This is a genomic window from Streptomyces sp. NPDC052910, from assembly GCF_055585605.1.
Map to the genome: position 1 here is coordinate 55,728 of NZ_JBVJJR010000011.1, position 115,343 is coordinate 171,070.

Annotated in this window: 89 protein-coding genes and 3 pseudogenes (1 of these 92 only partly in view); 41 read left to right on the plus strand and 51 right to left on the minus strand. The window is 74.8% G+C overall.

The features are described from left to right. Positions 1-318: 318 nt before the first annotated feature. From ACZ6X9_RS29560 to ACZ6X9_RS29570, 3 genes are all read right to left on the minus strand, one after another. The gene (locus ACZ6X9_RS29560; protein WP_469781076.1) at positions 319-921 is read right to left on the minus strand and encodes an isochorismatase family protein; all 603 of its coding nucleotides are present in this window, start codon (positions 919-921) and stop codon (positions 319-321) included. A gap of 90 nt (positions 922-1,011) precedes the next feature. After that, positions 1,012-2,001, minus strand: a complete 990-nt coding sequence (locus ACZ6X9_RS29565) for a GlxA family transcriptional regulator (protein WP_469781077.1) — start codon at positions 1,999-2,001, stop codon at positions 1,012-1,014. Positions 2,002-2,271: 270 nt separating this feature from the next. Continuing rightward, entirely contained in the window at positions 2,272-3,129 is an 858-nt protein-coding gene (locus ACZ6X9_RS29570; RefSeq protein ID WP_469781078.1) for a poly-gamma-glutamate hydrolase family protein, read from the minus strand. A gap of 481 nt (positions 3,130-3,610) precedes the next feature. Between ACZ6X9_RS29570 and ACZ6X9_RS29575 the strand changes: the two genes are divergently transcribed. Next, on the plus strand, positions 3,611-4,207 hold the full coding sequence (locus ACZ6X9_RS29575) for a DinB family protein (protein WP_469781079.1): 597 nt from the start codon (positions 3,611-3,613) through the stop codon (positions 4,205-4,207). Positions 4,208-4,378: 171 nt separating this feature from the next. Here the strand turns inward: ACZ6X9_RS29575 and ACZ6X9_RS29580 are convergent, their stop codons facing one another. Further along, positions 4,379-4,939, minus strand: coding sequence for a hypothetical protein (locus tag ACZ6X9_RS29580; RefSeq protein WP_469781080.1), 561 nt, complete (start codon positions 4,937-4,939; stop codon positions 4,379-4,381). Positions 4,940-5,223: 284 nt separating this feature from the next. Here ACZ6X9_RS29580 and ACZ6X9_RS29585 point away from each other — a divergent pair, with 284 nt between their 5' ends. The 7 genes from ACZ6X9_RS29585 to ACZ6X9_RS29615 all read left to right on the plus strand — a co-directional run bounded on the left by ACZ6X9_RS29585 (position 5,224) and on the right by ACZ6X9_RS29615 (position 12,215). After that, complete coding sequence (locus ACZ6X9_RS29585; RefSeq protein ID WP_469781081.1) at positions 5,224-6,093, plus strand: rhomboid family intramembrane serine protease; 870 nt, start codon at positions 5,224-5,226, stop codon at positions 6,091-6,093. Beyond that, positions 6,093-7,085, plus strand: coding sequence for a LysR family transcriptional regulator (locus ACZ6X9_RS29590; protein WP_469781082.1), 993 nt, complete (start codon positions 6,093-6,095; stop codon positions 7,083-7,085). Before ACZ6X9_RS29585 ends, ACZ6X9_RS29590 begins: the two co-directional genes overlap by 1 nt. A 196-nt stretch (positions 7,086-7,281) precedes the next feature. After that, positions 7,282-8,472, plus strand: a complete 1,191-nt coding sequence (locus ACZ6X9_RS29595) for a CaiB/BaiF CoA transferase family protein (RefSeq protein ID WP_469781083.1) — start codon at positions 7,282-7,284, stop codon at positions 8,470-8,472. Beyond that, entirely contained in the window at positions 8,469-9,257 is a 789-nt protein-coding gene (locus ACZ6X9_RS29600; RefSeq protein WP_469781084.1) for a crotonase/enoyl-CoA hydratase family protein, read from the plus strand. The genes ACZ6X9_RS29595 and ACZ6X9_RS29600 overlap by 4 nt, the downstream gene beginning before the upstream one ends. Continuing rightward, complete coding sequence (locus tag ACZ6X9_RS29605; protein ID WP_469781085.1) at positions 9,254-10,009, plus strand: acetoacetate decarboxylase; 756 nt, start codon at positions 9,254-9,256, stop codon at positions 10,007-10,009. Before ACZ6X9_RS29600 ends, ACZ6X9_RS29605 begins: the two co-directional genes overlap by 4 nt. Next, positions 10,006-10,956 (plus strand): 3-hydroxyacyl-CoA dehydrogenase NAD-binding domain-containing protein, encoded by a 951-nt coding sequence (locus tag ACZ6X9_RS29610; protein WP_469781086.1) that lies wholly within the window; start codon positions 10,006-10,008, stop codon positions 10,954-10,956. The genes ACZ6X9_RS29605 and ACZ6X9_RS29610 overlap by 4 nt, the downstream gene beginning before the upstream one ends. Positions 10,957-11,030: 74 nt before the next feature. Next, positions 11,031-12,215: an acyl-CoA dehydrogenase family protein gene (locus ACZ6X9_RS29615; protein WP_469781087.1), complete on the plus strand. Its 1,185-nt coding sequence runs from the start codon at positions 11,031-11,033 to the stop codon at positions 12,213-12,215. 122 nt (positions 12,216-12,337) lie between these two features. On the opposite strand, the gene ACZ6X9_RS29620 is transcribed toward ACZ6X9_RS29615, so the two are convergent. Both ACZ6X9_RS29620 and ACZ6X9_RS29625 read right to left on the minus strand, forming a co-directional pair. Continuing rightward, positions 12,338-13,471: a tryptophan dimethylallyltransferase family protein gene (locus tag ACZ6X9_RS29620; RefSeq protein ID WP_469781088.1), complete on the minus strand. Its 1,134-nt coding sequence runs from the start codon at positions 13,469-13,471 to the stop codon at positions 12,338-12,340. 263 nt (positions 13,472-13,734) lie between these two features. Beyond that, positions 13,735-15,174, minus strand: coding sequence for a pyridoxal phosphate-dependent decarboxylase family protein (locus ACZ6X9_RS29625; RefSeq protein ID WP_469781089.1), 1,440 nt, complete (start codon positions 15,172-15,174; stop codon positions 13,735-13,737). 323 nt (positions 15,175-15,497) lie between these two features. On the opposite strand from ACZ6X9_RS29625, the gene ACZ6X9_RS29630 reads away from it, so the two are divergent. From ACZ6X9_RS29630 to ACZ6X9_RS29640, 3 genes are all read left to right on the plus strand, one after another. Further along, entirely contained in the window at positions 15,498-16,196 is a 699-nt protein-coding gene (locus tag ACZ6X9_RS29630) for a hypothetical protein (RefSeq protein ID WP_469781090.1), read from the plus strand. 160 nt (positions 16,197-16,356) lie between these two features. Beyond that, positions 16,357-17,397 (plus strand): vWA domain-containing protein, encoded by a 1,041-nt coding sequence (locus tag ACZ6X9_RS29635; protein WP_469781091.1) that lies wholly within the window; start codon positions 16,357-16,359, stop codon positions 17,395-17,397. A gap of 92 nt (positions 17,398-17,489) precedes the next feature. Continuing rightward, entirely contained in the window at positions 17,490-17,864 is a 375-nt protein-coding gene (locus ACZ6X9_RS29640; protein WP_469781092.1) for a hypothetical protein, read from the plus strand. A 128-nt stretch (positions 17,865-17,992) separates the two neighbouring features. Here the strand turns inward: ACZ6X9_RS29640 and ACZ6X9_RS29645 are convergent, their stop codons facing one another. Together ACZ6X9_RS29645 and ACZ6X9_RS29650 are read right to left on the minus strand one after the other, a co-directional pair. Beyond that, the gene (locus ACZ6X9_RS29645; protein WP_469781093.1) at positions 17,993-18,592 is read right to left on the minus strand and encodes a hypothetical protein; all 600 of its coding nucleotides are present in this window, start codon (positions 18,590-18,592) and stop codon (positions 17,993-17,995) included. A 126-nt stretch (positions 18,593-18,718) separates the two neighbouring features. Then, positions 18,719-19,186 carry a hypothetical protein gene (locus tag ACZ6X9_RS29650; protein ID WP_469781094.1) on the minus strand — a complete coding sequence of 156 codons (468 nt, stop codon included), beginning with the start codon at positions 19,184-19,186 and terminating at the stop codon, positions 18,719-18,721. 261 nt (positions 19,187-19,447) lie between these two features. Between ACZ6X9_RS29650 and ACZ6X9_RS29655 the strand changes: the two genes are divergently transcribed. The 4 genes from ACZ6X9_RS29655 (at position 19,448) to ACZ6X9_RS29670 (ending at position 32,283) form a co-directional block, all read left to right on the plus strand. Further along, positions 19,448-19,921, plus strand: a complete 474-nt coding sequence (locus ACZ6X9_RS29655; protein ID WP_469781095.1) for a MarR family winged helix-turn-helix transcriptional regulator — start codon at positions 19,448-19,450, stop codon at positions 19,919-19,921. A gap of 348 nt (positions 19,922-20,269) precedes the next feature. Continuing rightward, complete coding sequence (locus ACZ6X9_RS29660) at positions 20,270-21,877, plus strand: MFS transporter (protein WP_469781096.1); 1,608 nt, start codon at positions 20,270-20,272, stop codon at positions 21,875-21,877. Positions 21,878-22,218: 341 nt separating this feature from the next. Beyond that, the gene (locus ACZ6X9_RS29665; RefSeq protein ID WP_469781097.1) at positions 22,219-30,372 is read left to right on the plus strand and encodes an SDR family NAD(P)-dependent oxidoreductase; all 8,154 of its coding nucleotides are present in this window, start codon (positions 22,219-22,221) and stop codon (positions 30,370-30,372) included. A gap of 126 nt (positions 30,373-30,498) precedes the next feature. Continuing rightward, positions 30,499-32,283 (plus strand): hydroxysqualene dehydroxylase, encoded by a 1,785-nt coding sequence (locus ACZ6X9_RS29670; RefSeq protein ID WP_469781098.1) that lies wholly within the window; start codon positions 30,499-30,501, stop codon positions 32,281-32,283. A gap of 52 nt (positions 32,284-32,335) precedes the next feature. On the opposite strand, the gene ACZ6X9_RS29675 is transcribed toward ACZ6X9_RS29670, so the two are convergent. From ACZ6X9_RS29675 to ACZ6X9_RS29700, 6 genes and pseudogenes are all read right to left on the minus strand, one after another. Continuing rightward, positions 32,336-33,562: a cytochrome P450 gene (locus tag ACZ6X9_RS29675; protein ID WP_469781099.1), complete on the minus strand. Its 1,227-nt coding sequence runs from the start codon at positions 33,560-33,562 to the stop codon at positions 32,336-32,338. Between the two features lie 50 nt (positions 33,563-33,612). Further along, positions 33,613-34,863, minus strand: coding sequence for a cytochrome P450 family protein (locus ACZ6X9_RS29680; RefSeq protein ID WP_469781100.1), 1,251 nt, complete (start codon positions 34,861-34,863; stop codon positions 33,613-33,615). Continuing rightward, entirely contained in the window at positions 34,860-36,320 is a 1,461-nt protein-coding gene (locus tag ACZ6X9_RS29685) for a thioester reductase domain-containing protein (protein WP_469781101.1), read from the minus strand. Before ACZ6X9_RS29685 ends, ACZ6X9_RS29680 begins: the two co-directional genes overlap by 4 nt. 323 nt (positions 36,321-36,643) lie before the next feature. After that, positions 36,644-37,957, minus strand: a pseudogene (locus ACZ6X9_RS29690) (amino acid adenylation domain-containing protein); the annotation flags it as partial. Between the two features lie 175 nt (positions 37,958-38,132). Continuing rightward, positions 38,133-38,618, minus strand: coding sequence for a pyridoxamine 5'-phosphate oxidase family protein (locus ACZ6X9_RS29695; protein ID WP_469781102.1), 486 nt, complete (start codon positions 38,616-38,618; stop codon positions 38,133-38,135). Between the two features lie 382 nt (positions 38,619-39,000). After that, positions 39,001-40,326, minus strand: a complete 1,326-nt coding sequence (locus ACZ6X9_RS29700; protein WP_469781103.1) for a DUF2252 domain-containing protein — start codon at positions 40,324-40,326, stop codon at positions 39,001-39,003. A gap of 404 nt (positions 40,327-40,730) precedes the next feature. Between ACZ6X9_RS29700 and ACZ6X9_RS29705 the strand changes: the two genes are divergently transcribed. Continuing rightward, entirely contained in the window at positions 40,731-41,498 is a 768-nt protein-coding gene (locus tag ACZ6X9_RS29705) for a Clp protease N-terminal domain-containing protein (protein ID WP_469781104.1), read from the plus strand. Positions 41,499-41,621: 123 nt separating this feature from the next. Further along, the gene (locus tag ACZ6X9_RS29710) at positions 41,622-42,938 is read left to right on the plus strand and encodes a serine hydrolase domain-containing protein (RefSeq protein ID WP_469781105.1); all 1,317 of its coding nucleotides are present in this window, start codon (positions 41,622-41,624) and stop codon (positions 42,936-42,938) included. Positions 42,939-43,166: 228 nt separating this feature from the next. On the opposite strand, the gene ACZ6X9_RS29715 is transcribed toward ACZ6X9_RS29710, so the two are convergent. The 10 genes and pseudogenes from ACZ6X9_RS29715 to ACZ6X9_RS29760 form a co-directional block, all read right to left on the minus strand. After that, on the minus strand, positions 43,167-44,063 hold the full coding sequence (locus ACZ6X9_RS29715; protein ID WP_469781106.1) for a TIGR03621 family F420-dependent LLM class oxidoreductase: 897 nt from the start codon (positions 44,061-44,063) through the stop codon (positions 43,167-43,169). A gap of 199 nt (positions 44,064-44,262) precedes the next feature. Continuing rightward, positions 44,263-44,937, minus strand: a pseudogene (locus ACZ6X9_RS29720) (dioxygenase family protein); the annotation flags it as partial. Positions 44,938-45,053: 116 nt separating this feature from the next. After that, positions 45,054-46,058, minus strand: coding sequence for a helix-turn-helix domain-containing protein (locus ACZ6X9_RS29725; RefSeq protein ID WP_469781107.1), 1,005 nt, complete (start codon positions 46,056-46,058; stop codon positions 45,054-45,056). Positions 46,059-46,219: 161 nt separating this feature from the next. Then, positions 46,220-47,032, minus strand: coding sequence for an alpha/beta fold hydrolase (locus ACZ6X9_RS29730; RefSeq protein ID WP_469781108.1), 813 nt, complete (start codon positions 47,030-47,032; stop codon positions 46,220-46,222). 95 nt (positions 47,033-47,127) lie between these two features. Further along, a complete protein-coding gene (locus ACZ6X9_RS29735) occupies positions 47,128-48,696 on the minus strand; it encodes an alpha/beta hydrolase (protein ID WP_469781109.1) in 1,569 nt (522 codons plus the stop codon). 520 nt (positions 48,697-49,216) lie between these two features. After that, positions 49,217-50,023, minus strand: a complete 807-nt coding sequence (locus tag ACZ6X9_RS29740; RefSeq protein WP_469781110.1) for a M15 family metallopeptidase — start codon at positions 50,021-50,023, stop codon at positions 49,217-49,219. 216 nt (positions 50,024-50,239) lie between these two features. Further along, positions 50,240-51,079 (minus strand): SAM-dependent methyltransferase, encoded by an 840-nt coding sequence (locus ACZ6X9_RS29745; protein WP_469781111.1) that lies wholly within the window; start codon positions 51,077-51,079, stop codon positions 50,240-50,242. A 154-nt stretch (positions 51,080-51,233) separates the two neighbouring features. Further along, entirely contained in the window at positions 51,234-51,785 is a 552-nt protein-coding gene (locus tag ACZ6X9_RS29750; RefSeq protein ID WP_469781112.1) for a hypothetical protein, read from the minus strand. 141 nt (positions 51,786-51,926) lie between these two features. After that, on the minus strand, positions 51,927-52,661 hold the full coding sequence (locus ACZ6X9_RS29755) for a transglycosylase SLT domain-containing protein (protein WP_469781113.1): 735 nt from the start codon (positions 52,659-52,661) through the stop codon (positions 51,927-51,929). Between the two features lie 543 nt (positions 52,662-53,204). After that, positions 53,205-54,230: a LysR family transcriptional regulator gene (locus tag ACZ6X9_RS29760; RefSeq protein WP_469781114.1), complete on the minus strand. Its 1,026-nt coding sequence runs from the start codon at positions 54,228-54,230 to the stop codon at positions 53,205-53,207. Between the two features lie 212 nt (positions 54,231-54,442). Between ACZ6X9_RS29760 and ACZ6X9_RS29765 the strand changes: the two genes are divergently transcribed. The 3 genes and pseudogenes from ACZ6X9_RS29765 (at position 54,443) to ACZ6X9_RS29775 (ending at position 55,852) form a co-directional block, all read left to right on the plus strand. Beyond that, on the plus strand, positions 54,443-55,342 hold the full coding sequence (locus ACZ6X9_RS29765) for an SDR family oxidoreductase (RefSeq protein WP_469781115.1): 900 nt from the start codon (positions 54,443-54,445) through the stop codon (positions 55,340-55,342). Between the two features lie 39 nt (positions 55,343-55,381). After that, positions 55,382-55,565: pseudogene (locus ACZ6X9_RS29770) on the plus strand (hypothetical protein); the annotation flags it as partial. 8 nt (positions 55,566-55,573) lie between these two features. Next, positions 55,574-55,852 (plus strand): respiratory nitrate reductase subunit gamma, encoded by a 279-nt coding sequence (locus ACZ6X9_RS29775; protein ID WP_469781116.1) that lies wholly within the window; start codon positions 55,574-55,576, stop codon positions 55,850-55,852. On the opposite strand, the gene ACZ6X9_RS29780 is transcribed toward ACZ6X9_RS29775, so the two are convergent. The 3 genes from ACZ6X9_RS29780 to ACZ6X9_RS29790 form a co-directional block, all read right to left on the minus strand. Further along, entirely contained in the window at positions 55,849-57,447 is a 1,599-nt protein-coding gene (locus tag ACZ6X9_RS29780) for an APC family permease (RefSeq protein ID WP_469781117.1), read from the minus strand. The genes ACZ6X9_RS29775 and ACZ6X9_RS29780 overlap by 4 nt on opposite strands. A 128-nt stretch (positions 57,448-57,575) precedes the next feature. Next, positions 57,576-58,223 carry a LuxR C-terminal-related transcriptional regulator gene (locus tag ACZ6X9_RS29785; protein ID WP_469781118.1) on the minus strand — a complete coding sequence of 216 codons (648 nt, stop codon included), beginning with the start codon at positions 58,221-58,223 and terminating at the stop codon, positions 57,576-57,578. Further along, positions 58,211-59,608 (minus strand): sensor histidine kinase, encoded by a 1,398-nt coding sequence (locus tag ACZ6X9_RS29790; RefSeq protein ID WP_469781119.1) that lies wholly within the window; start codon positions 59,606-59,608, stop codon positions 58,211-58,213. The genes ACZ6X9_RS29785 and ACZ6X9_RS29790 overlap by 13 nt, the downstream gene beginning before the upstream one ends. Before the next feature lie 270 nt (positions 59,609-59,878). Here ACZ6X9_RS29790 and ACZ6X9_RS29795 point away from each other — a divergent pair, with 270 nt between their 5' ends. Together ACZ6X9_RS29795 and ACZ6X9_RS29800 are read left to right on the plus strand one after the other, a co-directional pair. Beyond that, a complete protein-coding gene (locus ACZ6X9_RS29795; protein ID WP_469781120.1) occupies positions 59,879-60,679 on the plus strand; it encodes an ABC transporter ATP-binding protein in 801 nt (266 codons plus the stop codon). Continuing rightward, the gene (locus ACZ6X9_RS29800) at positions 60,679-63,228 is read left to right on the plus strand and encodes an FtsX-like permease family protein (protein WP_469781121.1); all 2,550 of its coding nucleotides are present in this window, start codon (positions 60,679-60,681) and stop codon (positions 63,226-63,228) included. Before ACZ6X9_RS29795 ends, ACZ6X9_RS29800 begins: the two co-directional genes overlap by 1 nt. A gap of 160 nt (positions 63,229-63,388) precedes the next feature. Here the strand turns inward: ACZ6X9_RS29800 and ACZ6X9_RS29805 are convergent, their stop codons facing one another. The 4 genes from ACZ6X9_RS29805 to ACZ6X9_RS29820 form a co-directional block, all read right to left on the minus strand. Further along, positions 63,389-64,927, minus strand: a complete 1,539-nt coding sequence (locus ACZ6X9_RS29805; protein WP_469781122.1) for an AMP-binding protein — start codon at positions 64,925-64,927, stop codon at positions 63,389-63,391. 100 nt (positions 64,928-65,027) lie between these two features. Continuing rightward, positions 65,028-66,041: an NAD(P)/FAD-dependent oxidoreductase gene (locus ACZ6X9_RS29810; protein WP_469781123.1), complete on the minus strand. Its 1,014-nt coding sequence runs from the start codon at positions 66,039-66,041 to the stop codon at positions 65,028-65,030. Beyond that, positions 66,038-66,562, minus strand: a complete 525-nt coding sequence (locus ACZ6X9_RS29815; protein ID WP_469781208.1) for an isoprenylcysteine carboxyl methyltransferase family protein — start codon at positions 66,560-66,562, stop codon at positions 66,038-66,040. Before ACZ6X9_RS29815 ends, ACZ6X9_RS29810 begins: the two co-directional genes overlap by 4 nt. Before the next feature lie 6 nt (positions 66,563-66,568). Further along, positions 66,569-67,630, minus strand: coding sequence for a type III polyketide synthase (locus ACZ6X9_RS29820; protein WP_469781124.1), 1,062 nt, complete (start codon positions 67,628-67,630; stop codon positions 66,569-66,571). 221 nt (positions 67,631-67,851) lie between these two features. On the opposite strand from ACZ6X9_RS29820, the gene ACZ6X9_RS29825 reads away from it, so the two are divergent. Then, positions 67,852-68,736, plus strand: a complete 885-nt coding sequence (locus ACZ6X9_RS29825) for a UbiA family prenyltransferase (RefSeq protein WP_469781125.1) — start codon at positions 67,852-67,854, stop codon at positions 68,734-68,736. Positions 68,737-68,776: 40 nt separating this feature from the next. On the opposite strand, the gene ACZ6X9_RS29830 is transcribed toward ACZ6X9_RS29825, so the two are convergent. The 6 genes from ACZ6X9_RS29830 to ACZ6X9_RS29855 all read right to left on the minus strand — a co-directional run bounded on the left by ACZ6X9_RS29830 (position 68,777) and on the right by ACZ6X9_RS29855 (position 75,612). Beyond that, positions 68,777-70,000: an acyl-CoA dehydrogenase family protein gene (locus ACZ6X9_RS29830; protein ID WP_469781126.1), complete on the minus strand. Its 1,224-nt coding sequence runs from the start codon at positions 69,998-70,000 to the stop codon at positions 68,777-68,779. A 668-nt stretch (positions 70,001-70,668) separates the two neighbouring features. Next, positions 70,669-71,862: a 3-hydroxybenzoate 6-monooxygenase gene (locus ACZ6X9_RS29835; RefSeq protein WP_469781127.1), complete on the minus strand. Its 1,194-nt coding sequence runs from the start codon at positions 71,860-71,862 to the stop codon at positions 70,669-70,671. A gap of 57 nt (positions 71,863-71,919) precedes the next feature. Beyond that, a complete protein-coding gene (locus tag ACZ6X9_RS29840; RefSeq protein WP_469781128.1) occupies positions 71,920-72,366 on the minus strand; it encodes a DUF2834 domain-containing protein in 447 nt (148 codons plus the stop codon). A gap of 50 nt (positions 72,367-72,416) precedes the next feature. Continuing rightward, positions 72,417-73,976 (minus strand): flavin-containing monooxygenase, encoded by a 1,560-nt coding sequence (locus ACZ6X9_RS29845; protein ID WP_469781129.1) that lies wholly within the window; start codon positions 73,974-73,976, stop codon positions 72,417-72,419. 17 nt (positions 73,977-73,993) lie between these two features. Beyond that, the gene (locus tag ACZ6X9_RS29850; RefSeq protein ID WP_469781130.1) at positions 73,994-74,884 is read right to left on the minus strand and encodes a 1,4-dihydroxy-2-naphthoate polyprenyltransferase; all 891 of its coding nucleotides are present in this window, start codon (positions 74,882-74,884) and stop codon (positions 73,994-73,996) included. Continuing rightward, a complete protein-coding gene (locus ACZ6X9_RS29855; RefSeq protein ID WP_469781131.1) occupies positions 74,881-75,612 on the minus strand; it encodes a methyltransferase domain-containing protein in 732 nt (243 codons plus the stop codon). Before ACZ6X9_RS29855 ends, ACZ6X9_RS29850 begins: the two co-directional genes overlap by 4 nt. Positions 75,613-76,376: 764 nt before the next feature. Here ACZ6X9_RS29855 and ACZ6X9_RS29860 point away from each other — a divergent pair. Together ACZ6X9_RS29860 and ACZ6X9_RS29865 are read left to right on the plus strand one after the other, a co-directional pair. After that, positions 76,377-77,627: an FAD-binding oxidoreductase gene (locus ACZ6X9_RS29860; protein ID WP_469781132.1), complete on the plus strand. Its 1,251-nt coding sequence runs from the start codon at positions 76,377-76,379 to the stop codon at positions 77,625-77,627. A gap of 164 nt (positions 77,628-77,791) precedes the next feature. Next, positions 77,792-78,151, plus strand: a complete 360-nt coding sequence (locus ACZ6X9_RS29865; RefSeq protein ID WP_469781133.1) for an SH3 domain-containing protein — start codon at positions 77,792-77,794, stop codon at positions 78,149-78,151. 80 nt (positions 78,152-78,231) lie between these two features. Here the strand turns inward: ACZ6X9_RS29865 and ACZ6X9_RS29870 are convergent, their stop codons facing one another. Next, on the minus strand, positions 78,232-78,498 hold the full coding sequence (locus ACZ6X9_RS29870; RefSeq protein WP_469781134.1) for a YciI family protein: 267 nt from the start codon (positions 78,496-78,498) through the stop codon (positions 78,232-78,234). Positions 78,499-78,600: 102 nt separating this feature from the next. Between ACZ6X9_RS29870 and ACZ6X9_RS29875 the strand changes: the two genes are divergently transcribed. Then, positions 78,601-79,500 (plus strand): LysR family transcriptional regulator, encoded by a 900-nt coding sequence (locus ACZ6X9_RS29875; protein WP_469781135.1) that lies wholly within the window; start codon positions 78,601-78,603, stop codon positions 79,498-79,500. Between the two features lie 230 nt (positions 79,501-79,730). Then, a complete protein-coding gene (locus tag ACZ6X9_RS29880; protein ID WP_469781136.1) occupies positions 79,731-80,093 on the plus strand; it encodes a hypothetical protein in 363 nt (120 codons plus the stop codon). 123 nt (positions 80,094-80,216) lie between these two features. On the opposite strand, the gene ACZ6X9_RS29885 is transcribed toward ACZ6X9_RS29880, so the two are convergent. Then, positions 80,217-81,080 carry a chitosanase gene (locus tag ACZ6X9_RS29885; RefSeq protein WP_469781137.1) on the minus strand — a complete coding sequence of 288 codons (864 nt, stop codon included), beginning with the start codon at positions 81,078-81,080 and terminating at the stop codon, positions 80,217-80,219. 565 nt (positions 81,081-81,645) lie between these two features. Here ACZ6X9_RS29885 and ACZ6X9_RS29890 point away from each other — a divergent pair. Further along, on the plus strand, positions 81,646-82,557 hold the full coding sequence (locus ACZ6X9_RS29890) for a glycoside hydrolase family 19 protein (RefSeq protein WP_469781138.1): 912 nt from the start codon (positions 81,646-81,648) through the stop codon (positions 82,555-82,557). On the opposite strand, the gene ACZ6X9_RS29895 is transcribed toward ACZ6X9_RS29890, so the two are convergent. After that, positions 82,439-83,065, minus strand: coding sequence for a DUF6332 family protein (locus tag ACZ6X9_RS29895; RefSeq protein WP_469781139.1), 627 nt, complete (start codon positions 83,063-83,065; stop codon positions 82,439-82,441). The two genes, ACZ6X9_RS29890 and ACZ6X9_RS29895, sit on opposite strands and share 119 nt — an antisense overlap. 118 nt (positions 83,066-83,183) lie before the next feature. On the opposite strand from ACZ6X9_RS29895, the gene ACZ6X9_RS29900 reads away from it, so the two are divergent. After that, on the plus strand, positions 83,184-83,696 hold the full coding sequence (locus ACZ6X9_RS29900) for a metallophosphoesterase family protein (protein WP_469781140.1): 513 nt from the start codon (positions 83,184-83,186) through the stop codon (positions 83,694-83,696). Between the two features lie 54 nt (positions 83,697-83,750). Here the strand turns inward: ACZ6X9_RS29900 and ACZ6X9_RS29905 are convergent, their stop codons facing one another. From ACZ6X9_RS29905 to ACZ6X9_RS29920, 4 genes are all read right to left on the minus strand, one after another. After that, positions 83,751-84,101: a hypothetical protein gene (locus ACZ6X9_RS29905; protein ID WP_469781141.1), complete on the minus strand. Its 351-nt coding sequence runs from the start codon at positions 84,099-84,101 to the stop codon at positions 83,751-83,753. Positions 84,102-84,232: 131 nt separating this feature from the next. After that, on the minus strand, positions 84,233-85,093 hold the full coding sequence (locus ACZ6X9_RS29910) for an endo alpha-1,4 polygalactosaminidase (protein ID WP_469781142.1): 861 nt from the start codon (positions 85,091-85,093) through the stop codon (positions 84,233-84,235). A 237-nt stretch (positions 85,094-85,330) separates the two neighbouring features. Continuing rightward, entirely contained in the window at positions 85,331-85,939 is a 609-nt protein-coding gene (locus tag ACZ6X9_RS29915) for a hypothetical protein (protein WP_469781143.1), read from the minus strand. Between the two features lie 193 nt (positions 85,940-86,132). Next, positions 86,133-86,282 (minus strand): hypothetical protein, encoded by a 150-nt coding sequence (locus ACZ6X9_RS29920; RefSeq protein WP_469781144.1) that lies wholly within the window; start codon positions 86,280-86,282, stop codon positions 86,133-86,135. Positions 86,283-86,638: 356 nt separating this feature from the next. Here ACZ6X9_RS29920 and ACZ6X9_RS29925 point away from each other — a divergent pair, with 356 nt between their 5' ends. Continuing rightward, complete coding sequence (locus ACZ6X9_RS29925; protein ID WP_469781145.1) at positions 86,639-87,955, plus strand: serine hydrolase domain-containing protein; 1,317 nt, start codon at positions 86,639-86,641, stop codon at positions 87,953-87,955. 166 nt (positions 87,956-88,121) lie between these two features. On the opposite strand, the gene ACZ6X9_RS29930 is transcribed toward ACZ6X9_RS29925, so the two are convergent. Continuing rightward, positions 88,122-89,564: an MFS transporter gene (locus tag ACZ6X9_RS29930; RefSeq protein WP_469781146.1), complete on the minus strand. Its 1,443-nt coding sequence runs from the start codon at positions 89,562-89,564 to the stop codon at positions 88,122-88,124. 176 nt (positions 89,565-89,740) lie between these two features. Here ACZ6X9_RS29930 and ACZ6X9_RS29935 point away from each other — a divergent pair, with 176 nt between their 5' ends. Continuing rightward, on the plus strand, positions 89,741-90,151 hold the full coding sequence (locus ACZ6X9_RS29935; protein ID WP_469781147.1) for an ArsR/SmtB family transcription factor: 411 nt from the start codon (positions 89,741-89,743) through the stop codon (positions 90,149-90,151). Between the two features lie 99 nt (positions 90,152-90,250). On the opposite strand, the gene ACZ6X9_RS29940 is transcribed toward ACZ6X9_RS29935, so the two are convergent. Both ACZ6X9_RS29940 and ACZ6X9_RS29945 read right to left on the minus strand, forming a co-directional pair. Next, positions 90,251-91,210, minus strand: coding sequence for a DNA-binding protein (locus ACZ6X9_RS29940; protein WP_469781148.1), 960 nt, complete (start codon positions 91,208-91,210; stop codon positions 90,251-90,253). A gap of 50 nt (positions 91,211-91,260) precedes the next feature. Next, positions 91,261-92,895, minus strand: coding sequence for an amidase family protein (locus tag ACZ6X9_RS29945; protein ID WP_469781149.1), 1,635 nt, complete (start codon positions 92,893-92,895; stop codon positions 91,261-91,263). A 256-nt stretch (positions 92,896-93,151) separates the two neighbouring features. Here ACZ6X9_RS29945 and ACZ6X9_RS29950 point away from each other — a divergent pair, with 256 nt between their 5' ends. Then, on the plus strand, positions 93,152-95,188 hold the full coding sequence (locus ACZ6X9_RS29950; protein WP_469781150.1) for a CASTOR/POLLUX-related putative ion channel: 2,037 nt from the start codon (positions 93,152-93,154) through the stop codon (positions 95,186-95,188). Positions 95,189-95,314: 126 nt separating this feature from the next. On the opposite strand, the gene ACZ6X9_RS29955 is transcribed toward ACZ6X9_RS29950, so the two are convergent. Together ACZ6X9_RS29955 and ACZ6X9_RS29960 are read right to left on the minus strand one after the other, a co-directional pair. Further along, positions 95,315-96,478 carry a PP2C family protein-serine/threonine phosphatase gene (locus ACZ6X9_RS29955; protein WP_469781151.1) on the minus strand — a complete coding sequence of 388 codons (1,164 nt, stop codon included), beginning with the start codon at positions 96,476-96,478 and terminating at the stop codon, positions 95,315-95,317. A gap of 303 nt (positions 96,479-96,781) precedes the next feature. Continuing rightward, positions 96,782-97,072, minus strand: a complete 291-nt coding sequence (locus tag ACZ6X9_RS29960) for a GlsB/YeaQ/YmgE family stress response membrane protein (protein ID WP_469781152.1) — start codon at positions 97,070-97,072, stop codon at positions 96,782-96,784. A gap of 342 nt (positions 97,073-97,414) precedes the next feature. Between ACZ6X9_RS29960 and ACZ6X9_RS29965 the strand changes: the two genes are divergently transcribed. The 9 genes from ACZ6X9_RS29965 to ACZ6X9_RS30005 all read left to right on the plus strand — a co-directional run bounded on the left by ACZ6X9_RS29965 (position 97,415) and on the right by ACZ6X9_RS30005 (position 112,355). Next, positions 97,415-99,814, plus strand: a complete 2,400-nt coding sequence (locus tag ACZ6X9_RS29965; RefSeq protein WP_469781209.1) for a chitinase C-terminal domain-containing protein — start codon at positions 97,415-97,417, stop codon at positions 99,812-99,814. A gap of 179 nt (positions 99,815-99,993) precedes the next feature. Then, on the plus strand, positions 99,994-101,901 hold the full coding sequence (locus tag ACZ6X9_RS29970; protein ID WP_469781153.1) for a hypothetical protein: 1,908 nt from the start codon (positions 99,994-99,996) through the stop codon (positions 101,899-101,901). 256 nt (positions 101,902-102,157) lie between these two features. Beyond that, a complete protein-coding gene (locus ACZ6X9_RS29975; RefSeq protein ID WP_469781154.1) occupies positions 102,158-104,203 on the plus strand; it encodes a nitroreductase family protein in 2,046 nt (681 codons plus the stop codon). Positions 104,204-104,358: 155 nt separating this feature from the next. After that, positions 104,359-104,541: a hypothetical protein gene (locus ACZ6X9_RS29980; protein ID WP_004943468.1), complete on the plus strand. Its 183-nt coding sequence runs from the start codon at positions 104,359-104,361 to the stop codon at positions 104,539-104,541. An 80-nt stretch (positions 104,542-104,621) separates the two neighbouring features. After that, entirely contained in the window at positions 104,622-106,595 is a 1,974-nt protein-coding gene (locus tag ACZ6X9_RS29985; protein WP_469781155.1) for a TOMM precursor leader peptide-binding protein, read from the plus strand. 15 nt (positions 106,596-106,610) lie between these two features. Next, positions 106,611-109,223 (plus strand): lantibiotic dehydratase, encoded by a 2,613-nt coding sequence (locus ACZ6X9_RS29990; RefSeq protein WP_469781156.1) that lies wholly within the window; start codon positions 106,611-106,613, stop codon positions 109,221-109,223. Beyond that, a complete protein-coding gene (locus tag ACZ6X9_RS29995; protein WP_469781157.1) occupies positions 109,210-110,229 on the plus strand; it encodes a lantibiotic dehydratase C-terminal domain-containing protein in 1,020 nt (339 codons plus the stop codon). The genes ACZ6X9_RS29990 and ACZ6X9_RS29995 overlap by 14 nt, the downstream gene beginning before the upstream one ends. Then, positions 110,226-111,416 carry a thiopeptide maturation pyridine synthase gene (locus ACZ6X9_RS30000; protein WP_469781158.1) on the plus strand — a complete coding sequence of 397 codons (1,191 nt, stop codon included), beginning with the start codon at positions 110,226-110,228 and terminating at the stop codon, positions 111,414-111,416. Before ACZ6X9_RS29995 ends, ACZ6X9_RS30000 begins: the two co-directional genes overlap by 4 nt. 150 nt (positions 111,417-111,566) lie before the next feature. Next, positions 111,567-112,355 (plus strand): hypothetical protein, encoded by a 789-nt coding sequence (locus ACZ6X9_RS30005; RefSeq protein WP_469781159.1) that lies wholly within the window; start codon positions 111,567-111,569, stop codon positions 112,353-112,355. Positions 112,356-112,375: 20 nt separating this feature from the next. Here ACZ6X9_RS30005 and ACZ6X9_RS30010 read toward each other — a convergent pair whose 3' ends face one another. Together ACZ6X9_RS30010 and ACZ6X9_RS30015 are read right to left on the minus strand one after the other, a co-directional pair. After that, positions 112,376-112,924, minus strand: a complete 549-nt coding sequence (locus ACZ6X9_RS30010) for a hypothetical protein (protein WP_469781160.1) — start codon at positions 112,922-112,924, stop codon at positions 112,376-112,378. 385 nt (positions 112,925-113,309) lie between these two features. Beyond that, positions 113,310-115,343, minus strand: partial view of a helix-turn-helix transcriptional regulator gene (locus ACZ6X9_RS30015; RefSeq protein WP_469781161.1) — the 3' portion only. Its footprint extends 834 nt past the window's final position; the window shows 2,034 of its 2,868 coding nt (coding positions 835-2,868); its start codon lies off the right edge, out of view — the gene reads right to left on this strand; the stop codon is at positions 113,310-113,312.

Sequence of the window (115,343 nt, forward strand, 5' to 3'; positions counted from 1 at the left end):
GGCGAGAAGGCGGCGCCGGCGGGCGCGGCGTTCGGAGTGAGCGGAGTGTTCAGGGTGATCAGGGCGGTCAGGCTGTTCCGGCATGGGCACGACTCTGCTGGGCTGGGCGCGGCGGTGCGTCATGCCACGGGGCCGGGGCCCTCCGCCGGGCGGCGGAGGGCCGCCTCGTCCGGCCGGCTCATGGCCGTGGCCCTGTCATGGCTCCCGGGCCACCCGCCTCGCGGGGCGGTGAGGCGGGCGGCCCAAGGGCGGCGGCTCCTCTGTCAGGTCGTCAGGACGTCAGGTCGTAGGACGTTGAGTCGTCAGGACGTTGAGTCGTCAGGACGTCAGGTCCTCCACCCGGAGGGCGACGAGGCCGAACAGGTCCTTCACGGTGGTGAGCGCCGCGCTCTGGAGCGTGGCGGCGGGGACGGTGGGGCCGTTCGGAGCCGCAAGGGGCCGGGTGGCGGTGGCCTCGGCGACGACGGTGGGGCGGTAGCCCCGGTTGAAGGCGCCCTGGGCGGTGAACGCGACGCACAGGTGGGTCATGAAGCCGGCCAGCACGAGGTCGGGTCCGGCGTCCAGCGCGCGCAGCGTGGCCTCGAGGTCGGTGGCGTGGAAGGCGTCCGGGAACCGCTTGGCCACCACCGGCTCTCCCTCCAGGGGAGCGACCTCGTCGCTGATCGCGCCGATGTCGGCCCGGATGTCGTACGGGGTGCCGGGGCCGCCGTCGTTGACCACGTGCACCACCGGGGCGCCCAGGGCACGGGCGGCGCCCAGCAGCCGGGCGCCGGCGGCCAGGGTGTCGTCGGCGCCGTCGAGGGACATGACGCCGGTGCGGTAGGTGTTCTGGAAATCGATCATCAACAGGGTGGTGTCCTTCAGGTGCGGCAGCCGGCCGTCGAGGCCGAAGACGTCGCGCAGGGTGGTCGAAGCGGGCATGGGAACGCGTCCTTCCAACAAGGAGTAAAAGGGAGTTATCGGGCACGCCGGAACGTGCGGAGGGTTGGTGGGAGGGAAGAGGTGCTGTGGTCAGGTGGTGCGGAAGCGGCGGCGGTATGCCGCCGGACTGGTGCTGATCCGCCGGCGGAACGCCCGGTGCAGGGTCTCCACCGAGCGCAGGCCGCAGGCGCGGGCGAGCTGCTCGAGAGGCTGGTCGGTGGTCTCCAGCAGGCGGCGGGCCGCCTCCACGCGAGCCGCTTCCACGTACGCGGCGGGGGTGGTGCCCGTCTCCTGGGTGAAGACGCGGGAGAAGTGCCGTTCGCTCAGGCACATCCGCGCCGCCAGGGCGGCCGCCGACAAGTCCTCGTCCAGGTGCTCGCCGATGTACCGGCGCAGCTCGTCGATGTCCCTGCGGGACGACGCCGGGCGGCTGATCGGCACGCTGAACTGGCTCTGGCCGCCCGGCCTCTTGAGGTAGACGACCAACTGCCGGGCCACGGCCAGCGCCAGCTCCTCGCCGTGGTCCTCGGCGACCAGGGCGAGCGCCAGGTCGAGGCAGGCGCTGATGCCCGCTCCGGTCCACACCCGGCCCGAGCGGATGAAGATCGGGTCCGCGTCGACGTCCACCCGCGGATGGTCCGCGGCTAGCTGCGCGGCGGTGGACCAGTGCGTCGTCGCCTTCCTGCCGTCCAGCAGGCCGGCCGCCGCCAGGAGGTGGGCGCCCACGCACACCGAGGCGACGCGGCGCGCGTGCGGGGCCGTCGCCTTGATCCATTCCACGAGGCCCTCGTCGAGCCGGACCCGCGGGCCCTCGGGTGCCGGGTCGACCGCTCCGGGGACGAGGAGCGTGTCCACCGCCGTCCCGACGTCGTCCATGCTCAGATCGGTCACCAGGCGTACGCCCGCCGATGTCGCCACGGCCTCCCCGGCCGGACCGGGACCGGCGAGCCGGACCCGGTAGGCGGCGCGGCCGTGGCTCTCCCGCTCGGCCAGCGCGAACACCTCGGCCGGGCCGGTGACATCGAGGAGGTCGACGTCGGGGAAGACCGCGATCACGACACGGTGGTGCGTTGGGGGCATGGGTCCATCGTCCGGGGAGCACCACCGCGGCCGCAATGACGTGCTTCTGTCACATTCGGACGCCGGGGCCGGAGGCCGGGCCGGGTGCGGCCCGTCGGCGGTCCCACCGGGGCCGTGGCGCTTCCGGACGGACGGTGGGCCGCCGGTGTGGTCCCGGGGAGCTGCCGTTTCCGGCGGAGCTGCCGTTTCCGGCGGAGCTGTCGTTCCAAGCGGCGGGGCCGGAGAGGCGGGGTGGTGCCGCACCGGTCCCGGGCCCGGCTCCGGTCGCGGTCAGAGGATGGGCTGGGTCGCCTCAAGGCGGGATATGGCTTTGCGGCACGCGGCGGTGAAGTCCCAGAAGGCGGTCCTGGTGCCGGCCGGGCGGCCGGCGCGGGTGAAATCGTCGAACATGCTCTTCCGGAGCTCGGTGGTCAGCTCCAGTTGGCCGCCCATGCCGAGCATCGTGCGGTTGCACGGGTTCTTCTCGTGGTCGCCGTTGAGGTCGGGGAAGTCCGCTCCGTCGACGGTCCGGAAGCCCGCGCGCCGCAGTTCCTCGGTGAGGTGGCGGCGGAACGCGGGGTTGCGTCCGCCGATGACGACGCCTTCGGGCCGTGACGACGGCAGGCCGGCCTGTCCGTACTGACAGCCGTGCAGGCTGAGGACGTTGAGGCTGGAGGCGGCCATGGCGAGCGCCACGTGGTCGTCGCAGTTCTTGGCGGTGACGTGGAGTTCGCGGTTGGAGGCGTTCGTCCCGTCGCGGAGGCCCTCGAACATCCAGTAGTCGTGGACCGGGCCGCCGTCCGGCGTGGTCTTGAGGGAGGCCGGGTGGTATCCGGCGATGCCCAGGCACAGTTCCGAGGTGCCGGCTTCGATGCCGCCACCGTGCAGGGCCATGATGGCCGTGCGCGGGAAAGGGGTGTTCTCGCCGGCGCCGGCGTCCAGGACTTCGTGCCGTCTGTAGCGGCGGGCGTAATCGACGCCTTCTTTGCCGGCCAGTTTGGTGTACAGCTCCGAGTTGGAACCGTAGAGGTCCCCGTCACCGGTCGCGTGGGCGGGGGCGGCGCTCAGCGCGGAGAGGAGCGAGGATCCGGCCACGGTGGCGGCGGCTGCTGCGAGTACGGTCCTGCGGCCGGGGTGGGACTGGGGCATGGGGGTCTCCTGGTCGGGACACGGGAACGGAGGGCGGTGACCGCCCGGAAGCCTGGCGGCTCGGCGACGGGCGTCGCCGGCCCACGGGACGGTGTGGAGTGCTCCGGAGGTGCCGGTCGCGTCGTCGCCGCGAGCCCGAGCCGGGTTGACCGGCCGGGCCGGAGCGGGCGCGGACCACGTCGAGCGCGGAGAGATGCCGCGATGAGACGCGGAGAGGGCGGGACGAGTCCGGATGCCGCGCCGACCACGTTTCCCCCCGGAGCGTGGATACTTGATCGCCGCCTTGCGGCAAGGCAGTCAGATTAATCGATCGTCGATCGAATGTGATCGGTTTTTGGGCCGCGACGGTGGAGGAACGTCGCCGACACTGGCCGGCCGTGTCGCTTTCGCGGGGAGTCGTCGTGTGGCGTCAGCCGGGGGGCGTCGCCAGTGACCCGCGGGCCGCCCTCGGCTGTCAGTGCCGGGTGGGAGACTGCCCGGCATGATCGCACCGAATCCGAAAGCGGACCTTCTCCGGTACTTGCGAGAGGCGCGGGAAGCCCTGGTGTGGAAGCTCGACGGGCTCTCGGAGTATGACGTCCGCCGTCCGCTGACCCCCACGGGAACGAACCTGCTGGGACTGGTCAAGCATGTCGCCGGCGTGGAACTGGGCTACTTCGGCGACACGTTCGGGCGGCCCTTTTTCCATGAGGAGCCGCCGTCCTGGTGGTACACCGAAGACCCGGAACCCGACGCGGACATGTGGGCCACCGCGGACGAGTCACGGGAACAGGTCGTCGGCCTGTACCGACAGGCCTGGGAGCACTCCGACAGCACGATCGCGGCGCTGACGCTCGACGCGGTCGGTCATGTCCCCTGGTGGCCGGAGGAACGCCGGGAGGTGACGCTGCATCACGTCCTGGTGCGCGTCATCTCCGACACCCAGCGGCATGCCGGGCACGCGGACATCGTGCGGGAACTCGTCGACGGATCCGCCGGATACCTGCCGGGTACGGACAGCATGCCGTCGGTCGACCAGGCGTGGCGGGAAGGCCGTCGGCGGCGGCTGGAGCGGGTGGCCCGGGAGGCGGCCGGCTGAGCCCACGCGGGCGTCGGCGCCGCCGGTTCGGGGGCGGTCACCAGGCATGCGGCCCGTCGAACGCGCGCCGTCCCTCCCCCGCGTCGACCGCCGTGAGCGGGACCGCCGGTGCGGTGGGCCCCGCCCACGTCTCGTCGCCGTCTCCGCCTCTTCCGCTCGGCGAACGACGGGTCAGGACGACGAGCCGTCCGCCGGCCCGCCCGTGTCCCGCAGCACCGTTCCCCGCAATTCGCGGGAGAGATCGATGAGTTCACCGGCGAAGAGGGTGACGGTGCGGTCCCGGAACTCCTCGGGTGTCAGCCGCACGGTGACGTCCTCGCCGGTCTGCCCCACGATGACGCCTCCGGGCGACTCGGCCTTGGCCTCGTCCTGCTCGTCGGTGCTGTCCAGGGACAGCGCGACCGCTCCCGCGACCGCCGAGCGGGCCGACTTGGCCACGCTCAGGTCGTCCAGGGCGAACCCGATGTAGGCCGCGATCAGCCTGCCGGCCTCGTCGGCCACCCGGATCGCCTTCGGTATCCCGTTGCCCCCGCGCGCGGTGAGCGTGACGATGCCGGAGTCGGCGTCGGTCAGCGACAGTTCCGCCCGTTTCGTTCCGTCACCGCCGATGATGCGTGTCTTCGTTTCCTCCCGCTGCTTCCCGGCGAGGCGTTCCGCCTCCAAGTGCCCCGCGGCGGCCCCTTCCGCCCTCTTCAGGTCGTCCTCCGCGCCGCCGTGCTCGCCGAGAGCCATGACGCCCCTCCCCCACTCGCTTGCCGGCTCACCCTCCCTTTCGTCTACCCGGGTGGCGGGCGGCGAAGCCGGCGCCGGCCGTCGGGCGTCCGCCGTCAGGCCGCGGTCCGCCCGGGGAGCCGTCCCGCGCCCGGTGGCCGCCAGGGCGGGAGGCGGCTCCGGCGGTGTCGCGAGCGGGACGGCCTCTGTCGTCCCCTCGCCGTCCGCGGGCGGGGTGGACCGCCCTGGCCCTCCGAACAGGGTGGGGTCTGATTCGGCGGGCGGCGACCGGGAAGTGATGTGCTGTGGTCATCCCTGTGCACGATGTGAATCCGGTGCGGCGGACGCCGTGGGTGACGTACGCGCTCGTCATCGTCAATGTCGTGGTCTTCCTGCGCACGCCGGGCGTCGCCGGCTCGGTGACCGGGGACAGCGGACTGGCGGACCTCTGCCGGCTGCACGCCTTCCTGGACCGGTGGGCGGCCGTGCCGCGGGAGCTGGTGCACGCCCGGCTGCCGGAGTCGGTGCCCACCGGGCAGGTCGGTGTGGGGCCGGCCGGTGCGGGGTGCCTGGTGAGGCCGCCCGGTTACGACAAGTCGCCGCCGCTGTCCGTGCTGACCGCGATGTTCCTGCACGGTAGCTGGTTGCACCTGCTCGGCAACATGCTCTTCCTGTGGATCTTCGGGGACAACGTCGAGGACCGGCTCGGCCATGTGCGCTACCTGCTGTTCTACGGCGTCTGCGGTTACGCCGCCGCCTACGGGTTCGCGCTGGCCGACGCCGACTCCGGCACCCCGCTCATCGGCGCCTCGGGGGCCATCGCCGGGGTGCTGGGCGCCTACCTCGTCCTCTTCCCCCGGGCCAGGGTCTGGGTGCTGGTGCCGTTCCTGCTCTTCCTGCCCCTGCGCCTGCCGTCCTGGGTGGTCCTCGGACTGTGGTTCGCCCTTCAGGCGGCGTACTCCTATGGCGCGGGCGTCTCGGACGCCGCGACCGTGGCGTACCTGGCGCACGTGGTCGGCTTCGTCACCGGGATGCTGATCGCCTGGCCGCTACGGCGGGGAGCTCCCCCTCCGCCCGAGCCGCCCGAGCCGCGGTGGGGCCCGGGAGTGCGGCCCGGCGCCCCGTGGCGGGTCTGGCGCCGGAAGGGTCGCGCGGGCGCCGATAGGGTCCTGTAGTGGAGATCTTTCACCTGCGCTATTTCGTGGCGGTCGCCGAGAACCTCAGTTTCTCCCGTGCCGCGCGGCAACTGCACATGGCCACCTCGCCGTTGAGTCAGCGAATACGGGACCTGGAACGGGAGCTCGGCCGGCGGCTCTTCGACCGGGACTCCCACCACGTGGCACTCACCCCCGCCGGCGCGGCGCTGCTGCCGGCGGCGAAGGACGTCCTGGGCCGGTTCGACGACCTTCCCTGGCGGTTGCGCCAGGCCCTGGGGACGGAGCGGCGGGCGGCGTACGTGGGGGTGGTGCCGGCCCTGCACCCGGTGCTGCGGGAGCGTCTGACGCGGCTCGAGGGGCGCTGCGCCGACGAGTACGACGTCAAGCGCTGGCCCGGCAACAGCGGGAACCTCGTGGCCGCCGTGCAGCGTGGCGACCTGGCGATGGCGCTGGTGCACCTGCCCGTGCACGCCGACGGCATCGAGGTGCTGGAACTGCTGCACGAGCCGCTGGGGGCGCTGCTGCCGGGCGCCGAGTTCGGCGGACGGAGTTCGGTGTCGTTGAGCGAGCTCACCGACCACACGTATGTGACGTCCGCGCCCGGCACACTCCCGACCTATTTCGACCAGATCAAAGTGCGCCTGAAAGCCGCGGGAATCCACCGGGAGATCAATCTCGATATCGGGGATTACGCGAGCGTGCGTGAAATCGTGGCGAACGGTTCGGTCTTCGGCATCACGCTGCTCAGTGCGGGCAGCCGCGGGGAGGGAAAGGACGCGAGCGTCGTCCTGCCGTTCCGGGATTTCTCGCCCGCCCTGGCGACCGGTCTGGTCTGGCGGCGCGACCGCGCCCGGCCGGACGGCGATCTGCATGCCCTGATCAGCGCGGCGGGAGCGGTGTTCGCCGCGCCCCTCGACACGCGGGCGGACACTCTCGCCGGTTCCCCCGAGGACGCTCCCGGCGCCTCTTCCCCGGTCCCCGCCGCTCACCCTCCCTGCGATCCTCGCTGACCGGTCCGGCCCGCCCGGCTCTCCGCTCCCTTCCCGACAACGGCGTGACCACCCCGGTCACGCCGTTTTTCGCGCATCGGTGTCACTGATCGCTTGGGTTGTCCCGACCGCCGGTACTAGCGTTTTCCACGGCACCGGGAAAACCCGGGATGCTTTCGAATTCTTTTCCTGTCCCGTCTTCCGTGCTGGAGTGGTGATGGAATCCGCTGGAAAAACCGACGCGCCGGGCGGCCCGCTCGCCGGGGTGCGCGTCGTCGACCTGTCCACGGTGGTGATGGGCCCGTACGCGGCCCAGATCCTCGGCGACCTCGGCGCCGACGTCGTCAAGATCGAGTCGCCGCACGACACCGTGCGGGTCGGCACCCTGCACCGCACGCCCGGCATGACCCCACTGAACCTCAACGTGAACCGCAACAAGCGCAGCGTGCGGCTCGATCTCAAGGACGGGGCCGAACGCGCCAGGGCGCTGGAGCTGATCGGCAGGGCCGACATCCTGATCACCAACATGCGCGTCGACGCCCTGCGCCGCCTGGGCATGGACTACGACAGCCTCGCCGCGGCCAACCCCCGCCTGGTCCACGTCCACGCGCAGGGGTTCCGTTCCGACTCCGGGCGGGCCCGGCTGGCCGCCTACGACGAGACGGTGCAGGCCGCCTCCGGGCTCGTCGACCTCGCGGAGCGCGCGGGGGACGTGGGGGCGCCGGTCGTGCTGCCGAGCATCTTCGGTGACAAGGTCGCGGCGCTGACGATCGTCTACGCGGCGCTCGCCGCCCTCGTGCACCAGCGCGCGACCGGCCGCGGTCAGCACGTCGAAGTGCCCATGGTGGACACGCTGCTGGCGTTCAACCTGGTCGAGCATCTGCAGGGCCGGACCTTCGAGCCGCCGGCGGGGCCGACCGGTTTCCCGCTGTCCATGAACAAGGGGCACCGGGCGCGCCCGACCAAGGACGGCCTGGCGATGGTCATGCCGTACAGCCCGGAGAACTTCCGTGACCTGTTCGTCGCCGCGGGCCGCCCCGACCTCGCCGAGGACCCGCGCGTCAACGGGGAGTTCATCGACTCCACGCGGGACGGCGAGGACCTGGTCGAGCTGCTGGAGTCGGTGACGCCCCGGCTGACCACCGCCGAGTGGGCGGAGGTCTGCGCCCGGCACAGCGTCCCCTTCGGTCCCGTGCTGCGCCTCGACGAGGCCGCCGACGACCCGTACGTACGGGAGGGTCATCTGCTGGACGTCGCCGAGCACCCCACCGAGGGCGCCTACCGGGTGATCGGCATACCGTTGGTGTTCTCGGCCACTCCGGCCTCGGTGCGCCGGCACGCCCCGCTGCCCGGCCAGCACACCGACGAGGTGCTCGACGAGCTCGCCCGCGGGGAGGCGGGACGGTGAGCGACAGCACGCGTACCGGAGCCCCGGAGCCCGTCCGGACCCACACCGTCGGCGGTGCCCTCGTCGTCACCATCGACCGTCCGCGGGCCCGCAACGCCGTGGACGCCGCGGTCGCCCGGGGCATCGCCGCCGCCGTGGACCGCCTGGAGGCCGAACCCGGGCTGCGGGTGGGTGTGCTCACCGGCGCGGGCGGCACCTTCTGCGCGGGCATGGACCTCAAGGCCGCCGCCCGCGGGGAGGCGGTGACCGTGCCCGGCAAGGGGTTCGCCGGACTCGTCGAGGCGGCCACGTCCAAGCCGCTGATCGCGGCCGTCGAGGGCCACGCGCTGGGCGGCGGCTTCGAACTCGCCCTCGCCTGCGACCTGGTGGTCGCCGCCGAGGGGGCCTCCTTCGCGCTCCCCGAGGTCAGGCGGGGGCTGATCCCCGGTGGCGGCGGAGCCGTCCGGCTCCCCAAGCGCGTCCCCCACCACCTGGCCATGGAGCTCCTCCTGACCGGCCGTACGGTGACCGCCGTACGCGCCCGCGAGCTCGGCGTGGTCAACCGCGTCACCCCCGACGGCCGGGCGCTGTCCGTCGCCCTGGAGCTCGCCGAGGAGATCGCCGCCAACGCGCCGCTGGCCCTGGCCGCGGTGAAGCGGACCGTCCGGCGAGCGGACGGGGTCCCGGAGCCGGAGGCGTTCGCCGCGCAGGCCGCCGAGATCGGCGCGCTGCTGCGCTCGGCCGACTTCGCCGAGGGGGTGCGCGCCTTCACCGAACGGCGCGCGCCGGAGTGGAGCGGACGGTGAACCGCGCACAGGTCCTGCGGACCCTGGACACGCCCGTCACGGCGCCCGCGTACGCCCCGGCCGCCGTCCGCTTCACCGACCGCGAGTACCTGAGCATCGTCTACCGCACCGACCCCGAGGCGCTGCGGGCGGTGGTGCCCGAGCCGCTGAGCATCGACGCCGACGAGCCGCTGGTGCGGTTCGAGGTGATGAAGATGGGCGACGTCACGTCCTACGGCCCGTACGTCGAGGCGGGGCAGGCGATCGCGGTACGTTTCGGAGCCGAGCGGGGCGAGTACCTGCACGCCATGTACCTGGACAGTTTCGCGGCCACGGCCGCGGGCCGCGAAGTGGGCGCCTATCCCAAGGCGATGGGCGGACCCGCCCTGTACGCCGAGCAGGGCGCGCTGGTGGGGACGCTGGACTACGGCAGCGTCCGGGTGGCCACCGCCACGATGGGCTACAAGCACCACCCGCTCGACCCGGAGACCGCCCGCGAGCGGATCGCCGTGCCCACGTACATGCTCAAAACCGTCCCGGGCTACGACGGGACCCCGCGCGTCTGCGAGCTCGTCCGCACCCGGATCACCGACCTGGCGGTCAAGGAGGCCTACACCGGGCCCGCCCGGCTCCAGTTGTTCGCGCACGTCCTGGCGCCGCTGGCGGACCTTCCCGTACTCGGGATCGTCTCCGCGAGCCACGTCGTCACGGATCTCACCCTGGCCCCGGCCGTCCCGGTCCACGACTACCTCGCCGAGGAGGCCTCCTCATGACCGCCACTCGCCCGCCGGGCACCGCCGCCGTCGTCGGTGCCGGCACCATCGGCCTCGCCTGGGCGGCGCTGTTCGCCGCGTACGGCTGGGAGGTGGCCGTCACCGATCCGCGCGAGGACCTGGACCCGGCCGTGGACGAGGCGCTGCCGATGCTCGCCGCCGGGCTCCCCGGCAGTGACGCGGCCGGTCTGCGCGGCCGCATCCGCACCACGCACGACCCGGCGGAGGCCGTGGCCGGCGCGCGGGTGGTGCAGGAGAACGGGCCGGAGGACGTGGAGTTCAAGCGGCGGCTGTTCGCCGACGTCGCCCGCCACGCCCCCGCCGACGCGCTGCTGGCCACCTCCAGCTCCGGCATCGTCGCCACCGATATCGCCGAGGGGCTGCCGGACGCCGTCGCGGCGCGGCTGCTCGTCGCCCATCCCTTCAACCCGCCGCACGTCGTTCCGCTCGTGGAGATCGTGCCGGGCGAGCGCACCGCGGAGGCGACCGTGGCGGAGGCCCTCGCCCTCTACCGGTCGCTGGGCAGGACGCCGGTGCGGCTGCGCAAGGAGCTTCCCGGGTTCGCGGCCAACCGGCTGCAGAGCGCCGTGCTCCAGGAGGCGATCCACCTCGTCCTGAGCGGTGTACTCGACGCCGCGGAGCTCGACACCGTGATGAAGACCTCGCTGGGCGGCCGGTACGCCGCCGTCGGTCCGTTCGAGAGCTTCCATCTCGGGGGCGGCCCCGGCGGCATCCGGCACATGATGCGGCACCTGGGCCCGGGCCTGGCCGAGGGCTGGCGGCGGCTCGGCCACCCGGAGCTGGACGCCGACGCCGTCGCCACGCTCGTCGGCCAGACGGAGGCCGCGTACGGAAGCGGCCCCGAGGCGTACCGGCGGCGCGCCGCGCTGCGCGACCGCAAGCAGCTCGCGCTCGACGAGGCGTTGCGCCGGGCCGAGCAGGGGTGAAGGACCGCCCGATACCCACGGGGGCCGGCGGGGCCGCATCCCGCCGCCCCCTCCTTGAGAAGAAGGAGTCATCCATGTCCAAGCCCGCCGATCCCACCCCGGACTTCTTCGGGTTCGCCGATCTGCTCGACCCCGCCGACCGGGAGGAACTGGCCGCCATCCGCGACCACCTGGAGCGGGAGATCAAGCCACTGGCCGATGCCGCCTGGGCGCGGGCCGAGTTCCCCTTCGAGGCGGTCGAGAAGATCGCCCGGATCAACCCGGCCGGATACACCTATCCGGAGTTCGGCGACGGCCGCGACCGCGGAGCGCTGTTCTCCGGCTTCCTCACCCTGGAGCTCAACCGTGTCGACCCGTCGCTCGGGGTGTTCTGCGGTGTCCACACCGGGCTGGCGATGGGCAGCATCCACGGCGGCGGCAGCGACGAACAGCGTGAGCGCTGGCTGCCGGACATGGCCGCGATGAGGACGATCGGCGCCTTCGCCCTGACCGAGCCCGAGGGCGGCTCGGACGTCGCGGGCGGCATGCGCACCACGGCCCGGCGCGAGGGCGACACCTGGATACTCGACGGTGCCAAGCGGTGGATCGGCAACGGCACGTTCGCGGACCTCGTGGTGGTCTGGGCGCGCGACACGGCCGACGGCAACGTGAAGGGGTTCGTGGTGCCGAAGGACACCCCCGGCTTCACCGCCACCAAGATCGAGGGCAAGATCGCGCTGCGCACCGTGCAGAACGCCGACATCACCCTGGACGGGGTGCGGGTCCCGGAGGCCGACCGCCTCCAGCGGGTCGACGGCTTCCGCGACACCGCCGCCATCCTGGCCCGCACCCGGGGCGGGGTGGCCTGGCAGGCGCTGGCGGTCGCGGTGCGCGCCTACGAACTCGCCCGCGCCTACGCCGTGGACCGCACGCAGTTCGGCCGGCCCATCGGCGCCTTCCAACTGGTCCAGGACCTGCTGGTGAAGATGCTCGGCAACGTGACCGCCATGTTCGGCATGACCGTCCGCCTCGCCCAGTTGACCGAGGCCGGCCGGGACACCGCCGAACAGGCCGCCCTCGCCAAGGCGTTCACCACCGCCCGGATGCGCGAGTGCGTCGCCTGGGCCCGTGAGCTCTTCGGGGGCAACGGCATCGTCCTCGAGTACGAGATCGCGAAGTTCTTCGCCGACGCCGAGGCCCTGTACTCGTTCGAGGGGACCCGGGAGATGAACACGCTCATCGTCGGCAAGGCCGTCACCGGGCACAGCGCCTTCGTGTGACGCGCGGCGGCGGAAGCGGCTGACGACTCGCGCGGGGCCGGTGGTTTTTCCGCCGGCCCCGTCCCGGGTCCGGCCCTCCGGTGGAGGCCGCCACCGCACGTCCGCCGTGCCGCGGGGACGGGTCACCGGTGGGGCGGGGCCGCCGCCGCGCCGCTGCTCGGGAGCGCGTGGCCGGCGCGGCAGGGGCCCGGGTACACGGAGAAGCGCAGGTAGGTGGTGACGTCACCGGGGCGGCGGCCCGTCCGGTGGCTGACGAGTTCCTGGAGTCCGGTGAACGATTCCAGTGGGCCGGGGGCCAGCGCGTCGACGAAAGCCCGGTAGGGGCCGGTGGGCACGCCCTCGTCGCGCAGGACCGCCTCCACCCGGCGGGCCGCCTCCCGTTCGTCCGCGCAGAGGCCCGGCATGCGGAGGTAGGTGGTCGCCTCGGCCGCCCGGTCCTCGCCGCTCCGGAACGCCAGACACGTCAACGCGGCCTCGCCCGCGTCCTTCCGGTCCGGACCGGCGAGCCGTCGGTACGCCTTCGCCGCGTGGAGCGGATCGTGGGCCCGTGCCGTCGAGGCGAAGGCGTTCACCGTGTCCAGGTCGGCGGCGTGGTGCCGGTAGTAGACCTTGGCTCGTGCCATGGGTGTCCGGGAGAGGTCGAGGGCGAAGAACTCGAGTTCCCTGTCGCCGGGGGCGGAGTCGTGCGTCCGTTCCGTGTTCCGCCACGCGGACCCCATGCCCAGCCGTTCCATGACCCGTCCGGTCACGGCCGCGCGCCTGCGGTGTTCCCACCGGTAGAGCCCGAAGTACGCCTTGAAGACCGGCTCCTCGCCCGGGCGCCAGGCCATCGCGTGCCAGAGCGGCGCGGGTTCGTGGTCCGCGTCGTCGAGGAAGTCGTCCTCGACGCTCAGGTACCGGTCGAGGCTGACGCCCGGCAGTCCCGCGAACGTCCGCGTCACCGCCCTGGCCGACTCCCCGGGGCGCGGCGAGCAGAAGCCGGCGTCGAAGAGGACGCGCAGCTCCGGGCGGTCTCCCGACCAGTTGACGGAGATCTCGGCGGGGAAACCGTCCGCCGCGACGTACGAGGGTATGCGGCACTCCCGTCCGACGGGCGTGGCGAACCAGTCGGCCAGGGCCGCGCGCAGAATCGTTTCCGTCCGTCTCAGGCCGTCGGCGGGGAGGCGGAGCGCGGTCGCCGCGCCCGCCCACTGACGGCAGACGAACGCGCCGAAGGACTGGTCGGCCGCGTCGAACAGCGCATATCGGGTTGGCATGGGTGAGTCGGCCTTTCCGTGTGTCGACACCGTTCTGGGTCTGGATGACGTGCGGGGTGACGACCGCTCCTGTCCAGCGGCTCGTGCGGGCTCGCGACCCGCTTCCGTTCCACGGCTCGTCCGGCTTGGCGGTCCGCTCCCGTTCCACGGCTCGTCCGAGCTTGGTATCGCACCGGTTCCGCCGCTCGTCCGGGCTGGGGAACGCTCCGGATCCACCACTCCCCCGGACTCGGGAACACTTCGGCTCCACCGCTCCCCCGGGCTCACAGCGCGGCGGTTCCGGCGGTGATCGCGTCGAGCACCTCGTCCACGTGCTCCCCGTGCGTCCGGTGCGCGAGCACGCAGACGCGGATCAGCCTCCGGCCCGCGACGGTGGTGCCGTGCACCATCGTCCTGCCGCCGGCGTTGATGCTTTCGAGGAGCCGGTGGGTCGCGGCCTCGGCGTCGTGCCGTGCCGTCTCCCCGGCGTTCCTCGGCCGGACGGCGAAGGCGACGGTGGTCAGTTCGGGCCGCCAGGGCACGTCGAGCCGCTGATCGGTGCTCAGCCGACCGTGGAGGCGGGCCGTGAGGTCGAGTTTCTCGTCGAGTGCGGCGCGGAAGGCGGAGAGTCCGTGGAGGTGCAGCGGCAGCCACACTCGTATCCCCCGGTTCTCCCTGCTCAGTTCGATCCCCCGTTGCGCGTAGTCCGGGAGGGAGTCGGAGGCGCCGACGTCCTCCAGGGCGGGGGCGGATCCCTCGTGCGCGGCGTGCAGCAGGGCGGGGTCGCGGACGACGAGGGCGCCGGTGCCGAACGGCAGGAACAGGGCCTTGTGCGGGTCCAGGGTGACGGAGTCCGCCCGTTCGAGGCCCGCCGTGCGCTCGCGGCCGCGTGCGGTGAGCCGGAAGAAGCCCCCGTAGGCCGCGTCCACGTGGAACCAGAGGTCTTCGCGGGCGGCCAGGTCGGCGGCGTCCGCCAGCGGGTCGACGGCTCCGGTGTCCGTCGTCCCCGCCGTCGTGACCAGGAGGAACGGCCGCAGTCCGGCGGCTCGGTCGGCGCGTATCAGCTCCGCGGCGGCGTCGAGGTCCATCCGCAGGTCGCCGTCGGCGGGCACCACGCGGACGTTCCGCCGCGGGATGCCGGCGATGCGGGCGGCCTTCACGACGGAGTAATGCGCCTGCTCGCCGACGTAGACCGTGCCCCGCCCGATGTCCTCCCCGAGCCGGTCGTGACGGGCCGTCACCAGGGCGGAGAGGTTGGCCACCGACCCGCCGGTGGTGAGGATGCCCGAACCGCCGGGCGGAAGCCCGCACACATCGCGCGCCATCCAGCGCAGGACGCCTTCCTCCAGGGCGGTCAGGGCGGGGGCCGCGGCGGCGAGGGTGCCGTAGCGGTTCAGGGCCCTGGTGAAGAACTCGGCGAGTGCGGACGAGTAGAGCCCGCCGCCGGGCGAGGCCGCCAGCAACCGCGGCCCGGCGGACTCGATGGCGTTCTCGGCGGCCGCCCCGAGCCGGTCCATCAGGGACTCCAGGGGAGCGCCGTCCTCCGGGGGCCCGGCCAGGAAGGACTCCGTCAGCTTCTCCTCGGCCTCAGGGGCGGTTCCGACGTGCGTCGGCCGGACGTCGAGTGTCGCGAGGAAGCCGGCGATCCGCCGGGTCACCAGGTCCGCCATGTCGACCATCGTGCTCGGGTCGGGTTCCAACGGCGAGGCGCGATGGATGCTCATGGCGACCAGGATGGCCCACGGGCCGCGCTTCGCGGTCGTGACTCCGATCACCTTGGCGGCCGGTCGCCTGACGGCCGGTCGCCTGACGGCCGGTGCCCTTACGGCGGGCCCTCCGCCGGCTCGTCGTCGTACGGCCGCGGGCGGGCCTGACGGGCGGGGTCCGTCTCCGGCCGCCGTACGCCGACGGCGTCCCGGGTCGCGGAGCACGCGCCGGCGTGTCCGTGGGAAGGCGCGAAGCGTGCCCGTCTCCCATCGGGCCCCGCCTAAACTGCCTGCACACACCAGCGGACTTGGGCCGAGGGCCAGAACGAGAGGAGCGCCGGATGAACCTTCCTCTTCCGGTTCCGTCCGGGGACCGGTACGAGGCCGCGTGGTCCCCGCTCGACGATTACCTCTGGCACACCTGTGACATCCTCGCGGACCTCGCCGAGGGCCGGCTGCACGAGCGGCCGCTCCTCGCCACCACCGCCAGGGTCGACCACGGCGACCGCGTCCTGGCCTTCGGCCCGGGACTGCGGGCCACCTGGCGGGCGCTGGGGGACGGCAGTTACGTCCACCACAACACCTTCGCGTTCGGCAGCCCCGGCTTCGTCCTGGGCAGCCTGGCGGCGACGGCGATCGCCAACTCCGCCCGCCAGGGCAGGGCGCAGCGCGACGCCGTGCCGAGGTGGGTCCAGGACGGTCACGGCGACGTGACGATCTCCCTGCGCAAGGTGCACTTCGCCCACCAGATCGCCTGGCTCGATGTGGCCTACTCCGCGCTGAACGCCATCGACCTCGTCGCGCCCGACGTCTTCCAGGGCACGTTCCTCAACGACCGGGACGGCCAGTACCTGACCTTCCACCTGCGGACCCCGTGGGCGTCCCTTCTCTTCGCCCTGGCCGCCCTCACCGCGTTCCCCGCCCACCCCCGCCTGCTCGGCCGGGGCTGGCTCCCGCCGGACTTCGAGCAGCGCTGCGCGGCCCTGGGCCGCCCCTGCCGCCCGGCGGCCCGTCTCATACTCGACACCCCCACGACCTGACACGCGCCTGGAGCGCCCTCTCGGTGGCGCCCTCTCCCCCCTCTGTCCCCTCTCCTCCCCCTCTTCCCTCTCCTCTCTCCCCCCGTCCGGCGGCCGAGGCCGATTGTCAGTGGTGGGTGAGAAGGTGGGAGCACCGAGTCGGAAAGAGGGGGGAACGGCCGTGTCCGGAAACCAGAATTACATCAACCACGTCGCTCTTGTGCTGGACGCCAGCTCGTCCATGTCGCACCTGAGCCGGAAGGTCGTCGAGGTCGCGGACCAGCAGATCGCCTATCTGGCGCGGCGGTCCCGGGAATTGGACCAGGAGACCCGCGTGACGGTCTACGTCTTCGCGGACCGGGTCGAATGCGTCATCTACGACAAGGACGTGCTGCGCATGCCGTCGCTGGAGCGGCTTTACCAAGTCGGCGGAATGACGGCCCTGCTGGCGGCGACGCTGAAGTCGCAGCGGGAACTGGCGCGGACGGCGCAGTTGTACGGCGACCACAGTTTCCTGACGTTCGTGCTGACCGACGGACAGGAGAACGCGAGCCACCACTGTCCGGACTCGCCGGCGCGGGACCCGCGTGAGCTGGGACGGGCCGTGGCCGAGCTGATCGAGACGCAGGAGGACAACTGGACGCTGGCCGTGCTGGTGCCCGACCAGATGGGCAAGCGCGAGGCGATGCGGTGCGGCTTCCCCAAGGACAACATCGCCGTCTGGGACGCGACGAGCACCCGGGGCCTGGAGGAGGCCGGTCAGGTCATCCGGGAGGCCACGGAGAAATTCATGGTGGGCCGTTCCCAGGGGATCCGGGGTTCGCGGGCGGTGTTCTCCACGGGCGCGGAGACGGTGAACAAGGACACCGTCGAGGCGGCGGGTCTCACGCCGCTGGATCCGTCGGAGTTCCGGTTGATTCCGGTGACCCGCGAGGTGGGGATAAGGGAATGGGTCACGGAATGCGGGCACGCCTTCCGCACCGGTTGCGCGTATTACCAACTGAGCAAGTCGGAAAAGGTGCAGGCACAAAAGCGGATCGCGGTGCTGGAGAAGAAGACGGACCGGGTGTACTCGGGTCCCGAGGCGCGTGCTCTGCTCGGGCTGCCGGATGTGGAGGTCCGCGTCCGGCCGGACCACAACGACGAGTTCACGATCTTCGTACAGAGCACCAGCGTGAACCGGAAGCTGGTGCCCAACACGCGTGTCCTCGTGATGACCTGACGGGCGCGTGGAGGCCGGGCCGCCGGCATGGCGGACCCGCACCCTCCGGAAATCGGTTGAGCACACCGAGGCGGATCGGCATACTCCGGCTGATGCACGGCACAGACGAAGAAATCATCGAACAGGGGTGGGACAGCCCCTGGTACCGCGTCCGCACCGATCGGTTCGAGGCCTCGTTCCTGCCCGGCGCGGGCGAGGACCTCGACTCGGTCTGCAACATCGACGTGGAGGTGCGGCTGACGGCGGACGGTTCGCGGTGGAGCGCTTCCCTGTTCACGCTCGCCGAGGCCGGCCGCCTGATGGAGTGGTGGGCCCGGACGGGCGAGGCAGGAGGCGGGAGCTACTTCTGGTGCTCCGATGGCCTGATCGTCCGGGACCCGGGGATCACCTCCATGACCCGGGTGCTCGCCGATCTGCTCGACACCGACGACTTCCGGAGCGTTCTCCAACGGCTCGACGACGAGTGACCGTCCTCCTGGCTCCGCCACCCCGCCGCTGCGCACCGGGGCTTCCGCGCCCGGCGTCGAGCGGCACGGCCGGGTCGGTGCCGTGACGAGCAGCGGACGGGCGCGGGGCGGCGCTCCTTACGGGGGGCTCAGCCGAGGGCCGCTTCCACCGCCAGGCCCGCGATCAGCAGCACCACCGTGAGGGCCAGGAGCCCGCCGCAGCCGCGGAGGAGGACGGTACGCGCCAGGGAGCCGGGGGCCCTGCCCCGTTCCGTGCGGCGCCGGTCCAGGCGGACCAGGTGGGCCGCCGGCAGGACGAGGGCCGAGAGGACCGGCCAGCAGGCGACGTACACCCAGGGGACGGCGACCCCGCCGCCCGACAGGAACACCGTGGTACCGGCCACCGCCACCGTGACGGCCGTCGTGGCGGCCGCCGTCGCCGGCAGGAGCCACCAGGCGTCCGGGCGGTGGCAGCGCTCCCCCGCCCGGGAGGCCAGCGCGACCGTGGGCAGGACGAGGACGAGCGTGAGGACCACGGCGAAGGCGGCGGCGACGGCGCCGAACAGGGGCAGCCCGAAAAGGACGAAGAACGCGCCGCTGTCCTCCGCGGGCCGGGGCCGGGTCATGCCCCACAGCCACAGCAGCGTCCCGCCCAGTAGTTGCTCGACCAGCAGTGCCGCGGCGGAGACGGCCAGTGCGGACAGGGCGGGCCACGGCGGACCCTGGTGGCGGGCGATGGGTACGTTCACCCACCGATTGTCGGATGGCCGGTGGAACCGCGGGACACCGGGTCGGCCGCTCCCCTCCCGGGCGGCCGACTGCCCGACGGCGGGCCCCGACGTCGTCGCGCGGCGGCGGGCCGCCGCGCGGCCGGGCTACGCGCGGGCCTCCGCCGCGGGCCCCACCGGCGCCCGGACGCCCGTGACCCGGCGTGCCACCGCCCGCTGCCCCTCGGCGAGCCACCGCACGGGCCAGTGCAGCAGCAGGGCCAGGCACAACAGCCATCCGCCCGCGTGCACGGCCCAGACGCCCGCCATGGTCGGGCCGCCCCACGCGTGATGGTAGTCGGTGTCCAGATACCAGACGGGGTAGGCGAAGTTCCGGACGGAGTTGAACAGGGCGAAACCGATCAGCCCGAACGCCGCCAGGTCCAGTGGCAGGCCGAGCACGGCCCGCCCGAGCACCCGCCCGCCGGACCACCGCTCCCCGCCCGCGATCCGGCCCTGCCACCGGACGGCCCGGCCGGAGCGGCCGGCCAGCGTCAGCGCCACCGCCGCCCACCCCACCGGCAGGGCCAGAAACGCACGGACGGCGGTGCGGACGGTTCGGTGGATCGCGGACATGGACGGGCTCCTCACCCTCGTGCGGTTGATGCCCCCACTGTCCCGCCCGGCACGACCCGCCGTCGTCGGACCAGGGCGCCAGATGCGATGTCATACCCAGGTCCTATGGGGCGCACGTCGTCGGGTGGCCGCGGCAGCGGGCGCCTCTCCACCTCCGGCGGGCGTCTCTCGCTTCCGGCGGGCGCCACCCTGCCGCGAAGGCCCGCGGCGGGATCGTTAGGTATCTTGACATAGGTATCTCGACATACTTATATTGGCCGTATGCCCGAGAACAGCGCGTCCGTCCAGGACACCCGCCACGTGGCCGCCGGCCTCGTGGCGTGCCTGCCCGCGCTGTCCCGGGCTCTGGAGCGGCACGTCGGCCTGCATTACGCGCACCCCAAGCCGCCCGAGGCGCAGCTCGCGTTGTTGCGGCAGGTCGAGGCGCGTGACGGTGTCACCGTGCGCGAGGCCGCCGACGCGTTGCTGATGAAGCCCAACAACGTCAGCGCGCTGGTGAGGCAACTGACCGAGCAGGGGCTGCTGGAACGCCGGCAGGATCCCTCCGACAAGCGGGTGGCGCACCTGCATCTCACCCCGACGGCCCGGCGGCGTCTCGCCGAGGTCGGGCGCCTCATGGGTGCCCATGTGACGCAGGCGCTGGGCGCCCTGACCGATGGCGAGCTGGACGCCCTCGGCTCCGCGCTGGGCGCGCTCCGCGCACTCACCGACCACCTTCACCGCTCCGCTCGCTGACCCGCGCGCGTCGCGCCTCCGGCCCTGCCGCAGGTTCGGCGTCCCGCGGGCCGGGGCCTGCCGGGAGCCGCATCGGCCGGGCATCGGCCGGCCGGGGAACCGCGGTCGCGCAGACACGCGCCGCGGCCGGTCTTCCCCGGCGCTCCACGCCGGTCGGCACGCCGACGGCTTCCCCCGCCGATGACACCCGTCCGTCACGCACGTGGACCGTGTGTGCCGGTCGCGTACGCCGGTCCCGTATGCCGGCCGTCGGCTCCCGTCGACACGCCCCCGGGTCCGGGACGGAGCGGCCACGCCGGCGTTTCCCCATGCCCGCATCCCCCTCCCTCACGAAGGACAGGCATCGCCATGCCCTCTGGTACCACCCCTGCCCCCACTCCTCCCCTCTCCGTCTCCGCCGCTGCCGCTTCACCACCGGGTGGCGGGCGCGGACGGCGCGGCAATCCCTGGCTCACCCTGATCGCCGTCGCTTTCGGTCTGTTCATGGTCGGCCTCGACGGCTCGGTCGTCTCGATAGCCAACCCCGAGATCGGCCGGGACCTGGGCGCCTCCACGGCCGACCTGCAGTGGGTCACCAACGCTTACCTGCTGGCCCTCGCGGCGGCGCTGATCCTCGGCGGGAAGCTCGGCGACCGTTTCGGGCGGCGGACCTTCTACCTCGTCGGCGTGGCCGGGTTCACCGCCGCCTCGGTCGCCATCGGTCTGGCCGGCTCCATCACCGGCGTCATCGCCTTCCGGGCCGTACAGGGCTTCTTCGGCGCCCTGTTGATGCCCAACACCCTCGCCCTGCTGCGTGCCGTCTTCCCGCCGCGGAAGTTCGGCATGGCGGTCGGCATCTGGGCCATGGTCTCCTCGGTGTCGACCGCTCTGGGCCCGATCGTCGGCGGCCTGCTGGTCGAACACGTCGACTGGGAGTCCGTCTTCTACGTCAACGCGCCCGTCGGTGTCCTCGCGCTCGTCTTCGGCTGCCTCGTCCTCCCGCGCAGCCGGAACGCGGCGGCCGCCCGGGAGAAGTTCGACCTGGCTGGCGTCGTGCTGCTGGCGCTGGGGCTGCTCGCCGTGGTGTTCGCCGTGGTCAAGGGCGAGACGTGGGGCGGGACTTCGGGCGGGACCCTCGGTGTCGGCGCGGCGGGGCTGCTGCTCCTGCTCCTCTTCGGCCTGCACGAGACCCGTACCGCTTCCCCGTTGCTGCCGATGCGGCTGTTCCGCAACCCCGCGCTCACCATCGGTACCGTCATCACCGCGCTCAACTTCTTCGTCCTGCTCGGGGTGATCTTCTTCACCATGATCTACCTGCAGAACGTCCGCGGTTTCACCCCCGTCGAGGCCGGTGTGCGCACGCTGCCGCTGAGCCTGGCCTCCGTCGTGGCCTCGCCGCTGGGCGCCGCGCTCACGGGACGTTTCGGGCCGCGTCTCACCATGCCGCTGGGCATGGTGCTGCAAGGGGGCGGCTGCTTCGCGATGCTGAGCTGGAGCGCGGGGTCCGCCTACTCCGCGCTGTGGCCTCCCTTCGTCGCGCTCGGTCTCGGCGTGGGCATGGTGATGGCGTCCTCCTCCGAGGCCGTCGTCGGCAACGCGCCCGTCCAGGACGGCGGTGTGGCCGGTGGTCTCCAGGCGACCGCCCTGCAGATCGGCGGTGCCCTCGGTACGTCCGTGCTCGTCTCGCTCATCGGCGGGCGGGTCGGTTCCACCCTCACCGGTGAGCTGACGTCCGCGGGGGTCCCCGCTCCGGCGGCCGAGGGTCTGAGCGCGGCGAAGGACGCCGTGGCCATGGGCGTCGCCCCCGCTCCGGCGGAGTGGCCCGCCGGTCTCAGGGCCGCCGTCGTCGAGGGCAGTCACCGGGCGTTCATGAACGGTGTGCACACCGCCGTGGCGGTGGCCGGTGGGCTCTGCGCCGTCGGCGCCGTGCTGGCGGCGGTCGGCGTGCGCCGCGCTTCCGGGGCGTCGCGTCCCTGAGAACGACGGGCCCACGGTCCCCGGGCGGGCCGGGCGGTTTCCCCTCCAAGCTGACGTGCCGTCAGTCGGCCCGGGAGCGGCGGTCTTTTCAGCCGGTGCTGCGGGGCCCGTGCGCCGCCTCGTGTGACGTCGGGCGCCGGCCGCGTTCCGGGGCGGCGGGCGGGCCCGGGCGGGCCCGTGACCGCCGTGCGCGGTCGCCCTCCCCTTGCCGCCGCCCTCCCCGGGGGCCGTCTGTAGCCTGTAGGCGCGCTCCCGGTGCCGGGACGCCGTGTTGTCGACGCCCCGCGCCCGACGAGGAGTTCGCCGAGCTGTCTCGTCCGACCGGGGCGGAAGGGCTGGGGATGACGGAGATCCGCCACGACATGATCCGTGCGCTGCCGGACGTGCTCCGGACACAGGCGGCCCGCGTGGGCGGCAAGACCGCTTTCCGGGACGCCCGACGGGGTGTCACCTACCGGGAGCTGGAGGTCCGGACGCGCCGGCTGGCGGGGCACCTCGTCGCGTCGGGGGTGCGGCGGGGCGACCGGGTGGCGCTCGTGTCGGGCAACCGCGTCGAGACGGCCGAGGCGTTCTTCGCCGTCCTGCGGGCCGGGGCGGTCGGCGTGCCGCTCGACATCGGGGCGGCGGACGCCGAGCTCGCGCACGTCCTCGACGACAGCGAGGCCGTGGCGGTGGTCACGGAGGTGCCGCTGCTGCCGCGGATCGCACGACTGGCGGCCACGCGGCCCCGGCTGCGCTCCCGGATCCTCGCCGTGGGCCCGGATGCCGGGGGCGGCGAGGACGGCCGGCGGGAGGGGCCGGAGGGCATCACGGCACTCGCCTTCGACGAGCTCGCCGGTACGGAGCCCGCGTGTCCGCCGCGGGACGACCTCGGCCTGGACGAGGCCGCCTGGATCCTCCACACCTCGGGGACCACGGGCCCGGGCAAGGGTGTGGTCTCCTGTCAGCGCGCCGCGTTGTGGACCGTGGCGGCGGCCTACGTCCCGTGGTGGGGGCTGGAGGAGCGGGACCGGCTGCTGTGGCCGTTGCCCCTGTCCCACGCCTACGCCCACTCGCTGTGCCTGCTGGGCGTGGTGTCCGTGGGCGCCACGGCGTACCTCCTGGACCGAGGCGCGAGCGTCTCGCGGGCCCTCGCCGAGCGGGAGTTCACCGTCCTGGCCGGCGTGCCCGCCACCTACCGCCTGCTGACGAGCGCGCTCCGCGCGGCGCCCCGGCGCCCGGCCGGACTGCGTCTCTGCGTCACCGCGGGCGCGCCATGCCCGCCGGAACTGCGCTCTGAAGTACGGGAGTTGCTGGGCGTTCCCCTGCTCGATGGGTACGGCAGCACCGAGACCTGCGGGAAGATCGCCGTCGACCGGCTCGACGCCTCCGGGGGGCCGGGTCCGCTCGGTGTACCGGTGCCCGGTGTCGAGGTGCGGCTGACCGACCCGGTCACCGGTGCGGACGCCGCCGACGAGGCCGAGGGCGAGATCCTGGTCCGCGGCCCGAACCTGATGCTGCGTTACCACCGCCGCCCGGCCGACACCGCGCGTGCGTTGGAAGGTGGCTGGTACCGCACGGGGGACCTCGGCCGCCGCACCGAGAACGGCGGTCTGCGCGTCACCGGCCGCGTCAAGGAGCTGATCGTCCGGGGCGGTGAGAACGTCAACCCGGTCGAGGTGGAGCACGCGCTGCTCGCCTGCCCGGGGGTCGTGGACGCGGCCGTGGTCGGCAGGCCGCACGACGTGCTGGGCGAAGTGCCGGTGGCGTTCGTGGTCACCGACCCGCCGGGCGGTGTCGACGCCGACCGGATACGAGCCCTGTGCCGGGAGCGGCTGTCGGGCTTCAAGGTGCCCGACGAGGTGTACGAGACCGACGAGGTGCCCCGCACCCGCTCCGGCAAGACCGACCGCGCCGCGCTGGCCCGGCGATTGCCGGGGCGGGGGCCGGACCGCGGGACCACGGCGTCCGCCCTGCGCCGGCGTCTGGCGGCGCTGCCCCCGTCCGGGCGGTACGACGCGGTGCTGGACCTGGTCCGCTCCGCGACGGCGCACGCGAGCGGTGTGCCGGAGGGGGACGTGGAACCCGGCCTGCCGTTCACCGCGTTCGGCGTCACGTCGCTCGGCGGGGTGCTGCTGCGGGACCGGCTCGGGGCGGCCACCGGGCTCGAGCTGCCCGCCACGCTGGTGTACGACCATCCGACGCCCGCCGCCGTCGCGGAGTTCCTGCGGACGGCCCTGTCCGGCACCGATCCCCGGAGCGCCCGGCCGGGCGGCGGCCCGGCGGGGACGCCCTCGGCGGAACCGGTGGCGGTGGTCGCGATGGCCTGCCGGTATCCGGGCGGCGTGACCTCGCCCGAGGAACTGTGGGAGCTGGTGGCGAACGGGGTCGACGCCACCTCGGACGTCCCGGACGACCGCGGCTGGGACCTGGCCGGCGTCTTCGGAACCGGCCCCGACACCGGCCACCGCACCGGGCCCGGCAACGACCCCCATCGTCACACCGGCCCCGGTTCCGCCCCCGACCCCGACCGGCTCGGCACCTCCGTCACCCGCCGCGGCGGCTTCCTGCGCGACGCTGCCGACTTCGACGCGGCCTTCTTCGGCATGTCGCCGCGCGAGGCCCTCGCCACCGACCCGCAGCAACGGATCCTGCTGGAGATCACGTGGGAGGCCCTGGAGCGGGCCGGCCTGGATCCGGCGAGTCTGCGCGGCAGCGACACCGGTGTCTTCGTCGGCGTGATGCACGGCGACTACGCCGCGCGCTTCCTGCACCACGGTCCGCACGAGCTGGAGGCGCACCTCGCGCTGGGCTCGGCGGGCAGCGTGGCCTCGGGCCGCGTCGCCTACGCCCTCGACCTGCGCGGGCCCGCCGTGACCGTGGACACCGCCTGTTCGTCGTCGCTGGTGGCGATGGACGCGGCGGTCCGGGCGCTGCGGTCGGGTACGTGTGCGCTGGCCGTGGCCGGAGGGGTGACGGTGATGGCCAGTCCGGCGCCGTTCGTCGCGTTCAGCAGGCTGCGCGGCCTGGCGCCGGACGGCCGGTGCAAACCGTTCTCGGCCGCGGCGGACGGCACGGGCTGGGGCGAGGGCGCGGGTGTGGTCCTGCTGGAGCGGCTGTCCGACGCCCGGCGGAACGGCCATCCGGTGCTGGCCGTGCTCCGGGGGTCGGCCGTCGGTTCCGACGGCGCGTCCAACGGCCTGACCGCGCCGAGCGGTCCGGCCCAGCGGGAGGTGATCCGGCGGGCCCTGGCCGACGCCGGGCTGTCCCCCGCCGACATCGACATGGTGGAGACGCACGGCACCGGCACCGCACTCGGCGACCCGGTGGAGGCCGGGGCGCTCGTCGCCGCCTACGAGCGGGGCGGGGACACCGGCGGGGAGCGGCGCGGCGGCCGGCCGCTGTGGCTCGGGGCCCTCAAGTCCAACATCGGGCACACCCAGGCGGCGGCCGGTGTCGCCGGTGTCATCAAGACGGTCCTCGCCATGCGCCACGGGTGGCTGCCGCGCGTGCTGCACTGTGCGGAGCCGTCACCGCACGTGGACTGGGCGGCGGGCAACGTACGCGTGCTGACGGAGCCCCGGGAGTGGCGTCCCGCCCGGCCCGGCGTCCCGCGGCGGGCCGGGGTGTCCGCGTTCGGCATCGGCGGCACCAACGCGCACGTCGTCCTGGAGGAGGCCGTCGACGACGCGCGCGAAGCGGCCCGTGACGAAGGCGCCGGCCCCGCCCCGGAGCCGGGGGACAGGACCGGCACGGAAGCCGTCCCTTGGACGGCGGCACCACCACTGCTGCTGTCGGGCGCCGATCCGCGAGCCCTGCGGGCCCAGGCCGGCCGGGTGGCGTCGCTGCTGCGGGAGCACCCCGGGCTCACCCCGCTGGACGTCGCGTTCTCCCTGGCCACGACCCGGGCGGCGCTCCCCCACCGGGCGGCGGTGGCCGCCGGGGACCGTGCGGCGCTGCCGGAAGCCCTGGACGCGTTGGCGGCGGACCGCCGCCACCCCGGCGTCATCGGACCGGTGACGGGCGCGCCGGCCGGGCGGGCGGCGGTGCTGTTCTCCGGGCAGGGGGCCCAACGTCCCGGCACGGGCCGCGAGTTGCACGCCACCTTCCCGCGCTTCGCGGCCGTCTTCGACGCCCTGTGCACGCGTTTCGACGCCACGGGTGCTCTGGAGCGGCCCCTGCGGACCGTGCTGTGGGCGGACGCGTCCTCCGACGACGCCGCCCTGCTGGACCGGACGGATTACGCGCAGGCGGGGCTGTTCGTCCACGGGGTGGCGCTGTTCCGGCTGCTGGAGTCCTGGGGGCTGCGCCCGGACGCCGTGGCCGGGCATTCCGTGGGCGAGTTGGCGGCGGCGCACGTGGCGGGCGTCCTGTCGGAGCCGGAGGCGGTGGAGCTGGTCGCGGCGCGTGGGCGGCTGATGCGGCGGCTGCCCGGCCGGGGTGCCATGGTGGCCCTGGAGGCCACGGAGGAGGAGGCCGGGGAGGAGCTGGCACGACTGCCGGACGCGGCGCGGCGGGTGGCGGTCGGGGCGGTGAACGGTCCGCGGTCGGTCGTCGTCTCCGGCGAGGAGGACGCCGTACGCGCCGTCGCCGCCCGGTTCGCCGCCCGGGGCCGCCGCGCCACCCGGCTGCGGGCCGGGCACGCCTTCCACTCGCCGCTGGTGGAACCGGTGCTCGCCGAGTTCGGGCGCGTCGCGGCGGGCCTGTCCTACGGCCGGCCGCGGATCCCGGTGGTGTCGACGGTGACGGGCCGCCGGGCGGCCGGCGGCGAGCTGTGCTCGGCGGCGTACTGGGTGCGGCACGCCCGCGACACCGTGCGGTTCGGGGACGCCGTTCTGTCCCTGGTGCGCGACGAGCGGGTGACCGCCTGCGTGGAGGCCGGTCCGGACGCGCAGCTCACGTCCGCCGCCCTGGCCGGCGCCGCCGGGGAGGGCGGGGGGCCGGTGTGCGTGGCCACCGCGCGGGCCGGCGCGCCGGAGGCGGAAACGCTCCTGGCCGCGCTCGGCCGCCTGCACACGCACGGCGTGCGGGTGGACTGGCACCGGGTGTTCGCGGGCAGCGGCGCCCGCCGGACCGACCTGCCGACCTACCCCTTCCAGCGGCGGCGCTACTGGCTGGCGGACGCCGGCCCGGCCGCCCCGGCCGGCGCCGGGCACCCCCTGCTGACCACGGCGACGACCGTGCCCGGCACGGACCGCCTGCTGTGCACCGGGGACCTCTCGGCCGCGGCCCTGCCGTGGCTGCGCGACCACGTCGTCGCCGGGCGTGTCCTCGTGCCCGCCGCCGCGTTCGCCGAGATGCTGGTGCACGCGGGCGACGCCTGCGGGCTGGGCGTGGTCGAGGAGTTCACGCTGTCGGCGCCGCTGCCGCTGCCCGAGTCGGGTGCGGCGGTCCAGGTGCAGGTGGCGGTCGACGCGCCGGACGGCTCGGGGTGCCGCGCCGTGGACATCCGTTCCCGCCCGCACGAGGCGGGCCCGTTCGGCGCCTGGACGCACCACGGGACCGGACGACTGGGCCCGGCCTCCGGGCCGGCCGGCCGGGACTCCGGCGGTCTGGCCGTGTGGCCGCCGCCGGGTGCCGTGCCGGTGGACCTCACCGGCGCCTACGACCGGCTGACTGCCGCCGGACACGGGTACGGTCCCGCGTTCCGGGGCGTGACAGCCGCCTGGCGGGGGCCGGACGGAGAGGTGTTCGCCGAGGTGCGGCTGCCCGCCTCGGCGGGCGGCGACGCCGGCCGGTACGCTCTCCACCCCGCCCTGCTGGACGCCGCGTTGCACGCCGCGCCGCTGGCCGCGCCGGACGCCGGCCCCGCGCGGATGCCCTTCGCGTGGAGCGGTGTGCGCCTGTACGCGGCCGGTGCCACGGCGCTGCGGGTCCGGATTCGGGCCACCGGCCCGGACACGGTCGCCGTGGATCTCGCCGATCCGCGGGGCGGGCCGGTGGCCCGGGTGGAGTCGCTGGTCACGCGGCCGGTGCCGGCGGCCGGCGGCGAGGCGGCGGAAGCGGCACGGGAGCTCTACGCCCTCCGGTGGACCGGCGTGCCGGCCGACGGCGGCGGTCCGCCGCTGTCCGTGGCCGAACCCGACGACCTCGGCCTGCGCTCGCTGTTCCCCGCGCCACCCGCTCCGCCCACCGCGCCAGGCGGTGTCCCCAACGCCGTGGTGATCTCCCTGACCTCCCCGGCCCCCGCCTCCCCCGCCGGCCCGGCCTCGGACGCCCGGGAACTGACCACGCGGGCGCTGGCCGTGCTGCGGGCCCGGCTGGCCGCCCCCGGGCAGCGTCTCGTCGTGGTGACCCGCGGCGCGACCTCCGCCGTGCCCGACCTGCCGGCCGCCGCGCTGTGGGGGCTGGTGCGGTCGGCGCGGGCGGAGCACCCCGGGCGGCTCACGCTCGTGGACACGGACGGCCGGCCCGAGTCGCTGCGGCTGCTGCCCGCCGCCGTCGCCACGGGCGAACCCGAACTGTCGCTCGCGGAAGGCACCGTACGCGTGCCCCGGCTGGCCGCCGCCGACAGTCCGCGCGAAGGCGTTCCGCCGGCCGGCACGGTCCTGGTGACGGGTGGCGCGGGCGCGCTCGGCGGTCTGCTGGCCCGGCATCTGGTCGCCCGGCACGGTGTCCGCCGGCTCGTCCTCGTCGGCCGCCGGGGTCCCGGCTCGCCGGCCGGGCGGCGACTGCGGGACGAGCTCCGGGCGGCCGGCGCCCGCGTGGACCTCGTCGCCTGCGACGCCGCCGACCGCACCCGGCTGGCGGCGGTCGTCGGGGAGTACGCGCACGAGCTGACCGCCGTGGTGCACGCCGCCGGGGTCCTGGACGACGGGGTGCTGGAGGCCTTGACGCCGGAGCGGCTGGCCGCCGTGCTGCGGCCGAAGGCGGACGCCGCCTGGCACCTCCACGAGCTCACGGCGGACCTGCCCCTGTCGCACTTCGTCCTCTTCTCCTCGGCGGCCGGGCTGCTGGGGACCGCCGGCCAGGCCAACTACGCCGCGGCGAACACGTTCCTGGACGCGCTCGCCCGGTACCGCGCCGCGCGCGGGCTGCCCGCCCTCTCTCTCGCCTGGGGGCCGTGGTCGGGTGGGTCGGGGATGGCGGCCCGTACCGCCGCCCCCGACCGGGTCGTGGACGAGGTGCTGCGCGCCGTCTCCCCCGCGGAGGGTCTGGCGATGTTCGACGCCGCGCTGGGCAGCCGCGAACCGGTGCTGGCCCCGCTGCTGTTGGACCGCTCCCCGCGCCCGGGCGGCTCCGCCCGGCCGGTGCCGCCGCTCCTGCGCGGGCTGCTGCCCACGGCCCGTCCGGCGGCCGGCGGGGACGCCGCCGGTGAGGGCGCGGACGGAGCCTGGCGGGCGCGGTTCGCCGCGCTGCCGGCGGCCGAGCGGGCCCCGGCCCTGCTCGGCCTCGTCCGGACGGAGGCCGCCGCCGTGCTGGGGCACGCCGACGCGTCCGCCGTGCCGCCCGACCGCCCCTTCACCGAGCTGGGCTTCGACTCCCTGACGGGGGTGCTGCTGCGCAACCGCCTTGGCGCCCTCACCGGCGTACGGCTGCCCGCGACCATCGTGTTCGACCGGCCCAGCGCCGCCGAGCTGGCCGCCCACCTCGACCAGGAGACGGGCGGGGCCGCTCGCCCCGAGACGCCCACGCCGGACCCGGCCCGGCAACCGGCGCGGCCGGCGCAGACCCTGGCCTCCCTGTACCGGCGCGTGTGCGAGACGGGTGACGTGGTGTCGGCGATGCACCTGCTGGTGACCGCCTCGCTCGCGTTGCCCGGCTTCGGGCCCGCCGACAGCGCCCGGCACGCGCTGGCGCCCCTCCGCCCGGCCGCCGGCGCCGCGGGACCCGCGCTGGTGTGCTTCCCCGGGTTCACCCCCACGCTCGGCCGGCCGTGGCACGCCGCCCTGGCCGCCGCGTTCGACGGCGAACGGGACGTCCTCGAACTGCGGCACCCCGGCGTCGACGAGGGGGACGCGGTCCCCCGGGACTGGGAGACCCTCGTGGACCTGCACACCGCCACCGTGCGCGAGCACCTCGGCGGCCGGCCCTGCGTCCTCCTCGGCTCCTCGATGGGCGGCTGTGCCGCGCACTCGGTGGCGGCGCGGCTCGCGGCGGCCGGCACACCGCCGGCCGGTCTCGTCCTCGTCGACACCTACCACGTCACCCCGGACCTGGAGGGCGAGCCGTGGCTGCTCGCCCTGCCGGCCCGGTTCGCGCTGCGGCTGGGCGAGCGGTTCGACCGTCTCGTGGACGACGTGTCCGTGGCGGCCCTGGGCGCCTACACCCGGCTCGCCCGCGGTTGGCGGCCGGAGCCGACGGACGTCCCCACCCTGTTGCTCCGCGCCACCGAGCCGCCCCCGGCGGTCCCCGGCGTGGGCGGGGAACAGCCGGGGGCGCCCCGGGCGTCCTGGCCCGTGGCGCACACCGCCGTGGACGTCCCCGGCGACCACTGGAGCGTGGGGGAAGAGCACGCGGGCACGACGGCGGAGGCCATCAGGGCGTGGCTCAGGACCCGGGCCACGGGCGGGTGACGGCACCGGCCCGGGACAGGCCCCCGTACGGCCCGTCGCCCCGGGCGGCGCCCGTTCACCCTCGGCGGGCCATGTCCCGGCCTCCGCCCCGGTCGTTGTCCGGGCATGGGGAATCCGGTGGGGAACATGGGGCATCCGACGGGCCGGCGGACGCGGCGGGCGTTCCTGGGGGCCGCGGCCGGAGGCGGGGCCGTCCTGCTGGCGGCCGGCCGGGCCGGCGCCGGCGGGCGGGCGGCCCCGGGGCGGGAGGTGGCCGTCCTCGGGGGCGGCGTCGCCGGGCTCAGCGCGGCGCAGGAGCTCGCCGAGCGCGGCTACCGGGTCACCGTCTACGAGCGCGAGACCGCGCTGGGCGGCAAGGCCCGCAGCAAGTACGTACCGGGGACGGGCGTCGGCGGCCGCCGCCCCCTGCCGGGGGAGCACGGCTTCCGCTTCTTCCCCGGCTTCTACCGCAACCTTCCCGACACCATGCGGCGCATCCCGCTCCCGGACGGCGCCGGGACGGTGCACGACAACCTGGTGAACGCGACCGACGGCCTGCTGGTCCGCACCGGAGGCCGGCCCGACCTCAGGGTGCCCTTCCGTACGCTGCTCGCCCCGCCCGACCCGGGGGCGCTGCGGCCGGACGCCCTGCTGAGCGACCTGACCGCGTCGCTGGACACCGTCCTGCACCTGCCGCCCACCGAGGTCGCCTACTTCGCGAACCGGCTGCTGGTCCACCTCACCAGTTGTGAGCAGCGTTGCCTCGGGCAGTGGGAGCGGGTGCCGTGGTGGGACTTCATCCGGGCCGACCGGATGTCGCGGGACTACCGGCACCTCCTCGGCACCGGCATGACCCGCAACCTCGTCGCCATCAAGGCCGAGCAGGCCAGCACGCGTACGGTGGCCCGCATCATCCAGGCGTTCCTGTACAACGTCGTGTCCCGGGGCAACGACGGGGAGCCCGACCGCGTCCTCAACGCGCCGACCGACGAGGCGTGGATCATCCCGTGGGTGCGCCACCTGCGCTCCCTGGGCGTCCGTTTCGTCCTGGGCGGTGAGGTGCGGGAGGTGCTGTACCGGGACGGGCGGGTCGGCGGCGTCCGGCTGGGTTCCCCGCGCGGCGGACCCGACCGCCGCGTCACCGCCGACCACTACCTGAGCGCCCTGCCCGTCGAGCACGCCCGCGCCACCTGGGGTCCGGAGCTGCGCGCGGCGGACCCGCGGCTCGCGCGCTGCGACCGGCTCCGCACGGACTGGATGGTGGGGGTGCAGTACTTCCTGCGGACCCCCACCCCCATCCTGCGCGGGCACACCGACCACGTCGACTCGCCCTGGGCGCTCACGACCATCAGCCAGGCCCAGTTCTGGCCGGGCCGGGACTTCCGGGCCGACTACGGCGACGGCCGGGTGGCCGACTGTCTGTCGGTGTGCGTCTCGGAGTGGCGGAAGCCGGGGATCCTGTACGGGAAGCCGGCGATCCGCTGTACGCGCGAGGAGGTCGCGCGCGAGGTGTGGGAGCAGTTGAAGGCGGGGCTGAACGACACCGGCCGGCGGGTCCTGGACGACCGGGACGTCCACAGGTGGTTCATCGACCCCGCGGTCACCGGTCTGGGCGGGCCCTCGCCGGTCAACCGCGAGCAGTTGTTCATCCACCCGGTCGGCACCTGGTTCGACCGGCCGCCGGCCCGGACGGCGGTGCCGAACCTCTTCCTGGCCGGCGACTACGTCGCCACGGACGTCGACCTCGCCACGATGGAGGGCGCCAACGAGTCGGCGCGCCACGCGGTCAACGCTCTGCTGGAGGCGGACGGTTCCCCGGCGGCGCCCTGCCGGGTCTGGCCGCTCTACCGCCCGCCGGAGCTGGAGCCGTTCCACCGCCGGGACCGGGCCCGGTACGCGGCGGGCCGGCCCAACATGTTCGATCTGGGCTGACCGCGACGCCGCCCGTGCCGGATCACGGGCGGCGCCTGCGGGGTCTCGCTTCCTACCAGGTGACGGGGATCTCCGCCGCCATGATCGCCATACGGTCGGGGTGCCAGGGCACCTCGGCCGCCGGGACGGCCAGCCGGATGTCCGGCAGCCGGTCGAAGAGGACGCGGAACGCCGTCTCCGACTGGCGGCGCACCAGGTGGGCGCCGGGGCAGTGGTGGCGGCCGTAGCCGAACCGCAGATGGGGGTTGGGCGAACGGGCCGGGTCGAACGTCTCGGGGTCGGTGAACGCGGCCGGGTCGAAGTTGACCGCGTCCAGGGACAGCAGGACCAGGTCTCCCTCCTTGAGGGACGCCGGGCCGAGGTCGGTGTCCCGGGTGACGTAGCGCGGGATGGCGTTGCCGAGGACGACGCTGCAGCGCAGCAGTTCCTCCACGCACTGCGGTGTCGTCTCCGGCCGCTCCCTCAGCGTCCTGATGACGTCCGGCCGCCGGAGGAGGTTGAACGCGGCCACGCCCAGGAAGCTCGCGAAGTCCTCGTAGCCGCTGACGAAGAGGACGGCGACGATGTTGGACAACTGCCGGTCCGTCAGGCCCCGGTGGCGGGCGTTGAGGTCGGCGAGGCGGTCGGCCAGGCCGCGCGGCTCACCCGGGCGGCGGGCGGCCATGTGCGCGTGCATGTGGTGGCGGATCTCCTCCCAGTTGCGGGCGAGCTCCTCGTCCGAGTACGTCGCCATGGTGAGGTCGATGTCGGCGCGGGGGGCCAGTCGGGCGCGGTCCTCGAAGGGCAGTCCGAGCAGGCGCAGCATGCACCGGGCGGCGACCCGTTCGGCGAAGTGGTGCTGGAGGTCGCCCGGCGCGCCCTGGCGGACCATGGCGTCCAGGCCCTCGCGGGTGACCTCGGCGACCCAGGCGGCGGGCAGGTCGGGCTGGTTGCGGCCGAGGGACCGGAGCACCTCGTCGCGCAGCCCGGCCCGCTGGAGGTGGTTCATGGCGTCCAGCAGTTCGGGGGCCAGGATCGGGGCGTCCTGGGTCGGGCTGTCGGCCTCGCCCAGTACGGAGCGGGCGAAGCTCCGGTCCCGCAGTACGTGCCGGGTGAGTTCGTAGCCGGTGACCAGCCAGGCCTCGCCGCCGGAGTTGGTGCCGACCCTGGCCACCGGGCAGCTTTCGCGCAGTGCGGTGAGTTCGGGGGCGAGCCGGTCGCCCTTGGTGCTGAACGGGTAGCGGGGCAGCGGCTCTTCGCGCGGGCCGTCGTCGGTCAGGGGTGTGTGCGGTGTGGTCACGGTGGTGCGGGCCTCTCTCCTCGGCTCGGGGCGGTCGGGCGGGGGCGGCGTCACCAGCGCACCGGCAGCCGGGCCGGTGCGCGCAGCGGGGTGGACTCGTCCCAGGGCAGTCCGGCGGCCGGTTCGGCCAGTTCGACGCCGGGCAGCCGGTCCAGCAGCACTTCGATGGCGGTGGCGAGTTGCAGCCGGGTAAGGTGGCCGCCGGTGCAGGCGTGCGGGCCGTGGCCGAACGCCACGTGAGCGTTGGGCGACCGCGTCAGGTCGAGCCGGTCGGGGTCGGTGAACGCCGCCGGGTCGCGGTTGGCCGACGCCGGGACGGGCACGACCGCGTCGCCGGCCCGGATGTGCTGCCCGTGCAGGGTGAGGTCCTCTTGGGCGACGAGGATGTTGATGGCGTTCATCAGCGGCACGTAGCGCAGCAGTTCCTCCACGGCGGTGCCGATGAGCGCGGGCTCCTCCCGCAGCCGGCGCAACTGGTCCGGGTGGCTGAGCAGCACGAGCAGGGCGTTGCCGGTGTGCTGGATGTTGGTCTTGTAGCCGGCCATGAGCATGGTGACGACGAAGCTGACGACGTCGTCGCGCGTAAGGCCGCCGTCCGGCCGGCGGCTCGCCGCCAGCAGCAGGCGGAGGTAGTCCCCTCCCCCGCCCTCCGCCTCTCCCCCTTCGTCCTCCCGCTCCTTGCGGGCGATGAGGTCGGACGCGTAGTCCTGGAGGGCGTGGAGCGCGGCCAGCACCTCGTCCATCGTCAGCCCGGAGGCGCCGAGCAGGGCGAGGGTGTGGGGCAGGTAGACATCGCGGTCCTCGTACGGCAGGCCGACGGTCTCGCACAGCACCCGCAGGGGCAGGGGTTCGACGTAGGCGGGGACGAGGTCCGCCGTGCCGTCCGGCGCTCCGGCCACCATGGCGTCGAGGAGCTCGCCGGCCATGGCCCGGATGCGGGGGGCCATGAACTCCAGTCGCCTGCGGCCGAACAGCGGGAGGACGGCGCGGCGGACGCGCTCGTGGTGCTCGCCCGTCATCTCCAGGAAGGTGGGCAGACAGGGCGGCGGCGCGGCGGCGCCCTCGCGGGGCGGCCAGGCCGACAGCAGCGGGCGGACCAGCCGGGGATCGGCGAAGGCCGCGCGCACGTCCTCGTAGCGGCTGAGCAGCCAGCCCGTCTCACCGTTGGGGAGCAGCGCCTTGACGACGGGCCGTTCGGCGCGCAGCCGGGCGTAGGCGCACGGCGCTCCGGCGCTGCCGGGTTCGGGGGCGGGGACTCCGACGACTGCGTCGACGGTGTCGACGGCTTCGGTGTCGCTCATGCGGTCCCCTCCGAAGGGCCGGTGGCGGGACGGGTGAGATAGCCGGAGGTGAAGAAGTACTCCAGGTAGCGGTCGAGCAGGGCGGTGTCGACCGGTGGGCAGACAAGCCCGCTGCCGCCCAGCGCCGCCTCGGCGTTGCGCCGGCCCAGGACGGGGAAGGTGTCCGCGAGGTACATCTCCTTGACGGACATGTCCACGGTGCGGCCCCGGTCGACGCACAGCGAGACGAAGGGGGCCGTGGCGGCCGTGGGGTGGGCGGCGACGTGGCGCACCAGGGCGGCGACCCACGCGTCGTAGGGCAGCGTCCGCAGGGTGTATCCGGCGGCGCGCATCCGCTCCAGGACGTCCGAGAGCGTGGCCGGGTGCGGGTTGGTGAGGTGGTGGACGCGGCCGTCGGCCGGCCGGCGGGTGGCGATGTGCACGACGGCCGCGGCGAGGTGGTCGACCGGGACGAAGTCCATGGGCAGGTCGATGTCGGGGGCCAGTCCGGTGTCGGCGATCGTCTTCAGCAGCGAGCAGATGGCCGTCTCGGTGTTGCAGACGCCGTGCGCCGTGTCGCCTGTGACCTCGTACGGCCGGTGGACGGCCACCGGCAGGCCCTGTTCGGCCGCCTCCCGCAGGACGCCCTCGGCGACCCACTTGCTCTCCGCGTAGCCCATGGTGAGGGCGTCGGCGTGGTCGAGCGGCAGGTCCTCGTCCACTTCGCGGATCCCGGCCGCGCCGAAGCCGGCGACGACCGCCACGGTGGAGAGGAAGTGCACCGGGACCCGTCGGGGTGCGGCGAGGCGCACGACCTCGCGGGTGCCCTCGACGTTGGCCGCGCGCAACTCCTCGTAGGGATAGAGGAAGTTGACATGGGCGCCGTTGTGGACGACGAGGTCCAGGGTGCGGGAGAGGTCGGCCGCGTGGTCGGCGGGCAGGCCCAGGGCGGGTTCGGTGAGGTCGCCGGGGAAGCACTCGACCCGCCGCCACGCGGCCTCGTCCGGGTGCAGACCGTAGCGGGACAGCGCGGTCCGCACCCGGCGTTCGGCGTGGGCCCGGCTCGACGCCCGTACCGGGCAGTGGACGCGGGCGCGCGTCGAGCGCAGCAGCCGGTCGAGGAGGAAGGCGCCGACGAAGCCGGAGGCGCCGGTGAGCAGGACGTGCCGTGGGTCCTCGGGGTGCGGGGCGGGGCCGGTGGCGGGCGGGAGGTCGAAGCCGAGCTCGGCCTCCTTGGCGAAGTCGACGGCCGGGCCCGCCGTTCCGGCGGCGCCGTGGCGCGCCGCGCCCACGGCCGCCGCGTAGCCCTCCAGGGTGGGGGCGGCCGGCAGCGCCCTGACGAGGCCGGAGCCGTGGGCGGCGTCCAGGCCGAGGACGGCGAGGGTGCGGGTGACGGTCTCGGAGGCGAGCAGGGAGTCGCCGCCGAGGTGGAAGAAGTGGTCGTGGGGGCGGGCCGGACGCGCAGCACCTGCTGCCACACCTCGGCGAGGACGCCGAGCAGCCCTTCCGTCGCGGGTTCCGCCGGGGGTTCCGCCGTGCTCGGTGCGGGGGCCGCGGCCTTCAGCCGGGTGCGGTCCACCTTGCCGCCGCTGGTCACCGGAAGCCGGTCCACCGGTACCAGCGCCGGCACGGCCTGCGCGGGCAGCCACTGGGCGCAGTAGGCGCGCAGTTCCGGCACGGGCAGCGGCCGACCGGGGTCGGCGGCGGTGACGTACGCGGTGAGCGCGCCCTCCTCGGCCTCGACCACGGCCTCGCCGACCGCCGGGTGGGCCCGCAGCCGTGCCTCCACCTCGTCGAGTTCCACGCGGACGCCGCGCAGCTTCATCTGCCGGTCGAGCCGGCCGCGGTACTCCAGGAGTCCCTCGGCCGTGCGGACCGCCCGGTCGCCGGTCCGGTACAGCGGGCCGTCCGGCTCGACGCCGGGCAGGGTCACGAACCGCTCGGCGGTCAGCGCCGCGTCGCCGAGGTATCCCAGGGCCAGCCCGTCCCCGCCGACGTACAGCTCGCCCTCCTCGCCGGGCGCCGCCACGGTGCCGTCGGCGCGCAGGACATGGCAGGTGGAGGCACCGAAGGGGCGGCCGAGCGGCACGTGCCCGGCGCCCTCGGGCAGCGGGGTCAGCACGTGGGCGGTGGAGACCACCGAGTTCTCGGTGGGGCCGTAGAAGTTGACCACGGTGGTGCCGGGGCAGGCCGTCAGGACCGCGTCGGCCAGCCGCGGGTCCATCGCCTCGCCGCCGGCCGACACGAACCGCAGCCCCGCCAGGGCCTCGGGCCGGCTGCGGGCGACGAGGTGGAAGACGCTCGTCGTGAGGTAGGCGACCGTCACCCGCCGGGTGCGCAGCAGCTCTTCCAGGGCGGTGGGCGAGAGGAGTTCCGCACGGTCGGCGATGACCAGGCAGGCCCCGGTGAGCAGGGCGCTCCAGATCTCTATCGTCGAGGCGTCGGAGGACAGGCCGTAGGCGTGCAGAATCCGGTCGCCCGGTCCGGGCGGCGCCAGTTCGGGGTCGGACAGCACGAGGCGGACGACGCCCCGGTGCGGTATGACCACCGGTTTGGGGCGGCCGGTGGTGCCGGAGGTGAAGGCGACGTAGGCGGGGTCGGTCGGGGCCGCGGTACGGGAGGGCGCGGAGGGCCTCTCCGGGGCGGTGTCGGTCCCGTCGTCGTCCAGGCCGATGCTCACGCGCAGTCCGCGCACCGGGCGTTCGCCGCCCGGCAGGGTGACCGCGGCGCGCAGACCCGCGTCCTCGGCCATGGCCCGCAGCCGGGCCGGCGGCAGGTCCTCGTCCAGCGGGACGTAGGCGCAGCCGGCCTTGAGTATGCCGAGCAGCGCCACCAGTGCTTCCGGGGAACGGCCGCCGCACACGCCCACGAGTTCGCCCGGTGCGACGCCGCGCGAGCGCAGGCGGGCCGCCAGGGCGTCGGAGCGGGCGTCGAGTCGTCCGTAGGTCAGGGTGCGCTCGCCGTGCACGACCGCGGGGGCGTCCGGCCGGTCGGCCGCCCGGGCCGCGAACAGTTCGGTGACGAGCCGGTCGCGCGGGTAACCGGCGGGCGGCGCGGCTCCCGCCGGGGGCTCGGGGCGGGGGTGCGGGCGTAACGAAACGTCGATGTCGGTCATGTGTCCTTCCGGCTCGGGCCGCGTGGGCCCGGCGTCGGCGCGCTGTCCTGGTGTGCGCGGCGGGATGACGTGAGGGTGCGGGTGTCCCCGGGGGCGCGCGGTGGGGCGTTGTACGGGCGCCGGGGGCGCCCCCGCCGGGGCGCGCGAGACGTGTTTCCGGGCGCCCCGGGGAGGGTCAGCCGGTGACGGGCGTGTCCTCCGCGGCGCCGGCGAAGTCGGCCGCGAACGCGGCGAAGTCGGCGGTGCGCCAGCGCTGCGGGCGCATGCGGAAGACGACGTCGTCCGTGAGCTGTGCCACCGTGGCCGCCAGGTAGTCGCGGGCCTCCTCGGGGTCCAGGTAGCGGTGGGCCAGGGCCTCGCGCACGGCCGGGTCGACGGGGTCCTCGACCGCGGTGACCGGCCCCTCGACGCTGACGTAGCGGTACGGACGCCGTTCGTCCTGGACGCAGAGGCTGAACCGCCCCGCGGCGCGCACCAGTCCGGCCTTGGCCGTCTCCCGGCCCATCTCGACGACGACCTCGCCGCCCGGTTCGTACCCGTACCAGACGGGCACCACCAGCGGTGCCCGGTCGCCGTCCCGGGGGTCGGCGACTCCCAGGACGCCGACGCGCGGGGCGGCGAGGAATCGTTCACGGGCGTCGTGCGGCATCGCGGGCAGCATGTGGCGGCTCCTGTTCGGGTGTGAGCGGAGGAGAGGGTGGTTTCACGGGCCGCTCCCCCGCCAAGGATCTTGGAAGCGAACGCATTACTCCCCGTGCTCATTGCCCTACAAACTGATGTTTTGAGACGACTTGGCACGCGGCACCGCCGGTTGAGGCGGCCCGTCGGGAACCCGCGACGGCCGGGGGTTACCGGTGGTTGATCAGGCGGGAACGCCGGTTGCGCGGGGCCGGCAGCGCGCCTCGGCGAAAAGGCCGAAAGCCGCCCCCCTGGGAGCCGTCCGGCCTCTGGACAGCCGTCCTTGTGCCCGAACACGCCCGCCCGCCCCGGACCTTCGGTGGTCCGGGGCGGGCGGGCGGCGGCGCGTCGAAGAAGGGCCGGGGCTACAGGCCGGGGATCCGTCCGTTGCGGAACAGGTCGACGAAGATCTGGTGGTCCTCGCGGGCCCGGGCGCCGTAGGCGTGGGCGAAGTCCGTGAGCAGCTCCGCGAAGCCCGCCTCGTCGGCGGCGATGGCGGTGTCGATGGCGCGCTCGGTGGAGAACGGCACCAGGGAGTGGCCGCTGGTGTCGTCGGCGGCGGCGTGCATGGCGGCGGTGGCCCGGCCGAGGTCGGCGACGACGGCCGCGATCTCCGCCGGGTCGTCGAGGTCGGACCAGTCGAGGTCGACGGCGTACGGCGATACCTCCGCGACCAGTTGCCCGGCTCCGTCGAGCTCGGTCCAGCCCAGCCACGGGTCGGCGTGGGCCTGCAGGGCGCGCTGGGAGATCACCGTGCGGTGGCCCTCGTGCCGGAAGTAGGCGCGCACGGCCGGGTCCGTGACGTGCCGGGAGACCGCGGGGGTCTGCGCCTGCTTCATGTAGATGACGACATCGTTCTCGAGGGCGTCGCTGTTGCCCTCCAGGAGGATGTTGTAGGAGGGCAGGCCTGCGCTGCCGATGCCGATGCCGCGACGGCCGACGACGTCCTTGACGCGGTGGGAGTCCGGACGGATCCGGCTGCTGTCGGGCAGGGTCTCCAGGTAGCCCTCGAAGGCGTCGAGCACCTTCGCGCGCGTGGCGGCGTCCAGCGGTATCGCGCCGCCGTCGGCGAGGAAACGCCGGTCGTGCCCGCGGATCTCGGTCATGGTCGCGAGGAGGCCGAAGCGGGTGCGGGCGCGGGCCTCGCGCAGCGCGTCGAGGAGCGGGCCCTGCGCGGTGTCGAGGGTGAAGGGCGGGACCTCGTCGTCCTTGGCGTCGGTGGCCAGGGCCCGGATGCGTTCCCGGTAGGCGGCGGCGTAGATCCCCACCAGTTCGGTGATGGTGTCGTCGCTGAGCGCCTTGGCGTGGCCGAGCAGGGCCACGGAGGCGGCGAAGCGCTTGAGGTCCCAGAGGAACGGGCCGACGTAGGCCTCGTCGAAGTCGTTGACGTTGAAGACCAGGCGGCCGCCCGCGTCCATGTAGGTGCCGAAGTTCTCGGCGTGGAGGTCGCCGTGGATCCACACCCGGGAGGTGCGGTCGTCGAGGAAGGGTCCGGCGTCCCGCTCGTGGGCCAGGTCGTGGTAGAAGAGGCAGGCCGTGCCCCGGTAGAAAGCGAAGGCGGAGGCGGCCATCTTCCGGAACTTCACCCGGAAGGCGGCCGGGTCGGCCGCCAGTAGCCGCGCGAACGCGGTGTCGAAAACGGCGAGGATCTCCTCGCCGCGCTGGGCGGCCCGGTCGTGCTCGAGCGCCATCGCTGGTCCTCCTGGGGTGGTTCATCGCGCGGACGCGTGTGCGCCCGCCGTTCACCGCGTGAGGCTACCGCCACGCGCCCCCGACCGGCGGCGGGGGCCGGGACGTCCCCGGTGGCCGATCCCCCGCTTCCGCCCGGTGCGCGGAAACCGATCGCCTCGTGCTGCCGGTTCCGTGACCGGGGTCGTTCTCCGGTCGCGGGCAACACCGGTGCTGGTACGGGCCGTTCTCCGGCAGACCGGGCGGACCGGACGGCCGGATCGGTCCCCTGCCCTGGGGCTGAAGCGTGCTCGGCAGGACGCGACCCCGTCGTTCGCAGCTCATTTCCGGGGGTGCGCGGCGCCTCCTGCCGTCGGGATCACACGTTTCCCGGAAGACCTAACCCCCAAGGGGTTAGATGGGGGGTATGCCAAAAATCAACGTCTACCTGCCCGACGATCTGGCCGAAGCCGTCAGGCGATCCGGTGTACCGGTGTCGGCGGTGTGCCAACGGGCCCTGGAGCAAGCCGTACGCCGGGTGACCGCCATCCGGGAGACGGCCTTGACCGATCTCGACGACGGACCGGGCGGGGCGACGGCGCACTTCTCCCCGAGGGCGCGCGCCGTACTGCACATGGCGGTGGAGCGTGCGCGGGACGCCGGGGCCCCGAGGACGGGCACCGAGCACCTGCTGGGCGCCATCGTGGAAGAGGGCACGAATCTGGCCGTCCACGTGCTGGGCGCCATGGAGGTCGAACCAAACCACGTCGCACGCGAGCTGTCCCGCTGTCAGTCCGAGGGCGGAGGGGCGACGGTCTCGCCGGACAGTGATCCTCGCCGGCTCGACGGCCCCGCGGCCGGCGCTCTGGAGTCGGCGGTCACCGAGGCGGCTGCCCTCGGTCACAACTACGTCGGGTGCGAACACCTGCTGCTCGGCCTGGCCGTCGAACCCGAGGGAGTCGCCGGCCAGGTGCTGCGGGCGCTGGGGGCGGACGCCAGGCCGGTGCGTCGTGCCATCACCGCCGCGCTGGCGGGCTACGTCCACCTGCGGGCCGAGAGCGGACAGGACCGGCCGGCCGCGGCGTCCGCCGGCGCGCCGCCGGAGCTTGCCCGCGTTCTCCGGGCCGAACTCGAACCGCTGACCCGGCGCATCGCGCGGCTGGAGGAGCACCTCGGCCTGGCCCCCGAGAACTGACCCTCGGAGTCGACCGCGATCACAGGCCGCCCGGCCGATCGTGGCGCTCCCGCTCCGGCTCCCCGCGGTCCGGCGGCGGCTCCCGCCGGCCGTCTTCGTCCTCCTCACGTTGGGATCTCCGTGGTGAACTTCGCATCGAACGCCCTCGGCAACGGCCCCGCGAACCCCATCGCCGCCCTGGCCGCCGATCCGCAGGCGACGGCGGAACGCTTGGCGGCGTTGCCGTCGGTGGCAGGCGTGCAGGTCGCCGGCGTCGTCGGCGACTCACTGGACATCGGCGCGGCGGGTGTGGCCGACGCGGAGACCGGCGAGCCGGTGACCGCCACCACCGGGTTCCGGATCGGCTCGATCACCAAACTGCTCACGGCCCATCTGGTGATGCGCTGCGTCCTCGACGGCCGCCTCGGCCTGGAAGACCCCTTGACCCGTTTCGTCCCCGGCCCCTGGGAAGGCGTCCTCGTGCGTCATCTGCTGTCGCACTCCGGCGGGTTGGACGCCGGTGACATCTTCGTCGACACCGGGAACGACGACGCGGCCATCGCGCGCTACACCGAACTGCTGCGGGAGGTGGGCTCGCTGTTCCCGCCGGGCGCGACGTTCTCGTACTGCAACGGTGGCGTCATCCTCGCCGGCCGGCTCGTCGAGGTGGTGCTGGGGCGGACGTGGCGGGAGGCGCTGCGCGAGGAGGTGCTCGACGCGGTGGGCATGCGTGAGACGAGGTTCGTCACCGGTGTGGACGCGGGACAGGATCTCGGCACCGCCCGCGGTCATACGGTCCGCGACGGCGTACCGGTCGCGCTGCCCCGCCGGATCGACCACCCGATGTGCACGCGCGGCCTCGACCCGGCCGGCGGCACCCTGGTGTCCACCGCGGCCGACCTCGGGCGCTTCACCCTGGCGCACCTGCGCACGCCCGGCACCGAGGTCATGCGCACGCTGCACGCGCCTGCCCCGGGCGGCGTGGCCACGCTGCGCGGGGCCGGGCTCGGCTGGATGATCTGGGCCGACGCCGTCCGGTCCAGCGTGCGGATCGGCGGTGCCAACCCCGGCCAGTCCGGGCTGATCGCCGCCGACCCCACCACCCGGACCGCCGTCGTCGTGCTCACCGACTCCGATCAGGGGACGGACGCCGTCAACGCACTGCTCGACGCGCCCGGGCCGGTGCCCGGTCCCGCGTCCGAGCCCGCCCCTGAAGACCTGTCCCACTACGTGGGCCGGTACGTCTCACACGCGGCCGCCGTCGAGATCGCTCCGGCCGGTGACGGCTTGCTCGCCCGCGCCGAGGGATATCCCGACCTTCCGCTCACCCCGCGCGACCGCCGGACGTTCGACTCGCCCGGCGGGCCGGTGACATTCCTCGATCTCCACGGTCGAGGAGCCCCTGACAGCCTGCGCTTCCGGATGCGCGTGATGAACAGGGAGGACGCGCCGGGCCGGTGAGGAAACGGGGTCCGCGCGGAACCGGCCGGCGTGCGGCCACCGCGGGACCACTGACGAGCGCGCGCTCACGTGCCGGGCCGCACGGGTGCCCTCATCCGGGCCCGACGCCGGCCGGCGGGACGGAACCCAGCCCTCCGGGCAGCAGGCGAAGAGGGTGCAGCCCGTCGTCGTCCGGGGGGCGTGGGAGGAACCGGCGGGGGCGTCCACCCGCCGGCGGCGGCCGGACGGTCAGCCGCGCAGGTGTGCCAGAACCGGGGCGAACTCCTCCATGTACGGCTCCAGGATCGTGAAGTAGCCGAAGCCGTAGCGTGCCCGGTGGGCGTGCAGGCGGTCGGCGATGTCCGTGACCGAGCCGGACAGGAGGGCGGGGTGGGAGAGCAGTTCGTCCTCCGTCATGTGGGACACGTCCCCGATCAGGTCGCCGGTCCTGGCGAGCGGGTCGCCGTCGACCGTCACGACCTGGACCAGGAAGTTCAGTTCGGCGGGGGCGAGTTCCGCCGGCCGTTCGATCTCGAAGCGGCGGTAGGCCGCGACGCGCTCCGCGAGGGCGGCGGGGGACAGCAGCCGCGGCGTCCCGTCCGGGCCGGCGCCGCCGCCGGTGAAGGCCATGGTGGTGGCGTGCCGGGCGGCCACGCGCAGCACCCTGTCGCCGTTTCCGCCGATCACCACCGGCACCCGGGCCCGCACGGCCGCGGGCGTGTGGTCCGGGTCCGCCAGCAGCCGGCCGACCTCGGTGACGGTGTGGGCCAGGTGGTCGACGCGGGCGCCGGGTGAGCCGAAGGGCAGTCCGGCGCTCTCGTGCTCGGCCCGCGCGTATCCGGTGCCGAGCCCCAGTTCCAGTCTGCCGCCGGACAGTTGGTCGACCGTGGCCACCTCGCGGGCCAGCAGCGCCGGGTTCCAGAAGCCGGCGTTGAGCACGTACGTGCCCAGTCGCGGCCGCTCGGTGACCTCGGCGGCGGCCGCCAGGAACGGGAACGGGGCCGGCATGCCCAGGTGGTCGGCCACCAGGATCACGTCGTAGCCGAGTTCCTCGGCGCGACGGCACTTCGCGCGCCACTCGGCGCCCGTGCCCGCGGCGAACATGTTGACGGCGAAGCGGAAAGGCCGGTCGGTGCGGTCCGTCATCACAACCCCCTCGGTGATCATCGAACCGACACCGTACCGGAGGACCTCTCCTTGGGGCTCCCGCCGTCTTCCGGCCCGGCCGGTCCGGCGGGGCGCCGCCGCCGATGGTCCGGCGCCCCGCCGTCCGCGGAGCCGCGTCCTCGCGTCGCCCGCGGTCACCGGCCCCGGTGCGCGGTCACCGCCTCCGGGCCGCGCCGGACCCTCCGGGGTCGACGACGAAGTCGAAGAACCCCTCCTTCGCCGGGCCAGCCTGACGGAGCGTCATGAGCAGCCGCGGATCGAAGAGGGAGTCGGTCTGGTTGCGGGGCTCGCCGGGGAAGTAGAGCTGTGTCGTGAGGACGGGGCCGCCCGGTGCCTGGACCTTGACGTGGATGTGGCGGGTGCGCCCGGGGTAGAGGCCGGGCACGATGGTCGTCAGGGTGAACGCCCCGCGCGCGTCGGTGTACTGGTGGCCGCGCAGCCGGTAGCCGCGGTTGTCGTACGCGCCGGCGTTGTCGGCCTGCCAGAAGTCCAGCAGGGCGTGCGCGACGGGCCGGCAGGTCGGTCCGAAGACGTAGCCGGAGACCGTGAGCCGGGTGCCGCGCATACCGGGTTCGAGCAGGGAGGCGCGCTCGGGTGAGCTCGGTTTGAAGTAGGGGCCTTCCGTCTGCGGCGGGGTGGGTTCGTCGCCGTCGTCGCAGTACGGGGTGGGGGGCAGGGGCGCGTCGTCCGCCGGCCGGTGGTCCCGGGCCAGGGCCACACCGCCGCCCAGCAGGGCGGGCAGGGGGACGGCCAGGAGGGCCGCCTTGAGCACGGTCTTGCGGCTGACGTGCCGCCGCTCCGTGGTGTCGTCGCCGTCGTCCGTCCCGCCGGTGGGCAGGTTCTCGTCCGCCATGGTTCCGCCTCCTGGAGTGGAGTTGGGCGTGGGTTCGCCCGGTGCTTTCCTCCGTGCGCCGAGGACAGCGTGCGCCGAGGGCTGCGTGCGCCGGGGAACTCTGTGCGCTGAGGAACCTAGGGCGGCGGAGGGGACGGATCGATGCACTCCGTTCGGCGAACGTGGTGTTTGCTCCGGAAGACTCCGGTGACTCTCCCCCCGGCGGGCTCCGGCTGACCCCACTCCGGCGGGCTCCCGCCTCCCGTCCGGCGGAAGTCGCCGGGACTGACGCCCGTCTCGCGCCGGAAGAAGCGGCAGAAGTAGGCGGGGTCGGCGAACCCGACGCGCCGGGCGATCTGGGCGACGCTCAGGCCGGAGCCGGTGAGCAGCCGTTTGGCCTCCAACGTGCGCGCGGCCCGCACCAGTTCGCCCGGTGTCCGGCCGGTGGACTGCTTGACGGACGCGATGAGGTGGCCGACGGACACGCCGAGCCGGTCGGCGTAGCCGCGGACCGTGCCCTCGGCGCCGGCCGTCTCCGCGAGCAGGGCGCCGAACTCCCGGGCCACTTCGGCGGAACGCCCCGCGTCCGCCTCGGGTCTGGGCTCCCCCGGCAGCCGCAGGGCCCGGACGAGCAGGATGTGCAGGTACGCCTCCAGGACGGAGACGTAACCGTCGGCGCGGGCGGTGAACTCGCTCTGCATGGCCCGTACCAGGGAGCCGATCCCGGCCGTGTCGCCGCCGTCCGGGCCGGTGGGCAGCCGTGGCACCCGCCGCTCCCCCAGTGCGCGCAGGAGCTGCCGGTCGCCCGGGCGGGACAGCAGGAAGTCGTCGGTGAACAGCAGCAGTACGCCGGCCAGGCCCGCCGCGCGGTCCCAGTAGTGCACCTGTCCGGGGAGGACGACGCACAGGTGGGGTGGGCGCAGTGGGTGGCGTACGACGTCGACGACGTGGGTGCCGGTGCCCGCGGTGACGTAGACGATCTCGTGGAAGGTGTGCCGGTGGGGGTAGCCGGCGTGGGAGTCCGGGCCGAAGGCGTCGAACGAGCCCATGGCGAAGGGCGGCAGGCGGCCGGCCGGGACGCCGAGCCGGTGCAGGGGCACGGGCTCGGCGGGCGGTGGCGCGTCCTGGATGCGGGTGGCCATGCCGGGCGTCCTTCCCCGGGGCGGTCCCGGTGTCGGGGGCGGGGGCGCGGGCCGCCAGGGTGCCCCATCGCCGGGGAGGCGGCAAGGCGCGGCGCCCCCGGCTCGCCGGGCCGCGGGCCGCCGGGGAGCGGCCCGGGCACCCGGCCGCCCGTGCTCCGCCGTCAGTCGGCGAAGGCCTCCCGCAGCGCCGCGGCGAACTCCGCCGGGTGCGTCAGGTAGCCGACGTGCCCGCCGGGGAACTCCCGCACCGCGACGCCCAGTCGCTCGGCCACGGCCTCCGTCGTGCGGTGCAGGACCGTCCGGGGCCGCTGCTCCCCGGTCACCGGCAGGCATCGGCCGGCGCGGAGCGCCGTGACGTCGGGGCGGAAGCGGGTGAAGGAGCGGAGTTCGTACTCCAGGCACACCGCGCCGTTGGCCCGGACGCGGGTCAGCATCTCCCGCGCGGGGGCGGGCAGCGCCTCGTCCGGCTCGGGTGCGATCTCCAGGCCGATCTCCGCGCCGAGCCGGTGCAGCGCCGGGCGCGTTCCCTCGCGCCGGTACAGCTCGTGGATCTCGCGGAACAGGGCGTGCCAGCGGTCCGCGTCGGGCAGCAGCTCGACGGCGAACGGTTCGTGGGCGACGAGCGCCCGCACCCGGCCGGGGTGACGGGCCAGCAGGTCCATGCCGGTCATGCCGCCGTAGCTGGTGCCGAAGACGTACGCCGGCCGGCCGCCGGCGAGCTCGTCCAGCAGCAGGTGGGCGTCGTGGCCGAGGTCCTCGATGGCCAGTTCCCGCGGCGGGGCGGTGAGGCGGCTGCGGGAGTTGCCGCGCGGGTCGAAGGTGATGACGGTGTGGTCCTCGGCCATCAGGCGGGCCAGGGGTCCGAACATGGCGGCGTCGCCGTCGCCGCCGTTGATCAGGAGGAGAGGCGGGCCCGCCCCCCGTACTTCGTAGTGGATCTCGGCGCCGGGCACGGTGAGGGTACCTGTCTCCATGGGTCCCTCAGGGTGCCGTGGGAAGCGGGCGGCCGCAACGGGGTCCCGCCCGTTCCCCGCGACGGGCGCGGCGGTCCGCTCGGCACGGCCGGAGGTCACTTCGGGCAGATCCCGTCGGCGGCCGGGAGGCGGCCGGTGTCCAGGTAGGTGTTGACCCGACGGTCGACGCACGCGTTGCCGTACTCGCCGAACAGGCCGTGGTGGGCCGCCCCTTCGACGGTCAGCAGGCGGGAGGACGGCAGCAGGCCGTGCAGGTGCCGGCTGCTGTCGTAGGTGGTGCGGGGGTCTCCCGTGGCGGCGACGATCAGGGCGCGGGCGTCGGTGCCGACCCGGGTGGGCCGCTCGCGCGGCGGTCGCGGCCAGAAGGCGCAGGGGTTGATGTTGTGCGTCAGCGGACCGAACAGCGGGTGTGCGGCGCGGGAGCCCTCGACGGCACGCCGGTACGCCTCGGGGTCGCGTGGTGCGGCGACGTCGCCGCACAGGATCGCCGCCTGGGCGCTCGCGGACGCGGAGTAGGCGCCGGTCATGGTGGCGACGAGGTCCTCGGCCAGGCCCTTGGGCGGTTCGACGGTCCTGCCGCGGGCGGCCTGGCGGAGCGCGGTGACCGACTCCGCGAGGGTGGCGCGGGCGGGGTCGCGGTCGTCGGCCAGGGCGCCGAAGAGGAGGGACGGGACGACGGTGTCGTCCACCCGGTACGTCCGCGCGCCGGTGCCCAGGACGAGAGGGCTGCGGGCGGCCGTGCGGACGATGTCCCCGACGGTGGCCAGGACCTGCTCGCGGGTGCGGCCGAGCCCGTACCGGGAGTCGCGGCGTGCCGCCCAGCCGGCCCAGTGGTCGAGGGCGCGTTCGTTGGCGTCGAGCATCGTGCCCAGCATCCCGGGGCCGTAGTCGCGCGGGCTGATCGCGCCGTCGAGGACGACCCGGTCGGTACGGCCGGGGAACATCTGGGTGTACACGGTGCCGAGGTAGGTGCCGTAGGAGTAGCCCAGGTAGGAGATCCGCCGTTCGCCGAGGACGCCGCGGACGACGTCCATGTCGCGGGCGGTGTTCCGGGTGGTGACGTGCGGCAGGACGTCACCCGCCGTCCGGGCGCAGCGTTCGGCCAGGCCGCGCTGGAAGGCGGCCTGCCGCTCGAACGTCCGCGGGTCCGCGCCGGCCGAGCGGATCCAGGTGCCGGTGGGCCAGCCGCAGTCCAGCGGGGTGCTGCGGCCCACGAAGCGGGGGTCGAGGCCGATGACGTCGTAGCGCGCTCCGACGTCCTTCATCGCCTCGCGGACGCCCACGGCGAGGTCGAGGGAGGGGCCGCCGGGGCCGCCGCTGTTGACGAGAAGCGCTCCGATCCGGTGGGCGGTGTCGGTCGCCTTGATGCGGGAGAGGGCGAGGGTGATGGTGCGGCCCTCGGGGTGGGAGTAGTCGAGGGGTACGGAGATCGTGGCGCAGCGGGCGCCCGCCCGTTCCAGGGTCCGGCCGGTCTCGTCGTCCGGCCCCTGGAGGCAGCTCCGCCAGTCCGGCCGCTGCCGGTGGTAGCGGGCGAGCCCGGCGGAGGTCCCGCCGTCCGGGCCGGTGCCCGTACCGGGGCCGGGGTCGGCCCGGGCGACGGCGGGCAGGGCGGACAGACAGACGGCGGCCGTCAGCACGGCGGCGGCGCTGCGCAGGGGTGTCATCGCGTCTCCTTCACCAGGGTCCGGGCGTTGCCCCGCGCGGGACGGCCGGGGCGGCCGTCCCGGGGAGGTTTTCCGCGTTTCACGCTAGGCGGCGGCGGACGCCGGATCACTGGAGCGGCCCCCCGGACGGGGGTGGGGTCCTCCCCCGCCTTCCCGCCTCCGCCGTCGCGGCCTCCGTCGTCACGCTCCGGCACGCGCCGCCCGATCACGCCCCACGGAAGCCGGCTTCCGGGGACCCCGCGGTGTCCGCACGCGTGACCTGTTCGAGGATCCGGCACCGCGGTTGCGTCGTGCCGATGTCCGCGAGGGCGGCGCGGGGTCCGGCCGACGGTGGCCTGGTAGGCCGCCCGGCTCCAGTGGCCGACGGGCTGCCGGAGCAGGTCCGCGTCGGCGTGCGAGCACTCCATGACGAGTCCCCCGTCCGTCGTGTGGACGGTCCGGGGGACGGACGTGACGACCTCGATCACGCTTGAGGTCAAGCCGGTGCCCGCGGACGGGAGTTCCGCGGGGCGCGCCCCGGCTAGCCGACCGTGCGGAGCGAGCGCCGGGTGACCGGGAAGTCGAAGTACGTGTCCGGGAACGTCTCCGGCTGGTACGTGTAGTGCCACCACTCCTCGGGGAGGTTGCGGAAGCCCGCCTTCTCCAGGCCGTCCTTGAGCAGCAGGCGGTGGGCGCGCCGGGCACCGGTGACGCGCGAGTCGAGGGTGTGCGACAGGGTGTCGAAGCAGTCGAACCCGGTGCCCATGTCCAGGGAGTTGTCCGGGAAGCGGTCCCGCTCGGGACCGTGGCACGGCCTCAGCGGCTCTCCCGGGAGGTACGGGCGGGTGGGGAGCGCGGGCAGCCGGACCAGGGTCAGGTCGACCGTACTGCCCCTGCTGTGCCCGGACTTGGCCGCGATGTACCCGTCCTCGAACAGCCGCGTCTTGTCGACGCGCGGGTAGAACTCCGCCTTCATCCGCTGGTCACCGAGATCCTCGGCCCACCGGACGAAGTGGTCGACGGCGCGCTGCGGCCGGTAGCAGTCGTAGACCTTGAGGGAGTACCCCCGCCTGAGGAACGACCGCTGCGCCCGGCGCAGCGCGGCGGCCGTGTCGCGTGTGACGACGCACAGGGGCTGCCGGTAGCCGTCGATCCGTTCACCGGTGAAGTTGTGGCGGGTGGGGTAGCGCATTTCCTGCAGGATGGTCGGATCGACGTCCCGGAGGGCGACGAACTCCGGTGGCGCCTTGGGCTCGTGGCGCTCCTGTGCGGTGGTGGCGGCGGGTACGGCCGTCACCACCAGGGCCGCGGCGATCCCGGCGACCAGCCCGCGGAGCATTCTTCGCATCGGCTCGAACCCCTTCGCACGTCCGGGGAGCGCCGCGGTGGCGCGTCGCTCCGCAGGCGGCATCCTGGCGGAAGCCGCACCGGGGCGTCCAGCGAACCGGGGCGGCGGAATCGGCCACGCCGCCGTACCGGGAGGGGCCGGAGCGGGTGCCGCCGCCCCTGCCGCCGCCCCTGCCCGGCCGTCACCGTCCGTCTCAGGACGTGGTCGTCGTCCGTCTCAGGTCGTGGTCGTCGCGCGCCGTGCGTGGAAGATTCCCCAGCGCAGTCGCCCGCGGCGGGCCGCGTCCGACCACTGTGGCAGGTTGCGGAGGAGCCCTTGGAGGTAGTCGGGACTGATGAGGTCGCGGAGGGTGTCCTTCCGGGCTTCGGTCTCCTCGGTGAGCCGTTCGTAGTGGCGTACGAGCTGTTCACTGTCGTCGTCGAAGCCGACGGCCTCCAGGCCGAGCGCCGTCAGCCGCTCCCGGTAGAACGACGGCGTGGCCAGCGCGTCGACCCCGAGCCGGGCGATGACGGGCCGCAGGGCCTCGACGGGTGTGCCGTCGGCCGCCATGACGTCGGTGAACGCCAGGGCGCCGCCCGGGGCCAGGACGCGGGCCGCCTCGGCCAGCGCGCGGGCGCGGTCGTCGCTGTGGCAGAGCGCCTCCAGTGAGCAGACGGCGTCGAACGTGCCGTCGTCGTAGGGGACGTCGTGGAAGGAGCCGGTGACGACGTCGACGAGCCCGTCCAGTCCGCGCTCGGTGTTCGTCGCGCGGTGCCGTTCGTTCTGCGCCTCGCTGAGGTTGAGGGCGACGACACGGCACCCGAACCGCCCGGCCAGGTGGCGGGCGGTGCCACCGTAGCCGGACCCCAGGTCGAGCACGCGCCGCCCCGGCCCGAGCCGTTCGCCCAGGTGTGCCGCGAGCCGCTCCACCGTCCGCCGGGAGGCGTCGGCGACGGGCTCGCCGTCCCGCGTGTAGCTGCCGGTGTGGATGTCCTCGCCGCCCCAGACGACGTCGTAGAAGGCGTCCACGTCGCGGCTCTCGTAGTACCGCCGCGTCGCCTCGTCCTGTTGCCGCACTCCGCTCACCTCACCGGGGTCGTGATCGTCCGGGCCGTCCCCCAATCTGCCGTCTCGAGCCGGGCGTGGCCAGAGGGCGTGGCCGGTGGCATGGCCGGGGGCATGACCGGCGGCGGTGTGGGCGGGCGGCGCGGCGCGGCGGGGCCGCGTCCGGTCAGGCCGGGTGGCGGCGCGTGGCGACGTAGCTGAAGGGCGCCGAGACGCCGGCGCTGTGGTGGTCGGCGGCCGACAGGGCCAGCGCCAGGCGTGCGCGCGGTTTCAGGCCGAGGTCCGCCGTGGCGTGCAGGGCACCGAGCGCGAACCCGTCCCCGCAGCCGACGGCGGCGTACCCGTCGGCCGGTTCCGCTATCTGGTAGTCGCCGTAGACGGCGAACAGGCGGCCGTTTATGCCGACTAGGAACGTCCCGGCGCACTCCTGTTCCGCGTCCTTGCGCGCCCAGCCGCCGTCCTTCAGGCACTTGCGCAGTTTGTCGACGAAGACGGTCGCCATGAAACGGTCCAGGTCGGCTCCGGCGGGCTTCGGCGCCCGGAACGCGTGGTGCAGCAGTTGCCCCATGCGGAAGCTGCTGGTGAACCCCATGACGTACGGTCCGTTGCGGAAAATCTTCGGATCCCGTCGGACGGTGAGCCGCAGCCCCGCGACTCCGGCCGAATCCCCACCCAGGTGCACGCGCCCGTTGTGCACGAGCCCGGCGATCACCGTCATGCCGTCCTCCCCCTCCGCTGTGCCCCCTTCTCGATTACTGCGCCCGGGGCGACGGCCGGAAACCGCGTGGCCGGAGACGGTAACGGCCGTGGGCGGCGTCCGGAGAGGACGCCGCCCACGGCCGTCGTATGGTTCCGCCGGTCAGTAGGCGGAGTTGACGTGGTCCATCGAGCCGTACTTGTCGGCCGCGTAATTGCAGGACGCCACGATGTTGGCGACCGGGTCCCAGATGTCCCAGGACGTGCCCTCGACGTGATACGCCTTGAACGTCGGGTCGATGATCTGCAGCAGACCCTTCGACGGCACACCGTTCACCGCGTTGACATCCCAGTCGTTGATCGCACGCGGGTTACCCGTCGACTCCCGCATGATGTTGCGCTTCACACCGTCATAGGAGGCCGGGATGCCCTTGGCCTTCATGATGTCCAGCGCCTGCGAGATCCAGCCCTCCAGGTCATCGGAGTACGCCTTCGGCGCCGCGGCGGCGGGCTTCTCCACCGCCTTGACCGGCTTGCGGACCGTGGAACGGTTCGCGGCCTGCTTCTCCGCGCGCTCCTTCTCCGCCTTCGCCTTCGCCTCGGTGTCGGCCTTGGGCTTCGCCGCGGCCTTGACCTTGGCGGTGGCATCGGCCTTGGCTGCGGCGGCCTCGGTCCGCGCCCGCTCGGCCGCCTTGCCGGCCGCGTCCGCCCACTCGGCGTCCCGCGCCTGACCAAAGCTCTCCACGCTCCGCGCGACCGGCTTGACCGGCGCCGGAGCGGCCACCGCGTGCGAAGCCGCACCGAACGCCACGGCCGCGGCACCGGCCGCGGTCAAAGCGGCGGCGGAGAACTTGTGGGCCTTGGTCAGACGGGGATAACCGGAGTGAGTCGAACGCATGAGAGAGCTGAACCTTTCGGATCGGGAAACCACACAGGCCTGGACCGGCGCAAAGAAAAACGCCGTTCTCGGTCGGACGGCGCCGTGCGGTCCCACCATTCTTAGCGGCGGCCGAATCCCCTGGCAACGAACGTGTCTACGGCCCTCTTTCGAGGCCGGGACCGTACGGGCGGAGACGCTCCGGGGCCCCTCCGGGCGGCGATACGACGGCCGGATACGGCCCGGCACCGTAGGTGACGCGGGTCTCATGGGCGGCCTCACATCCGCCGGCCCTCCGGCTGACGCGGCGTCGGCCGGGCGCTACGCGGCGAAGCCACATCCGGGGCCGGTCCGTGTGGACCGCGTGAAGCGGGGCGAGCACCTCATCCGGGGCGGAGCCGCACACCGGACGCCCGGGCTGGGCGCAGGGGCAGGGGCAGGGGCAAGGGGCAGGGGCAAGGGCAAGGGCAAGGGCAAGGGCAGGATGCACGCCGCGCCCGGCCTCGGCCGCCGCGCCCCCCACAGGCACGGGAACCACGCCCCGATCCCGACCGGACCCGACGCCTACGCGGAGCCGGCCGCGACGTCCCGCAGGGGAGCGGGTGACGCACCCCGCGCGGAACCGGGTTCCCCGCCCGGCAAGGGCGCGGGCGCCACGCCGCGCGCGGATCCGGCCTCCCCCTTGGTCCCCGGCCCCCGTCCCGTCAGCAGCTCCCCGGCGCAGGCGGCGAAGGCCGTCACCAGTCGGCTCCGGTCGCCCGCCCGGGTCGCCAGGACCACGTGGCTCGGCTCGACGCCCTCCAGGGGGATCACGGTCAGGTCCGGGCGCAGGCCGCCCGTCGCGCCGGCGGCCATGATGGCGACGGCCTCGCCCGCCGCCACGTGCTCCAGCTTGTCCTCCATGGACTCGATCAGCGGGCCGCCGGGTGCCGGGCGGCCGTCCGGCCGGGGGTCGATGCGCCAGTACGCGTCCCATACCGGGTCGGAGTCGCGCACCCGGGGCAGGGGCTCGTCGGCGATGTCGTCCAGGGTGGTGCTCTCCCTGCCTGCCAGCCGGTGATCGCGGGGCACGACGAGGACCCGTGGCTCGGAGTACAGGAGCGTCACGCGGAGTCCTTCGGTGGGGAAGGGCAGCCGGGCCACCACGGCGTCCGCGCGGTGGTCGAGCAGGGCCGCGCTCACGTCGTCCCACCGCAGATGCGCGGTCCCCACCTCCGCTTCCGGGTGCCGGCGGCGAAGCTCACGCACCGCGGGCGTGATGATCAGGGGCGGGAGGACGCCGACGGTGACGCGGTCGGGCCGGGCGGCGGCGCGGGTACGGGAAGCCGCCTGCGCCGCGGATCGCAGGAGCGCCTTGGCGAGCGGCAGGAAGACCTCTCCGGCCTCGGTGAGCCGGGTGCCGCGCGGGGTGCGGTCCAGCAGCCGGGCGCCCAGCCGCCGCTCCAGGCTCCGGATCTGCCGGCTGAGCGACGGCTGGGCGATGCGCAGGGCTTCGGCGGCGCGGCCGAAGTGCCCGTGTTCGGCGACGGCGGTGAAGTAGCGCACCAGCCGCAGGTCGAGGTCCGGTGCCGGGCCTGCTGGTTCGGGCATGCCGGAAGCATACTCCCGCCGGGTGTCCGGGAGTTCCCCGGCACCGGCTTCGATCTGCGGTGATGCCCGTACCGCATGACCGCATGCGGAACGGGACCTGGATCCGGCGCGCCCTCCGCTCGCAGGATGGGGCCGTCGTCTCCGCCGCCGGTCGCACACCGGGCGGGGCCGTACCGCATCCCGCATCCCCCTCACTCCCCCAGGAGTTCACCATGCGTGTCTTCGTCACCGGCGCCTCCGGCTTCGTCGGTTCCGCCGTCGTCCGGGAATTGCTCGGTGCCGGGCACCGAGTCCTCGGTCTCGCCCGTTCCGACCGGAGCGCCGCCGCCCTCGCGGAGGCCGGTGCCGAGGTGCACCGGGGTGACCTCGGCGATCCGGAGAGCCTGCGCGGTCCGGCCACCGCCGCGGACGGCGTCGTCCACCTCGCCTACCGCCACGACCTGATGTACGCCGGGGACCTCACCACCGCGGGCGAGGTCGACCTGCGGGCCGTGGAGGCCCTCGGTGCGGCGCTGGAGGGCTCCGGCAAGCCGCTGGTCTCGGCCTCCGGCTCCGCGATCATCCAGGCGTCGGGGCCGCTCGCGACGGAGGAGGACCCGGCCGCCCCGGGCACCCACCGGACGCCGGCGGAGGACGCGGTGCTCGCCCTGGCCGGGCGCGGCGTCCGTGCGTCCGCCGTCCGTCTCCCCCCGAGCGTGCACGGCCGCGGCGACCGCGCGTTCCTCCCGGAGGTGATCCGCCGTGCCCGCGCCCGCGGGGTGTCGGCGTACGTCGGCGACGGCGCGAACCGCTGGCCCGCCGTGCATCTGCTCGACGCGGCCGCCCTGTTCAGGCTGGCCCTGGAGTCCGCGCCGGCCGGGAGCCGCCTGCACGGCGTCGCGGAAGAGGGGGTGCCGTTCCACGACATCGCGTCCCTCATCGGCCGCCGGCTGGGGCTGCCGGTGCGGGGTCTCTCCGGTGACGAGGCCGCCACCCACTTCGGGTGGCTCGCCCCCTTCGCCGGGATGGACGCCCCCGCCTCGGCCACCCTGACGCGGGAGCGGCTGGACTGGCGTCCCGTCCGTCCCGGCCTTCTCGCAGACCTGGACGAGGGGCACTATTTCGCGGCGTGACGGACCGTGGCACCGCCTCCGCCCCGGCCACAAGGACGCCTGATCACCTGGGAGACCCAGCAGACGGACTACCCGTCCGTGGGTCCCCGGCCGGCCGGATCACGAGCCGCGCGGCCGTCCGCGGGGCGCGTCGTTCTCCTGGTACACGTACGCGCCGGCGCGGGCGCGCCCCCCGCACGTCCGGGACGTCCTGCCCAAGATGCACCGCGCGGCGCGGACGCGCCCGCAGCGGTGACCGGCCGCGGGCCACGCTACGACCGGTTCGGGTTCACCACCCGCTCACCCAGTTGTCGGGGGGCCCGGCTGCCGGCGGTGGCGAGCCCGCTGTTCCGCCACGGGCTGTCGCTCGTCGTCGCCGGACGCGTCGCCGGGGTGCTCGTCCCGGAGTCCTGGACGGACCGGCCGCACGTCACCGAGCGGTCCTACCACCTCAAGGCCCTGGTGCTCGGGGCGCGCGCCGGGGTGACGTCTCCGGCCGGCCGTGAGCCGTGCGGCCGGCGGTCCGGCTAGGGCAGGGGTTCGTCCCGGGCGGTCGCCCGGTGGCGGACGCCCGAGTGGACGGCCCAGCGGAAGACGCCCAGCGCGAACAGGGCGACGGCGAACGAGTCGTAGGGGGCCGGCAGACGGCCCGAGCCCTTGAAGGTGCCCAGCCACGACAGCAGGGTCAGCACCGCCAGGTAGCACACCAGCCAGGCGCCCTCGCGGAGTTCCGCGAGGAGCGGGCCGTCGTGGGCGGACCGCCGCATGCCGAGGAAGATCAGCAGTCCGGCCAGGACGACGGGCAGCGCCAGCCGCAGGTCGTGCCAGCCCGACCAGTACACGAACTCGGTGGCGACGACGAAGCTGAGGGGTGCGATCCAGCGCAGGCCGGGCACCCAGCCCGCCATCCGGGTGCCGGGGTCGGCGCGGAAGACGGCGACCGCCACGGCCGAGGCCGCGTAGATCAGCAGGTACATGTCGCCCATGATGCTGACGATGCGCTGCCATTCCCCGAAGGGCAGCAGGAAGACCACGATCACGGCGAGGTTCAGCGCCAGCGCCCGGTGCGGGATGCCGGACCGGCGGTCGACCCGCATGAAGGTCCGGGGCAGGGTGCGGTTCTTGGCGAGGGCGTAGGTGTGGCGGGCGTTGAGGGCCACGCCGACGTACGCCGAGCCGCCGGGCGAGAGCACGGCGTCGGCGTAGAGCAGGCTGGAGAGCCAGTGCAGGTTGAGGATCAGCGCCAGTTGGCCGAAGGGCGACTGGAAGTCGACGCCCTTCCAGCCGTGGCCGAGGAGGCTCTCCGGGACGGTGAACAGGAAGGCGAACTGGAGCGCCAGGTACGTCAGCAGGGCCAGGCCGATGGCGGCGAGGACGGCGGCCGGGAGGGTGCGGCGGGGGTCGCGGGTCTCGCCGGAGAAGTCGAGGGCCGCCTGGAAGCCGTTGACCGAGTAGACGATGCCGCCGCCGGCGAGGGCGGACAGGCAGGCGGCGTACCCGTAGGGGGCGAAGCCGCCGTGGTCGGTGAGGCGTCCGGAGTGCCAGCCGGAGGCGAACAGGGCGACGACCGTGACCAGCGGAACGACGATCTTGAAGATGGACACCAGGTTGTTCAACCGGGCGAAGACGCGGACCGCGAACCAGTTCAGCATCGTCAGCAGCACGCTGAGGCCGACGGCCAGCGCCAGGCCCGTGGGGGTGAGCACATGGCCGTGGTAGAGGTCCGGCAGGTAGTGGTCGGCGTACTGCATGATGGCGCTGATCTCGGCGGCGGTGCCGCCCACCGACAGCAGCACGGACCAGCCGACCAGCGTCCCGACGAGGCGCCCTCCGGCGTACAGCGGCCAGCGGACCGTGCCGCCGCCCTCGGGCCGCGAGGCGCCGAGCTCGATCATCACCAGGGCGACCAGGCCGCACAGCGCCCCGGCGCCCACCCAGGTGAGCAGCGAGGCGGGTCCGGCGGCGCGGGCCGCGTACATGGCGGCGAACAGCCAGCCGGAGCCGACGATGTTGGAGAATCCGATCGCCGTGAGCGCTCCGAAGCCCAGCTCCCTCCGGAGCCTGCCCTCCTGTACGGCCGCCTCCGCGGCGGCGGTGTCCGGCGCGGCGGCGCGATCCGCTGGCACGTGCTCTCCCTGTCCGAGGCGTCCCGTGAAAGTACGGGTGAACGATCACTCAACCTTAGGTGACGCCTCGTCATTCCCTCCGTTTGCCGGCCGGCCCCGAGCGTCGCTCCCGCCGGGCCGGCCCGCTCCTACGCGTCGAGGTAGGCGAGGACGGCCAGGACGCGCCGGTTGTCGTCTCCGGACGCCGCGAGTCCCAGCTTGGTGAAGATGCTGTTGGTGTGTTTGCTGACGGCCTTCTCGGACACGAACAGCTTCGCCGCGATGGCGGCGTTGGAGCGCCCCTCGGCCATCAGGCCGAGCACCTCCCGTTCCCGGCCGGTGAGGGTCCGCACGGGGCTGGCCGCCTTCTCGTGTCTGACCATGAGTTCCGACACCACCTCCGGGTCCATGACCGTGCCGCCGTCCGCGACCTGCCGGAGCATGCCGAGGAAGCGGCGGACGTCGAAGACGCGGTCCTTGAGGAGGTAGCCGACGCCGCCGTTCCGGTCGGACAGCAGCTCGCGGGCGTACATCTGCTCCACGTGCTGGGACAGCACCAGGACGGGCAGCCCGGGGACCTGCCGGCGGGCCTCGACCGCGGCCCGGAGGCCCTCGTCGGTGAAGGCCGGGGGGAGGCGCACGTCGACGATGGCCACGTCCGGGCGGTGGGTGAGCAGGGCGCGCAGCAGGGCGGGCCCGTTGTCCACCGCTTCGATCACCTCGAATCGGTGCGCGGTCAGGATTTGCACCAGGCCTTCCCGCAGCAGGGCCAGGTCTTCGGCGATCACAACGCGCACGGCAGCTCCATCGTCACCACGGTCGGTCCGCCCCGCGGACTGTGGACGTCCAGCACTCCGTCGAAGGCCGCGAGCCGGCGTTGCAGGCCGCGCAGGCCGCTGCCGCCCTCGGGGTCGGCGCCGCCGCGCCCGTCGTCGGTGACGCGGGCCCGGAGCGCGCCGTCCGCGTACCAGAGGCGGACGTCGACGCGGGTGGCGCCGCTGTGCTTGGTGACATTGGCGAGGGCCTCGGCGATCACGAAGTAGGCGGCCGACTCGACGGGCGGCTGCGGGCGGGAGGGCAGGTCGACGGCCAGCTCGACGGGGAGGGGCAGGCCGACGGCCAACGCCCGTACCCCGCCGTCGAGTCCGCGTTCGGCGAGGACGGGCGGGTGGATGCCGCGGACCAGGTCGCGCAGTTCGCTGAGGGCCCGGCTGCTGGACTCCATGGCGTCGGCGAGGAGCTCGCGCACCGTCTCCGGGTCGTCGTCGAGCAAGGTGTCGGCGAGACCGAGCTTCATCCCGAGGGACACCAGGCGGGCCTGCGCGCCGTCGTGCAGGTCTCGTTCGATGCGGCGGAGTTCGGCGGCCTGGGACTCCACGGTCGCGGAGCGGGTCTCGGTCAGCCGCTCGACGCGCAGCGCGAGGCGGGCTCCCCGGGTGGGGGCCAGCAGCAGCCGGCAGAAGCGGCCGTGGGCCCGGACCAGCGGCCGGGCGCTCAGCAGTCCGAGGGCCACCAGCAGGACTCCCTGGGGCATGGCGAGGTAGGCGTCGGTCTGGTCGGCGATCGGCCAGATGACCCCGAAACCCCAGTGGGGGCCCATGTGCTCCCACAGGAAGGGGGTGACGAGGAGGCCGTTGAGGCCGTAGGCGACGAGGGAGGCGGGCAGCAGGCCGAGGACGAGGCCGACGGGCCCGTCGAGGAACAGCCACAGGACGTCGCGCCAGGTGGCCGGGTCGGCCAGCAGCCGCCGGCACTGCCGGAAGGACGCGGCCGGGTCGTGGGGTGCCGCTTCCACGGGGTGGCGGTAGGGGGTGTCGACGGGACGGCCGGCCCATGTGCCGGCCATCCGCCGGTGGTAGCCGGCCAGCGCACGGACCGCGGCCAGGACGACCGGCAGCACGAGGACGCCCACGCCGACGGCGAGGGAGAGCAGGGCCAGGACGGTGACGGTGAACAGGGTGACGCTGCCGGCCTGGGAGAGCACCGCGACCACCAGCCCGCGCGCGCACCAGCGCACCCGCCCGGCGCCGCCGTCCCGCGCCGCCGGCCCGGCCGCGCCGCGGGCCCGCGTCACCACCCGGCCACCGCCGCCCGCCGCCCGCCCGCTCCGGCCGTCCGGGCCGGGCCCGTCCGCGCCGCGCACGGCGGCCCGGCCGCCGGCTTTGAGGTCCCCGCCCCGCACACCTGGCTCCGTCCTCCCCTGCCCCGGGGCTCCTCCGCCCCGCAGGCCTCATCATGCAGCACGCGCGGGCGGGCGGACCTGCCGGTATGCCCGTCCGCGCCTCCCAGCATCGCCGCGGGCCGCGCCCGGGTCAGTGGAGGAAGGCCGTCGGGCGGGGTGGAGTTTTCTCCACCCCCTTCGTAGGCGAAGGCCCATGGGCCCGCCGGTGGACCGTCCGTAGCGTCGGCGGTGTGATCGCGTGCCCCACGCGACAGGTACAGGGAGCTTTGTATGGACACCATCGCAGTCGCCGACGCAGTGCGGCTGAACGCGGTTCGCAAGGTCTACGGCGAGGGCGCCAACGCGGTGACCGCGCTCGACGGCGTGAGCCTGGCCTTCCGGCGCGGCAGCTTCACCGCCGTGATGGGGCCGTCGGGTTCGGGGAAGAGCACCTTCCTGCACTGCGCGGCGGGGCTGGACCGGCCCACCTCGGGCACGGTCCTGCTGGACGGTGAGGACCTGGGCGGGTATGACGAGACGGCGCTGACGAAGCTGCGGCGCGAGCGGATCGGCTTCGTCTTCCAGTCGTTCAACCTGCTGCCGGCGCTGACGGTGCTGCAGAACATCACGCTGCCGCTGAGGCTCGCGGGCCGGAAGGCGGACCGGGCGCGGATCGACGAGGTGGTCCGCCGGGTGGGCCTGGACTCCCGGACGGGGCACCGCCCCGCCGAACTGTCCGGCGGCCAGCAGCAGCGGGTGGCGATCGCCCGTGCCCTGGTCACGGGCCCGGCCGTGGTGTTCGCCGACGAGCCGACCGGCGCGCTGGACACCCGTACCGCCCGTGCGGTGCTGCGGCTGATGCGCGAGTCCGTACGGTCCCTCGGGCAGACCGTCGTGATGGTCACGCACGACCCGGTGGCGGCCTCGTACGCGGACCGGGTGGTGTTCCTCGCCGACGGCCGGTTCGTCGGTGACCTGTACGACCCGACCGCCGAGGTGGTGGCCGAGCGGATGACACGCCTGGGCGCCTGGGCGGACGAGGAACCGGCGCACGGCCCGCAGGCGCGCACCGCGACGGGAGGCGCGTACTGATGCTGTCCCTCGCCCTGAGCTCCCTGCGGCACCGCACGGGTGGTTTCGTCGCCACGTTCGTGGCCGTGTTCTTCGGCGCGGCCCTCGTCATGGCCTGCGGCGGGCTGATGGAGACCGGCGTCCGCGACGCGGTTCCCGCCCAGCGGTTCGCCGCGGCGCCCGTGGTGGTGGCCGGCGACCAGACGTACGGGTCCTCGCGCCTGGCCGAGCGGGTCCGGCTGGACGCCGGCGCGGTCCGGAGGGTGGCCGCCGTGCCGGGGGTCCGCGAGGCGATTCCCGACGTGTCCTTCCCCGTCGCCGTCGTGCGCGACGGCCGCCCGGTGACGGACCTGCCGGACGGCGTGACCCGCGCCGACCACCGCCCGGCGGGGCACGGCTGGGGGTCGGCCCGGCTGGCTCCCTACCGTCTCGCCAAGGGGATCGCGCCGGCCGCCGCCGGGGACGTGGTCCTGGACTCCGGGCTGGCCCAGGCCGCCGGTGCCTCCCTCGGCGACCGGGTCCTCGTCACCGTCCAGGGCACGCCGCGCGCGTTCCGGCTCACCGGCGTGGTCCGGCAGGCCGGCGGCCGGGACGCGTTCCGGCCCGCCGTGTTCTTCACCGACGCGCGCGCCCGCGAGCTGAGCGGTCGCCCGCGGGCGGTGGACGCGATCGGCGTGCTGCCCGCGGCCGGCACCGACGCGGCCGCGCTTGTCGACCGGATCGAGCGGCAACTGGGCGGCGAGGCCGTCGCGCTGACCGGTGACGAGCGGGGCCTGGCGGAGTTCCCCACGGCCGCCGCGAGCCGCCGCAACCTGCTGACGCTCGCCTCGATCTTCGGCGGCTGGGCGGTCCTGGTGGCCATGTTCGGGGCGGCGTCCACCCTCGGCCTGACGGTCCGTCAGCGTCACCGTGAGATGGCCCTGATGAAGGCGATCGGCACCACCCCGGCGCAGACGCGCCGCATGATCCTCGGCGAGACGCTTGCCGTCTCCCTGGTGGCGTCGGTGCTCGGCTGCCTGCCCGGCGCGCTGTTCGGCCGGCTCCTCTTCGACAAGCTGGTTGCCGCCGGAATCGTCTCGGGGGCCATGGAGTTCCGGCTCGGCGTGCTGCCGGGCGCCGCGGCGGTGGCCGCCTCGCTGCTGGCCGGCGTGGGCGCCGCGTACCTCACGGCCCGCCGCATCGCCGGCACCCGCGTCACCGAAGCGCTGACCGAGAGCGCGTTGGAGAGCCACCGGACGCCCCGCGCCCGCGTCGTCTGGTCCGTCGTCTTCCTCGCCGGCGGCGTCGCGATGGCCGTGACGACCATGGCGATGCCGGTGGGCGACACCACGGCGGGCGTCGCGGCCCCGGCGTGCATCTTCTGGGCGATCGGCCTGTCCCTGCCGGCCCCCGTCTTCGCCAGGGCGGTCGTGGCGGTCCTCGAGGTGCCGCTGCGGGCGGTGTCGGGGCTGCCGGGCGCACTGGCCGTCCTCAACTCCCGGACGTACGCCCGGCGGACGGCCGCCACCATCACCCCCATCGTCCTGCTGACCGGCATCGCCACCGGCACGCTGTACATGCAGCGGATCGAGGACGTCTCCCACCGCGCCGCGCAGACCGGCGTCCTGCGGGCGGACGCCGTCCTGACCTCGCGCACCGGCGGTCTCGCCCCCGGAACGCTGGAGAAGGTCCGCGGCGTCCCGGGTGTCGCCGCGGCCTCGGACTACGTGACGAGCACCGGGTTCGTGCAGGCGCCGAAGGACCCGACGCGGAGCGACGACGGGTGGACGCTCCAGGGCGTCAGCGGTGACGGGAACCTGGCGGTGAGCGCCGCCGCCGGTTCGCTCGCCGCGCTGCGCGGCGACAGCGTGGCCCTGCCCGTGGAGCACGCCGAGTCGCTGGGACGCGGGGTCGGCGACACGGTCACCCTGCGGCTCGGTGACGGTGCTCCGGTGCAGGTGAAGGTCGTCGCCACCTACCGGCCGGAGGGCCTGACGACCTCGCTGCTGCTGCCCGCCGAGTTGCTGGCGGCGCACACCACCGACGGGACGCCCGCGCAGATCGTGGTGCGGCGGGCCGCCGGGGCCGACCCCGGCGCGGTGGCCGCGGCCCTGGGCGCGGCGGTCGAGGACCAGCCGGGGGTGGAGGTGTCCGGCAGCGACGCGCTCACCGCCGGCCGGACCGCAGGACAGCAGCAACTCGCCACCGTCAACTACCTGGTGGTCGGCATGATCGTCGGCTACACCGTGATCTCGGTGGTCAACACCCTGGTCTCGGCCACCGGGCGGCGGCGCCGGGAGTTCGGCCTCCAGCGGCTCACCGGCTTCACCCGCCGGCAGGTCATGGCGATGACGGCGGTGGAGAGCCTGCTGACCGCGGTGACCGGGATCGTCCTGGGGTCGGTCGCCGCCGCGGTCACCGTCTTCCCCTACAGCGTCGCCAAGTCGGACCGCCTGGTGCCGTCGGTACCGGTGTGGATCTACGGGGCGGTCGTGGCCGGAGCGTTGGCCGTCACCGTCGCCGCGACGCTCCTGCCGGCCTGGCGGGCGACCAGGTTCCGTCCGGTGGAGGCGGCCGCCTCGGCGGCCTGACACCGGTGCCGCGGGCCGGCCGACGGCCCGCGGCACCGGTCACGACGGCACGGACCACCACGAAGGGCCGGCGGTACGTCCTCCAGTGGCGCGTCCGGCCGGGTCCCACCGCTCTCCGGAGCGGTGGGACCCCTTTGCCTTCCCCCGGGTTTCCGCCGGCTCAGTCGGCCGGCCGCCCGGCCATGCGCCGCAGCGCCTTCTTGTCCGGCTTGCCGGCGTCCGTCAGCGGCAGTTCGGGCAGGAAGTCGATCCGGTGCGGCTCGTACATCGCGCCGCACCGCTCGCGGACGTACGCCCGCAACGCGTCCGCCGGGACGTCCGCGCCGGGCTCCGGTATCACGGCGGCGTGCACGCGCTCCATGGCGTCGGCGTCCCGGACGCCGAACACGGCACTGTGCCGCACCCCGGGGTGCGCGTTCAGCACGTCCTCCAGTTCGGACGTGTAGACGTGCCCGCCCACGACGATGATCATGTCCTTGATGCGGTCGACGACGGTGAGGTAGCCCTCGTCGTCCAGGAACCCGATGTCGCCGGTGTGCAGCCAGTCGTCCCGCAGCACCTCGGCGGTGAGGTCCGGCCGCTTCCAGTAGCCCTTCATGACCTGCTCGGAGCGCACGCATATCTCGCCGTGCGCGCCGGGCGGCAGGTCCCGGCCGGTGGCGGGGTCGCGGACGGCGACCTCGACGCCGGGCAGCACCCGGCCCACGCTGCGCAGCCGTTCGGGTCGCGCGGGGTCGTGGTCCTCGGGCAGGAGGAAGCTGATGCCGCCGGCTTCGCTCTGTCCGTAGAACTGGACGAGGACGGGGCCGAGGCGGCGCAGCGCGTCGGCGATCCGCACAGGGGACGCCGGGCAGCCGCCGTAGAGGACGCACCGCAGGCTGGAGGTGTCGGTGCGGGCGAGGTCCGGGTGGTCCAGCAGCGCGTAGAGCAGCGGCGGGAGGAGGAAGACGTCGGTGACGCGCTCGCGCTCGACGGCGGCGAGCACGGCGGCCGGGTCGAAGTCCTCCAGCAGGACCAGGACGCCGCCCCTGCGGAGGGTGCCGTCCGCGAGGTGGCCGGCGGCGTGGGCGATCGTGGTGCAGACGAGCTGACGGGGTGTGTACCGCTCGTGGTCCCGCAGCGAACCGCCGCGTCCCACCTGGGCGAAGGTGGTGCAGATGCCCTTGGGGTGGCCCGTGGTGCCGCCGGTGTGCCGGATGGAGGCGATGTCCTCGGGCTCGGCCTGGCCCGGGAAGGGCTCGGCCGGCTGGGCCGCGGCCAGTTCCAGGAGGTCCTCGCCGGTCTTCGCGGGGCCGAGCACGAGGACGCGCTCGACGGGGGCGAGCCGCGTCACCTCCTCGGCGCGCTCCGCCAGCCGGGGGTCGACGACGAGCGCGCGGGTCTCCACGTCGGCGACGATGCCGGCCTGCACCTCGGCCGACAGCTTGTTGTAGAGGTGGTTGACCCGGCAGCCGAGCAGGTTCGCCGCGTAGCGGGCGGCGAGGGTCTCGGGCAGGTTCCCGCTCAGGAGGGTGACCGTGTGGCCGCGCCCGAGTCCCCGCGCGCGCAGGGCCCGCGCCATGCGGTGCACGAGGGCGCGGAACTCGCCGACGGTGACGCGCCGTCCCTCGTGGACCAGGGCCTCGCGCCCGGGGTCGGCCCCCATGCCGTCGAGGATGTCCTCCACGTAGAGAGGTAACTTCGGCGCGGCGTGCGACATTTCTGCTCCTCCGAACTAGATTCCTGGGCCAATAATTGCCTCAGGCATCAATCCATCATGCCTGTTTTGATCCACGACGCCAAGCCGGCCCGGGGAGCCCCTACTGGAGCGCGCGCACCACACCCGCGAACACGCCCGGCAGGGCCCGGGCCGCGGGGACGACGAGGCGGGCGCCGGCCGGGTGATGGCAGGCCCGGAGCAGCGCATGGGTGAGGAGGCGGTGCTTCCGGGTCACCCGGCGCCACGCCGCCTCGTACGCCCCCGGCCGGCCGGCCGCCAGACAGCGCACCGCGGCCTCCGCCGTCGCCAGGGCCAGCGCGACGCCCTCGCCCGTCAGCGCGTCGACGTAACCCGCCGCGTCGCCGACGAGCAGGACGCGGCCGGCCGTCCGGGCGCGGGTGCGCTGGAGCAGGGGTCCCGCGCCGCGCACGGCGCTCGCGGGCGCGGCGCGGGACAGGAACGCCAGGGCCGGATGGCCCGCCAAGTGCGCGTCGTAGCACCGCCGTTCGCGGCTGAGGACGGCGACGCCCACCAGGCCCTCGCCGACCGGCGTGACGTAGGCCTCGCCGTGCCGGGACCAGTGCACCTCGACGTGGTCGGTCCAGGGGCCGACGTGGAAGTGGCGGCGGAGGCCGTACCGGGCGACGGGCCGCGCGGGCAGGCCGAGGCCGAGCGCGCGGCGGAGCGGGGAGTGCAGGCCGTCCGCGGCGACGAGCCAGCGCGCCCGCCACTCCCCCGCCGTCACCCCGTCCGCGTCCTGGACGGCCGTGCCCAGGCGGCCCGGCACGAACCGGACGCCGAGTTCGGCGGCCCGCCGGTGCAGGGCGGCGTGCAGGACGGTCCGCCGGACGCCCAGCCCGGTGGCGCCGCGGAAGCCCGCCTCGACGCTGCGCGGCCCGTCGACGTACCGGATGCCGCGCAGCGGGTGCCCGGGCACCTCGACGCCCAGCGCCCGCAGCGCGGCCACGCCGCTGGGCATGACGCCCTCGCCGCAGGCCTTGTCGACGGGGGTGGCACGCGGTTCGACGACCACCGTCTCCAGGCCGCGGAGCGCCGCGTGGACCGCGGCCGCCAGGCCGGCCGGGCCGCCGCCCGCCACCAGGACGTCGATCATGCGGTGTAGGGGGCGCGGGCCGGGGCGAGCGCCGCCTCCTCGCACCGGACGCGGACGGTGAGCAGCCAGGCGTTCAGCAGAGTGAAGCCGAGGGCGGTGGCCCAGGCGCCGTGCACCAGCGGCAGGGCCGCGCCCTCGGCGGCGACGGCGGCGTAGTTGGGGTGGCGCAGCAGCCGGTAGGGACCGGTGGCCACGGCCGGGAGGCCGGGGACGACGATGACGCGGGTGTTCCACCGCGGTCCCAGGGTGCGGACGCACCACCAGCGCAGTCCCTGCGCGGCGGCGACCACGCCGAGCGCCGCCCAGCCGAGCGCGGGCCGGAACGGCCGGCCGGCCGCGAGCACTTCGAGGAGGCACGCCGGCAGCAGCGCGGTGTGCAGGGCGACCATCCACGGGTAGTGGCCGCCGTCGACGGGCAGCCCGCCGCGCTCCCGGCTCCACCGGGCGTTGCGGCGGGCGAGGACGAGTTCGGCGCCGCGTTCGGCGGCGACGGCGGCGAGGAGGAGGGCGTACCAGAGCACGGTCACCTACCAGCGCAGGAGGACGAGTTCACAGCAGAAGCCGGGGCCCATGGCCAGCAGCAGGCCGGGGGAGCCGGGCGGCGGGCGGCGTTCGGCGAGGGTGTCGCGGAGCACGTGGAGGACAGAGGCCGAGGAGAGGTTGCCGGCCTCGGCCAGGTGACGCCAGGTGAGGTCGAGGGCGTCGGGGGCCAGGCCGAGGGCCTCGGTCACCGTGCGGAGGATCTTGGGGCCGCCGGGGTGGCAGACCCAGGCCGTGATGTCGTCCGGCTTGAGCCCGTGGTCCCCGAGGAACGCGCGGACGTCGTCGGCCAGATGGCGGCGGACGATGTCCGGGACGCAGGGGTCCAGCACCACGCGGAGCCCGAAGTCGCCGATCTCCCAGCCCATCGCGTGTTCGGTGTCCGGGTACATCCGGCTGCGGGTGGCCACGACCGCCGGGCCGTCCGCCGCCGGGAGGCGCCGCTCGCCGCAGGCGACGACGGCGGCGGCTCCGTCGCCGAACAGCCCGCTGGCGATCATGTTGGCGGGTGAGGCGTCGGCCGCCTGGAAGGTGAGCGAGCAGAGTTCGACGGAGAGCAGCACGGCGACGTGCTCCGGCCGGCCCCGCAGGTAGTCGTGGAGCCGGGCGATGCCCGCGGCTCCGGCGACGCAGCCGAGGCCGAAGACGGGGAGGCGTTTGACGTCGGGGCGCAGGCCGAGCCGCTGGACGAGGCGGGCGTCGACGGAGGGGGTGGCGAGGCCGGTGACGGAGGTGAACATCAGCAGGTCCACGTCGGCCGGCCGCAGCCCGGCGGCGCGCAGGGCGCCGTCCACCGTCCGCGCGCCCAGGGCCGTGGCCTGCCGGATGAAGACGTCGTTGGCGGCCCGGAAGCCGGTCAGCCCCGCGTACTCCTCCAGCGGAAGCACCAGGTTGCGGGTCCGCACGCCGGTGCTGCGGTGCAGTCCGTCGAGCCGTCGCCGGTCGCCGCCGTTCCGGTGGAACGCCGCGGCGATCATGTCGGTGATGGCCTGCTGGGGGTAGCGGTGCGGGGCCGACAGGCCGTGGACGGCTGCGATCCGGGTCGTCATACGTCTCCTGGGGCGGGGCCCGCGCGGTGGGCGGAGCCGGACGGGGCGTCACGAGGCGGGCCGGACGCCCGGGAACGGCCGTCCGTCCGCTTCCCGGTGTCTTCCCCGGTCCCCCGCCGGGTGGTGCCTCCGGCGCCGTGGACCGCCCGTCCGGACGAGTGCCCGGGCCGTCGTCCGGGCCGTCCGCCCCGCGGGCCGGCCGTCCGCCTTACGATCGCGGAGTGGACTCGACGGACGCGTGGGACACCGACCGGGCGCCGGTGGCCGCCGCCCGCGCCCGGCGGACCGGGCCGGTCGTGGGCCTGGCGGCGTCCTGCCACCCGGTCCCGGCGGTCGCGGTCACGGTGCTGGTGACGGGTTCGGCCGTGGCCGCCGGGCACACCCCGGCCGGGTGCGCGCTGGTGGCGGGCGCGGTGCTGGCCGGTCAGGTGTCCGTCGGCTGGTGCAACGACGCGTTCGACGCCGCCCGGGACGCCGCCGCCGGGCGGCGCGGCAAGCCGGTCGCGGCGGGGGCGGTCCCCCGCCGTACGGTGTGGGCGGCGGCGTGGGCGGCGCTCGCGCTGTGCGTGCCGCTGTCGCTGGCCGTCGGCCCGCTCGCCGGGGCCGTCCACCTGGCCGGGGTGGCGGCGGCGTGGGCGTACGACCTGCGGTGGAAAGCGACGGTCTGGTCCTGGCTCCCGTACGCCCTGGGCTTCGCCTCCCTGCCCGCGTTCGTCACCCTCGGCCTGCCCGGGCGGCCGTGGCCCGCCTGGTGGGTCGCCCTGGCGGCGGCCCTGCTCGGGGCGGGCGCCCATCTGGCCGACACCCTCCCGGACATCGCCGCCGACCTCGCGACCGGCGTGCGCGGGCTGCCGCACCGACTGGGCGCGCCCGCCGTACGGCGGGTGCTGCCGGCCGTCCTCGTGGCGGCGACCGCCGTCCTGACGCTCGGTCCGCCGGGCCCGCCCTCCCTCCCGGGGGCGACCGCCCTCGCCGGAGCGGCGCTCACCGCCCTCGCCGGCTCCGCGCTGGCCCGCCGCCGCCCCGGCGCGCCGTTCGCCGCGGCGGTTCTCGTGGCGGGAGTGGACGTGGTGCTGCTGCTCGTCGAGGGGGCGGTGACGGGGTGAGGGCCGGTCCGGCGCGAGCCGGTCCGGGCGCCGGCGGGGGTCAGACGAACAGCGTGGCCTGCGGCTCGATCCCCAGCAGCACCTTGCCGTAGACCTCCGTGCCGACGGCCGTCCCGGCCGCCGCGTGCCGGCCGGCCACGCTCGCGTCGCGCCGGATCCGGCGCAGCGTCTCCGCGTCCGCGGAGGATCCGGCGCCGTACACGTCGACCAGGGTGTCGACGGCGGACAGCACGTGGTCCACGGCGTACCCGCCGTCCGCGCACGCCCGGGCCCTCGCCGGGAGGCCCATGGCCATCCCGCGGGCCGCGGCCGCGTCGAGGTCGGCGGCGGCCCGCAGGGCGTGCAGGTGGGCGGTGTCGATCCGCAAGGCGGCCTCCGCGACCCGCCTCTGCGCCTCGGCCGGCTCCGCTCCGGCCCCGTCGCGGCCGGGGACGGCCGGCTCGGCCCCGGCCTTCGCGGTGACCAGTCCGAGCGCGGCCCGGCCCAGCCCGAGCTGCGGGCCCACCAGCCCCACGGCCGCGAACGGGGCGAAGGCGGTGCGGTAGAGCCCGGTCGGGCCGTGGTCGGCGGGGATGTCGCCCGCGACGGCGGCCGGCACGGACATCGTCCGGTGCTCGGGGACGAAGACGTCCTCGGCCACCAGGCAGTTGCTGGCGGTGCCGCGCATGCCGACGCCGAACCAGGTGTCCTCGCAGCGCAGGTCGGTCCGTGGTATCAGGGCCATGGCCTGGTCGCCCGCGGTGCCGTCCGCGTCCGTGAGCGGTACGCCGACGACGGCCCAGTTCGAGTGCGCGGCACCGGAGTTGTAGTACCAGCGGCCGGACACCCGCCACCCGCCCTCGACCCGGCGGCTGGTGGCGGTGGGGCTGAAGACGCCGGTGACCCGGGCGTCGGGGTCGGCGCCGAACACCTCGTCCTGTGCCCGCTCCGGGAAGAGGGCGGCCAGCCAGTTGCAGGTGTTGACGACGGCGACCACCCAGCCGGTGGAGCCGTCGCCCTCCGCCAGCGCGGCCGTCACCTCCACCAGGGTGCGGACGTCGCTCTCGAGGCCGCCGAAGCGGCGGGGCACGGTGAGCCGGAACAGTTCCGCCCGCGTCAGCGCGTCGACCACCTCGTCGGTCAGCCGCCGGCCGGCGTCGATCCGGGCGGCGTGCTCCCGCAGCAGGGGCCGCAGGGCCTCGGCGCGTGCGACGAGTTCGGCACCGGCCGGGGCCGGGGCGGACGCGGCGGGGGACGGCACGGATCGGGAGGGACTCGTGGTCATGGAAGTTCTCCTGGCTGATTCGGTGTCTGGTGCGGTCCCCGGTACGGCGCGTGGACGCGGGAGGGCTGCCCGAGGCGCGCCGGCCGTGGACGTGAGCGGGCGACGGGCGGACGCACGGGCGTGACGTCGCCGGGGAGGAGGGGGCGGCCCCCGCTCTCGGCCGCCGGGCGGGACGCCACGGGCGGGACGCACGGGCGGACCGGACCGGCGCTTCGGCCGGCCGTGGGAGCCGGTGGCCGTGGTTCCGGGGCCTCCCGGACGCGGCGAGGCGGCGGGCGCTCGGCGGGCGAAGTTCCCGGCAGATTCCCCCCTGGCGTCACACGGCAGGTCCACCTCGGACCGTCCGGTCGAGAGGATACGCCCGAGCACGTCGGAGGGCCGGTCCGGTGCCCCTGACACCGTCGACGGGGCGGACTCCCCACCGGTGCGGGCCGAGCGGGAGCTCGCGGGTGCCCCGTCCCGCGTCGCCGGCCGGGGCACCCGCCTGTGGGCCAGGGAGGAGCGGCGCGCCGGGAGCGGCGGTTCCGGCGGCGCCTGCGAGGAGGCCGCGTGTCCCCGGTCGGTCGCCGCGCGGGGCCGGGTCCCGGCGGGGTTCTTCGCCGGCCGCGGCGGGGCTCGCGGGGTCCCGGCCGTGGAAGGCTCGGTTCCACCGCTCCCCCGGCCCGCCCTCAACGGCCGTGCGGCAACGTGAAGTCCCGGGCGCCGTGCAGCCAGGTCACCCGCTCGTACAGGTCGTCCTCGCCCAGCGGGCGCAGCATCGCGTTGCGGGCCAGGGCCTCCGCGCCGGCGGGGTGGTAGAGCTCCTCGCCCATGCGGCGGGCCAGCAGTTGGACGCGGGCGGTCCGTTCGCGGCGTTCGGCGTTGTACCGCTCCAGGCGGGGCGGCACGTCGGAGGCGGTGGCGCCCGCGAGGGCGTCCCCGAGGACCACCGCGTCCTCCAGGGCCTGGCACGCTCCTTGTGCCGCGTACTGGAGCATGGCGTGGGCGGCGTCGCCCATCAGCGTCACCCGGCCGTCGGTCCAGACGTCCACGGGGTCGCGGTCGCAGAGGACCCATTCGCGCCAGTCCTCGCCCAGTTCGAGGAGGCGCCGGGCGGTGTGTCCCAGGTCCCGGAAGCGGTACAGGACGAGGTCCCGGGCGGCTCGGCGGCCGGCGACGGGTTCGCGGGCGCCGTCGTCGAGCGTCGCGGCGAGGTTGAGGTAGCGGCCGTTGCCGATGACGTAGTGGACGAAGTGCCACCGGGGGCCCGCCCACAGGGTCACGGCGTTCCACCGCAGATCCTCCGGCACCTTCTCGACCGGGATGACCGAGCGGTGGATGGTGTGGCCGGAGACCCGGGGCGGTCCGTCGCCCAGCAGCCGGGCGCGCACGGCGGACCGGATGCCGTCGGCTCCGACGAGCAGGTCCCCGGCGAACGTCCGGCCGTCCGCCGTGGCCACCGTGACCCCCGAGGCGTCCTGCGCGTACGTCCGGACGTCGGCGCCGGCCACCAGCGCCACGCCGCCGGCCGCGCGGCACGCGGAGAGCAGCGGCTCGTAGAGGTCGACGCGCTGGACCACGGCGTACGGGTTGCCGAACCGTGCGCGGTACCGGCCGGTGAGGGGCAGGGCGACGATCGCCTCGCCCGTGACGCCGTCCATGAGGCGGAGGGCGTCGACGAACACCGCGCGTTCCCGCACCCGTTCGCTCACGCCCAGCAGCGTGAGGGCGTGGAACGCGTTGGGGCCGAGCTGGATCCCGGCGCCCATCTCGGTGAAGGCGGACCGGCGTTCGAGGACGGTCGCGCGGTGTCCCCGTCGCGCCAGGGAGAGTGCGGTGGCGAGGCCGCCGATGCCGCCGCCCGCCACGACTGCGTGTGCCATGGTCCCCCGTTTTTCTCGCGTCCCTCACGTGCCGCCGCCGGCCGGACCCGGCACTGCTCACCGGGCCTTGCCGGTCGCCGCCCGCCGCGCGGCCGGGTCGCCGGCGGGCGGACCGTCCGCGGGCGAGTCGTCCCCGCCGGCGGCGGCCGCGATCCGCAGTTGGCGGACGAGCATGAACAGGCCGTAGCTCGCGATCAGGGCGAGGAGCGGGGCTCCGGCGATGTACGCCCAGACGTGGCGGATGCCGAAGCGCCGCCCTTCGACGATCATGTAGGCGCCGAGGGCCGCCCAGGTGAGGACGAGGTCGGCGTAGACGAACCGGGACGCCAGGGAGGCGGTCGCGTCCCGGAGGAAGTCGGTGACGACCCCCGTGGGCCCGGAGTCCGCGTGCCCCACGACGAAGGCGGCGGCCATCGCGCCCATGACGCAGCAGCCGACGAGCGCCGTGGTCCCGTACAGCACGCACAGGGCGCGGTCCCGTCCCCGTACCTCGCGCAAACGCATCGCCTTCGTCCTCCCGGCCCTGGTGGTGGGGCGGCCGGCGGGCCGCGGGGTCATCGTGCGTACCGGTAGTCGTCCAGGTCGAAGTGGCGGGCGCGCCAGGCCGCTTCGAAGGTGGAGGACGGGCGGACGGCCGGCGCGTCCCCGCGCTCGTCGAGGTAGTAGGTGTTCGACCCCCGGCAACTGGGGTCCAGGAAGACGGTGTTCCGCTGCCGGCGGAGCGTCCTCGCGAAGGAGCGGTCGTGTTTCTCGGGGCGGACGACCGCCTCCGTCGCGCGCCGCCGCCGGGTTTCGGTGATCACGCGGATAGCGTGGGTCACCTGGTAGTCGATCATCCCGAACCAGGAGCCGCCGGTGAAGGAGTAGGGCCCGACGATGAACCACAGATTCGGGTAGCCCTTGACGGAGGTCCCCTCGTAGGACTGGAAACGCTCGGTCCGCCAGAACTCCTTGAGGTCCCGTCCGCCCTGGCCGTGCACCGGGAACGGCGGCAGGTTGTCGAGCACGTGGAAGCCGGTGGCCAGGATCAGTACGTCGAACGTCCGCTCGTCGCCGTCCGCCGTGCGGATCCCCGTCTCGGTGACCTCGGCGATCGGCTCGGTGACCAGCTCGACGTCGTCCCGGGTGAAGGCGCGCCAGTAGCCCTTGGCCAGGGAGGGCCGTTTGCAGCCCACCCGATAGGCGGGGGTGAGCCTGCGCATCAGGTCGCGGTCGCCCTTGACCTGGCGGCGCAGGTAGAGCCGGGACGCGGCCTCGGCGGCCCGGACGAGGAACGGGAAGCGGCGGTAGTGGACCATGGCGATGACGAAGCTCACCTCCGTCGCCACGTCCGTGACCAGCCGGACCGCCCGCTGCGTCGCGGGAGCCCCGGCGAAGACCCGGCGGAGCGCCCCGGGGATCGCGAAGTCGGGCTTCGGCAGCAGCCAGATGGGCGTGCGCTGGTAGACGTGGAGCCGCGCCACGCGGGGCGCGATCTCGGGGACCACCTGGACTCCGGAGGCGCCGGTGCCGACCACCGCCACCCGCCGGCCGTCCAGCGCGAGCCGGTGGTCCCATTCCGCGGTGTGCACGACGTCGCCCTCGAACCGGTTCAGGCCGGGCAGGTCGGGGGTCTTGGGCTTGGTCAGCCACCCGGTGGCGCAGACGACGAACCGCGCGGTCAGGCGGGTGCCGTCGGCCAGGAACACCCGCCAGAGGTGCGCCGCCTCGGCGTACTCGGCGCGCACGACCCGGGAGTGGCAGCGGATGCGCGGCCGGAGGCCGTGGGTGTCGACGCAGTGGTCCGCGTAGGCCTTCAGCTCGTTTCCCGGGGGGAAGATTCGGGTCCAGGAGGGGTACGGGACGGAGGCGAAGGAGTAGGAGAACGCCGAGATGTCCACGGCGATGCCGGGATAGGTGTTGGCGTGCCAACTGCCGCCGACGTCGTCCCGCTCCTCCAGGAGCAGGAAGTCGTCGATGCCGGCCCCGCGGAGGCCGAGGGCGGTCCCGATGCCGGAGAAGCCGGCGCCGATGACGAGTACCTCGTGGTCGGGGGTTTCAGGGGCGGGGGTCTCGGAGTCTGAAGTTTCGGGGACGGGGGTCTCGGAGTCTGAGGTTTCGGGGGCGGGGGTCATCGCTCCACTCCTCGGCGTCACAGGGCCAGGCCGATCGCTTGCAGGGTTCCGAACGCGAGCAGCAGCAGGCAGGTGTGCTCCAGCGCCGGGATCAGCGCCCGGCCGCCCGCACCGCTCGTCACCCTGCGCACCGGGAAGACGGCGAACGGGACGGCGCCGAGCACGAGCGGTGCCCACGGGTGGGCGGGGGCCGGCAGCAGGGCGGTCGCGAAGGCGGCGACGACGCAGCAGACGTAGAAGGCGCGCGTCCTCGCGGGGCCCAGCCGCACCGCGAGGGTGATCTTGCCGGTGGCCGCGTCGGTCGGGATGTCGCGCAGGTTGTTGGTGGTCAGCAGCGCGCAGGCGAGCAGGCCGACGGGCACGGATCCGGCCAGGGCCTCCCAGGGCACCCGGCCGGTCTGGACGTAGACGGGAGTGCAGACGAAGACGACGCCGTGGTAGACGAAGATGCTGATCTCGCCGAGGCCGTGGTAGCCGTACGGCCGGGAGCCGCCGGTGTAGAACCAGCCGCCGAGGGCGACGAACGCGGTGACGGCCAGCAGCCACCAGGAGACCGTCACGGCCAGGTACAGGCCGGCGAGGGCGCCGATGCCGTACAGCACCGCTCCGTGCCGGAAGACCTGCCGCGGTGTGGCCCGGCCCGAGCCGACCACGCGGGTGGGGCCGGCCCGGTGGTCGTCCACGCCGCGCACGCCGTCGCTGTAGTCGTTGAAGAAGTTGGTGCCCAGGACGAAGCCGAGCACGAGGACCACCGTCAGGGCGGCGCGGGACGGGTCCAGGGGGCCGGCCGCGTAGGCGACGGCGGTGCCCACCGCCAGCGGCGCGTAGCTGACGGGCAGGGTCTTGAGCCGGGCGCCGATCACCCAGTTGTGGACGGCGCCGGCCGTGACGTGCTGCGGCCCGGTCACTTCTTCGTTCCCACACCCAGGTAGAGGACCGATGTGGAAGGGGTGCGCACGAGGCGCACCGCGTCGAGCCGTCCGGCCGCGTAGCGGGCCATGTCGCGCAGGCGCGGGCGGAGGCCGAGCAGGGTGAGGTCCACGCCGTGGTGCCGGGCGGCCCGGGTCAGCCGTCGCCGGTTGACGAAGAGGCGGTGGTCGTGGGTGCCGCGGGGCGGGTGGCCGGCGATCGGGACGTTCTCGGCGAGCGTGATCGAGACGAGGCGGGCCGTCCTGGTGTCGGCGATGGTGTCGACGACGAGGGTGCCTCCGGGGCGCAGCACCCGGCAGGCCTCCGCCACCACGGCGAAGGGGTCCGGGACGTGTTCGAGGCACTGCCCCGCGGTGACGACGTGGAAGGACGCGTCGCCGAACGGCAGGGCGGTGGCGTCGGCCCGGAACACCTCGGCGTAACCATGCCGTCGGGCCACGCGCAGCGACAGCTCCGACAGGTCGACGCCGACCGCGCGGTAGCCCTTGGCTACCGCGTGCGGGCCGAACAGGCCTCCGCCGCAGGCGATGTCCAGCAGTCGGGCGCCCTCGTGCGGGGCGCCGGGGACGAAGTCGGCGCGGGCGCGCGCGATCCAGCCCAGCGGCGCGAGGGCTCCGCGGGGGTCCCACCACTGGTCGGCGAGCCCGTCGTAGTCGGAGATGAAGTCCTTTCTGATCTCCGGTATGTCTCCGTTGCGCGCGAGCAATGCGGTCTGCCCCGTTCTCCCGCCGTCCGGTCGAGGCCTTGCCGGCGGGCGCGTACGCGGGCCGCGGCTCGCCACGGGAAGGGCGGGTCCGGTGTTCGGAATGTCCGGTGTTCGGAATGGCGGAATCGGCTGAGCCGCACCGGTGATGAGGGTTTTCGTACGGGGCGCGGCGCAGGGGGAATTGCGGACCACCGTAGGCGGGGTGCCCGCTCGGCACAACGGTGGAAAGGAAACTGACAGGAATCGCCAGGCCCCGCTGCCATATTTCCCGGCGGACTGCCAGAAGGACGCCCGAGTGGGTTTACGCGGCTGTAGGGGCGGCGAGTTCCCAGGGAGGTGGCGGATCCGCCGGGCGGCTCCCCGCTGCGCGGGATCCGTTCGCGGTCCATGGTGACGGCGGTGAACCAGCGTTCCAACGCGGCGCCATACCTGGCGACTTGGCGCACTCGGTCATCGCGGGCCGGCTTCCCCCGGCCAGGTCCCGGCCGCCGCCGCGGCCCGGTACGCCCACGGAGTCCCGGCGGAATCGCGAACGGGCGACGGGACGGCGCGCGGGCGGTGAACCGGCCGCGGAAGCGGCCGGGCGCGGGCGGTTTTCTCGGCGCGCCGCGACAGGCGGAATGTTCGGCGGGCGGGCTTGCGGCGGAAGTCTCTCGGCAGTTGAGCCTTTCACCGGTTCGGGCCGCGGGTCGAAGGACCGCGGGGGGACCGCATACGGAATACCGCCCGCCGGAAATGTGCGGACGGTTCAGGGAAGGTGTCATATGACGCGAGAATTCGGCAGCGACTTCGGGCGCACCTGCTTCGTTCCTCCCGAGAGGGTCGTCCGGGAGGGGGTGGACGGAACCGCCGAGGACATCATGCGGCGGGCCGCCGCCTCCGGTGCGGACATGGCCGTACGCGGCGCGGGCCGGTCGTGCAACACGCAGACACTCACCCGGGGGACCGTGCTGCACAACCTCCCCGGCGGCGTGGCGCCCCGGTTCACGGGAGAGGACCGACTGGTCGAGGTCGCGACCGGTATGACGTGGTACGAGCTGGAGACCTGGCTGAACCGGCACGGCCGCGCCGACCCGGTCCTCCCCAGCTTCCTCGGCCTGACGGTGGGCGGCACGCTGTCGGTCGGGGGCTTCGGCCTCGGGTCCGTACGGTTCGGTCTCCAGGTCGACCAGGTGCGGGAGATCGAGCTCGTCGACGGAACGGGGCGCGCGCTGCGGTGCTCCGCCGGTGAGAACGCCGAACTGTTCCGCTTCGCCCTGGGCGGTGTGGGGCAGGTGGGCTTCATCAGGAAGGCGGTGCTGCGCACGGTGCCGTACCGGGCCGCCGACCGGGTCTCCCGCGTCGCACACGGCGGTCTCCGGGACCTCGTCTCCTTCCTGCCGCGCGCCGCCCGGGAACCGGATCTCGTCGGCTACTTCGGCATGTACGACCGGACTTCCTGGTACTCACAGGTGTCCTGGGCGGCCGACGCGGCACCCGAACCCCGTGAACAGACCGTTCCCGACTACCCCCTGCGACTGCACGAGGAGGTCGAACGGCACCTCGCCCCGCTGCTCCGGGGGGAGACGCACGCCAGTCTGTGGGCGGACTACGTCCTCGACGAGGCGGGCCTGCACACGTTCGCGGCGGTGCTGGAGCCCCTCCTCGCCGAACCCCCGCTGGCCGACACCCTGGTGAGCCTCTACTTCCTGGTGGCCCGACGCCCCCGGCCGGCCACCCCCTTCGTCTTCGCCCCCGTGCTGGACGCCCCCGTCCACTACGGGGTCGGCGTCTTCGCGTCGGTTCCCCGGTCCGACGAACACGCCGTCTCCGCGACGCGCCGCGTCCAGCGACGGCTCCTGGAAACCTGCGCGCGGGCGGGCGGGCGCCCGTACCTCTACGGCGCCCACGCCTTCGACGCGGACCTCCTCCACACCTTCTACGGCGCCCCGGCCCTGCGCCGCCTCGCCCGACTGCGCGACCGGCATGCCCTGACCCACTTCAACCGCCGCGCGTTCGGCGGGGTCCGGCCGTAGCCGGCGCCCGGCGGCCGAGGTGCCGCCCGGTCCGCGTCCACCCCGGGAGGCACCCGAGTTGTGGCAGGGACGTGACAAGATCGTAAGCGGAAGGGATCTTCTCGTCTCTTAGGGTGTTCGCGCGGCGTCCGCCGCATCGAACGCGTACCACTTCCGGAGGATCCGTGCGTCGTATATCCCTCGCACTCACCACGGCCACCCTGATCGGCGCCGCCGGCGCCCTGGCCGTTCCCGCGCAGGCCGCCGTCCCGGCCGCCGCTCCGCGGGCCGCCACCGTGGCGGCCAAGGAGTGCCACGAGGACAACGCCATGATCTACACCGACGGCACCCGTCTGCGGACCAAGGCGAGCACGTCGGGGGCGGTCAAGGGCCAGCTCTACTTCAAGGACCCGATCCGGATCCTCCGGAAGTCCGGCGGCTGGGACTACGTGCAACTGAAGGCGAAGAGCAAGGGCGGCCTGGCCAAGGGCACGCGCGGCTGGGTGGCGCACAAGAACATCATCCCGCCGTTCTGCGGCATGTGATCCGGGCGTTCCGTCCCGGACGGTGACGGTCCGGAGGGGGTCCCGGCGGACGGCCGCCGGGACCCCCCTCGCCGGTACCGTCAATCCTCCGCCGTCCACACCGGGCGGAAGCGGAGGATCTCCGCGGTGGCGGCGCCGCTGGTGACGAACGGGTCGGAGGCCACGGCGGCCTCGATCTCGGACGGCTCGCCGTCGGCGATCACCAGCCCGCCCGTGCGTGGCTCCAGCGGGCCGGCCGACCGCGCGAGGCCCTTGGCGAAGATGCCGTCGGGGTTGGCGTAGTGAGCCTCCTTCAGCTCGTCGATCCTCTCCAGCGGGGCACGGTAGCGAAACACGATCACGTACATGGCTCCAGTAAGCACCGCCTGTCCCCTTCGGCGCCAAGACCGATCACCTGGGGAGGGGCATAGGGTGTGCCCTATAACCGCTGATCAGGAGGGGTGGACGGGGTGGACGAGCCGGAAGGGGACGTGCTGTCGGGCATCGAGCTGCGGCACCTGCGGTACTTCGCCGCGGTCGCCGAGGCCGGCACGGTCACCGAGGCGGCCCGGCGCCTGCGCATCGCGCAGCCCAGCCTCAGCCAGCAGATCCGGCGGCTGGAGCGGCGCGTCGGCACCCCGCTGTTCCGGCGACTGCCGCACGGCATGGTGCCCACCGAGGCGGGACGGCTGCTGCTGGAGGGCACCGGCCGGGCCTTCGAGGAGCTGCGGTCGTCCGTCGCCGCCGCGCGCGCCGTCCCGCGGACGACGGTCGTCGGGGTGTGCCGGGGCGTGGCGCAGCCCGTCGTCGCCGCGGCGGAGGACATCGTCACGCGCGGCGGCCGCCTGCGGCTCGACTACCGGCAGACCGACTCCGGGCGGCAGGGGGAGCTCCTGCGCACCGGCGCCCTGGCCTTCGGGATCCTGCGCGCTCCCGTCGACACCTCCGGTCTGACCGTGCGGACGCTCGCCGACGAGCCGCTCGGCGTCCTGCTGCACGTCCGGCACCCGCTGGCCGAACCGCCGGAGCTGACCTGGTCCGACCTGGCGGGCCGACGCCTGCTGTGGTTCCCGTCCGGGCGGGCGCCCGGCTACGCGGCGGAGGTCCTCGCGCACGTCGCCGCGCGCGGGTGGACGCCGGAGACGCAGGTCGACGCGGACGGCGGCCACACCCTCTTCCGGCACCGCCTCATCGGCGACCACGGGCTGGTCGCCCTGCGCACCCGGGCCGCTTCCCTCGGCGACCCGGACCTCACCTGGCGTCCGGTCGGGCCGGAACCGCCGCGCGAACGGCTCCTGCTGGCCGCGGCGGCGCGCACGCCGTGGGCGCGCCGCCTGAGCGACGCGCCCGGCACGGTCACCGGACCCTGACCTCCGGCCTCGAAGCCCCGGACACCGCCTGCCCCTTCCGGCGGCGGGCCGAGCGGAAGCGGAAGCCGCCAAGTGGCGGCCATGACTCCCCACGCCGCGTGAGACTCGCACCCGCCCGCGCGGTCCGCACGGGAAACCCCACCCCAACGCGCCCGCGGCGGCCGCTTCCCGGCGCGCCGGCCCGCGTCCCACCATGAGGGGCAGAAACCCGGAACGAGAAAGGGAATCCCGTGACATCGAGGTATGTCCTCCGCGCCCCGGCGGCGGTGCTCATCGCGGGCCTGCTGCTCGCCGGTTCGGCCGGAGCGGCCTTCGCCGCACCGCCGGACGATCCCCCGAGCGCGACGAGCGGACCGACGGGCGGCACGCCCGACGGCGGCGCGGCGCACGACGACGAGGCGAACGGCGGCGCACAGCAGGAGGACCTGGCGTCCTCCTGGAAGCCGGACGGCTGGTACCACGACGAGCACTCCTGCAAGGAGGCCGGCAAGAAGGGGCAGCAGCAGGGCAAATGGCACGATTACCGCTGCAAGAAAGAGGAACGGCACCACGGTCACTACGACTACGAGTGGCACCTGTACTACCGCCGCTGAGCGGCGGGGGCGCCCCGAGGCGGGGTTCCGGGCGCCGGCTCCGGGCCCGACGGCCGGACGGCTCCCCCGGGAGGCGAGACCGGTGGCGGGCCGCGGCGCCGGCCCCGGGACCCCGCGGACGCGTCACTCGTCGATGCGGTACGAGTCGCCGTACACCTTCCACTTGAGCGGCGGCGTGAGGTCGAGGTTCCCCTCGTTCAGGAAGACGCGCTGGGCCGTGTCGATCCGGCTGGTGTCGCTGTGCGCCTCCTCGGTCTTCATCACCTTCTTGCGCGCGTCGAGGAACGCGTTGAGGTACGCCTTCTCGTCCCCGCCCTGCGCCGGGGACTTGGCCTTCTTCAGGGCGGCCTTGCGGATGCCGCCGAAGCTGTCCTTGTCGTCACCGGGGCCGTGCATCACGATGGCGTCGTAGTAGACGAACTGTCCGAGGGCGCGCAGCCCGTCCGCCTTCGCCTGCTTGACGGCCGGGTCGAAGTACATGCGGTCGCGCAGGCTCTCCTGGGCGTCCTGGAACGCCTTGTCCTTGGCGGCCTTGTGCCAGGCCTCCTCGAAGGGCTTGCCGAGGCCGGCGTGCGAGTCGGACCCGTTGACCTTGCGCAGGGCGGGCAGGAAGGGCGCGAGCGGGTTGCCGGGCTTCTTCGCGGTGTACTCCTCGACCAGTTTCAGCATGTCGCCGGTGCCCGAGGTGAAGCCGATGATGCCGCCGGTGTAGCCGCGGCCGTCGTCGTACGGCTCGATGTAGTCGAAGTACTTGCGCCACTGGAGCGAGGAGTTCTCCGCGCTGCAGACCAGTTGCATGGCGATGTCCTTCTTGTGCGGATCCTCCAGTCCGGCCGCGGCCGCGGCCGCCCGTATCGGGGAGGCCGACGCGGTGGCGGCCGGGGCGGCCGAGGCCGCGGACGTCCCGCCGAGGACGAGGGCGGGCAGGGCCAGGGTCACCCCCGCGAGAGCGGTGAGGGGGAGCTTCTTCGTCGTGCGCTGCGGCATACGGATCTCCGTGTCCTGAGGGGTCGTCAGGTCAGCGCGGTCATGGGGCAGGTGAGCCCCGGTCGACCGATCACGTCGCATTGAAGCGGTTTCGTCACTTCCGCCACAAGGGCTGATCCGCTTAAGTGCGCGTAAAGGATGGGGAAACCGCATTGTCCGGCCATTTTCGGCCAACTGGCCGCGTGGGCGGTGACGTGCCGTGTCGCGCGCTGCCACCCGATAGTGCTGTCGGTTTCCGTTGTGGCCTGATTTCGTGGCCCGCCGCGGCGGTGCGTTGACAAGTTTTCAACGAAGGCGGTTCACTGCCCGGTGCGAGCAACCGGTCATCTGGCGAGGCGGAATCGCACGCGTGTGACGGCGTCCCGCTGTCGCGACGCCCGCTCCCCCGGCGGCTTCCGCGGCCCGCGCGCCCGCGCCCGGCTCCGGGGACGCCGCCGTTCCGCCGTCGGCCGCGCGCCGGCCGGGCAGCCCGCACGGTACGAGCCGGGCGGCCCCGGGCCGTCCGCCCGAGTCCGGCCCGCCCGCCCTGACCGAGCCATCCGCCCGTCGATCCCCAGGAGTTCTCGTGAGACACCGCCGCTTGGCCTCACTGCTGTCGGCCGCCGTCGCCGTGACGGGTCTGGCCCTCGTCGGCCCGACAGCCTCCGCCGCACCGGCCTCCCCCGCCGCGCGGACCGCCGGGACCTGCGACAACGCCCCCAACTGGACCGCGGGCACCTGGTATCCCGCCGGGACGGTCGTCCGTTACACGGACGGCAAGTACTACGTCGCGGAGCACGACAACCCGGGCTACGACCCGCTGATCAGCACCTGGTACTGGGACCCGTACACCTGCTCCGGCGGCAACCCCCAGCCGGGCGGCTTCGTCGTGAGCGAGGCACAGTTCCGCCAGATGTTCCCGAACCGGAACAGCTTCTACACCTACAGCGGTCTGGTCGCGGCCCTGAAGGCGTACCCGGGCTTCGCCAACACGGGCAGCGACACGGTCCGCCGGCAGGAGGCCGCGGCCTTCCTCGCCAACGTCGACCACGAGACCGGCGGCCTGGTGCACATCGTCGAGCAGAACACCGCCAACTACCCGACGTACTGCGACTGGAAGCAGCCGTACGGCTGTCCGGCCGGGCAGGCCGCCTACTACGGGCGCGGACCGCTCCAGCTCAGTTGGAACTTCAACTACAAGGCGGCCGGTGACGCGCTCGGCCTGGACCTGCTGAAGAACCCGTGGCTCGTACAGAACGACGCGTCCGTCGCCTGGAAGACGGCGCTCTGGTACTGGAACACCCAGCGCGGTCCGGGCAGCATGACGCCGCACGACGCGATGGTCAACGGCCGGGGCTTCGGGCAGACGATCCGCAGCATCAACGGCAGTGTCGAGTGCGACGGCAAGAGCCCCGCGCAGGTGCAGCACCGGGTGGACAGCTACCGGAAGTTCGCGCAGATCCTGGGGGTCGCGCCGGGCGGCGACCTGTACTGCTGACCGGGGGGGGAGGGGAGGCGGACGCGGGCGGGGCCCCCGGGCGTCGAGTCGGACGGTGCCGTGCCGGAGGGCGTCGGTGCCGGAGGGCGTCGATGCCGGACGTCGGACCGACCCGCCCGCGCCCGCAGGCTCCGGCCCCGCGGCGGAGCCGCCGGCTCAGCCCGGTCCCGGCTCGGTTCGACCCCGGCTCGGCCAGATCCCGACTCAGTCCCCGGTCGCTCAGCCGGCCGTTCCCCCGGGCGAACCGCCACAGCACGTGCACCACGCGCAGCACTCCGAGGACGGACCCCAGTGCCGTCCCGGTGACCACCAGCGCCTTGCCGACGGCTTCGGGCAGGTCCCAGACGAGGACCGGCCCGGCGACCGCCGCGAACACCACGAACCCCAGGAAGCACGCGCTAAACAGCGCGTACCCGATCTCGACGGTGACGGCGTCCCGCTCCGCCTGACTGCGCGTTCCTCTCCCCATCCGCCCAGCCTCCCACTTCCGGCCGGAACGCGGGCGCATCAGGGCGGTTTTCGGCCACGCATGACTGAGAACAGCCGGTCGTCGGAGGCCGCCGTGCCGGGGCCGTCCGGCGCGCCGGGCCCGGCCGCCGAGCGGCGGGCGGGCTACCGTCGGCCGGATGGACCTGCTGCTGACGTCCGACACACACCTGCCGAAACGGGCCAAGGCCCTGCCGCCGGAGCTGCTCGACCGGATCGCGCGGGCCGACGTGGTGATCCACGCCGGAGACTGGGTCGACACCGCCACGCTGGACCTGCTGGAGGCACGGTCGCGGCGGTTGGTCGCCGTATACGGCAACAACGACGGCCCCGAACTGCGAGCCAGGCTGCCCGAGGTGGCGTACGCCGAGCTGGGCGGGCTGCGGTTCGGCGTCGTGCACGAGACCGGCGCGGCGCAGGGGCGTGAACGGCGCTGCGCGCAGCGCTTCCCCGACCTGGACGTGCTCGTCTTCGGCCACAGCCACATTCCCTGGGACTCCACGGCCGAGGGCGGTCTGCGGCTGCTCAATCCCGGTTCGCCCACGGACCGGCGCCGGCAGCCGCACCGCACCTGCATGACGGCCCGCGCCGCGGACGGCCGGCTCACGGACGTCCGTCTCCACGCACTGCCCGGGCCGGCGGCGACGGCGTGACCCGCCCGCCCCCTCGGCCCGCCCGGGGAGGAAGCCGTGCTCAGGAAGCCGTGCTCAGGACGCCACGCTTGTTCCCGTCGGTCGCGCGGGGAGCGCGTTCAGGCGGGACATGGCGTCCAGGAACTGCACCGTGAGACCGAAGCAGGCCGTCGCCGCGACCAGGCCCACGACGATCCCGATGATCGCCGGGAGGCGCTCGTCCGCCGTGCGGCGCCTCACCTTCACGCACCCCACCACACCGCAGACCACCGCCGCCGCGCCCAGGGGGACGGCCAGGGGCAGGAGCCAGAGGGTGCCGGCAGCCAGGACGGCGTTCACCGCCAGGACGAGGGCGGCCATGCCGGGTGTGTTCGGCCGCTTCGGGCCGGCGGACGGGGGACGGCGGGTGCGGTGCTGTCGAGGCATGCGCCGATCACATCGCGCGGCGGTCCGTGCGCGGGAGCGTCCACGCACTCAGCCGTCCCGGCCGTGCCCCCCGGTGCGGATGAGTACGGATACTCATGACGCGGCGGGGGCGGGGCCGTTCACGGCCTGCCTCAGCAGGCGGCGTAGACGTACCCCCGGGAGCCGGCCGGGCGGACGTCGTGGTCGCGGAGGGTGATGGACAGCTTGTCGCCCCAGGAGCGGCAGGCGGTGGTGAAGTCCTTTCTGCCGTACTCGATGTCGAAGATCCGGCCGCCGTAGGCGGCGCTGTACTCGGGGCATTCCTTGTAGCGCGCGCACTCCTCGACGACGGCGAAATCGAAGCCGATGCGGGCGCGCCGGGGCAGCAGCTCGGCGGTGTTCTTCTGGGCGACGGCCAGGTGCCGCCGGTGGGCCCGGTCGGCCAGGAGGCGGGCGAAGGCGGTCGCGTGCTCGGGGGTGAGCTTGCCGTCGGAGCGTTCGTAGGAGTCGAGGTTGTCCGGTTCCACGGCGTCGAAACCGGCGTCGGCGCAACCGTCGATCCAGGGCCCGACGACCTTCATCAGGGCGTCGCGCTTGGCCGGGGTGGAGATGTCCAGCAGGGGCTCGTCCCAGTCCTCGTCGATGACGAGCTTCCCGCCGTCGTTCTTGAGGAGCAGGTCGGGGTGGTGCTTCTTCCACCAGTCGACGGCGTCGCCGGGCTGCGTCTGGAAGGCATTGACGTAGCAGATGTTGTACATCCCGTCGGCGGGCCGGGCCGTGCGGTCACGGGAGACGGCCCGCACCCCGCTCGGCGGCGGATACGCGCCGCCGAGCTGGTAGTCGAAGGCGGTGCCGGGGTCGGGTATCCACACCTCGCCCTTCTCCGGGGCGTCGGTGTGCGCGGACTCGCGAGGACCGGCGTCCTCGTGCGATCCGGTGGCGGAACAAGCCGTGACAAGGGCCGTGGAGAGGGCCATGACGGCGATCGCGGCGCGGGAGCGGAGAATCGTCACGAAGTCACCCTACGTTCCGGCCGCCCGGGGCCGGGGCGCAGCCGCCCTGCCGGGTCCGGCGGGCGTCAGGTCGCGCTCTCCACCACCCCCCGCCGAGCGGCGCGACGCCCGGCCGCAGGGGTGGTCCCCGCCGGCGCCCGAGCCGGTGGCCGCCGAGCGGACCGCCGCTCCGGGCACGTCCCGCCGGTGTGCGCGCTCCGTGCTTCGTGCGGTCCGCCGCGGCCTCGAACGACCGGCTCAGGCACGCACCATGTACCACGCCCCGACGCCGTTGCAGCCGGTCGACGAGAAGGTGGTGGTGCGGTACCCGGGCGGGACGGGGGAACCGGAGCAGGCCCAGATGCGGTTTCGGACCTGCTCCTGGTACCAGGAGCCGATGCCGTTGCAGCCGGTGCGGTTGTGGTTCGTATTGACGTAACCGGCCGGGATCGGGGAGCCGGCGCACGTCCAGCGGCCGTCACGGGCGAGCTCGTGGTACCAGGCGCCGATGCCGGTGCAGCCGTTGCGGTCGTAGTTGGTGATGACGTAGCCGGACACGATCGGCGAGCCCGAGCACGTCCAGATGCCGTCCTTCACGGGCTGCTGGTACCAGGATCCCGCGCCCTGGCAGCCGGTGCGGTCGTAGCCGGTGATGACCCATCCGTCCGGGACGGGCGCCCCCGAACACGACCATTTGCCCGTACGGGCGGCCGCCTCGCCCGCCGTCACGCCGGTGAGCCCGGCCACGAGCAGCGCGACCGCTCCGACGGCCGCGGCGAACCTGCCGCGCGGCGTCGTCCCGGTGGTCTTCCGCGTTCTCGACACGAGTCGCCGCAGGGTCCACCACACCCGGAACCGTCCGTCCATGTGCCACCGATTCCCTTCGTCGTGCCCCAGGTCAGGGCCTCCGTCGGCGGCAAGGACACCGGAGCGGGGCGGGAAAGTCATCAGGTGCGACGGCGGTGTGAGAAGCACGTCATCCCGCTCGAACGCGAGATCGAAGAAGGCCGGATGTGGTAATCGGTCCGCGGAGCCGCTCCCGCCGTCCGCCGACGTCCCGTCAGACGGCGGGCGTTACGACGGCCGTGGCCCCGGCCGCCGCGCGGAGGGCGGCCAGGAGGGCCCGGAACCGCTCCACGGCCCGCAGGTAGTGGGCGAAGCCCAGGAACGACCGGGCGCAGGCGACGTCCGGCACGAGGCGGACCTTCATGGTGCGAACTCCCTTGCGGCGAACGGTGGGAGGAGCGGCACCGGAGCGGCGTCCGCCGGACACCCCCTGCGCCGCGTCTCCTCGTACGGCCCCGAACCTGCGACGGCGCCGACCGGGCCGTGTCCGTCGAATGACCGGGGGTTGTCCGCCCTGGTCAGGGCGGGCGCGGACAGTGGACGGCGCCGGGGCGGTGGGATGACGGGGGCGTGGCGAGGGGGCGGGGGCCGGGGGTCGGTTTTCGGCCGCCGGGTCCGGGGCGTGGTTACGATCACCGCTCAGGGCGTCCGGACCGTTCGGCGATCCGGGCGGGGCACGAAGCAGTCAGTCGTATGAAGCAGTCAGTCAGGGGACTTGGGATGGCGAGAACCGAGACGACCGGAGCCGGAGCGACGCGGGCGCGGGCGGCGGGGCGGGCCGGGATACGGCGCGCGGCGGCGGTGGCCGTGAGTGCCGCCGTGCTGGCGACGCTGGGCGCGACGGGCGCGGTGGCCGCGCCGCGGACGGCGGTGGAGCCCGACACCGCGGGAATGCGCGCCGCACTGGAACGGACCGTTCGCGCGGGGGCTCCGGGCGCGTTCGCGGTGGTCCGCGACCACGACGGCACCGGTGGCGACCGGTCGGTCGCCGTCGGCAAGGCGAATTTGGACGGCACGCCGATGAACGCGGCCTGGCGGGTCCGGGTCGGCAGCAACACCAAGATGTTCACTTCCGTCCTGCTGATGCGCCTGGTCGAACAGGGCCGCGTCGACCTGGACGGCCGGATGCGCGACTACCTGCCGGCCGGCACGCTGCCGGAGGGCTGGAACATGACCGTCCGGCAGGTCATGCAGCACCGCGCGGGCATCTACGACCACACCAACGACCTGCTGGAGCAGGAGGGCGAGGAGACCACCAGCGCCTTCGAGAAGCGGATTCGCGACACGGTCTACCGGCCCGCCGACCTGGTGGCCATGTCGGTCCGGCACGGGGTGCAGTACCCGCCGGGGACCCGGTACGCGTACACCAACACCGGTTACGTGCTGCTGGGCATGGCCGTGGAGCACCTGACCGGCCGCCCGTACGAGCAGGTGCTGCGGGAGCAGGTGATCGAGCCGCTGGGGCTGCGGCAGACCTCGTTCGTGGTACCGGACAAGCGCATCGAGGGCCCGCACGTGACGGGCTATCTGACCAACGACGACCGGTCCCGGCCGCTGCTGGACGCGACGGAGCAGAACGGATCCTGGATCTGGAGCGCGGGGGCGGTCGTCTCCTCGGCCGACGACATGGACCGCTTCCTGACCGCCGTGCTGGCCGGCGACTCCGGCGGGCTGGTCTCCGACGCGTCGGTGCGGCTGATGACGAGCGCGGTGCCCACCCCCACCGCCGGGACCGGCTACGGGCTGGGGCTGCGGGAGATCGCGCTGTCCTGCGGGAAGGTGTACGGGCACGGGGGCATCGTCCAGGGGTTCCAGACCCAGTCGTTCGCCACCCGCGACGGCCGGCGGACGGTCGTGGTGTTCGCCAACGCCTCCAACAACGGTTCGGTGACGCAGGGATTGATGAACACTCTCGAACCCGCCTTCTGCGGGCCCGCGAAGCCGGCAGGACCGGCCGCCTCGGCGCCGCGCACGGCCCGCCCGGAGGTCCGTCCGGCGGCGCCCCGGGTGCCGGTCGTGGACGACACGCGCCTCTGAGGGGGTGCGTAGGGGCCCCGCCGGACGGACGAGCGGCCCCATAGCCGGCAGGACGGGCAGCCGGCAGGACGAACAGCCGCACCGCCCGGGCGCCGTGGCGCCGGGCGGTGCGTGTCGTGCGGTGTCGGTGGAACCGCCGGTGGATGCCGACGGAGGACAGCGGAGGTCAGCGGACGGGGGCCGGTGCGGGGCACGCGGCGGCGGGAGCGGGAGCGGCGGCGGGCCGGGTGGCGGCGCGGACGCCCGTGGCGCTGAGGAGCGCTCCGAGGGCGAGGGCTCCCCCGGCCGAGAGCAGCGCGGCGCGCAGGCCGGGGACGAGGTGCCCGGCGGCGCCGTCGCCGACGAGCAGTCCCATCACGGCCACCCCGAGCAGGCCCCCGACCTGCCGGGAGGCGTTGAGGACGCCGGAGGCGACGCCCGCGTGGGCCGGTTCGACCGTGCCCAGCATCGCGTTCGTCATGGCCGGCACGACCAGGCCGAGTCCGGCGCCGGAGACGAGGAACTGCGTGACGACGGCGGCGTAGGAGTGCGAGCCGACGGCCGGGACGGTGGCCAGGTAGCCGACGGCGGCCAGGGCGTTGCCGACGACCATGACCCTGCGGGCGCCGTGGCGCCTGACCAGCGGGCCGGAGGCCAGGTTGGCGGCCATGACGGCGGCGGTCATCGGGAGGAAGGCCAGGCCGGCGGTGACCGGCGAGTAGGCCCACGCCTCCTGGAAGAAGATGCTGAAGACGAAGATCAGCCCGTAGAAGCCGAAGTTGAGCAGGGCGCCGACGAGCGCGGTGGCGGTGAACGTCCGGTGGCCGAACAGCCGCGGCGGCAGCATCGGGTCGGCGCCGCGCCGCTCCACCGCGATGAAACCGGCCAGTGCGACGGCGAAGACCGCGGCGCCGGCGAGCACGGTCGCCGAGGTCCACTCCTGGGAGTTGGCCTCCACGGTCGCGACGGTGAGGGCGCCCAGGCCCGCGACGGCGAGGAACTGGCCGGGCAGGTCCAGGGGGCGCCGGGCCGCCGGACGCGCGGTGGGGCGGGCGGAGGTCCTGGTGAGGAGGATGCCGACGGCGGCGAGGGGCACGTTGACGTAGAAGATGGACCGCCAGCCGAGCGTGTCCACCAGCAGGCCGCCGACGACCGGGCCGAGGGCCAGGGCGAGGCTGCCGGCGGCGGCCCACAGGCTGATGGCGCGGGCGCGCCGGGCGGGATCGGGGAATCCGGCGTTCACGATCGACAGGGAGGACGGCATGATCATCGCGGCGCCCACGCCCTGGAGGATCCGCGCCGCGATCAGTACCCCGAGCGAGGGCGCGGCCCCGCAGGCCAGCGAGGCGGCGGCGAACAGGCCGAACCCGCCGACGAAGATTCGGCGGGGGTCGAAGCGGTCGCCCATGGCGCCGGCCGTGAGCAGGAAGGCCGCGAAGGTGAGGGTGTAACCGTTGATCACCCACTCCAGGCCGGAGATGCTGCCGCCGAAGTCGCCCGCGAGGGCCTTGGTGGCCACGTTGACGATGCTGACGTCGAGGATGACGACGACGATTCCCAGGCAGGCGGCGAAGAGGGTACGTGCGGAACGATCAGGTCCGCGGCCGGACGGGAGCGGTGCGGGGGTCATGGGTCCTTCTCCTTGCCTCGGGAAGCGGCTTGCGCGGGAGAGCGGTGGAGCGGGCGGGGAGGCGGAATGCCGCTCACCCACTAGAGTGTTCGCCAAGAAGCGAACACCTCGGAGTGTACGCACATCATCGAACACTCGGCAACGCGTCGCGGCGAGGCGGAGAACGGAGCACGGACATGCCGACGGAAACGCACGGACGGGGACCGGAGCAGGACCGCGAGCGGAACCCGGAGCCGGCACGGGCGGCGGGTCACCACCGCGCGGCACCCGTCCACACCGACCCGGCCGACGTACCGCTGGAGACGGCGCTCCTCGCGCTCGCCGACCCCGTACGGCGGACCCTGGTCCGGGAGTTGGCGGCGGCCGGGGACTGGGAGCGCCCCTGCGGCGGCTTCGACGTGCCGGTGACCAAGGCGACTCTGAGCCGGCACTTCACCGTCCTGCGCGAGGCGGGGCTGCTCGAACAGCGGGACGCCGGACCCAAGCGGCTCAACCGGCTGCGCCGCCCGGAGTTCGAGGCGCGCTTCCCCGGGCTGCTCACCCTGGTCCTGCGCGAGGACGGTACGGAGGGCGCGGAGAAGCGGTGACGGGGTGACGGGAAGGGTGGCGGGGTGACGGGAAGGGCGACGGGCGGCGGTGACGCGGTTCCCCGCGTCCGGCCGCCCGCCCGCCCGGGCCCCGCGCCGTTACGGCACGGACCCGCCGTCCGCTCCCGTCCGCGCGGTCGCGGACAGCGCCGCCCGCAGTCGGCCGGCCGCCTCCCGCGGCGCGGCGGGGGGCCGGCCGTCCCCGCGCAGCAGGGCCGCCGCGGTGGCGCCGAGCGTTTCCCGCGCCCGCGCCGAGCCGATCGCGGGGACGTGCGGCACGAGTTCGTCCACGAGCCGTTCCGTCTCGCGCCAGGCACGGGCCCGCGCGAAGGACGCCAGCAGGTGCGCGGTGAACAGCCGCCGGTAGGACGGGCCGGGGGCGGTGGACGCCCGGTGCAGGAGGGGTATCGCGAGGTCCGGGCGGTCCAGTCGGGCCATGACCCAGCCGCGGTGGCCCAGCACCTCGTCGTGGTCGATCCACCAGGCCCACGGCGGGTCGTCCGCCGAAGCGCCGTCCAGGAAGCGGCTCTCCGCGCGCGCGGCCAGCCGCGCCGCCTCCCGCTCCCCGCCCAGGGCCGCGACCGCGTGCGCCCGGCGGATCAGGACGAGGCAGTCGACGAGGGCGGGCAGCCGCCGCGCCCCGGGCACCCGGGCGGCGTCCTCCAGGGCGGCGCGCGGGCGTCCCAGGTGGCTCATCAGCATGCTGTCGTTGAGCAGCACCAGCCGTTCCGTCCACCGGTCACCGCAGCGTTCCGCGAGGGCCAGCGCCCGGCGGTTGGCCCGCCGGGCATGCCGGTACAGCCCCGCGTCGAAGAGGATCCATCCGGCCACCTCGTGGAGCTCGGCCAGCGCTGCCAGCCGGTCCGCGTCCCACCGGTACCCGCCGCCCGGAGCGAAGGGGTCGGGGAAGCTCCGCACGGCCGCGCGGAGTTCGGGCAGCGCGGCCGCGGCGCCCCGTTCCGCGTCAATCGCCACCAGGCGGCGGACGGCCGTCCGGGCCGTGGCGACGAGGTCGTGCCGGCCGGGCTCGTCGGGCCGGTCGGCGGGGGTGCGGCGCATCGAGTGATCGTAACGGGCGGCGGGCGGCCGGGGCCGGCGGGAACCCTCGCTCAGGGAGTGCCCGTCGTCGGGAGGTAGCGCGGCGCGCGCCGGGCTGGCAGCCGGTCCTCGACCGCGGCGCCCAGGGAGAGCAGCCGGGCGTCCTGGCGGTCGCCGGCCGTCAGCAGGAGGCCGACGGGAAGTTCGCCGACGAAACCGGCCGGCAGTGCCAGGGAGGGGTAGCCGGCCACGGCGGCGGGGGTGGAGGAGGGGATGACGTCGTTGTCGCCGCGGGCGCAGTCCGTCGTCCAGGCGGGCGGGTTGGCCGGGGCGGCGATGGCGTCCAGGCGGTGGGCGGCCACCGTCTCGTCGATGGAGCGCCGCGCGAGGTCCTTCAGTTCGGCGCGGGCGGCCCGGTGTTCCGGGCTGCCGGCGGCGGGGGCCGCGAGGGCGCGTTCGAAGAGCTCCAGACCGGAGAAGCAGGTCCGCTCGGCCGGGTGGGTCCGGGTGAACCGGGTCAGCTCGGCGAGGTCGCGGGGGCCGTCGCGGGTGGCGAGGTAGGCGTCGATGTCCCGGTGGAACTCGCTGAGCAGGGCGGGGAACTCGAGCTCGGCGAGCCGCCGCTGGTAGGGCGGTGTCACCTCGACGACCTCCGCGCCGGCGGCGCGCAGGGTCCGGGCCGTGCGGGTCATCACCGCGTCCACGCCGGAGCCGAGTTCGGGCAGACGCCACAGGCCGATGCGCTTGCCGCGCAGGGAGTCCGTGCGGCCGGTGGCCGCCTCGGGCGCCGGGGAACCGGTGAGGACGGAGAGGGTGAGGGCGGCGTCGGTGACGTTGCGCGCCAGGGGGCCCGCGGTGTCCTGCTCGGCGGAGATGGGGACGACACCGGCCTGGTCGACCAGCCCCAGGCTGGGCTTGTGGCCGACCACCCCGTTCATGCCGGCCGGGCACACGATGGAGCCGTCCGTCTCGGTGCCGATCGCCACCTGGGCCAGCGAGGCGGCGAGTGCCGCGGCCGAACCGGAGGACGAGCCGCACGGGTTGCGGTCCAGCACGTAGGGGTTGTGCGTCTGGCCGCCCACCGCCGACCAGCCCGACGTCGGTTTGGCGGCGCGGAAGTTGGCCCACTCGGACAGGTTGGTCTTGCCCAGGATCACCGCTCCGGCCGCCCGCAGCCGGGTCACCAGCGGGGCGTCGGCCCGGGGCGGCTTCCCGGCGAGGGCCGTCGATCCGGCCGTGGTCGGCAGATCCCGGGTGTCGATGTTGTCCTTGAGCAGCACGGGGATGCCGTCGAGGGGGCCGAGCGTGGTGCCGCTCCGGTGTCTGGCGTCGCTGGCCGCCGCCTGGCGCGGGGCGGTCGGGTCGGTGCGCAGCACCGCGTGGATCTTCGGGTCGACGGCGGCTATCCGGCGCAGGTAGGCGTGGGTCAGCGCGGACGAGGTCAGGGTGCCCGCCGCCATGCGGGCCTGGAGTTGGGGAATCGTGGCGGTGTCCAGGTCGGTGCCCGGCGGGTCCGGGAGGGGGGTCGGGTCGGCGCCACCGGCCGGCGATGCCGGCGGCTTGGGCGGGCTGAGGACGGGGGTGGCGGGGGTGGCGGGGGTGGCGGGGTGGGCGGCCCCCGCCGTCAGGGTGACCGCGGTCAGGACGGCGGCCAGGGCCGCGGCGGTGCGTGGCCTCGTTCGTCTCGTGCTCCACTCGCTTCTCATGCGAGGTAGCGCACTGCACGACCGCGGGCGAGCGCAAGGGTGCCGTGGCGCACGAGCGGCGGGCGGCGTTCCGCCGGACGGACAACGGCACGGGGTCACGCCCCCCGAAGGAGTGAAAAATCGTGCGGACCTCCGCCGCCATGGCCCGACCCTGTCACGCTGTAATCGCATGCTCGGGAGCCCGTCGGCCCGGGGCGGCGGTACGGGGGGCGAGCCGGGGCCGGGTGGGCGACGGCCGGGCGGCGAGGGGGCGGTCATGGTGCGGCGGCGTGTTCGATGGCGCAAGCGGGCGGGTTACTGGTTCGACAACACGTTGGCGCGCGGCGCCTCCGCCCTCATCGGCTGGCTCGCCCTGGCCTGCCTGGCCGTGGTCGTCCCGGTCAGCGCGCTGATGGTGTGGACGGCGCGGGACGCGCCCGCGTCGCTGCCGGGGAAGCTGGCCCAGGTCTGGCACCGGGCCGGGGACACCCTGCGGCTGGGCGGGCTGGTCGGGCCGCCGGCCCAGGTGCTGCTGTCCGTGATCCTCGCCCTGGTCGCCCTCCTCTACGTCTCCGCGCTGGTGAGCCTGATCACCGCCGGGGTCAACGAGCGCATGACCGCGCTGCGCAGGGGCCGTTCGACGGTGCTGGAGGACGGGCACGTGGTGGTCCTCGGCTGGTCGGAGCAGGTGTTCACGGTGGTGGCGGAGCTGGTCGAAGCCAACGCCAACCAGCGGCGCGCGGCCGTGGCCGTGCTGGCCGACCGGGACAAGACGGCCATGGAGGAAGCGCTGCACATCAAGGTCGGCCCCACCGGCGGCACCCGGGTCATCTGCCGCAGCGGTTCGACCACCGACCCGGCCGTCCTCCCGCGGGTGAGCCCGCTCACCGCCGGCTCGGTCCTCGTACTGCCGCGCGACGGCCCCGCGGGTGACGCCGAGGTGGTCAAGACGCTGTTGGCTCTGCGGGCGGCGGCCCGGGCCTCCGGTGGCCCGGACGGTGTCGCGGCCGGCGCGACCACCGGCGCCGAGGACGGCGGGAGCGGCGGGGACGGCGCGGGGAGCGGCACCGGGAGCGGGGCGGCCCCCTGGGTCGTGGCGGCCGTGCGCGACGCCCGTTACCGGCTCGCCGCGGCTCTGGCGGCCGGGGACGGCGGCGTCGTGCTGGAGACCGACGACATCACCGCCCGGCTCGTCGTCCAGTCCGCCCGCAGGCCGGGCCTGTCCCTCGTCTACCAGGAGCTGCTGGACTTCGCGGGCGACGAGTTCTACACCGTCCGCGAACCGGCCCTGGCGGGGCGGACGTTCGGGGAGGCGCTCCTCGCGTACCCCACGTCGTGCGCCGTGGGGCTCGTCCGCGCCGACGGCGTCCTGGCGCTCAACCCGCCGTCGGACACGCCGATCGGCGCGGAGGACCGGATCGTGGTCATCACCCGCGACGACGACACCGCCGTCGTCGCCGAACCGCCGCCGGCCGTCGACGCGTCGGTGATCGTCGCCGACGTCCCGCCGGAGCTGCGGCGGCCGGAACGGGTGCTCCTGCTGGGCTGGAACCGGCGGGCCCCGCTCATCGTGGGCCGGTTGCGGCGGTACACGGCGCCGGGTTCGGTCGTGGACGTCGTCGCCGACGCCTCGCCCGCGACCGTCTCCGCCGTACGCGCCGCCGACGGCGACGCCGGGGCCGCCCTGTCCGTGGTCCTGCGGCCCGGCGACCCCGCCAGCCAGGAGACGGTCGAGGCGGTGGACGTCGCGTCGTACGACAGCGTGATCGTCCTCGGGCCCGACCCCTCCCCCGGTCCGGGCGGCACCGGCCTCGGCACCACCGGTGAGGAGCCGGACGACCGCACCCTGGTGACGCTGTTGTTACTGCGGGCGCTCGAAGCGGCGTCGGGCCGGGAGCTGCCGGTGGTCACCGAGCTCACCGACGACCGCAACCGGGCGCTGGCCCCGGTCAGCCCGGGGGCCGACTTCATCGTCAGCGGCAAGCTCATCGGTCTGCTGATGGCCCAGGTCTCGCAGAACCGGCACCTGGCCGCCGTCTTCCGGGAGTTGTTCTCCGCCGGCGGCACCGAGATCCTGCTCCGTCCGGCGTCCCGCTACGTCCGGGCGGGCGCCACGGCCTCGTTCGCCACGGTGGTCGAGGCGGCCCGGCGGCACGGTGAATCCGCCATCGGCTACCGGGACCACGCGGGCGCCGCCCACGGTCCGCGCTACGGGGTGTGGATCAACCCCCACAAGGAGACGTCCCGGCGGTGGGCCGACCGGGACGAGGTCATCGTCGTCGCCACGGTCCGGCTGGGGCCGGAGGAACGGTGAGACGGGGCCGGTCGCGGGCGGGTGACCGGCCCGGTGCCGCCGTACCGGGGGAGGGACGAGCTCGTCGCCCGCCGAGCCCCCCCTCGTTTGCTCGGGCGCGTCGTCGTGGCCTCCGCACGGCGGCTCTCACGCCGCCGTCCCGCCTCCGCCGTCGTCCCCGCTTTCCCCTCCGCCCCCGCGTTCGTCTTCTCCCCCGTCCCGGGCGACGGCCAGGAGGGCCATGTCGTCGGTGATCCGTCCGCCGGTGTAGCGGGTCACTTCGTCGAGCAGCGCGTCCAGCAGCGCGTCGGGCCCCGGAAAGCGGCGGCCGGCCAGGGCGGCGACCGGGTCGTAGAAGACGCCGTCTCGGTCGCGGGCCTCGGTGAGGCCGTCGGTGTAGAGGAGGAGGGTGGCGCCCGGCGGGAAGGGGACGGTGTCGGTGCGGTCCGGGCCGGCGCCGAGGTCGCCCAGGGCCAGCGGGAGGGTCGGGTCGGAGGGTTCCAGGGTCCGTACCGTGCCGTCGGACAGCAGGAGCGGCGGGGGGTGGCCGCGGTTGACGAGGCGCAGTGTGGCGCCGCCGGGCGGGATTTCGGCGAGCACGCCGGTGACGAACCCTTCGAGCCGTTCCGGTCCGTCCCGGCCACGCGCCTCGCGCCGCAGGGCGCGTTCCAGGCGGGCCGCGACGCCGGGCAGCGCGGGCTCGTCCTCGGCCGCCTCCCGGAACGCGCCCAGCGCCACCTCCACGACCTTGACGGCGCCCAGCCCCTTGCCGCGCACATCGCCGATGACGCAGCGCACGCCGAACGGCGAGTCCTGCACGCCGTACAGGTCGCCGCCGATCTCCGCGCCCCCGACGGCCGCCCGGTAGCGCACCGCGACGCGCAGCCCGCCGACGGAGGGCGGCAGTTGCGGGAGCACCGCGCGCTGTACGGCGAGGGCGACGCGGCGCGCCGACGCGAGCCGCGCCTCGCTGAGGTGCATCAGTCGGTTCACGAGGACGGCGAGGGCGGAGACGGTGGCGACCGCCGCCAGCTCGCTGCTGCCGCCCGAGTCGCCGAGGAAGCCGAAGTGGTGCAGCAGGAGCGCGTCCACCAGGCAGGCGCCCAGTCCGGCGAGAACGGTCGCGCGGAGTGACAGCAGTGCGGCGGCCGTCATCGGTGCGGCCGTGTAGAGGGCCTCGGCGCTGAAGTGCGGGGAGGTGCCGTAGTCGAGCAGGCCCCCGGTGACGAGCAGCAGGACCGGCAACAGCGGCAGCGGGCCGGGGCGCCCGCGTCCGGCGGTCGTGCCGCGCCGCGCGTTCGGTGCCCTCACCCGCCTGCTCCCGGTCGTGCCTGCCCCGTCGCCTCGTCCCAGCATCCCCGCGCCGCCCGGGGGCCGCCAGTCGGGCGCCCGCCTCCGGGCGTACGACCGGGAGGCGCCCTGTCCGGCCGGCCGGAACGGCCGGTGGACAGGGCGCCTCCCTGGTCCGGTGGTCGGTGTTACGGGGCTGTCGGGGAGGCCGGGCCCGCCGCGGGCCGTGGGTCCGGTGCCGGACCTCCGGGCGTCACGCGCCCGGCCTCACCCGCTCCGGGCCGGCCGCCCGGGGCCGTGTGCCCGGGGCCGGTGGCCTCTGGGTCAGGCGTGCGAGTGACGGCCGTGACCGTGGTGGTTCCGGCCGGTGAACACTCGGTAGAGCGCCAGGATGATGACGGAACCGACGATCGCGGCGATCCACGTGGACAGGTGGAAGAAGCCGTTGATCGACTCCACGCCGAAGATCACCTTGCCGAGGAAGCCGCCCAGGAGCCCGCCGACCACACCGATCAGCATGGTCACCAGCACACCGCCGGGATCCTTGCCCGGCATCAGGGCCTTGGCGATCGCTCCGGCCAGCAGCCCGATGACGACCCACGCGAGAATTCCCATGATGTGTTCCTCCTTAATCGGTGCTGCAAGGCGCTTAACCTGCTGCTTCGTTCGCAAACACCGTTCGTCGGCCGAGTCGGCGGCCAGGCCGGTCCCGGCCCCTCGCGTACGGGTACCCACTCGGCGCCCGCCTGAGCACCGCACATCGCGCGTCAGCGGTTTCCGGCGCTCTGCCGGGACATTGGTCCGCACCTATTGACGCACTGGTCTAGTCCTCTTAGCCTCTGCCACACCTCCGAGGAGTACGGCCCGCCGGTGCGCGCACACCACGGGCCACGGCACGGCACCCCCCACCCGCTCCACGAACCCCCCACTGGAGGACCGATCGTGTTGTTCCGAGACCTGCTCTCCCCAGGGAGATCCTGTACCGGCGCCCGCGCGCGCCGCGGGGCCGCCGTGGCCGCCGCGGGCGCCGCCCTGGCCGGGCTGCTGGCCGCCACGGTGCAGACGGGTTCCTCCTCGGCCGCGGAGGACCACGCGGCCTGCCGGCCCGACGGCCTGTACGCGACCCCGGGCGTCGACGTCCCCTACTGCACCGTCTACGACACCGCCGGCCGCGAGAAGATGGGGGCGGACCACCAGCGCCGCGTCATCGGCTACTTCACCGGCTGGCGCACCGGCAAGGACGGCACCCCGGCGTACCTCGCCTCCGACATCCCCTGGGACAAGGTCACCCACCTCAACTACGCCTTCGCGCACATCGGTCCGGACGACCGGATATCCGTCGGGGCGGACGGCGCGGACAACGCCGCCACGGGAATGACCTGGCCGGGTGTCAAAGGCGCGGAGATGGACCCCGGCCTGCCGTACAAGGGCCACTTCAACCTGCTGAACAAGTTCAAGAAACAGCACCCGCAGGTGAAGACCCTGATATCCGTCGGCGGCTGGGCGGAGACCGGCGGCTACATCGACGAGAACGGCAAGCGCGTCGACTCGGGCGGCTTCTACAAGACGGCGACCAACGCCGACGGCTCGGTCAACCAGCAGGGCATCGACACCTTCGCGGACTCGGCGGTCGCCTTCGTCCGGAAGTACGGCTTCAACGGCGTCGACATCGACTACGAGTACCCGACGTCGATGAAGGACGCCGGCCACCCCAAGGACTGGCCCCTCGCCAACGCCCGGCGCGGCGGCCTCAACAAGGGTTACGCGGCGCTGATGAAGACCCTCCGCGAGCGGCTCGACCGGGCCGGGGCGGCCGACGGCCGGCACTACCTGCTGTCCGTCGCCGCGCCCTCCTCCGGCTACCTGCTGCGCGGCATGGAGACGTACCAGAGCACGAAGTACCTGGACTACGTCAACATCATGTCCTACGACCTGCACGGCGCCTGGAACGAGTTCGTCGGCCCCAACGCCGCGCTGTACGACGACGGCAGGGACGCCGAGCTCGCCAAGTGGGGCGTGTACACCACCCCGCAGTACGGCGGTATCGGCTATCTCAACGCCGACTGGGCGTACCACTACTTCCGCGGCGCGCTGCCGCCCGGCCGGATCAACCTCGGCCTGCCGTACTACACCCGCGGCTGGAAGAACGTCACGGGCGGCACCGACGGCCTGTGGGGCACGGCGAAGGCGACGACCTGTCCGGCCGGTTCGGGCCTCACCTCCTGTGGTGACGGCGCCGTCGGCATCGACAATCTGTGGCACGACAAGGACGACGACGGCAAGGAGTCGCCGGGCGGCTCGAACCCCATGTGGCACGCCAAGAACCTGGAGAAGGGCGTCGCCGGGGACTACCTGACGAAGTACGGCTTCCCGGCCGGCACCAAGCCCACCGGCGGTTACGCCCGCAAGTACGACGCGACGCTGACCGCGCCCTGGCTGTGGAACGCCGACAAGAAGGTGTTCCTCTCCACCGAGGACGAGCAGTCCGTGAAGGCCAAGGCCCAGTACGTGGTGGACAAGGGCCTCGGCGGCACCATGATCTGGGAGCTGGCGGGCGACTACGGGTGGAACGCCGCCAAGGGCCAGTACGAGCCGGGCGACACCCTGACGTCCGTCATGCACGACGCGTTCAAGGCCGCGCCCGGCTACGGCGCCCGCCGCGCGACGACCGACCTGCCCGACCAGGCCCTCGACATCGACGTCGCCTACACCGACTTCCCCCTCGGTGACAGCAACTACCCCATCAACCCCAAGGTCCGCATCACCAACCGGACGAAGACCACCCTGCCGGGCGGCACCGAGTTCCGGTTCGACTACGCCAACTCCGCGCCGGGGAACGCGCGGGACCAGTCCGGCTGGGGGCTGCAGGTCGTCCGCAGCGACCACACCGCCCCTGATAACGTCGGCGGTCTCAAGGGCGACTACAACCGGGCGTCCGTGAAGCTCCCGTCCTCGCAGCCGCTCGCCCCGGGCGCCGCCGCCACGCTCGACCTCGTCTACTACCTGCCGACGTCCACGCCCTCCAACTGGACCGTGAGCTTCGGCGGGAAGACCTGGGCCCTGGCCGGCGACCTGACGCGCGGCACGACCGTGACCGACCCGGGCGGCCCCTCCCCCACGCCGACGCCCACGCCCACGCCCACCGGCGGCCCGAACCCGACCGCGACCCCGACTCCCACCCCGACTCCGACGGGCGGCACCTGCACCGCGCCCACCTGGGACAAGGGAGCGGTCTACACCGGCGGCGCGACCGTCTCCTGGAAGGCGCACTCCTGGAAGGCCAAGTGGTGGACGCAGGGCGACGAGCCCGGCACCACCGGCGAGTGGGGGGTCTGGCAGGACCTCGGCGCCTGCTGACCCCGTTCCCGTCCCTCTGATCCCGTCCCCCGGCGCGTCGCCCCACCGCCGGGGGACGTCCGGCCGCGCCCGCAAGCCCCAGGCACCGGATCCTGTGGTCGATCCTGTGGTTCCGCCGTCGGGACGGCGGGCTCCCCCGGTTCCCATACTCGGGTGGATCACCGACGCGAGGGCTGGGGATGCTGCCGAAACTGAAGTCCGACGTACTGTACGTGCCCACTCCCGACGGAGCCCACGTCTTCGGCGCGGGCGCCGACGTCGCGCTGCGCGGTCCGGCCGCCTACCGGCTGCTGGACCGGCTCGCTCCGCACCTGGACGGCACGACCGAACTCGACGCGCTCGTCCGCGGGCTGCCGGACGGGACCCGTACCGCCGTGGAACGGCTGGTGCGCCGGCTGCACACGGCCGGCTGCCTCCTGGACGCCGCCGAGGACCTGCCGCACGACCTGACCGCCCGCGAAATCGACACGTACGCCGCCGAGATCGCCTTCGTCGAGTACCACGCCGGCTCGGCGGCACGGCGGTTCCAGACCTACCGGGACAGCGCGGTGACGGTGGTCGGCGCGGGGCCGGTGTTCACCGCGCTGGTCTGCTCGGCGCTCCGCTCCGGGGTACGGCGGCTGCGGGCCGTCCACGCCCCGGAGGGGGACGCGGACCCCGCCGCCGACGCGAGGCGGGTGGCCGAACCGGCCGCCGAGGCGGCGCTCCGCGACCCGGACCAGTCGCTGGAGCTCGTGCCGTTCTCCGACGAGGAGGAGGCCCGGCTGGCGACCGCCGACGCGGTGCTGCACGTGGCGGCCGGGCCCGCGGCCGACCGGGCGCTGCGGCTGGACCGGCTGTGCCGCGACTCCGGCACCCTCCTGGTGCAGGGCGTGGTCCTCGACGACGTGGCCTGGCTGGGGCCGCCCGGCCCGGACTGGGCGTCGGCCTGGGCGCGGCTGGGCGCCCGGCCCCCGTACCGGACGGGCACGTTCCTGACCGGTCCGGCTGCGGCGGTGGTCGCCGGACACCTGGGGCTGGCCGCCTTCCGCGCACTGGCCGGCATCGCGGAACCCGCCGCGCGGTCCACGGTGACCAGGATCGACCTGGAGACCCTGCGCACCTCGTCCCACGCTTTCCTGCCACACCCGGCCGCGCGGCCGGCCGGCCCGGAGTCCGCGGCGGAGTTCACCGCCCGGATCGGCCGCTTGCGCGCGGCGGCGCCCTTGGGCGAGGACGGGTTCTCCGGCGCGGCGGCGGCCTGCTTCGACCCGTACACCGGTGTCCTGCGGACGCTGGACGAGGGCGACTTCACGCAGGTTCCGCTGCATGTCACCGAGGCCGTCCCGCACCGCGCCGCCGATAGCCCCCGGGCCTTCGGCGCGGGGACGGACTTCGCCGAGGCCCGGCGGCGGGCGGCCCTGCGCGGGCTGGCCCGGTACGCGGCGACCTCGCCCGACCCGCGCCGGTTCGGGCCCGGCGGCACGGTGTGGGGCTGGGACCCCGCCGACGGGCGGGCGGTGTCCGTCGCGGCCGGCGCGGCGTTCTCGGCCGGAACGGGCCTGGCGGCGCGACTGTCGTGGGACGAGGCGGTGGACGACGGCCTCGGGCAGCACTGTGCCCGACTGGCGGCCGGGGACGCGGCGGCGGGCCGGGCGCGTCCGGTGCCGCTGGACCCCGCCGGACTGCCGGCCGACGGGCGGACCGGACGGTACGCGGGCCTGCTGCGGGCCGCCGGCGGCGGCGTGCGGGTCGCGGACATCGGGGGTGCGCTGGGTGTGCCGGTGCTGGCCTGGTGGCTGGAGGACCGCCCGGTCGCGGTGGTCTGCGGACCGGACGCGGCCGCGGAGGGGCTGGAACAGGTGCTGCTGGCCCGGCAGTCGGCGATGACCGGCGAGCCGGCGTACGCGCCGGAGCCGGTCGCCGGCCTCGGCGCACCGCCGGAAGCGGGTGCGCCCGCCGCGTGGCCGTCCCCGCCGGACCGTGCCGGCCTGGTGGCCGCCCTGCGCTCCCGCGGCCTGCGTCCCGTGGTGGTCCCCCTGGACCACGACCCGGCCGTCCACGACGTCCTTCCCACCACGCTCCGGGTCGTGACGGCCGATGCGTGACGATGTTCCCGGTACGCCGGGCACGCTACGACCCGGCAACTCGCGCGTAGCTGAAGCACCTTGGGGCACGGCGGGACCACCCGCCGCCGGCCCCTCGCCCGTCGAAGCGCCCGGCATCACGGAACCCGCCGGCCCGCGGTCCCGGACGCCCCACCGCCCGCGGTCGCGCTCGGACGTCCCCCCGACCCCGGCTGCGGCCCCCCGGCCGGAGCACTCGCCACCCACCCCACCGGAGGCCGGTGGGCTCGGGTCGCCGATGCCCGAGCCGAACGGCCGGGCGAACGCCCCGGCCCCCGGCGCCGACCACCCCGCCGATCCCCCGGTCCTCCGGCCCGACCGCCCGGCGCCCGGCCCGGACGCCGCACGCCGTCCTTCGGCGTCCGGCCGCACGAATCCGCGATCGGACGCCTCGTCCGCCCGCTCCGCGTATCCGGCCGACGGACGTCATGGGTCCGGTTCCGGGCGGGCGGGTGGTCCCGCCACCCCCGGGGGACCCCGGGGGCCGGCCGTCGAGGAACCGCCCGCCACCCTGGGCCTCCGCTTCTGGTGGCGCACCTTCGAGCGGGTGCGGGAGCTGTTCGCGGAGGGGCAGGGAGCGGAGGGCGGGGACGGGGATCCGCTGCCGGTGAAGACCTACCGCGGGCTGCCGCGGCACGTGCTGAGCCCGCCGGCGCGGCGGATCGGGGACGCGCGGTGGTCCTTCGCGGGGTTCCGCAGGGCCCACCCGGACGGTGTCCCGCGCCGGTCCGCGCTGGACGAGCCGACGGTGTCCGCCCTCACGCACCACACCTACGGGCTGGCCCGGATGGAGCTCGGACCGCACGCGGCGTGGCCGTACCACCGCGTCGTGCCGTCGGCCCGGTGCTTCCACCCCGTGGAGCTCTACCTCTGGCTCGCGGCGCCCGCCGGGGAACTGCCCGCCGGCTGCTACCACGTCGACCCGGCGCACCACGCCCTGACCCGGTTGCGCACGGGCGGCGTCCCGGCGGCGCTGCACGCCGCCGCCGGCACCGGGCGGGCCGGAGGCGGCACGCTGGCGCTGCTGGTGGCGGCCGTCGACTTCCGCAAGACGGCGTTCCGTTACCGCGACTACGCGTACCGGCTGTGCGCCCAGGAGGCGGGCATGACCGTGGGGAACGCGCTGCTGGTCGCGGCGGCGCTGGGGCTGGGGGGACGCGTCCACCACCGGTTCGGGGACGCCGTGGTCGAACGTGCGCTGGGCTTGGACGGGACGGAGGAGACGGCGTTCGCCGTGGTCGACCTGTACGCGGCGGCGGACGGGCCACCGCCGGGGGCCGGGGTGCCCGAGGCGGCCCTCGACGTCATCCGGCCGGAGACCGTCCGCACCTGCCGGGCCAACGCGTCGGCCTGGTCGGGGCTGACCGCGCTGGACCGCGCGGCCCGGCTGCCCGGTCCGGGTGCCCCGGTGGAGACGGCCGCGTTCCACGCGCCGGCGGACGGGCGGAGGGGCGTGGCGCTGTCCCTGGGGGACGTGGCTCCGGCGCCCGGCCGGCCGGAGCTGGCGGAGGCGCTGCGCGCCCGTGACGCGGGCGGCCGGATGTTCCTGCCGGCCGACGCCCCGCTGTCCGCCGACACTCTGGCGAATCTGCTGCGGCACGCGCTGGAGCCGGTGCCGTCGGACCACACGGGAGGGCCGTGCCGCCCGCTGGTGGACTGCCACGTCCTCGTCCGGAACGTGGCGGGGGTGCCCGCCGGGCTGTACGAGCTGGACCCCGGCCCCGAGTCGGCCCACCTCGGGCCGCGGCCGGTCCCGGAGCCGGTCCCGCAGCCGGCGCCGGGCCCGTCTCCGGACGCGCACCGCGAGCCGTCCCCGGGGCCGGCCGCGGAGCCCGAACCGGCCCGGCCGGAAGCGCGTCCGGCGCCGGGCGTCCCGTCCGAGCCGCTCCCGCCACCGTGTCCGGCGCCGGCTCCCGCCCCGGCACTCGTCCCCCTCCCCGGCCGTGACGGCTCCGCCGTCGTCGCCATGGTGTGCGACCGCACGCCGTCGGTGAACTCGGCCAAGGCCAACGCCCTGGTCTTCCTGACGGTGGACCGGGAAGCGGGCGACCGGCTGTTCGGCCCGCGCGGGTACCGGATCCTGCACCAGGAGGCGGGTGTGGTGGCGCAGCGGATCAGTGTGCTGGCCGCGGCGGAGGGGGTGTCCGCGCGGGTGACCAACGGTTACCACGACGGCATGGTGCGCGAGCTGACCGGCGCCGGTCCTGAGCGGGTGCCCGTGTTCGTCCTCGTCCTCGGCCGCCGGCGGCCCACGGCGCAGTACGAGCCGCCGCTGACCTGGTAGGACGCGGCACCCCAGGGTGGGGTCCGGCAGGAACCTACGGGCCGTCCTGCGGTCCGCCCGTAGAGCCCGCGGCCGGGCCCGGGGCGCAGGATCGGTAGCGGTTCCGGTTCCCGCCGGAGCCGTCCGTCGCACAGCACCATCGAGAGGAGGACCCCATGGAAGCGAAGCTCGAGCTGGACCTCGGCGACCTGAGCGTCGAGGAGCTCGACGTGCTGCCGACGTCTCCGGGCGCCGGCCTGGAGTCGATCAATGTCGGCCACGCCATGGTCGAGATCGGCGCGTCCAACTGCACCTCGCGCGGCACGCCCGCGAGCTGCTGCTCCTGTTGCTGCTGCTGAAGCGGCCGCATCCGCCGGGTCCGGCGGGCTTCCCGCCCGCCGGACCCGGCGCCACCCGACCACCAGCGAGGAACGAGACTTTGACCGACGCCGCTCCGGACGCGCCCCGCACGACGGATGTCGCCGTGCTGGGCAAGGGCCTGCTCGCCACCGCCGTCCGCGCCTCCCTCGGCCGGGCCGGCCTGCTGTGGCCCCCGGACTCGGCCCCCGGGCCGGACACCGGCTGCTCCGCGGTGGTCACCGTGGACGACGGCTGGAACCCGGCGACCGAGCCGGAGGTTCCGGGCGTCCCGTGGCTGCCCGTCCGGGTCGAGCTCGGGACCGTGGTGATCGGTCCGTACGTCGTGCCCGGCCGTCCCGGTTGCGCCCACTGCGCCCGGACCCGGCGGACCCGTGCTCTCGGGCCGGACAGTCCCCGGGCCGAGCTGGTGCGCCGCCACGGGGACCGGCTGGTCGACCGGGCCGTGCCGTTGCTGCCCGCGTGGTCCCGGGACACGGTGGCCGCCCTGGTCTCCCATGAACTCTCCGCATCGGAGCGCCGGTTGACGGACCGGGCCGTCCTGATGCTGGCCCTGCCGGACCTGACGGCCGGTGTCCACCCCTTCCTGCCGGTGCCCGACTGCCCGCGGTGCGGCGGGCTGCCTCCGGACCGGCCGCCGGTCCTCATGGACGTGCCGCGCCCCAAGCCGGCCCCGGACGTCCACCGGACCCGCGACCTCGCGGCAAGCTGGGACGCGCTCCGGGAGGCGTACGTGGACGGCCGCACGGGCGTGGTGCGCCAGCTCGACGTGCGGACCGACTACCCGTATCCGATGGTGTCGGCCCCCCTCCACCTGCCGGGCGGCGAGCAGGAGGCCGGTTTCGGCCGGGACCTGGACTACGCGTCCTGTGCGCGCACCGCCCTGGCCGAGGCCCTGGAACGGCTCGGCGGGGCCCGCCCCGGCGGCCGGCGGCCGACCGTACGGGCCCCCTACCGCGAGGTGGCCGGGCAGGCCCTGCACCCGCCGGACCTCGGTCTGTACCCGCCGGAGCGGTACGCGGAACCGGGCTTCCCCTACCCGCCGTTCGACCCCGGCCTCGAACTGTCCTGGGTGTGGGGCCACTCCTTCGCCCGCGACGCGCCCGTCCTCGTCCCGGAGGACTACGCCTACTACCGCACCCGGCACGACGGCCCGCGCGCCCGGCCGCTGGCCTACGAGGTGTCCAACGGCTGCGCGCTGGGCGGCTGCCTGGAGGAGGCGGCGCTGCACGGGCTGGTGGAGCTGGCGGAACGGGACGCGTTCCTGCTCACCTGGTACGCGCGGCTGCCCGTCCCCCGGATCGACCTGGACTCGGTGTCCGACCCCCGGATCCCGGTGCTGGCCGAGCGCATCCGCCAGGACGGCGGCCACCGGGTCGTGGCCTTCGCCACCACGCCGGAGCACGGCATTCCGTCGGTCTGGGTGATGGCCGTGCACCCCGACGCGGACCATCCCCGGCCCGGCCGCGAACCGGCGGCGGTGTGCGCGGCCGGCGCCCACTTCGACCCCGAACGGGCGCTGCTGAACGGCCTGCTGGAACTCACCGCGAACCTCGGCTGGAACCGGGTGGCCTGGCGTGAGGAGACGGCCCGGATCACCGCGATGACCGAGGACCCGGAGCTGGTGCGGGAGATGCGCGACCACGCGCTGCTCTACTGCCATCCCGCCGCCTTCGACCGCTTCGGTTTCCTCTTCGGCGACGCGCCCGCGCTCCCGGTGCGGGAAGCGTTCGCGCGCGCCGACTGCCGGCCGCGCGGGGCGGACCTCCGCGAGGACCTGGCCGGGACGGTGGGCCGGTTCACCGGTGCGGGCCTCGACGTCGTCGTGGTGGACCAGACGACGGACGAGCACCGGGCGGGCGGCTTCGCCTGCGCCAAGGTGATCGTTCCCGGGCTGCTGCCGATGACCTTCGGGCATCGCATGCGGCGCACCCACGGCCTGCCGCGCCTCCGCGACCTGCCGGCCCGGCTCGGCCACCGCACCGGACCGCTCGCCCCGGACGACGTCAACCCGCACCCCCATCCCTTCCCCTGACACCCGGAGGTGACCATGGCCCAGGACTTCTCGACCCCGGACACCTTCGGCGTGCGCGTCGGCGGTCTGCCGGTGGCGGCACTGGACGCGATGCGCTCGCCCGCGCTGTGGCAGCGGGTCGGGGCGGTGCTCGACGGCGACGAACGGCTGACCGCGCGGACGGCGGAGCTGTCGGACGCGCTCTTCGAGGTGATCGGGCGGACGACGGAGGGCCGGCCGGCGCTGGTGGCCCTGCGCCGCGCCCTCCACAACCGCAAACCGCTTTCCGACCGGTGCTGGAACGACTCCGTCCGCGCCCTGCTGCCCGCCGCCGTCACCGAGGGCGTCCACGGCTGGCTGCGCCTCCGCGAGGAGCACGGACGGGACCGAGCGCGCCTCGCCGAGCAGGTGGAGCACCACGCCCGCACCCGCCACATCCCGCTCCGGAAGGCCGTGTGCGACCCGGCGTTCCGGCACGGGCTGGTGCTGAGCAGCCCGGACCTGTACGAGGACCTGCGCCGGTGGCTGGCCCGGCCGGAGGAGACGGCCCCGGACCGCCGGCTGGCCCTGCGGCTGACCAAGTACCTGTCCCGCATCGCCCTCAAGACCACCCCGTTCAGCACCTTCACCGTCAGCGGCCTGGGGACCTGGCGGGACGGACCGGCCCCGGCCCCCGCCCTGCCGGTGGTGCGGACCGTCGCGGAGGTCAACATCTGGGTGGTGCAGCAGTTCGTGCGGGAGCTCTCCCGGCACCCCGCCCTGGCGCCGGGGATCCGCCTGCGGCTCAGCCCGGCCGCGCAGCGCACCGGCGACCGGTGGGAGTTCCTGGGCCCCGGGCCCGACGAACCGCTGCGTGGCCTGGCCGCCTCCCCGCCGGTCCAGGCGTGTGTGGACGCCGTGGCCGGCGGCCGGACGCGCGCTGAGGCGGCCCGCCGGGTCGCGCGGCTCACCGGCGGCACTCCCGAGGCCGCCACCGCCTACCTGGACAAGCTGGTCGAGCTGGGTCTGCTGGAGGCCGAACGGCCCTTCCCCGACCAGGACCCGGATCCGCTGGGGGCGCTCCGGGCGTGGGTGGCCGGCGCCGGCCTCGCCGACCTGGACGCCGAACTCGCTTCCCTGTCCGACCGGTTGGACGGGTATCCGGAGCTCACCGACCCGGAGGACCGGCTCGCGCGCGTCCGGGACGTCGAGGCCGCGCTGCGCCGCGTGGCCGGCCTCGTCGGCGCCGAGGGAGTGGCGCTGCCGAGCAAGAACAGCGTCGTCGAGAACGCCCTGCTGATCTCCGCACCCACCGACACCACCGGCCCCACCGGTCTCGACCGGCGGGCGTGGGCGCCGGTGCTCCGGGACCTGGACGCCGTACGCCGGCTGCACGGCGTGCTCGACCCCGCGCAGCCGGGCCGGATCGCCCTGGCCGACCTCGTCGCCGAGCGCTTCGGGCCCGGCACCGCGATGCCGTTCCTCGCCTTCCACCGGACGGTGCAGGGCTGGGTGCGCGAGGACCCGGGCCTGCTGGACGTCCTGTCCGTCACCACGCACGGCTACCGGGCCCTGGCCGGTCACCATCTGCCACGGCTCAGAGAACTCGTCGCGCTGCGCGCCGCGTTGTGCGCGGAGGTGCTGGACGGGCGGCCGGACGCGGACGGTGTGCTGCGCCTCGACCCCGCCCGGCTCGTCGCCCACGCCGGCCGCTGGCCCCACTGGCTGCGCCCGCCGGACTCCGTGACGTACTACGGCCAGCCGCTCGGCGGCCCGGGGGACCCCGGCTTCGTGGTCAACGCCGTCAACTCCGGCCATGGACGCGGGCGAGACCGGATCCGCCGCCTGCTCGCCCAGGCCGGGACCGCCGCCGGCGCGGACACCGCGCCGCCGCCCGACGGCGTCCTCGTCGCGGACACCTGCCGGCACTACGGCAGCAACGTGGGCTTGCGCTGCTCGGCGGTGGCCGACGAGATCGACGTCCCCGGCGGCTGGAGCCGCCGCCCGGCGCAGCACCGGATCCCGCTGAGCGACCTGGAGGTGCGGCACGACCCGGCGGCGGGCCTGCTCGTCCTCCGCTCCCGCACCCGCGGCGCCGAGGTGCGGCCCGTCCACCCCAACCTCATCGCGGAGATGTGGCTGCCGCCCGCCGTCCGGCTGCTGATGCAGGTGTTCGGCGCGACGTCCAACCTGCTGATCCCCGGCCGGCGGATGTTCGGCGACACCTCGCCGTCCCTGGTCCGGGAGCTGCGGACCGAGCCACGGGTGGTGGTCGGACGGACGGTGGTGAGCCGCCGCCAGTGGGTGTTCCCCGCCGGCGCCGCACCGGTACGGCGGCCCGGCGAGGGCGACGCCGCCCACCTGACGCGCCTCGCCGGCTGGCTGCGCGCGCACGGCATGCCGCGCCGCTGCTTCGTGCGCGCCCTGGACCCGGGCGCGGTGGCCGACGGCAGCGTGTGGCGGGTCAAGGACCGCAAACCGCTGGCCGTGGACTTCGCCAACCTCCTGCTGGTCGGCTTGTTCGAGCGGATGCTCGCCGAGCCGGACCATGTGCTGTTCCTCCAGGAGGCGCTGCCCGACGCGTCCGACGTGCCGGACCACGGCGACGGCGCGCCCCGGGTGACCGAATACCTCATCGAGATCAATGGAGACCGGGATGCCGACCGCTGACGGACCGCTGTCGCCCGAGCAGGCGGAAGGCGCTGACTGGGTGGCCGCGCACGTCTTCTACGACACCGACCAGGACGGGCTGATCACCGGCTGCGTCCGGCCGCTGGCCGAGGAACTGACCCGCGCCGGGCTCGTCCGGCGATCGTTCTTCCTGCGCTACTGGGAGGGCGGGCCGCACGTACGGCTGCGCCTGCTGCCCGCCCGCCGGGCGGACCGGGCCGAGGCCGAACGGCTGGCGGGGGAACGGATCCGGGCCCACCTGGAGCGCTTCCCGGCCCCGGACGTGGTGGACCGCTCCCGCTTCGGCCGGGTGGCTTCCGAACTGGCGGGCCTGGAGGGCCGTCCGGGCCACGACACGGCGGTGCGGCCCAACAACACGGTGGAGTTCCTGCCGTACGAGCGGGAGCACGAGGACTACGGGCACGGACCCGCGATCGCCACCGTGGAGCGGCACTTCGCCGAGTCCAGCGAGCTCGCCTTCTCGGTGGTGGCGGCCGGCACGACCGTCGAGCAGCGGGCCCTGCTGGCGTTCGACCTGGTCGTCGGGGTGTTCGCGCTGTGCGACGAGATCCGCGGCCGGTGGGCGCGGGCCGGCGGCCCGCCGCTGCCCTTCGGCAGCGGGCCCGAGGCCGAGGACCTCGAACCCCGCTACCGGGCCCGGCGGGAGGCACTGCGCGAGCGCGCCCTGCGCACCTGGCGGGTCGCCGAGGAGGGTGCCTCCCGGCCGGACCAGCGGACGTACTGGCTGGACTCGGTGCGCCGGCTGCGCGACACCCTGCACGAGCTGGAGGACGCGGGCGGCTTCACGACGGACTGGGCGGGTTCGCCCCTGGCCGTCCCCCTCGACCTGGCCGCCACCCCGCACCCGTCCACCAGCCTGGTGCTGCTGCGCTGCGCCCACCTGGTCAACAACCGGCTGGGGCTCACCCTGTGGCAGGAGAACCAGGTGCGGTTCCTGGTGGGACGGGTGCTCGCCGAGCTCCCCGAAGCGTCGGCCGCCCCGTGAGCCGCCCGGCGCCCCGGTGGCACAGCCTCCACGTCCACCACCACGACGCGGACGCCGAGCCCGCGCTCGTCCTGGACGCCGTCCGTCCCGCGTTCGAGGCCGTGCGGGCGTGCACGCGGGGCGCCTGGTTCGGCCGGCACTGGCTGCGCGGGCCGCACCTGCGCCTCAACTTCCGCGCTCCCGGTCCGGTGTGGGAGGCGGAGGTCCGGCCCGTGGTGACGGAGACGGTCGAGGCGTACCTGCGCGCCCGGCCGTCCACCGTGCGACTGGACGAGGCGGCGCTGGCCCCCGTCCACGCACGCCTGGCCGAGCTGGAGATGGAGGCCGGGGCCCGGCACCCCTGGGTCCCGGACAACACCGTGCTGGAACGCCCGTACGACCACCGGCTGCCGGTGCTGGGGTCGGCGCGGGCGAGCGAGTTGCTGGCCGGTTTCCTCTCCGACACGGACGACCTGGCGTTCCGGATGTACGAGCACCGCGCGGCGGGCGGGTCGACGGCCGCCCTGGCCCTGGACCTGATGTGGACCACCGCGTCGGTGGCGGCCGTGCCGTTCGAGGCGGGCGCCCCGCCGATCGTGCGCGGTTTCCTGTCGCTGCGCTCGCACGCCGACGCGTTCCTCTCCCGCACCCGCGATCCGGCCGCCCACCGGGCCGCGTTCGACGCCCGGTACCACCGGCAGGCCGACGCGCTGGGGGCGCGGCTGCGCGCGGTGACGGACGCCGTGGACGGACGGCGGCACGACGTGCCGTTCGTCGCCGAGTGGGCCGCCGCCGTCCGCCGCCGGCAGCGGATCGCCCATCCCCTGCTGGCCTCCGGCGCGGTCTCGATGCGCGGCGCCGGCCTGGCCCCGCGGCCGCCGGCCCGGCAGGTGAGCGGGTTCCACCGGCTGCTCCGGTCGGGCCACGGCCAGGAGGACTTCCTCTGGACCGACCCGTGGTTCGCCTCCTTCCGCCTGATGGTCAACTACCTCTACGTCCACCTCAACCGCCTCGGTCTGGGTCCCGCCGACCGCGCCCTCCTGTGCCATCTGGCGGCCTCCACCGTCGAGACGGTCCACGGCGTCACCGCCACCGAGGTCTTCCGCCGCCACGTCCTGCCGGCGTCGCCAGGCCACACCCCGGAGTGGCGCCGCCTGGCCGCCGAGTGGGGCCGGGCGGGCGACACGGCGGCCGAGCGGCGGGGGTGACGGCAGCTCCGGCGTGCGGCGCCCTGCCGTCTTCCGGCAAGCGCACCGGCCCGTGTGCGGAATTTCCCGGCGGGCCCGGCGCGGAGGGAAGTAACGTGCCCGTGACGGCTTCGAACCGGGCCGGGGTGACGGACGCGGGAGGTGCGGACCATGGCTCGACGTTCACGGCTGAGGCCGGTCGGTGAGGTGACGGCGGCGGACTGGCTCGTCGCGAGGATCGGACCGTTCGGGTCCGGCGTGGGTGCTCTCGTGCCGCACGGCTTCGAGGCGTACGCGCGGATTCTGCACCCCGCGTCGGCGTCCGACGACACTCCGGTGAGCTGGGCGGAGGTGGCCGCCTGGTCGGGCAGGGTGGTGCATCCCCGGGTACAGTTCCAGGCGCTCGCCACTCCCGCGTCGGACGTACGGGCGGCGAAGCCCTGGGAGGAGGAGCCCGAACCGGGCACCCTGTCCCCCGCCGTGCTGGCGGCGCTGTGTGACGTCCTGGGCCGGCACACCACGTCGGGCGACCGCTGCCGGTTCTGCGTCTGGGACGGGTACGGGTTCATGCCTGGCGGCCGTACGGCGGTTTCCTTCACGCCGGACGCCCCACCGGAGGAGGGGGACGGGCGGCCGGACCCCGGCCTGCTTCCGCCGGAGTTCCCGGCGAGCGTCGCCGACGGCCCCCGAGTGGAGTTGCCGAACCGCAGCTACGTCCTGCTCGAGGGCCCGCTCGACGCCGCCGGCGAACTGGCGGTGGCACTCTTCCCGCAGTCGCCCAACCTGTTCTGGCCCGACGACCGGGCCTGGTGTGTCGCGACGGACACCGACCTCGACTCCACCTACCTCGGCGGCTCGGCGGCGCTCATCGCCGACGTACTGGCCGATGAGCGCCTGGAGGCCGTCCGGGTCGAGGTGACCGACCCCGTGTGGGTGGACAGCGACGAGGTCAATCGCTGACACCCGGCGTCAGCCCTCGGTCAACTGCACTTCGTCAGGTGCACCTTGGCGGTCTTGGCCGCCATGTTCGCGGTGGGCGGGGTGTAGCCGACCGGCGCGACGATCTTGGCGGCCGACTCGCCCTGGTAGTAGCCGGACCGGCAGACGAGCGCCGCGTTGCCCTTGGCCGCGGCCCGGCCGGTGCTGCCGTATTCATTGATCTTCGACCCGTGGTTGCTGAAGAGGCCGATCTTTCCCTTGATCAGCCGCACCGGCTGGGTGCAGGTCACGCGGACCCGGACGTTGACCGTGCCCGGCACGTGGCCGGAGTGGTGCGGCGCGCCGTGGTTGGCTCCGACGAACACCATCTCGCAGCGGATGACCCGCCGCGAGGCGGCGACGGACTTGTCCTGGCCCGTCGGGTGGAAGGTGTACTCCGTCTTGGCGAGGACCCGCTCCGAGCCCGGGCCGGGAGTCGCCGCTCCCGCCGTCGACACGCCGCCGACGGCGGCGATGACCGCCGCCGCCCCGACGGCTCCCGCACGCTGGGCGAGGCGCGACACGGCACCCCGTCGATTCCGCTGCTGCATACCTTCGTCTCCTTCCACTGATACCGGTGCTCGCACGTGACGTGACCGGCCGTTCCCGCCTGAGACGGCAGGGAACGCCCATCGCAGCACTCCGGTGCTCCGCAGCCCCCGTAAGGAACACAAAGACCCTCTTGAGTGGCCAGACATGTCCGTTTACGACGCCAAGTGACCCTTGCCTTTTCTGTCGTGAACGCCGTCCGTCGAACGCGCGTCCCGATCCTGCGGTGGCAGTCGATGCTCTGGATGACTACAGGGCCTCTTGGCAGTGCGGAGGATCGTATACGGCAAGGGGCCCGCTGGGAAAGGGGTGTTGGATCGGTTGAACACCGCACGCGGACGGCGGCCGCCGTCGGCCGTCCGATGCTTCCCCTCCGCTTCCCTCCGCTTACGCCGGCGTCCGGGACGCGCCCGGCATCACCTCGGCGAGCTGGCGGCGGCCGGAGATGCCGAGTTTGCGGTAGGCGCCGGAGAGGTGGAACTCCACGGTCCGCAGGGTGACGTAGAGGCGTCCGGCGATCTCCCGGTTGGTGTGCCCCTCGCGGGCCAGGGAGAGGATGCGCAGTTCCTGCGGGGTGAGGCCGGTGAGAGTGGCCGGGACGGTGTCACGTCCCTCCGCCGGGCAGACCTCCCGCCGCGCCGCCGCGACGCGCCGGGCGAGCGGCCGGGCGCCGCAGGCCTCGGCCCCGGCGGACGCGGCCGTGAACACCTCGCACGCCTCCTCCGTCCGGCCGGCCGCGCCGAGGGCGCGGCCCAGGTCCAGCCGAGCCGCCGCGGCGCCGAGCCGGGCGGGTGAGCGGCCGAGCAGGGCGACGGCGCTGTCGAGCAGACCGGCCCGGCGCGGGCCGGCCTCCGTCATGGCTACGGCGTGCAGGGCCGTGCCCACGACCCGGGGCGTGCCCCAGCGGCGGGCGTCGTCCAGTTCGGTGCGCGCGAGGCGGGCGGCCTCGGCGGTCTGCCCCTCGGCGGCCAGCAGGTGGGCCGCCCGGGACCGCCAGGGCAGGACCGCCGGGTTGCGCACGCCGAGTTCGGTCAGGGCCCGGCCGGCCGCGTACCAGTCGTCCACCGCGCCCGGCAGCTCGCCGGTCCGGGTCCGGAGCACGGCCCGGGCGGCCAGCACCGCCACGGTGTCCTGCCGCGGCGGCCGGTCCCGGTCGAGCTCCCACCGGGTCAGCAGCGTCCGCGCGGTGTCCGTGTCCCCTGCCGTGGCGGTGGCCTCGATCAGGGCCGCGACGGCGAGCCGGGCGAGGACGTGCGACGTGGCCGGTTCCGCGCACAGCGGTTCCGTCAGGGGCGCCAGTATCTCGACGACGCCCGGCAGATCGCCCCGGACCCGGCGGACGGTGGCGCGGAGCAGGTCCACGGCGACGTCGGTCCACCGTCCCGGCCGCGCGCCGCCGACCGGCCGGTGGCGGCCGCACCACGTCACGGCCTCGGTCAGTTCGTCGGCGTGGATCAGGGCGCGGCAGCCGTACCAGAGGACGGTGGCGGGACCGCTCTCCCCGCCGGCGGCCAGCGCCTCCCGGGCGTGCCGGACGGCGGCCGTCCGGTCGTCGGCGGCACGGACGGCGTACACGGCGCGCAGGGCGGCGGGCCGGCCGGCGGTGTCGGACACGTCCGAGGGGTCCGAGATGCGTGAGGCGACCGAGGCCTCGGAGGGGGCGGAGGGGTCGGCGGATTCCGCGGGCGCCGCGGCCTCCGCCGCGTCGGCGGGCGGGTCGTCGGGCGGCTCGCGGTCGGGGAACAGCCGGGCCGGGCCGGCCACGCGGACGAGCGCCTGGTGCAGCCGCAGTCTCCGGAGCTGCCTGGGTGCGTCCGCTCCGATCCGGTCGGCCGTGTCGTCGAGGACGGCCACCGCGTCCACCGGTCTGCCGCGTCCGGTCAGCAGCGCGGCGAGGTCCAGGGCGTAGTCGGCCGCGACCCCGGGGTCCTCGGCCTCCCGCCGGGCGGCGTCGAGCAGCCGGATGGCGCGTTCGGGGTCGGTGAACGCGTCGAGCCTGGCCAGTTCGCAGCGGACCGCCGACCGCACCCGGGGGCGCAGCCGCTCGCGCAGCAGGCCGCGGAGGTGCTGGGCCGCCTCCTCCGTCCGGCCCTCGCCGGCCAGCCTGCGGGCGGCGGCCATCAGGGGTTCGACGGTCCAGCTCAGCCCGAGCGGTCCGGCGGCGACCAGGTGCCGGGCCACGCGGGTGGCGCCGAATCCGCCGTCGCGCAGGAGTTCGGCCGCGCGCAGGTGGAGGGCGGCCCGAGTGCCGGCGGGGATCCGCTCGACGGCCATGGCCGCGAGCAGGGGGTGACGGAAGGTCAGGGGGATGGCGTTGGCGAGCAGCCCCCGGCCGACCAGTTCGTCGACGGACGACAGCGTCGCCCCCACGTCGAGGCCGGCGAGCCGGGCGGCCTGGGTGATCTCGGCGTCGGCGCCGAG

Bases quoted from the DNA above. Each gene is read 5' to 3' on its own strand.
- ACZ6X9_RS29680 (WP_469781100.1), bottom strand. From the start codon at position 34,863: ATGAGCGACACCGAAGCCGTCGACACCGTCGACGCAGTCGTCGGAGTC.
- ACZ6X9_RS29750 (WP_469781112.1), bottom strand. From the start codon at position 51,785: ATGACGGTGATCGCCGGGCTCGTGCACAACGGGCGCGTGCACCTGGGT.
- ACZ6X9_RS29945 (WP_469781149.1), bottom strand. From the start codon at position 92,895: ATGAGAAGCGAGTGGAGCACGAGACGAACGAGGCCACGCACCGCCGCG.
- ACZ6X9_RS29960 (WP_469781152.1), bottom strand. From the start codon at position 97,072: ATGGGAATTCTCGCGTGGGTCGTCATCGGGCTGCTGGCCGGAGCGATC.
- ACZ6X9_RS29970 (WP_469781153.1), top strand. From the start codon at position 99,994: ATGCTGCCGAAACTGAAGTCCGACGTACTGTACGTGCCCACTCCCGAC.
- ACZ6X9_RS29610 (WP_469781086.1), top strand. From the start codon at position 10,006: ATGACCGCCACTCGCCCGCCGGGCACCGCCGCCGTCGTCGGTGCCGGC.
- ACZ6X9_RS29870 (WP_469781134.1), bottom strand. From the start codon at position 78,498: ATGTACGTGATCGTGTTTCGCTACCGTGCCCCGCTGGAGAGGATCGAC.
- ACZ6X9_RS29665 (WP_469781097.1), top strand. From the start codon at position 22,219: ATGACGGAGATCCGCCACGACATGATCCGTGCGCTGCCGGACGTGCTC.
- ACZ6X9_RS29805 (WP_469781122.1), bottom strand. From the start codon at position 64,927: ATGTCGCACGCCGCGCCGAAGTTACCTCTCTACGTGGAGGACATCCTC.
- ACZ6X9_RS29725 (WP_469781107.1), bottom strand. From the start codon at position 46,058: ATGGCCACCCGCATCCAGGACGCGCCACCGCCCGCCGAGCCCGTGCCC.
- ACZ6X9_RS29795 (WP_469781120.1), top strand. From the start codon at position 59,879: ATGGACACCATCGCAGTCGCCGACGCAGTGCGGCTGAACGCGGTTCGC.
- ACZ6X9_RS29930 (WP_469781146.1), bottom strand. From the start codon at position 89,564: ATGACCCCCGCACCGCTCCCGTCCGGCCGCGGACCTGATCGTTCCGCA.
- ACZ6X9_RS29715 (WP_469781106.1), bottom strand. From the start codon at position 44,063: ATGACGGACCGCACCGACCGGCCTTTCCGCTTCGCCGTCAACATGTTC.
- ACZ6X9_RS29650 (WP_469781094.1), bottom strand. From the start codon at position 19,186: ATGTCCGCGATCCACCGAACCGTCCGCACCGCCGTCCGTGCGTTTCTG.
- ACZ6X9_RS29975 (WP_469781154.1), top strand. From the start codon at position 102,158: ATGCCCGAGCCGAACGGCCGGGCGAACGCCCCGGCCCCCGGCGCCGAC.
- ACZ6X9_RS29905 (WP_469781141.1), bottom strand. From the start codon at position 84,101: ATGCCTCGACAGCACCGCACCCGCCGTCCCCCGTCCGCCGGCCCGAAG.
- ACZ6X9_RS29925 (WP_469781145.1), top strand. From the start codon at position 86,639: ATGGCGAGAACCGAGACGACCGGAGCCGGAGCGACGCGGGCGCGGGCG.
- ACZ6X9_RS29565 (WP_469781077.1), bottom strand. From the start codon at position 2,001: ATGCCCCCAACGCACCACCGTGTCGTGATCGCGGTCTTCCCCGACGTC.
- ACZ6X9_RS29860 (WP_469781132.1), top strand. From the start codon at position 76,377: ATGACGCGAGAATTCGGCAGCGACTTCGGGCGCACCTGCTTCGTTCCT.
- ACZ6X9_RS29695 (WP_469781102.1), bottom strand. From the start codon at position 38,618: ATGCTGCCCGCGATGCCGCACGACGCCCGTGAACGATTCCTCGCCGCC.
- ACZ6X9_RS29670 (WP_469781098.1), top strand. From the start codon at position 30,499: ATGGGGCATCCGACGGGCCGGCGGACGCGGCGGGCGTTCCTGGGGGCC.
- ACZ6X9_RS29580 (WP_469781080.1), bottom strand. From the start codon at position 4,939: ATGGCTCTCGGCGAGCACGGCGGCGCGGAGGACGACCTGAAGAGGGCG.
- ACZ6X9_RS29995 (WP_469781157.1), top strand. From the start codon at position 109,210: ATGCCGACCGCTGACGGACCGCTGTCGCCCGAGCAGGCGGAAGGCGCT.
- ACZ6X9_RS29900 (WP_469781140.1), top strand. From the start codon at position 83,184: ATGGACCTGCTGCTGACGTCCGACACACACCTGCCGAAACGGGCCAAG.
- ACZ6X9_RS29630 (WP_469781090.1), top strand. From the start codon at position 15,498: ATGAACCTTCCTCTTCCGGTTCCGTCCGGGGACCGGTACGAGGCCGCG.
- ACZ6X9_RS29760 (WP_469781114.1), bottom strand. From the start codon at position 54,230: ATGCCCGAACCAGCAGGCCCGGCACCGGACCTCGACCTGCGGCTGGTG.
- ACZ6X9_RS29740 (WP_469781110.1), bottom strand. From the start codon at position 50,023: ATGCGAAGAATGCTCCGCGGGCTGGTCGCCGGGATCGCCGCGGCCCTG.
- ACZ6X9_RS29920 (WP_469781144.1), bottom strand. From the start codon at position 86,282: ATGAAGGTCCGCCTCGTGCCGGACGTCGCCTGCGCCCGGTCGTTCCTG.
- ACZ6X9_RS29705 (WP_469781104.1), top strand. From the start codon at position 40,731: ATGCCAAAAATCAACGTCTACCTGCCCGACGATCTGGCCGAAGCCGTC.
- ACZ6X9_RS29885 (WP_469781137.1), bottom strand. From the start codon at position 81,080: ATGCCGCAGCGCACGACGAAGAAGCTCCCCCTCACCGCTCTCGCGGGG.
- ACZ6X9_RS29765 (WP_469781115.1), top strand. From the start codon at position 54,443: ATGCGTGTCTTCGTCACCGGCGCCTCCGGCTTCGTCGGTTCCGCCGTC.
- ACZ6X9_RS29840 (WP_469781128.1), bottom strand. From the start codon at position 72,366: ATGCGTTTGCGCGAGGTACGGGGACGGGACCGCGCCCTGTGCGTGCTG.
- ACZ6X9_RS30005 (WP_469781159.1), top strand. From the start codon at position 111,567: ATGGCTCGACGTTCACGGCTGAGGCCGGTCGGTGAGGTGACGGCGGCG.
- ACZ6X9_RS29620 (WP_469781088.1), bottom strand. From the start codon at position 13,471: ATGCCAACCCGATATGCGCTGTTCGACGCGGCCGACCAGTCCTTCGGC.
- ACZ6X9_RS29655 (WP_469781095.1), top strand. From the start codon at position 19,448: ATGCCCGAGAACAGCGCGTCCGTCCAGGACACCCGCCACGTGGCCGCC.
- ACZ6X9_RS29640 (WP_469781092.1), top strand. From the start codon at position 17,490: ATGCACGGCACAGACGAAGAAATCATCGAACAGGGGTGGGACAGCCCC.
- ACZ6X9_RS29940 (WP_469781148.1), bottom strand. From the start codon at position 91,210: ATGCGCCGCACCCCCGCCGACCGGCCCGACGAGCCCGGCCGGCACGAC.
- ACZ6X9_RS29575 (WP_469781079.1), top strand. From the start codon at position 3,611: ATGATCGCACCGAATCCGAAAGCGGACCTTCTCCGGTACTTGCGAGAG.
- ACZ6X9_RS30010 (WP_469781160.1), bottom strand. From the start codon at position 112,924: ATGCAGCAGCGGAATCGACGGGGTGCCGTGTCGCGCCTCGCCCAGCGT.
- ACZ6X9_RS29845 (WP_469781129.1), bottom strand. From the start codon at position 73,976: ATGACCCCCGCCCCCGAAACCTCAGACTCCGAGACCCCCGTCCCCGAA.
- ACZ6X9_RS29800 (WP_469781121.1), top strand. From the start codon at position 60,679: ATGCTGTCCCTCGCCCTGAGCTCCCTGCGGCACCGCACGGGTGGTTTC.
- ACZ6X9_RS29660 (WP_469781096.1), top strand. From the start codon at position 20,270: ATGCCCTCTGGTACCACCCCTGCCCCCACTCCTCCCCTCTCCGTCTCC.
- ACZ6X9_RS29980 (WP_004943468.1), top strand. From the start codon at position 104,359: ATGGAAGCGAAGCTCGAGCTGGACCTCGGCGACCTGAGCGTCGAGGAG.
- ACZ6X9_RS29935 (WP_469781147.1), top strand. From the start codon at position 89,741: ATGCCGACGGAAACGCACGGACGGGGACCGGAGCAGGACCGCGAGCGG.
- ACZ6X9_RS29820 (WP_469781124.1), bottom strand. From the start codon at position 67,630: ATGACGACCCGGATCGCAGCCGTCCACGGCCTGTCGGCCCCGCACCGC.
- ACZ6X9_RS29700 (WP_469781103.1), bottom strand. From the start codon at position 40,326: ATGGCGCTCGAGCACGACCGGGCCGCCCAGCGCGGCGAGGAGATCCTC.
- ACZ6X9_RS29755 (WP_469781113.1), bottom strand. From the start codon at position 52,661: ATGCGTTCGACTCACTCCGGTTATCCCCGTCTGACCAAGGCCCACAAG.
- ACZ6X9_RS29560 (WP_469781076.1), bottom strand. From the start codon at position 921: ATGCCCGCTTCGACCACCCTGCGCGACGTCTTCGGCCTCGACGGCCGG.
- ACZ6X9_RS29570 (WP_469781078.1), bottom strand. From the start codon at position 3,129: ATGCCCCAGTCCCACCCCGGCCGCAGGACCGTACTCGCAGCAGCCGCC.
- ACZ6X9_RS29915 (WP_469781143.1), bottom strand. From the start codon at position 85,939: ATGGACGGACGGTTCCGGGTGTGGTGGACCCTGCGGCGACTCGTGTCG.
- ACZ6X9_RS29895 (WP_469781139.1), bottom strand. From the start codon at position 83,065: ATGCGCCCGCGTTCCGGCCGGAAGTGGGAGGCTGGGCGGATGGGGAGA.
- ACZ6X9_RS29615 (WP_469781087.1), top strand. From the start codon at position 11,031: ATGTCCAAGCCCGCCGATCCCACCCCGGACTTCTTCGGGTTCGCCGAT.
- ACZ6X9_RS29730 (WP_469781108.1), bottom strand. From the start codon at position 47,032: ATGGAGACAGGTACCCTCACCGTGCCCGGCGCCGAGATCCACTACGAA.
- ACZ6X9_RS29735 (WP_469781109.1), bottom strand. From the start codon at position 48,696: ATGACACCCCTGCGCAGCGCCGCCGCCGTGCTGACGGCCGCCGTCTGT.
- ACZ6X9_RS29810 (WP_469781123.1), bottom strand. From the start codon at position 66,041: ATGATCGACGTCCTGGTGGCGGGCGGCGGCCCGGCCGGCCTGGCGGCC.
- ACZ6X9_RS29990 (WP_469781156.1), top strand. From the start codon at position 106,611: ATGGCCCAGGACTTCTCGACCCCGGACACCTTCGGCGTGCGCGTCGGC.
- ACZ6X9_RS29835 (WP_469781127.1), bottom strand. From the start codon at position 71,862: ATGGCACACGCAGTCGTGGCGGGCGGCGGCATCGGCGGCCTCGCCACC.
- ACZ6X9_RS29950 (WP_469781150.1), top strand. From the start codon at position 93,152: ATGGTGCGGCGGCGTGTTCGATGGCGCAAGCGGGCGGGTTACTGGTTC.
- ACZ6X9_RS29830 (WP_469781126.1), bottom strand. From the start codon at position 70,000: ATGACCACGAGTCCCTCCCGATCCGTGCCGTCCCCCGCCGCGTCCGCC.
- ACZ6X9_RS29595 (WP_469781083.1), top strand. From the start codon at position 7,282: ATGGAATCCGCTGGAAAAACCGACGCGCCGGGCGGCCCGCTCGCCGGG.
- ACZ6X9_RS29625 (WP_469781089.1), bottom strand. From the start codon at position 15,174: ATGAGCATCCATCGCGCCTCGCCGTTGGAACCCGACCCGAGCACGATG.